Here is a 115,343-nt window from a genome sequence, read left to right on the forward strand (position 1 = left end):
GGCCGCCCACCTTCCCTGGGAAGGTGGGCGGCCGCCGTCGGGCGCTAAGTTCGTTAGGCCTTGTGCGCCGGAGCCGTCATGGTGGTGACGTCCAGTGCTTTGTCGAGATCGGCCTCGGAGACCTTGCCTTCGCCTTCGCCGACGAAGCCGAGCTTCTCGGTGGCCTGGCGGATGGTCAGGCCTTCCTTGACGGCGATCTTGGCGATCTTGGCGGCGTTCTCGTAGCCGATGTACTTGTTCAGCGGCGTAACGATCGAGGGGGAGGCCTCGGCCAGGAAGCGGGCGCGCTCCACGTTGGCGGTGATGCCGTCGATCATCTTGTCCGCCATGACGCGGCTGGTGTTGGCCAGCAGGCGGATGGACTCGAGCAGGTTCGCGGCCATCACCGGGATGCCGACGTTGAGCTCGAAAGCGCCGTTGGTGCCGGACCAGGCAATGGCGGTGTCGTTGCCGATGACCTGGGCGGCCACCATGATGGACGCCTCGCAGATGACCGGGTTGACCTTGCCGGGCATGATGGACGAACCGGGCTGCAGGTCCGGGATGGCGATTTCGCCGAGGCCGGTGTTGGGCCCGGAGCCCATCCAGCGGAGGTCGTTGTTGATCTTCATAAAGGAGATTGCGATGTTGCGCAGCTGGCTGGATGCCTCGATCAGGCCGTCGCGGTTGGCCTGTGCCTCGAAGTGGTCGCGGGCTTCGGTCAGCGGCAGGCCGGTGTCCGTGGCGAGCAGCTCGATGACCCGCTCCGGGAAACCGGCGGGGGTGTTGATGCCGGTGCCCACGGCGGTACCGCCCAGCGGAACCTCAGCGACGCGGGGGAGCGCGGCGTTGATGCGTTCGATGCCGTAGCGGACCTGTGCGGCGTAGCCGCCGAACTCCTGGCCCAGGGTCACCGGGGTGGCATCCATCAGGTGCGTGCGGCCGGACTTGACGACGTCCTTGAACTCAACGGCCTTGCGCTCCAGCGATTCGGCCAGGTAGCCCAGCGCGGGGATCAGGTCGTTGATCAGCGCCGAAGTGGCGGCCACGTGCACGGACGTGGGAAAGACGTCGTTGGAGGACTGTGAAGCGTTGACGTGGTCGTTGGGGTGGACCACCTTGTCACTGCCTGCGGCCTTCAGTGCGCGCGTGGCCAGCTCTGCCAGGACCTCGTTGGTGTTCATGTTCGAGGAAGTGCCGGAACCGGTCTGGAAAACGTCGATGGGGAAGTCGCCGTCGTACTTGCCGGCAGCAACCTCGTCGGCAGCGTCGGCAATCGCCTTGGCCAGCTCGCCGTCGAGCACACCCAGTTCTGCGTTGGCCTGGGCGGCTGCCTTCTTGACCTGTGCCAGCGCCTCGATGTGGGTGCGTTCCAGGGTCTTGCCGGAAATCGGGAAATTCTCTACTGCCCGCTGCGTCTGTGCGCGGTACAGTGCGTTCACGGGGACGCGGACCTCGCCCATCGTGTCATGTTCAATGCGGAACTCTTCAGTGGAAGTCATGGGGCTAGCTTATGGCTCCCCGGCGCCCCAGATAAAACCGTGAAGCGGGCCCCGGGCCGGCCTGCAGGGCCTCCCGGGACCCGCTCCACTGGGTCTGTCGCCGTTTGTTGAAGCCCTGGCTAGAGCTCGCCGATTCCGGAAACAAGGTCGGCGCGGCCTTCGGCCAGCCGATATGAAAGTCCGATGACCGCAGTGCGGCCTTCCTCGATTGCGTCGGAAATCACACGCGAACTGTCCGCCAGGCGCTGGGATGTCTGCTTGACGTGCTCCACCACCATGTCGTTGACCTCAGGCTGGTCGTTGCGCAGCGAGGTCAGGACAGACGGCGTGATGCGCTCCACGAGGTCGCGGATGAAGCCGGACGGCATCTCGCCGGTCTCGACGGCCGACTTGGTGGCCGTGACGGCTCCGCAGCTGTCGTGGCCGAGGATCACGATCAGCGGCACCCCCAGCACGCCGACGCTGTATTCGAGCGAGCCCAGCACGGCGTCGTCAATGACCTGGCCGGCGGTGCGCACTACGAAGACGTCACCCAGGCCGACGTCGAAGATGATCTCCGCGGCGAGCCGGGAGTCCGAGCAGCCGAAGATCACCGCGAACGGATGCTGGGTCTCCACCAGGGACGACCGGTGGTCGGCGTTTTGGTTCGGATGCGAGGACTCGCCGTTGACGAATCGTTCGTTGCCTTCGCGCAGGCGGCGCCAGGCCAGTGCAGGAGTCAGATTAGTAGCCACGCTTACTACATTAAGGTGCGGCGGGCGCCGACGGTGAAACTGTGACGGCCGGGTTGCTGTCCATGGATTTCACGACGGCGGCCGCCAGGGTGCCGAATTCGTCCAGCTGCGCCGCGCCGGAGAGGACCACGGTGGTGCCGCGGTAGTCCAGCACCATTGACTTCTCGCCCTTGCCGGTATCCCGGAGCTCCCATTCCTGGCCGCCTGCGTTGCGGGACCCGGTGACAGGGGCGTTCTTGGTCTGCTGCAGGAGCCAGGTGGGGTTGGCCTTGCTGGTCTGTACCAGGGCGATGAAGGACTCCTTGGGGGTGATGTAGCCAACCTCCCAGGTGGGGACCCCGTTGCCCGTGCCGGCTTCCCATCGTGCGTAGTTGGCGCGGAACGAGTTGCCCGTATCGGGTGCCACGGGTGTGAATCCCGCCACATCCGCAGCCCGCTGGGAGATGCCGGCAACGTCGACGTCCGGCCGGTATCCGTCGCTCTTGGGCAGCGGGTTCATGAGGATGACGGGAAGGAACGCGGCGATGCTCACCACCAGGGCGATGACCATGCCGATCACCGAAGCGTTCGCCCGCTTGGCCGCTGCTGCCGGAATGACAGGCTTTACGGGGGTGCCTGCGTCCCCGGCACCTGCCCCGCTGCTGCCTCCGGTTCCTGCCGGGTCAGGGGTGGGGCTGGTCTTCTCCTGCATCTCATTCACCCCTCCATAGTCGCCCATGCCGGCACGGGACTTCCATTCGGCGGCTCCCGGAAGGCGGCCCCAGCCCCGCAGGCACATTGCGGCAGTGCGTCATCCGCCGTCCGGCACCGCGTCCCGCGACTATGATCGAAAGCAGAGGAATCACCGTCCAGCTGCTCCGGCGGGACGGGTTCAATGATCGCCACTCGAAGAAGAGGTTAACGTGTCACCAGCGTCCATGACCCAGAAGTACTCCACGATCTCACCGTCCCTTGCTGTGGGCAACGATGAGCCGGACCGCAACCTTGCCCTCGAGCTCGTCCGCGTCACCGAGGCAGCAGCCATCGCCGGCGGACACTGGGTGGGCTTCGGCGACAAGAACACCGCCGACGGTGCCGCCGTCGACGCCATGCGCTCCTTCCTGCAGACCGTCCACTTCAACGGCGTAGTGGTCATCGGCGAAGGCGAAAAAGACGAAGCCCCCATGCTGTTCAACGGCGAACGCGTCGGCGACGGTACCGGCCCCGAGTGCGACGTTGCCGTTGATCCGATTGACGGGACCCGGCTGACCGCCCTGGGCATCAACAACGCCCTGGCCGTCCTCGCCGTGGCGGAACGCGGCTCCATGTTCGACCCCTCCGCCGTCTTCTACATGGAAAAGCTCGTCACCGGGCCGGAAGCTGCTGACATGGTGGACCTGCGCCTGCCCGTCAAACAGAACCTGCACCTGATCGCCAAGGCCAAGGGCGTCAAGGTCAACCAGCTCAACGTGATGATCCTGGACCGCGACCGCCACCGCCCGCTGGTCGAGGAGATCCGCGAAGCCGGCGCCCGCACCAAGTTCATCATGGACGGCGACGTCGCCGGCGCCATCGCGGCTGCCCGTTCGGGCACCGGTGTTGACGCCCTGATGGGCATCGGCGGCACCCCTGAAGGCATCGTCGCTGCCTGCGCCATCAAGTCCCTGGGCGGCGTGATCCAGGGCCGCCTGTGGCCCACCAGCGACGAAGAGAAGCAGAAGGCGATCGACGCGGGCCATGACCTTGAGCGCGTCCTTTCCACCAACGACCTCGTCTCCAGCGACAACTGCTACTTCGCTGCCACCGGCATCACCGACGGCGACCTGCTGCGCGGCGTGCGGTACTCCAAGGACAAGGTCCTCACCCAGTCCATCGTGATGCGGTCCAAGTCCGGCACCATCCGCTTCGTGGACGGCGAGCACCAGGCCAGCAAGTGGGAAGGCTACGCCCGCAAGAGCTGACCGCAGTTCCCCGGAGGCCCCGGAGTGCCCAATGGTGCTCCGGGGCTTCGGCGTTAAAGGCTGGTATAGGGTTTAAGCCATGATTCCTGCTGTTGTGCCCTGTACTGACCGCGCCCTCTGGGACGAATCCGTCGACACGTTCAACGGGCATCCGCAGCAGCTGTGGGGCTGGGGAGAGACCAAGGCCATGCATGGCTGGTCGGTGGACCGGGTGCTGCTGAAGGACGGCGAGACCACCGTCGGAGCCGCCCAGCTGCTGGTCCGCCCGCTGCCGCTGCCTTTCCGCGCACTGGTCTACATCCCCAGGGGCCCGATGTGCTCGGTGGAGGACACCCAGGCCGTGCTCAACAGCCTCGCTGACCACGCCGCCATCAGGCACCGCGGTGTTGCCCTGAGCATCGAACCCGACTGGGACAAGGATTCGGCATACGCCGGGGCCGTGGCCGGGGCGGGCTTCCGGGAAACCACCAACACGGTCCTCATTCCGCGGACCCTGATCCTGGACCTCACCCGTACCGATGACGAGCTCACGGCCGAGATGTCGAAGTCGACCCGGGCCAACATCCGCAAAGCGATGCGCAGCGAGGTCGAATTCCGCAAGGTCAAGAACGAGTCCGAACTTGAACAGGTGCTGGCGATCTACCACGAGACGGCCGAGCGTGCCGGGTTTGGCATCCACGAGGACCAGTACTACCGCGACATCTTCCGGAACCTCGGCGACGGCTCGCCCATCATTGGAGCGTTCGACGGCGAGCAGCTGCTGGCGTTCGTGTGGCTGGCCCGCAGCGGCGCCACGGCGTTTGAACTCTACGGCGGTGTGTCCGCCGAAGGGCAGAAGCAGCGCGTGAACTACGGCGTCAAATGGGCCGCACTGCAGGCCATGCGCGAAGACGGGTGCTCCCGGTACGACTTCAATGGCCTGCTCAACGACGGCATCTCGGACTTCAAGAAGCAGTTCGCGAAGCACGAAAACATGCTGCTGGGAACGTGGGAAAAGCCACTCTCACCGTTCTACCCGGCCTATTCGAAAGCGATGCCGCTGGCCCGCCGCGGGCTCCAGACCGCCCGGCGGCTGGCCAAAGCCGCCGCTGGACGGGCCCGAACGCTCCTGCGCCGGGGCTAGAGACCGGTCGTAACAGCGAACGCCAGGGCTGACTCGGTGCTGTCCGAGGCCAGGTGCACATTCACCGGGGCCTCGGCGGCGGCGAGGAAGGCGCTGGAACCGCGGTTCAGGCGCAGGTCCCCCTTCGGCGAGTCCAGGTAGATTCCGCCGGCCACCACGATCACCACTGCTGCGCCCGATTGTGCCAGCGGCACCGGACCGTCGCCGGGTGAGAGTTCAATCCGCTGGAGCTGGAACTCAGCGAAGGGCGGCCGGAAGAGTTCCTGGTCCAGCTCCGACCTTTCGGCGGCCAGCATGGGGACGGTCACCGGGCTGAAGTCGATGGTGCGCAGCAGTTCGGGAACATCAATGTTCTTCGGCGTGAGGCCACCGCGCAGCACGTTGTCCGAGGACGCCATCACCTCCACCCCAAGGCCGTGCAGGTAGGCATGCACGTTGCCCGCGGGGAGGTAGACGGCTTCGCCGGGCTGAAGCGAGAGGCGGTTCAGCAGCAGCGAAATCAGCACCCCGGGGTCGCCCGGGTATTTCTCGTTCAGGCTGATAACGGTGCCAAGTTCCGCGTCATAAGGCCCCACGCTGCCACCGATCAGTGCGGCTACCACCTGGGACGTGGCCGTGGCGACGTCCTCCCCGCCGGTGATGAGCCGCTCAAAGGCCCTACGCAGGCCGGCGCCTTCATCTCCACCGTGGGATCCGCCGTCGAGATCCGAAAGCAGGGCCGCCACCAGGGCAGCGCCCTCGCGCGCGGATTCCCCGGGGCCGTCCGTGTCACGGCCGACGGCGTCCGCAACATACTGCAGGATCCCGCGGGTGGCTGCTACGGACCGGAAGCCGCAGAGGGCCTCGAACGGAGTCAGCGCCAGGATCATTTCCGGCTTGTGGTTGTCGTCCCGGTAGTTCCGGTGCGGTGCATCCGGGGCCACGCCCTCAGCATTTTCACGGGCGAACCCGTCCTGTGCCTGCTGCAGGCTGGGGTGGACCTGAAGGGACAGCGGCTGGGCAGCGGCAAGGATCTTCGCCAGGAACGGCAGGCGGGGCCCGAAACGTGCCACAGACTCCGCGCCCAGGAAGTGCTCCGGGTCCGTGCTGATCAGCGCATCGAGTGGCGTGGTGCTCCGGTCCTCCGGGACATGGGCGGTGGACGGCGAGTCTGGATGGGCGCCGATCCAGAGTTCAGCTTCCGGGGCGCCGGACTCGGGCCGGCCCAGGAGGGCTGCGATGGCTGTGGTGGATCCCCACGCGTAGTCCCGGAGGACGTTGTCAATCTCGTACAAAACCGTTCCGTTTCTTGGTTAGGCCTGTCAGGGCGTTTCCGCCATGCGCGCTAGAGCGGCGCGCACTGGCCGTTCGTTGCCACGAGCTGCCGGATGGCTTCCTCGTTGCCTTCGCTCTTGAGCTGGTTCAGCATCTCCGCAGTGATCGGTTCGCCCTCGGGCGTGGTGGTCACCGGGGTGAAGTCCGACGGCGCCGGGGTGGCCTGCTGCGCCGTGCTTCCGCCGGCCTGCAGCACGCCGGGGGAGCGGCTGCCTGATGCCTGTACGTGCCCGCCGCCCGCGGCCGGTACTGCCATGACGTCGTCGGCCGTTCCTGCCGACTGCGCTCCGGATGCGGAGGCCAGCAACTGGTCCACGCGATCATGGATCTGGTCGAAGTCCGGCACGGTGGAGAACGATGCATCGAAGTCCGGCGGGCCCAGGGTGAGGCGCTTGGCCTCCTTGCCTTTGGCCTTCATGGCGAGGTCCACGAAGCTGCCCAGCTGGGAGGACGAGATGTTGGATTCCACCACCTTGGTGCCGGCCTTGGCAATATCCTCGAATTTTGCGAGGAGGGTGGCCGGATCGAGCTGCTTGAGCATGGCCTGCTGCACGCACTGCTGGCGCTGGATCCGGGCGTAGTCGTCCACGTATTCGCGGGACCGGCCGTACCACAGCGCCTGGTCGCCGTTCAGGGTCTGTTCGCCGGCCGGGATCCAGCCCAGCGGCATGCCGTGCGTCTTGGTGGCTTCGTCGAAGTACCCGCTCATGGGGACCCAGCCGCCGGCCTTGATCCTGATCCCGCCCATGGCGTCAATGAGCGTGGAGAAGCCTTGCATGTCCACCAGCACGTAGGCCTGGATGGGCATCCCCAGTGTGCCGGACACGGCCTCCATGGTGGCCTGGGCGCCGGGGTCGGCCACGCCGGGGTAAAGGTCGGCGTGTTCGTTGGTGACCTCGGTGTTGATGGCGTTGATCAGGCACTCGTCGCCGCAGTTGTACCCGTCCGGGTAGACCGAACGCATGGGCGAACCCTCGCTGAACTGGGCGTTCTGGAAGTTGCGGGGAATGGAGATGATGGCGGTTTGACCGGTCTTGGCATCGACGCTGAGTACCGACAGGCTGTCCGGCCGGCGGCCCGTGCGGTCGTCGCCGGCGTCGCCGCCCATCATGAGGAAGTTGTAGCGCCCGTCCACGGGATCGATGGCCGGGCCGGAGGAGAAGATGCTGCCAATGGCGTTGCGCCCCACATTGAGCAGATAGGCCGCGTAGCCGAGGGATCCGCTGCTGATGACCAGTGCCAGGACAAGGGCGATCCCGACGCCCGGCCGTGCGCCGGGAACCAGCAGCACCGGCCGGATGAGGCGCACAGTATTGATGAACAGGACAGCCCAGCCGACGGCGAGGGCCACCAGGACGAGGATGATCACCAGCGAGGCGAACGGGTTGGTGATGACGTTGATGAGCAGGGGCCGGTTGAACAGCAGCAGCAGGAGCGCAAGGACGATGGCCGCCCAGGCACAGAGCGTCACACGCAGCGCCGTCCGTCCCAGCTTGCGGTCGCCCGCCACCAGCTGTGCGCTGCCCGGAACGAACAGTGTCAGCAGGATCAGGACGAACGCGCGTTTGGTCCGCACCGGCGGCGAAGCGCTCACCGGATACCGGACGGGGTCTGTCAGGGACGTGTCAGACCCGGACTGGGGGACCTTGCTGCTGGACATTCCGGCCGTCCTAACGGTTGCCCCGCAGTGTTCCGCTGCCCTCGGCGAAGACCTCGCTGACCTTCTGCCGGAGGTTGGCACCCTTGCGGGACGCCACGGCGTTGAGGTCCGCGGCGAATTCGAGCAGGTCCGACCGAAGTGACGCGGCCAGTTCGTCAGTGCCCGAAGCCAGCATACGCACGGCCAGCAGCCCTGCGTTGCGGGCTCCGGCGATGGATACGGTAGCCACCGGCACACCCGCGGGCATCTGGACGATGGACAGGAGGGAGTCCATGCCGTCCAGCGTCTTCAGCGGAACAGGCACCCCGATGACCGGGAGGGGAGTGACGCTGGCCAGCATGCCGGGCAGGTGCGCCGCGCCGCCGGCACCGGCGATGACCACGCGAAGCCCGCGCTCGTGGGCGGTCTGGCCGTACCGGATCATTTCCGTGGGCATCCGGTGCGCCGACACCACATCGGCCTCGAACGGGATGCCGAACTCTGCCAGCGCTTCCGCTGCCGCCTCCATGACGGGCCAATCCGAATCGGAGCCCATGACCAGGCCCACCAGGGGGCTTGCCGCGGGTCCGTTGGCTGGGGTGGTGGGGGCGCTCATGCGTTCTCCTCGAAAGTCATGGGCGGCTCTTCTGTAGGTGCCCGCCCGTCACGGATGATGCCGGCCACAATCCCGGCCCGGCGCCGCACTGACTCTACTTCCGCGGTGGAGGCGCCCACCAGATTGACGTGGCCGATCTTGCGGCCTGGCCGAACGGACTTGCCGTAGCAGTGCACCTTGGCAGCCGGTTCGCTGGCCAGGGCCTGCGGGAATGCCGCATACAGATCTTGGTTGTCGCCGCCCAGGAAGTTCTTCATGACTGTTACCGGAGCCAGCGCGTCAGTAGCGCCCAGTGGAAGGTTCAGGACTGCACGCAGGTGCTGCTCAAACTGGCTGGTTACTGCCCCGTCCTGGGTCCAGTGCCCGGTGTTGTGGGGGCGCATCGCCAATTCATTGATCAGGAAGCCCGCCCCGGTCCCGGGTGTCTCAAACAGTTCCACTGCCAGGACGCCGGTAACACCGAGTTCTGCGGCGATCCGCAACGCGGCGTCCTCGGCTGCTGCCGCAACCTCCACCGGGATGTCCTGGGCGGGGGCGATGACTTCGTCGCACACGCCGTCCACCTGGATGGTGTGGACAACAGGCCAGGCGCGGGCCTCACCGTCCGGCGTCCGTGCCACCAGCGCTGAAAGCTCACGGGTAAACTCAACCTTGGCCTCCGCCAGGAGCGGGCTCATGGCAGCGAACCAGTCGGCTGTCTCGGCGGCCTCGTCCGGCGAACCGACGATCCTGACGCCCTTGCCGTCGTAGCCCCCACGCGGAGTCTTCAGGACCACAGGCCAGCCGGTGTCGTCGCCGAAGCGCACCAGCGCATCAACGTCGTCAACGGAGGCCCACGCCGGGTTGGGCAGCTCCAGCCGGTCAATGGCTGCCCGCATCACCAGTTTGTCCTGGGCATGGATGAGGGCGTCGGGGCCAGGCTGGATGTTGACCCCGGCCTCCTGGAGTGCCCGAAGGTGGGCAGCCGGGACGTGCTCGTGGTCAAAAGTCATGACGTCGAGGTCTTTGGCAAAGTCCAGGAGCGTCTGCAGGTCCTTGTAGTCTCCCACCGGGGAAGTGGAGACCGCGGAGACGGCCGACACGTCCTCACCTTCCGCCAGGACTCGGAGTTCGAAGCCGAGGGCAGTCGCGGCTGGGGCCATCATTCGGGCAAGCTGGCCGCCGCCAACAACACCTATTACTGGAAAAGTCACATCTGCCAGCCTACCGAAAACCGCCGGATATCCCGGCTTCCGGCCGTGGCGGAAAACGAGAATCGAGGTAACGCGGCACCTCAAGCGCCGATTATTGGGAGGCTGCTCCAAGGTTCAAGGCGCTAAAATAGATCTCTGGCCAAGAGGCCCACACGTTATAAGGCCTTGGAGGGTCATGATTTCCGCACTTGCAGACCGCATCCGGGGCCTGGCTTCGCTGTTTTGGCGCGAGGTTGCCAAATTTGGGGCGGTGGGCGGTGTAGCCTTCGTCATCGACAACGGCCTGACGTATTACCTCATGCACGGTCCCATGACGGACAGCGAAGCCAAGGCCCGGTTCGTTGGAGCCACGGTGGCCACTATCTTCTCGTGGATCGCCAACCGGTTCTGGACCTTCCGCCACCGCCGCCAGGACAATGTCGTGCGCGAGTTCGTCATGTTCGTCATCATCAACGGCATCGGCATAGGCATCTCAACCGGGTTTACGGCCCTGGCCAAGTACGGTCTCGGCGTCACGGACAAGAACCTGTTGTTCCTGGCCGGTGTGGTCGGCATTCTGGTGGCCACGGTGGTGCGCTTCTTCGCCTACCGATTCCTCGTATTCAATAAGGAACTGGACGAAGAGCCGGCGTTCTCGCATGACCACGAGCTCATCGAAGTGCACCACCACGGTGCGCCGGTGGCCGCAGACAATGAGCGCCAGCCGTCCGCAGACGGTCCCGCCAAGTCATAGGGGCAGGTTTCCGCTCCTGACAGTGGTACCCCCGGCAGGCGACTCCCGGTGCTAGCTGCCGTGGATGCGTTCGGCGGCCAGCAGCTTGTCGGTCAGCTGGACGTCCGGGTGCGTGATCACCACGGATCCGTCCTGCTTCCACGCTCCAAGGGCATTGGAGAGGGCAGCCTCCAGTCCGTCCGCGGCCGGAATGTGCAGGCGGACGCCTTCGTCGTGGCTGGCGGCAAATCCCTCCAGCAGGTCTTGCTGGCGGTGCTCACGGCCATCCGATCCTGAGATGGCCCGCGCCAGGGGATCGGGATCGGCGTGCGCCAGGAAAACATCTCCGTGCAGCCGCACCTCGGCGGCGTAGTCGAGGCAGCCGCCGGTGAGCTCGCCGGGCCACCTCATGGCCAGGGCAGGAAGCGCGACGGCGATAACGGCGTCGTAGGTTTGTCCTGCCGGTTCCTGCCCGGCCGTGTTGCCGTTCAGCCGGTCGGGGTCGGCCGTGACGAGGAAATCGGCACCCGGACCGTCCAGGACGGTTTCGAGGCCCAGCTGCCATGCAGCGAGGGCCCACACCATGGTTTTCCAGTGCGGGGGAAGGGCCAGGCTGATTTTCATGCCGGGCTCGGCGTCGAGCTCGTCCTGCAGCAGGTTGCTGGTCTTCGCCACCCAGTTGTCCAGCACCCTGCCGGAAAGTTCCACGCGCTCGCCCTCCGGCCCGTACCACGTCAGCCGCGGTGCGGTGGAGTTGCCGGTGCGGAGGTTGTTCATCAGCTGGATTGCCGGAGTAGTCATGCGTCCATCCTGCCACTGGCCGCGGTGCCGGTCATCCGGTCCGGACGTCCCGGCATCAGGGGCCGCCATGCCCGCATGAGATTCTTATCACATCCGATAGTAAGCGGGCTTGCTATTTGCGCTGAAGAGCGATATTTTGCCGCGGCTACAGCGATTCCGGCCCGTATTCCACCTTGCAAGCCGGTGAGGGTGGGGGAGGCGGCTCCAGGGGCAAAAATTCCCGGGCGTGGCGTGCGCGTGGTTCGCAGGGTTCACTGATTATTATCCCGGCTGCGGCTTGACTCGCCTTAGTTACACACGTGTAATTAGATATCTAAAGGCAACTGCGTAAATACCGGCACACAACCGAGTGTCCACGTATCCAGGCAGGGGCTGCAACATCAGGAGGGTCGCCGTGGGGCAAGCAGAGCGTATCCAGGAAGATGCCGTCGTGGCCGGACAGGCTACGGCAAGGTACCGTGCCCGGGGGGTGCCCAGCGATTGGTACGTGGATCCCGCCGATCCCGCTGCCGCGGAGCGCTACAACAGCAACACCGGGACAGCCCTCGAGGACCAGGCCACCGCATTCCTGGCCGCCCACGAAGCCCTTCTCGACGGCGGGGCGGAACCGGAAGACGAACTGGACCCGCCCATGGAATTGGCTGCACCGGGAACGGTGCAGCCGGTGTGGATCGGCTTGCCGCTCCAGCAGGACTTCGATGACGAAGGGGAACTGGGCTGGCAGACAGATGCCCTGTGCGCCCAAACTGATCCTGAAGCTTTCTTCCCGGAAAAGGGCGGCTCCACCCGTGATGCCAAGAAGGTCTGCGGTGCGTGCAACGTCCGCTCGCAGTGCCTGGAGTACGCGTTGGCCAATGACGAACGGTTCGGCATCTGGGGAGGCCTTTCCGAGCGTGAGCGCCGACGACTGAGGAAGCGAGCGGTCTAATTCACCAGGATGTCCATGTCACTGCCGTTGTGGTTTCCCACAACGGCAGTGCCTATCTCCCCAGAACGCTTGCAGGATTGGCGGACCAGACCCGGCCGGTCGACTACGCGATAGGCGTCGATACTGGGTCCGGCGACGACTCCCGGTTCCTTCTCGAAAACACTTTGGGCCGAGCCCATGTCGTCTCCCATGATCATGGGAAGGGCGGCATGGGCGCCGCTGTGTCCGCAGCCCTTTTGGAACTGGCGCCGGGCGGGGCAAGCAGGCCCGACGGCAAGCCGGAGTGGATCTGGCTGCTCCACGACGACGCCGCCCCCGCGCCGGAGGCCCTCGCCGAACTGCTCGGTGCCGTTGAACGTGCCCCGTCCGTGACCGTTGCCGGCTGCAAGCAGCTGGACTGGCACGAGGAACGGAAACTTATCGACGTCGGACTGTCCACCAGCAGGTGGGCGGAACGGCTCACGCTCATCGACGCCGACGAGCTCGACCAGGGCCAGTATGACGGCCGTAGCGACACGTTTGCCGTCAACTCGGCGGGAATGCTTGTGCGGCGGGACGTGTGGGACCAGCTGGGCGGATTCGACCCCGGGCTCCCGGGTACTGGAGACGACGTCGATTTTTGCTGGCGCAACCGCCTGGCAGGAAACCGTGTTGTCGTAGTGCCGGCGGCCCGAATGTTCCATGTGGCGCACAGGCCGCACGGCCTGGGTAACCCGGCAGCAGCCAGGAAAGCCCAGGTACACCTACGGCTGAAGCACGCGCCGCTGGCGATGGTGCCGGTGCATGCCGTGGGAGCCCTGCTCGGAAGCCTCTTCAGGCTGGTCCTGAGCATCGTGGTCAAGGACCCGGCCCACGGAATCACCCAACTCGCCGCCACCTTTGCCGCCCTGGCCCGGCCACGGGCCCTTGCCCGTGCAAGGAAGTCGGCGCGGCAGAGCCGGCGCATCCGCCGGTCCGTCATCCGCAAGCTCCAGACGCCGCGGCGGGAAGTCTGGAGCCACCGGCGTTCCCTGATGGAAGCCATTGGAGCGGACGACAACCCCGCCGACGAACTTGAACAGGATCCCCTGGCGCACCAGCCCACCGGTGACTCCGCAGACGATTTCGCCGCGCTGGCAACCCGGAAGCGTGGCTGGGTGGGCAACGGTGCCCTGGCCGCCTTCATCATCGCTTCCCTTGCCTCGCTGCTGGGCCTGGCAGGCCTTCTCCGCGCGGAGGCTGTGGCCGGCGGCGGCCTCATCCCCATCTCCACTGGCCTGGGTGACATATGGCAGAACGCCTCTGGCTGGTGGATCAACCTCGGCGCGGGGCTTCCCGGCCACGGGGACCCCTTCGATTACGTGCTGTGGATCCTGGGGGTGCTGGGCGGCGGCAACGCAAACGCCGCCATGGCGTGGCTCATTATCCTTGGTACGCCACTGTCCGGCCTGACGGCGTGGTTCGCCGCTGGCGGCCTGACCACCCGGCGGCGGCTCCGCCTGGTTGCCGCACTGTTTTGGTCGGCTGCGCCGGCGCTGCAGGTTGCCCTGAACCAGGGGCGGGCCGGAGCCCTTGTGGCGCACTTGATGATTCCACTGGTTGTCCTGGCCCTGCTGCGGGCCACGGGTTCCGCTGTGGGCCACGGCCGCCACGCGGTACCGCAACCGGGGCTCCGTGCGGGCGAGAAACCGGCTGTCCGGCCGGGAATCAACGGAACACCGTCCTGGACTGCCGCGGCCGCGGCAGGGCTTGTCCTCGCTGTCACGGTTGCTTCCGCGCCTTCCCTCCTGGTCCCGGCAGCCCTGATCATCATCATCTGTGGGCTTCGAATGGGCCGACGCGGCCGGACCGTTTGGTGGGCCCTCCTGCCGAGCGCTGCGTTGTTTATTCCGTTCGGCATTTCGGTGCTCGACAGGCCGCGGGCCCTGCTTGCCGACCCCGGCATGCCCCTGCCCTTTGAGGCTGCACCGCTCTGGCAGCAGTTCCTGGCCCAGCCGCTGGCGTTCGACCCCGCCAAGGGGCTGGCAGGGCTGCCGCCCTTCGAAGACGGGGCGCTGCCGTGGGCCCTGGTGCTGGCGGTCCTCCTGGCAGCACCGGTACTGATCCTTGCTGTCTCGGCCCTTTTCGCCCCAGGACGCGGGTCCGAGCTGACACGGGCGCTGTGGGCAGCGGCCACCATAGCGCTGGCCTGCGGATGGCTCGCCACCCAGGTGGCCACCGGCGCCACTTCGGACAGCCTGGTTACCCCGTTCACCGGACCGGCTGTGTCCGCCGCCGCGTTTGCCCTCCTGGGTGCGGGGCTGCTGGGAGCCGAACGGTTCCTGAACGCAGCCGGCCGGGCAGCCGCCAAAGAACCGCGCCGGGCCACGGTGGCCAATGCAGCGGTGGCAGTGGGCATGGCAGTTCTTCTGGTGGGCCCGCTGGCCAGCATGGCTGCTTGGTCTGCCCAAAACCTGCTTCGGACCGGCACAGCGACCGCGGCGCCGGCCGCTGCCGAAGAATCCGGCACACCCGGGCTCGGTACAGCCAGGCTCGTAGAGGCTGCCAGTACCCGAACCCTGCCAGCCACCGCGATCGACCGCGGGACCGGCGCTGAGCAGACACGGACCCTGCTGATCGGCACCCGCGAGGACGGCACCTATGACGCTTCGCTGATGCGTGGGGCGGGGACCACACTGGACAGCCTGTCCTCTATTGCCACTGCCCGGAGCATCACGGGTCCTGCGGGAGCGGAAACGGTGCGCGGCGACGACGACGTCACAGCATCCGTCCGCCGGGTAGTTGCCACACTGGTTGCCGGGCAGGGAGTTGATCCGCGCGAGGACCTTGAGGAGCTCGGCGCCGGATTCGTGGTCCTGCGCTCCGCCGATACCGCGGCTCAACTGACCGCAAGCCGGATGGACGCCGTCCCGGGGCTTGTAGCCGTGGGGCAGACCGACGTCGGCTGGCTCTGGCGCATCACGTCCCGGAACCAGTCCGCCACGCAGGCCGCGGAAGTTGCCCACCGCGTCAGGATTGCGGACAGCAACGGCGCCACGCTGGCCATGCTGCCGTCAGACGTCAACGACGTCGATGCCTCCGTTGCCGCCGGCCCCGAAGGCCGACTGGTGGTACTCGCCGAACGCGCCGATGCCGGCTGGACCGCTTGGCTCGATGGCCGGAAGCTTACATCCACCACGTCCGGATGGGCGCAGGCGTTCACGCTGCCGGCGTCGGGCGGACAGCTGACAGTACGCTACGAAAATCCCTGGTCCTGGTGGGTTGGAGCAGCCCAGGTCACCATCATCGGCCTGACGGTCATGCTGGCCATCCCCATGCCGGTCAACAGGCCCAGGACCGGGCTGTCACGCGACGAAGGCGCCCTGCGTAAGGAAAAGCAGAATGCATGAGCACCCCACCCGTCCCGGCGCAGCCGATGCCGGATCCGGACCGGACCGGACCGGACTGCAGGGCCAGAAGGACTCCGGCGCGGCGGTCGTCCCCGCCGGCGCGAAGCGGCGAAGGGCGGCCCTGGCCGGGGCCGCCACAGCCGTCCTGGTCCTGGCCTGCGCCGGCGGCGTCGTTGCCGCAGGTTCGCTGCTGCCCAGCGCCGGCTCCAGCCGAAGCGTCCAGCCCGCTGCTGCCGCTGTTCCCGCCGGAACCAGCGTGGGCGTGTGCCCGGGCCCGGCCCGCCTCCTGGAAGGCACCGAGGCAGGGACCGACCCACAGTTCAGCCCCGAGTCGGACACCGCCGCCACCAGCGTGACCGGCGCGGTACTCGGGACTGCGGGAGTAGTACCCGGAAGCCGGCTGTCGCGGCTGGACGGGGCCACCGCCGTCGAGATCGCCAAGGCTCCGGGCGCACCGGCGTCAGAAGGTCCGCGCCAGGAACTGCTGGCCGGAACAGTATCCGGCCGTGGCGTGGACGCGGTCTCTGTCCTCAGCGCCGACGCCGTGGCCAACCAGAAGGCGTCCGCAGCGGGGGCCATGATCTTCAGGGCAACGGACGGTGACCTGCAGGGTTCGGCTGCGGCCAACTGCCTGCAGCCCTCCAACGACCAATGGCTTGCCGGGGCGAGTACCACCGTGGGCCGGACATCGGTGTTGGTCCTGAGCAATGCTTCCAGCAGCCCGGCCACCGTCAGCCTTGAGCTGTTCGGCGGCAAGGGGCAGATCCAGGCACCAGGAAGCCGCGGCCTGCTGGTGGCGCCGGAAACCACCCGTTCAGTGGTGCTGGCCGGGCTGGCGCCGGGCGAGGAGCAGCTGAGCGTCCGTGTCCGCAGCACCGGAGGCCCCATTGCGGCGGCTATCCAGCAGAGTGTCCTGCGCGGCCTGACACCCGGGGGAGTGGATTTCATCACGCCAGGCGCCGCACCCGCCGTCCGCCAGGTGATGACCGGCGTTGACATCCAAGACGCTGCCGGCATCGCAGCACTCACCTCGAAGCCAGGGTATGCAGACGCCGCGCCCGCACTGGAAATCACTGTCCCGGGGCCGTCCGACGCCGTGGTCGAGATCAAGCTCTACGGCCGGGACGGCCAGAAAGCACTCCCCTCCGGCGGTGTGATCACGGCCAAAGCCAACTCCATCACCGAAGTATCCCTGGCAGGGGTACCGGCGGGGAACTACACGGTAGCGGCGTCGTCGGACGTCTCCTTCGTGGCGGCCACGCGCATTACCCGCGGCCTGCAGGCGAACCAACCATCGGACATCGCCTGGGCGGCATCCGGAATCCGGCTGGGCAGCCAGCATGTGGTGGCAGTACCCAAGGGCGGCACCCGCCAACTGGTCTTTGGCGCCCTCGACGCCAGGGCCACCATCACCTACGCCGCGATCACCGCCGACGGCAAGGTAAAGGCGCCGGCCACCGCCGATATCGCCGGCGGAACAACAGCATCCATCACCGTCCCCAATGAGACTGACGGGGCCGAGGTTGTGGGCTACGTGGTGTCCGCTTCCGGCGACGCCGCATACGGCGCGGTCCTGCTGGGACAGGAGGGCCGCAGCGACGTTTCATCCCTGCCGTTCCAGGCTGCAGCCGCCGGACAGGAAACGGTCCCTGTAGCCTTGGGCTACTGACCGCCGGGCATTCAGTAACGGCGCCGGTACACCGGGTCCAGGGTTTCGGGCGCCACACCCAGCATCTCGGCGGTGTGCTCCACGACGACGTCGTGAACCATGTCCTGCAATTCCTCCACGCCGGGGCAGGCCTGTTCCACTACGCGCCTGTAGACGGTGATCAGCGGCCCGTCATCCCCGGCCGCCGGCGTGTAGGCGCCCATGGGTGCGGGCGCGCCGGTGGCGGCCAGCAATTCGAGGTCCGGTGGAATTTCGTCAACGCCGAACCTGACGCCGTCCAGGGTCTTGCCCCAGATATCGTGCAGCCGCTGGGCCGAGTCCAGCACCATGTCATCGAAGCGGTCGCCCCGCGTGCGGTAGCCGGGGTGGGTGGGAAGCATGACTTCCCCGCGCAGGCCACGGCCGTGACGGTTCCGCCGGCGCCGCATGAAGCTCCGGCCGGTTGCGGACGCCCCGGTGGTGGACTCGATACCCGGGTCAGCCAACCGGACCGTCAGGCCTGAATTCTGGTTCGATGACTGCATACATTGACTTTAAACCCGGACCGGGGATTCCGCGACAGATTCGCCCCGCAGCGAAGGCGCGTCCGGGCATGGGCTCCAATGCGGCGTTTTGGCCTGGGCGCAGAGTAGTCTGGGATGTCGTGGGAGCTATCCGTCAGTGTTCAAGATCTGCCTGCCGCCAGTCGGCGGTGGCCACCCTGACGTATGTGTACGCGGACTCCACCGCTGTCCTTGGTCCGCTTGCCACATACGCAGAACCGCATTGCTACGACCTCTGTGAGCAACATGCCGACTCGCTGACGGTTCCCCGTGGCTGGGAGGTCCTGCGACTGGCCATGCCCTCGACTCCACAGCAGCCCGGCCCCGACGATCTCCTCGCCCTGGCCAACGCGGTGCGGGACGCGGCAGCGGCGCCCACCCAGGCGCAGCAGCAACCCTCGCAGCGCAGCCAGCATTCCGCCCTGGAGGCGCCTGCCGGGGCCGAGGGAACCCGAAGGGGACACCTGCGCATCCTGCGCGAGCCGTCCTGAGCCCTTTCTGGCGGTACGCTGGAACCTGCACACCATTTCCGCTACCGGCGCGAGCGCGCCCGCCAGGGAGCCTGAACCATATGCCAAAAATCAGTTCCGAACTGTTGTCTGTCCTGCGTTGTCCCGTAACGGGCTCGCCCCTGGTGCAGGAAGGCGAGGAACTGGTGGCCACGGCCGCGGGGGCTGACGGCGTGAAGCCACGCTACGCGATCGAAGACGGTATCCCCCTCCTCCTGCCCCCGGAACTCCTGGCTGCCGCGACGGCCGCCGGGTCCGACCAGCACGACTCCGACCCCGCCGGGGGCGCAGTCCGCTAAGCCGCCCGGCTCCGGTGCATGACCCTCGGAGCCTTGCCCCTTGCGGACCACGAAACAACTGCCTTTTCCAGGCCCTCCGGAAACGCTGATGCGGCCTGTTCATGATTTTCCCGGACACAGCAAAGGACCATCCATGACCTTCGATTACAAAGTTGCCGACATCTCCCTGGCGGAGGCCGGCAGGCACCAGATCCGCCTGGCCGAGCACGAGATGCCCGGCCTGATGTCGCTCCGCGAGGAATTCGGCGCCAGCCAGCCGCTGAAGGGCGCCCGGATCGCCGGCTCCCTGCACATGACGGTACAGACCGCCGTGCTGATCGAAACCCTCACGGCGCTCGGTGCGGACGTCCGGTGGGCGTCCTGCAACATCTTCTCCACCCAGGACGAGGCCGCGGCAGCCGTCGTCGTGGGCAAGGGCACGGTGGAAGATCCCCAGGGTGTCCCCGTTTTCGCCTGGAAGGGAGAGACGCTTGAGGAATACTGGTGGACCGCCGAGCAGATCCTCACCTGGCCGGGTGCCGAGACAAACCCGGAGCTTGGTCCCAACATGATCCTCGACGACGGCGGCGACGCCACCATGCTGGTGCACAAGGGTGCTGAATTCGAAGCCCTCGGCGCCGTGCCGGCCGCAGCGGACGACGAATCCGAAGAGGGGCGGGTCTTCCTTGAGGTGCTGCGCGCCTCGCTGCAGAAGGACCCGCAGAAGTGGACCCGGGTTGGCTCGCGCCTGCTGGGGGTCACCGAGGAGACTACGACCGGCGTGCACCGCCTCTACCAGCTCGCCGAACAGGGCAAGCTGCTGTTCCCGGCGATCAACGTCAACGACTCGGTCACCAAGAGCAAGTTCGACAACAAGTACGGCATCCGCCACTCGCTCCCCGACGGCATCAACCGCGCCACGGATGTACTGATGGGCGGCAAGGTCGCCGTCGTCTGCGGCTACGGCGACGTCGGCAAGGGCGCCGCGGAGGCGTTCCGCGGCCAGGGCTCGCGCGTGATCGTCACCGAAATCGACCCGATCTGCGCGCTGCAGGCGGCGATGGACGGCTACCAGGTGGCCACGCTGGAGAGCGTCCTGGCAGAAGGCCACATCTTCATCACCACCACCGGCAACAAGGACGTCATCATGGCCGAGCACATGGCCGGGATGCGCGACAAGGCGATTGTGGGCAACATCGGTCACTTCGACAACGAGATCGACATGGCCGGCCTGGCACGGATCCCCGGCATCAAGAAGGTCGAGATCAAGCCGCAGGTCCACGAGTGGGTCCTCGACGAGGGAACGGACGCGGAGAAGTCCATCATCGTCCTGTCCGAAGGCCGTCTGCTGAACCTCGGAAACGCCACCGGGCACCCCTCCTTCGTGATGAGCAACTCCTTCGCCAACCAGACCATCGCGCAGATCGAACTGTTCACCAAGGCCGGCCAGCCGGAAGGCGAACGCGAGTACGAAAAGCAGGTCTACGTGCTGCCGAAGATCCTCGACGAGAAAGTGGCGCGGCTGCACCTGGACGCCCTCGGTGCGCAACTGACCGAGCTGACCAAGGAACAGGCTGCCTACCTGGACATCGACGCCGCCGGCCCGTACAAGCCCGAGCACTACCGGTACTAGAAAGCCGCCGCCAACAAGCCGTTACCAAGAAGTAAGGTGCCCGGGCGCCCTCCGCGCCCGGGCCGTTACTTCCAGCGCCTAGGATCTGATCATGGAGCCTGAAGTCCAGCCCCGCCGTCCCCGGTCCCTCAAGAAGATGCTCATCATCGCCGTGGTGTGCATCCTCGCGGCTGCCGGCGGTGTGTTCGCCGCCGTCGCTCCCGGCCTCGCCGGCGGGGACCTGGAATCGGAAGCCGGATCCGCTACCCGGACGTCTCCCGGCATCGCCTCACCGGTGGTTGCTGCGGTGAAGTCCGAGGCTTCTCCTGCCAACGGCGCCAAGCAGGTCAACCCCGCTGCCCCCGTGTCGTTGAAGGTCAGCAACGGCACCATTGAGCGAGTAGCGCTGACCAGCACCGCCGGCGAAAAGGTGGACGGCAGCATCGACCCTGCCGGCACCGGATGGACCGCCACGGCGCCGCTGAAGTTCAACACCGACTACAGCTACACATTCGTGGTGAAGGACGGCGCGGGACGCGAAACGAGCACCACCCAGCAGTTCAGCACCGTCTCCAGCTCGCACGAGGCTGACGCCGCCGTGTACCCGCTGGACGGCATGAAGGTGGGTGTGGGCCAGCCGCTTCAGATCATCTTCAGCGAACCGGTGCTCAACCGCGACGCCGTAGAGAAGGCCATCAAGATCACCAGCAGCGCCGGGCAGGTGGGGGCCTTCCACTGGTACAGCGACAAGATGGTCCGGTACCGGGCGGAAAACTTCTGGGCCGCGAACTCCACCGTCACCATGGACATGCAGATGTTCGGCGTAGACCTGGGCAACGGCCAGATCGCCAACTTCGACAAAAAAGTCAAGGTCAACATTGGGGATAAGAAAGTAGCCGTGGCTGACGCCACCGCCCACACCTTCACCCTCAGCGTCAACGACCAGCCGGTGAAGACCCTGCCCGTCAGCATGGGCGACAAGCGGTTCCCTTCAGCCCGCGGCTACGGCGTCCTTATGGAGAAGAACAGGTTCGACCACTTCCGCGCGTCCAGCATTGGACTGAAACCCGGCGACCCGGCCTACTACGGTGACGTGGATGTGGAGTACACCATCAGGCTGACGCTCAGCGGGGCCTACATCCACCAGGCGCTTGAATCAGCCTTCCCGTACATCGGCAATACCAACGTCTCGCATGGCTGCATCGGGTTCGCCCCCGACGGCGCCGCCTGGGTCTTTGACAACATGGGCACCGGTGACGTGGTCAACATCATCAATACCGAGGGTGACTACGCCGCCCACGATGACGGGTACGGCGACTGGAACATCCCCTGGGCCGAGTACGACAACTGAGGTCACCTGCCGAAGGGCAGCCGCTGCAGCCGCTCGCCAACCTTCGTGGTCCGCTGGCGCTGCCGGGTCAGCTTGGTGAGTTCCCGGTTCCGTCGCTCGGCTACGACGGCGGCAAGGTAGTCGTCGGGGCCGGTGCCCGGCGGCGGGCCGGGTGCCACATGGGCCGCGAGTTCGGTGGCGATTGACGCGGCCATGCCTGCCCGGGACAGCGGCGCCATCCTGGCCGCCTGCCGGATGAACTGGGACGCCCGGCGTGCGGTGGCATCCGGGATGCGGCCGATATCGGCCGTCCTGGCCCAGGCGTGCAGGCCTGGCGGGATGGAGACCGGGACCGGCCGCTCGGCAGCCACCCGGGTACGGACTGCGTAGGTACCCGCCATCAGGTCGCCCAGCCGCCGCGACTTGTCATTGAAGAGTGCCACGGCAAGAGCCAGGCCGCCGAACGTCAGGTAGACCTCGAGGAAGCCGGCCAGTCCGCGGATCAGGGCGTGCCGGAAGCGGATTGCGCCGCCGTCGTCCCGTACCACCCGGAGGCCTGCGGCCAGTTTGCCCAGGGACAGGCCGCGGCTCAGTGTTTCCAGCCCCACCGGGACAATCACCAGGCAGAAGACCACGCTGCACAGGACCAGCGCGCGCATGGCGGACTCATCCAAGCCTTCACCGGCGGTGGCGAGGCCGATCAGGATAACCACCAGCAGGACCAGGTTGAAGAGGACGTCGAGGAACAGTCCCAAGGCGCGGGCCGCGAAGGAGGCAGGGCGCAGCTCCAGGACCACGGCCTCACCGGTGATGATCGAACCCACGTGCGTATCCGTTTCCCTTAGGCCTATGCTGCAGTCGGTCAAAGTCTAGTGCGGTGCCGCTAGGCTGGTGCCGTGGATATGGACGCCTTCTCCGCCGTCAACGCGGACAAGTGGTCGCGGCTGCACGAGCTTGCCCACAAGGGAAAGCTCAGCGGGCCGGAGGCCGATGAGTTGCTTGCCCTTTACCAGGCAACGTCCGCCCACCTGTCCCTTTTACGTTCGGTAGCTCCGGAAAGCGGCCTGTCCGCATCGCTGTCAGCCACACTGGCGCAGGCACGGACACGGTTCACCGGTGCGCGGTCAAACCCGATGGCAGACCTGGAACGGTTCTTCGTCCTCGCGCTGCCGGCAGCGTTCTATCGCCTGGCGTGGCTGACCGTTGCCTGCGGGGCTGCCTTCCTCGTCATTGGCGCCGCCTACGCAATCTGGATCGGAACGTCGCCCGAGGCCCTGCGGGCCGTGGCGTCCGAGGCTGCAGCCAAGCAGTACGTCGAAGAAGACTTCATTGATTACTACTCGGAGAACCCTGCTGCCTCCTTCGCGGGGGCGGTGTGGACCAACAACGCCTGGATCAGCGCCCAGGCTGTTGCACTGGGCATCACCGGCGTGTGGGTGCCCATCATCCTCTTCACCAATGCCCAAGGCGTCGGTGTGACGGCCGGTATCTTTGCCGCTGCGGGCAAATCGGACGTCTTTTTCAGCTACATCCTTCCGCACGGCCTGATGGAACTCACCGCCGTCTTCATTGCCTGTGCCGCGGGCCTGCGGATCTTCTGGGCCATGGTGTCGCCGGGGCCAAGAACCAGGCTGCGGGCCGTGGCGGAGGAAGGCCGGTCCTTGGTCACCGTGGCGCTGGGGCTGGTCCTGGTGCTCTTCGTGTCCGGCCTCGTGGAAGGCTTCGTCACCCCCAGCCCGCTTCCAGTCTGGGCGAAGATTGCCATCGGCGCCGCCGTGCTGGCCTGCTACTGGACGTACACCCTGGTATGGGGCCGCCGTGCCTACCTGGCGGGGGAGCGGGGCGACCTGCGCCGCGAGGATGCAGGCTACACGGAGATCGCTGCCTGAATCGTTGTAATTGCTCCGGGGTGGTTCCTCGCCCGCGTCAAGGAGCGGGCGGTAGGCTCGACACCAGATGAAGCGCGCCGGCCTATCCCAGCGCGGCGCGGACACCCCAACGGAAGTGACGCTGTTGTGAAAGACGAGACACCGGCCCGCGCCAAAAACGCCCAGCCGCAGCCCGAACCTTTCCTGGATACGTCAGGAGACTCGGATGAGCCCGCCTTCTCCTGGATGGCTGCGGACAGCGGAGACACCGACAAGGACAGCACCTCGCGGGAGCGCCCCGTCAATGATGGCACCGGCAAGGAAACCCCGGCATCGGAGCGCACCGCGGTACACACCGGGGACGGGACCGTCACGGAAGGGGCGGCCGCGCCCCTGGACCAGCAGCCGGACAGCAGGTCCGGCCGCCGCGCCGCGGAGGCTGCCGACGAACCAGCCGCCCAAAAAACCGCAACCGATCGGTCTCCTGCCGCCGGGATGTCCGCCGCAGGATCTTCTGCTGCAGCGCATTCCGCCGCAGCACAGCCTGACAACGGCAAGCTTTCCGGGAAGGGCGACGACGGGACGTTCCGCGAACCTCTCCCCACGTCCTCGCTGTCAGTCCGCCCACCCGAAGAGGAAGTGGCGCGGCGCAACGCCGAGCGTGAGAGCGCGGCCAACGCCAAGCCCGTAGCACCGCGGGTCATGCAGGTCCTCCTTGCCGTCTTCTTCCCGGTGGTCCTGCTGGTGCTCGCCGTCCGAGCGGTCACCAGCCCGTTGTTCCTGTGGATCGAATACAACCGCCCCGGGTTTCCCGGCGACGGCTACGGGTTCAGCACGGACGACAGGATGACCTACGGCTCCTACGCCGTGGATTACCTCAGCAACTGGGCCGGTCCGCGCTATCTCGGGGACCTGGTGCACCGCAGCGGCGACAAACTGTTCAAGGACGGCGAAGTCAGCCACATGGCGGATGTCAAGGCCGTGATCCTTTCCACCTTCGGAGCCGGTACCCTGCTGTTGGTCCTGGGCGTCATTGCTGTCCTGTATTTGCGCAAGCGCAGCACCGGGGGAGTCCGGCGGGGCCTCTTTGCGGGCTCCATTGTCACGCTGGTCCTCATCCTGGGACTGGGCACCCTGGCGTTCCTGGGCTGGCAGCAGTTCTTCACCGAGTTCCACCGGATCTTCTTTGCGGATGGATCCTGGACCTTCAGCCTTGATGACACCCTGATCCGGCTGTTCCCCGGCCAGTTCTGGATGGACGCAGGCATCGTGATCGGGGGCCTGGTGCTCCTCGTGTCGCTGGTGACCCTGATCCTCACCTGGCCCACCCGCCGCCGGCGCGGCGTGGCGCAGGCGGCCGAGGAAACCCCGGAGGCCGCTCAGGCGTAAAGCTTGGCCACCTCGGCGTCGAAATCGCTGAGGACGGCGGACCGCTTCAGTTTCAGCGACGGCGTGAGGTGGCCGGATTCCACCGTGAATTCCGTGTCCAGGAGCGTGAACCGGCGGATGGATTCGGCTTTTGAGACCGAAAGGTTGGCTTGGTCCACCGCTTCCTGGACGGCCGCAAGGACCTCGGCATCGGTGATGGCGGCCTGGCGCTCCAGGGGCTGAAGCCCGCGTTCCGACCTCCAGTCGGCCAGCCCGTCAGGGTCCAGTGTGATCAGCGCGGACACGAACTTTTGGCCATCGCCCACCACTACGGCGTGGCCCACCAGCTGGTGTGCCCTGATGGTGTCTTCGAGGGGCCCGGGGGCGACGTTCTTTCCGCCGGCAGTGACCAGGATGTCTTTCTTCCGGCCCGTGACTGTCAGGAAGCCGTCGGGGTCCAGCACGCCGAGGTCGCCGGTGCGGAAGAAACCATCCACGAACGCCTCGGCATTAGCCTGCGGATTGTTGTGGTAGCCCTTGAAGACGCCAATGCCTTTGACCAGGATTTCACCGTCCTGGGCCACCCGGATGGTGGTGCCCGGAATCGGGATGCCGACGGACCCGACGCGCGTCCTGGTGGGGGTGTTCGCTGTGCAGGGCGCGGTGGTTTCGGTCAGGCCGTACCCTTCCAGCACCGGGATCCCGGCGCCGCGGAAGAAATGTGCGTCCTCCAGCGAAAGGTGGCTCGCTCCGGACACGGTGTAACCCACCTGGCCGCCCAACGCCTGCCGCAGCCGGGGATAGAGCAGCCGGTCGAAAAGTCCGTGCCGGACCCGCAGGACGAACCCGGGCCCAGGCCCCTCGCCGCGGCTTTGCCGGTCCTGTTCGGTGGAGTAGGAGATCGCCGCCGCCGCGGCCGCCTGGAAGAGCCGGCTCTTTCCGGCCAGTGCCGCCTTGTGGGCGGCGGTGGCCCTGACCTTTTCGAAGATCCGGGGGACCACCAGCAGGAAGGTAGGCCGGAACGTTCCCAGGTCCTCCAACAGCTGCGCGGCGCCGGGAGTGTGTCCCAGGGTGGCCCCTGCGGCGAGGCAGACCACCTGCACCGCCCGGGCCAGGACGTGGGCCAGCGGCAGGAACATCAGGGTCCGGGATTGGTCCTGGACCAGGAGCTCCGGCAGGAAGGCCACGATGTTCCGGGCCACCAGCGCGAAGTTGCCGTGGGTGATCTCGCAGCCTTTGGGGCTGCCCGTGGTGCCCGAGGTGTAGACCAGGGACGCGACGTCGTCGAGCCCAGCCGTGCTCCGCTGCCGTTCGAGTTCGGCGTCGCTGACGCCCGCGCCCGCAGCCGCAACGCTGGCGAGGTGCGGTGCTTCGCCGTCGTAATCCATGCGTATGACGTGGACCAAACGGTCCCGGAGCGTAGCCGAGCCGGCCACCACGCCGCTGACAAGTTCAGCCGTGGCCTGGTCCTGGACAAAGACGCGGCGCGCTCCGGCATCGCGGAGGATCCAGTCCACCTGGCTGGCTGAAGACGTTTCGTAGATGGGTACGGTCACTCCGCCGGCGAACCAGATGGCGAAATCCACCAGGGTCCACTCGTAGGAGGTGGCCGACATGACGGCGACAGTGTCGCCCGGCTCGAGACCGCCGGCGATCAGCCCCTTGGCCAGGGCGCTGACGTCCTGCAGGAACTTCCCGGCCGGTACATCCACCCACCCGTTGGGCCCTTTGCGCCGGTATAGCGCATGGGCAGGGTTGGCGGCGTGCCGTTCCAGCAAAAGGTCGGTCACGTTGCTGGCGGCGTCCAGCCCGACCAACAGTTCAGTGCTTGCTTCTCTCACAACAGGTCTCCGTTCCGCAGCCAAGCCGCGGCAGCGGCGGTCCATTGGGGTCTGATGCCATCCTGCCCTAGATCCACGACGGCATCCACATGCGGACCTTCCACGCGTCGTAGGGGATGACCTCCGCCGCCCATATGGGGTAGAAGAAGGCCGACAGCATGATGGCTGCCGCCACGAACAGGGCCACGAGGTACAGCCCCGAGCGGCGCCGCCACGGCGGATCGGATGCCCTGCCGAGGACGAGGCCCAGGCAGTAGGCAAGGGCCAGTACCAGGAACGGCTCGAAGGACACAGCGTAGAAATAGAACATGGTCCGGTCCGGGTACATGAACCACGGCAGGTATCCCGCGGCCACGCCGGCCAGTATGGCGCCGGCGCGCCAGTCACGCCTGCCTGCCCACCAGAACAGCAGGATCACCAGGGAGATGGCCGCAGCCCACCAGATCAGTGGGTTGCCCACGGACAGGATGGCCGAGGTGCACTTGTCGACGTCGCAGCCGGGGGTGCCCTGCTGGGGGGATTCATAGAAGAACGACGTCGGCCGGCCCAGTACCAGCCAGCTCCAGGCGCTTGCCTCGTACGGGTGCTCGGAACTCAGGCCCTGATGGAAGGTGTACGCCTCCTGGTGGTAGTGGGCGAGCGACCGCACAGCGTCCGGCAACCAGCCCCACGTTGCGGAGGGGTTGTTTTCTGCCCAGTGGCGGAAGTAGCCATTGTCGGACCGGAACCAGCCAATCCATGTCAGCGAATACACGGCGGCTGCCACAGGGACAGTGCTGACGAAAGCGGGAAGGCCGTCCTTGATGATTCCGCCGCTGACCCAGCCCCGGATGCCCGCCACCCGCCGCGCATTCAGGTCCCAGAAGACGGTGAGCAGGCCGAAACCCGCCAGGAAGAACAGACCGGACCACTTGGTACCGACCGCCAGTCCAAGACACACACCGGCCGTGATCCGCCACCAGCGGACGCCAAGCCACGGGCCGGACAGCAGTTCTGCCATCGGCGGACGCCCGCCATTGCGTGCCGCGGCAGCGGCCAGCCGGGCTGCGAGCCTCCGCCGGCCATCGTCACGGTCCATCAGGAGCGCCCCGAAAGCCGCCAGGACCCAGAACATCAGGAAGATGTCCAGCAATGAGGTGCGGGACATGACCAGGTGATGGCCGTCCACCGCCAGGAGCAAGCCTGCGGCTCCAGCCAGTGGAAGGGACCTGAAGAGCTTGAGCGCGATGAGCGAGACCAGCAGGACCGACAGGGTACCGGTCAGGGCCGCCGCGAAGCGCCAGCCGAAGGGATTGTCCGAGCCGAAAAGCGCCATACCCGCGGCGATCATCCACTTGCCCACCGGCGGATGGACCACGTATTCGGGCGAGTTCAGCAGGACAGCCGGGTTGCCGGCGTTGAAGGAATCGTTCGCCTTGTCCGGCCAGCTGCGCTCATAGCCGCTGATGAGGTAGGAGTAGGCATCCTTGACGTAGTAGGTCTCGTCGAAGACCAGCTTGTGCGGGGCGTCCAGGCGGACGAAGCGGAGGATGCCCGCCACCACCGCCGTGAAGACGGGCACCAGGACGAACCAGATCCGCAGGGAGGGCGGGTACTCCCGCCATGACCGGGCGTTGCCCAGCAGGCGCTCGCGGAGTCCGTCGGGGCTGAAGGCTTCCTCCGGCCGGACCACCCACGGCCTGTACCTGCCGCGCCCCAACCGGCGCGGACCCTGCTCCGCAACCTCGGAATGGATGCCTGCAGACGCCGCGGGAGCGGGTTGTCCGGCTCCGGATTCTCCGGCTCCCGGCCGCCGCGTCGAGGTCTGCGTCACGAGCCCCATGCTACCTTTTGCGGCTGGCAGTCCTTCCCAGCAGTAGGCTGGTGGCGTGGATTCTTCCCCCAACACCTCTCCCGCCGCCAGCCCTGCGACTCCCGGCCGCATTGTCCTTGCCGCCACGCCCATCGGAAATGTCGGCGATGCCTCCGCCCGCCTGGTTGAGCTCCTTGGGACAGCGGACATTGTTGCCGCGGAGGATACCCGTCGCCTGCACCGCCTGGTCCAGAGCCTCGGAGTCACTGTGGCCGGAAGGATCATCAGCTACCACGAACACAACGAAGCGACCCGGACCGCGGAACTCCTCGACCAGGTCAGGACGGGCAGCACCCTGGTGATGGTGACCGACGCGGGGATGCCGTCTGTTTCCGATCCTGGTTTCCGGCTTGTGAAGGGCGCCGTTGCCGCCGGATTGACGGTCACCGCCGTCCCCGGCCCGTCCGCCGTCCTGACTGCCTTGGCGCTGTCCGGCCTGCCGACCGACAGGTTCTGCTTTGAGGGGTTCCTGCCGCGGAAAGCCGGTGAACGCGCCGGCCGGCTGGCAGACCTCGCCGGTGAGCGCCGGACCATGGTGTTTTTCGAGGCGCCGCACCGGCTTGAGGCCATGCTCCGCGCGCTGCGTGAGCGTTTCGGCCCGGACCGGCCCGTCGCCGTTTGCCGTGAGCTGACCAAGACATATGAGGAAGTGATTCGGGGCTCCCTCGACGAGCTCCTGCACTGGGCCGAAAGCAACGAGGTCCGCGGGGAGATTGCCGTAGTCCTCGGTGGCGCGCCGGAGCAGGCCGCCGGTACGCCGGAGGACCACGTGGCGGCGGTGAACGAACTGGTGGCCCAGGGCATCAGGCTCAAGGAAGCCGTGGCCGCGGTTGCGGAGGACGTCAGGGTCAGCAAACGCGAGCTGTATTCGGCCGTCCTTGCCGCCCGCTGAGGGCACCCTTGAACCCGTCCGGACAATGGCTGGAAATTGCTGTGCAGCTGCACAGTAAACCCGTGATTGGGCAGTGCGCCGGAGCGTAGACCCTCCTCCGTGCCCGCAGTAGTGTGACAGTTAATCGGCCTCCGACGCTCCGCCGCTACGGCAGGACACCCACGGCCGCCACAACCCTACTGACGAGGGAGTCATCGTGACTGTTACTGCACAGACTGCTGTTACCGCCGACCGTGAAAGCCGGCTTCTGGCCTCCGTTCCCACCGGTTTGCTGATCAATGGCGAGTGGCGTGACGCCGCTTCCGGCAAGACGTTCGACGTCGAGGACCCAGCCACCGGCAAGGTGCTGCTGAGCATTGCCGACGCCCGCGCCGAGGATGGTGCCGCGGCCCTGGACGCCGCGGTGGCTGCGCAGGAATCCTGGGCAAAGGTTCCGCCGCGGGAGCGTGGGGAGATCCTGCGCCGGGCTTTCGAGCTTGTGACTGAGCGCGCCGAGGACTTCGCGCTGCTGATGACCATGGAGATGGGCAAGCCCTTGGCCGAGGCCCGCGGCGAGGTCACCTACGGTGCAGAGTTCCTGCGCTGGTTCTCCGAGGAAGCTGTCCGCGCGTTCGGCCGCTACTCTGTGGCCCCGGACGGCAAATCTCGGCTGCTGGTAACCAAGAAGCCCGTTGGCCCGTGCCTGCTGATCACGCCCTGGAACTTCCCGCTGGCCATGGCCACCCGCAAGATCGCACCGGCCGTTGCCGCCGGTTGCACCATGGTCCTGAAATCGGCCAACCTGACGCCGCTGACGTCGCAGCTGTTCGCAGCCGTGATGCAGGAAGCCGGGCTGCCCGCCGGTGTCCTGAACGTCATTCCGACCTCCACCGCCGGTGCCACCACCGGTCCGCTGATCAAGGATGCCCGGCTGCGGAAGCTTTCCTTCACCGGGTCCACCGAAGTGGGCCGCCGGCTGCTTTCCGATGCGTCGGAAACCGTGCTGCGGACCTCGATGGAGCTCGGCGGCAATGCCCCGTTCGTCGTCTTCGAGGATGCCGACCTGGACGCGGCCGTCGCCGGTGCAATGCTGGCCAAACTGCGCAACATGGGCGAGGCCTGCACCGCTGCCAACCGGTTCATCGTGCACGAATCCGTTGCCACTGAATTCGCGGAGAAGTTCGCCGCGAAGATGAAGGAGATGACCACGGCCCGGGGCACCGAGCCCGAGTCCAAGGTGGGCCCGCTGATCGATGCCAAGAGCCGGGACAAGGTTCACGAACTGGTTTCCGACGCCGTTGCCTCCGGCGCTAAGGCGGTCCTGGGCGGCGCGCCGGTAGACGGCCCGGGCTACTTCTACCAGCCCACCATCCTCGCCGGCGTCACCGAGGGCACCCGGATCCTGTCGGAAGAGATCTTCGGCCCGGTGGCCCCCATTATCACGTTCTCCAGTGAGGACGACGCTGTGCGCCTGGCCAACAACACCGAATATGGCCTGGTGGCGTACGTCTTCACCAAGGACCTCAACCGGGGCATCCGGATGGGTGAACGCCTCGAAACCGGCATGCTCGGCCTGAACGCCGGCGTGATTTCCAACGCCGCGGCACCGTTTGGGGGCGTCAAGCAGTCCGGGCTGGGCCGCGAAGGCGGGCTCGAAGGCATCGAGGAGTACCTTTACACCCAGTACATCGGAATCGCCGACCCCTACGCTGGCTGATCTCCAACTCCGGCAGGAGGGCCGGCGAACGCGGCGGGATCGCCGCAGTCAGCTGCCTTCCTGCTCATGGAAGCCGCCGTGCGCAGTCCGCCCCGGCCCGGCCGGCCGGGCGCGCACGGCGGCTTCTTTGCTGATCTCCGCGCGTCGTGTCAACGCGCGGCCCGCGAGCCGGACCGGAGCGGCGGCGAGCCTGCCCAGGCGGCCCATGACGGAAGGCGGCAGCCACCGGGCCCGCCACCGCTGCAGCAATGTTGCGTTGGCCCGCAGTGAATCCTCAAGGGGCCCCAACTGTCCGGGCGCTGCGGCGGCACCATGCAAGCCCGCAGCGCGGCCTGGCCCGGGCGAACCGGCGTCGGGTCCCAGGGGATCGTCAGAAGGTTCCGGCGGCCGGCCGTACCTGCGCCGTTCGAAAGCCGCCGTGACGGCGGCAACGGCATGGTGCGCCGCCTCCTCCATGCCGTTTGGCTCGCCCAACAGCGAAGTGCGGAGGCGCGACGCATAGGCGCGCGGTGATTCACTGGTGCCGGCCGGGAGCCCGTAGTCCCGGCCCAGGTCCAGCAGCTCGCTCCATGCCAACGGAACGGCATCGGCGGCGTTCCTCGGCCGGAGGCGCCGCGCACGGATTCCCGTGCGTACCAGCCGCGGCGACGCCGCAAGCAGGAACAAGCCCAGAACGCCACCCGTTCCCAGCAGCCATGGGAGCACCTGCGCGCCGGCGTCAGTGCTTCCGCCGCCCACGCCCGGGGCCGGCACCGGGGTGGCACTGGGAGCCGGTGTCGGAGCCGGGGCGGGATCGGGGACGAGGTCATCATTGTTCTCAACGGAGCCCGGCGCTGGAGGGGACGAGGTTTCGCTGGCATAGCCCGGAACCACGCCACGGGACGGCGTGGGCTCGAACGGCACCCAGCCCAGACCCTGGAAATACAGTTCCGGCCAGGCATGCGCATCCCGCGCGTCCACCTCGTACTCCGAAAGCTCGCCCTGGCCGGCCACGGTTACCGTGGCACCGGTGAGCCTCCCCGGCGCATACCCCACCGCGATCCGGCTGGGGATCCCTTCCAGCCGCGCCATCACCGCCATTGCCGAGGCATAGTGGATGCAGTATCCGCTCTTCTGCTCCAAAAAGTCGGACAGGACTGACAATCCGTTGCCGTCATAGCCGCCCTGCACAGGCGACTGCAGGGAATACGTGAACTCAGACGAGCGCAGGTAGCGCTGGATGGCCATGGCCTTCTCATACGGCGTGGCGCCGGCCCCGGCCACGCGCCCGGCGGTGGTCCGGACGATCTCCGGCACGTTTCCGGGGATCCGCGTGAAGTCGTCCGGAACGTCCCGCGCCGGAGCGGAAGACTGCTCCAGCAACGCAGCCGTCAGATTGGGCACCGACGATGTCACCACGTACTCCTGGCGCCGGGACGCTGTGGCGTCGGAGCCCTTGATGCTCAATGTCGAAGGGTCCCAGGTCCACCGGCCGTTGAGGCCGCGGACGGTTTCCGGGGCATAGGGGGCCGGGAGGTACGGACTGCTGAACGTACCGGTATCAATGGCCGTTACCTGCTGCTGTTCGTCGGCGAGGACCGCATAGCCGGGATCGATCTGTCCGCCCAGCGGGAGCCGTGATGCAGTACGGTCATCCGGTCCCCAGGACTCGCCGTCGAAATGGTCCACCGTGACGGACCTCAGATACAGGGGAGCGGTGGAACTGGTGGCGTAGGTGATCCGGCCGCTGCCATCCGGTGTCCGCAGGCTGTTGCCCAGCGTGATCATGGGATTCAGGCCGGTTCCGGTTCCCCACGGGTTGAGCCGTGAGCCCTGCGGAAAGGTGCCCTGGTCGAAGCCCGGGACAGCCAGCGGGACTACCAGGGTGGCGGTCAGCGCCACGGCGCCGGTGAGGGCTGCCCGGCGAAGCTGCCCCGGGTTCCGTGCAGTCCCGCCCTGGCTGCGGAAGTCGGGGGCAAACCACTGGCTGCAGGCCAGGATCATCAGGTAACCGGCCACCGTTGCATTGAATCCCCAGAAACCGACGCTTTGCGGCTTGATCATTGCCGGTACCACCAGGATTGCCAGCAGCCCCATGCCGGTGGCCGCCGGCATGCCGAGCGGGACGGCCAGGGCATCCACCAGGATCACCGCCAGTCCAAGGACGGCGCAGATCACCATGACGATGCCCACGTTGGGCGCAACGGGGGCCGTCTCCGACAGTACGGTTTCGCTGGCACGGCGGATCAGCTGGTTGACGTCGGAGAACGTCGCGGCGCTGGGAATCACCCCCAGAATGCTTGAACCGCGGAAGAACGTCAGTGTGAGGATCGCCCCGAGCGAGAGGAAACCGCCTGCTGTGACCAGCAGCGGCGCTGCGCGCAGTGCCCGAAGCCCGGCGAGGGTAAAGCTCACGGCGCCAACGGTGGTGGCCACCGGCCAATACCAGGCCCAGCCACGCAGGACCCCGTTCAGGGACAGGGCAGCCCCGCAGACCGCCAGCACGATGGCTGCGGCCATAGCCCAGGGGTAGGCGCCCACGCGGACGGGCCTTGTACCGGCAGCCGGTGTGGACTGGGTACCGGTTCCCGGAGTCCGGGCCGGCGCCATGGTCATCGGATCACCCCCGTGCCGCGGCCGGGGTCGCTGGTCGGCGTGGGCAACGGCACGTCCTGGTCAAACGACCGCCAGGCGGCTGCGGTGCCTGCGGAGGCCGGTACGGCAATGGCGCGCCATCCCCCCTGACGCAGGGTCTCCAGCGCGGGGGAGAAGTCTTCGGGTTTCTCAGCCACGATGATGGCAAAGGCGTTGGTGCCGTAACTGGCTGCGGGGGCCAGGGCAATTGCCTCTTCAGGCGAAATGCGGCCCAGGACCGCAATCAGTGGCCCTCGCATGCGGTGCGCGGACAGCTTGTCCATGAGCGTGTCGTCGAATGCGGCCGGTCCCGCATCCTGGCCATTGCGGCTGCGGGGGCGCAGCAGTGCCGGGGCGGAACCCGGGCCGTCGGGCAGCCGGAGCCTGCTGTTGGACCGGGTATGGTGCGGCCCTGACAGCTGGATGGCGGCGAGGCTCTCTGCGATGGACTGCAGCCCTGACGCACCGCCGTATTCCTCTGACTCAGGTTCCGGCGCCGAGGGCGAGTGCAGGAAGGCGGGCTCGCCGCGGACGTCCAGGAGGCGCAGGCCGTAATTCCGCTCGGCGAGGTGCGCGCTGACGGACATTGCCGCCACCACTGACCATTCGAACGTCCGGCTGGTCAGCATGGAATGCCCGTCCTGGCCGGCTTGGCCGGCCGGGCCGGCCGCTGCGGTGGAACCGCTGGAGAATGCCCCGAACCGGTGGTCCAGGATAATCGTGGCCTCCGGCGTCGTGACGGATTCCTCCTGGCGGACCATCAGCGAGCCGTGCCGGGCGGTGGCTGCCCAGTGGACCCTTCGCATGGGGTCGCCGTGCCGGTATTCGCGCGTCATGACGTCGTCGTCGCTGGGGTTGGCGCGGGTCCTGGTAGCGGTCACTCCGTCGTTCCCGCGGGCGCCGGCCAGGCCGGTAACGGGCAGTACGACGGCGGCCGGCGTCACGGTGAGCATGTCGCCGTCGTCGATGGACTGGCGGTGCAGCGACAGCCCGAACGGGTCCGTAAACTCAGCGGTGACCGGTCCAATGCGGAATTGGCCGCGCTGCTCCGAACGCAGGTGGTATTCATAGCGGCTGGTACCGCCGGAGGCCGTTCGGGAGGGAAACCGGAACGCGGGCGAAGAACCGAACCGCGGCGGCAGGCGTTCTTCCATGCTGGCCCGGCCGGTGCCTGCACCTGTCCGCGCCACGGCAAGGCGCACGGTGGTGGGGGCGGACGTTTCCACCGGCGAAGGATGGAACTCCCGGTACACCCGGAAGCGGGGCTTCACCAGCCGGATACCGGCCAGCGAAACCAAAGGGAGGACCAGCAGCAGGATGCTGAGGGTCAGTAGGTCCCTGCGTCCCATGATCTGGGCGGCGGCGAGGGAGAAGCCTCCGGCGGCAAGCATGCCCCACCCGCGTGCGGTGAAAAGGTGCTGGGGCAGTCTGTCCAGGAGGGCCATGGCGTACCGCTTAGCGGTTCCTGCCGGAACCTGCCACGGACGCGGCGTTTCGGGCGGCCTGGTTCCGTGTTCCGGCGGCAGTGCCCGCAGCCGCTGTGTATCCGGCGCCCGCGGGTGCCTGCGGGACCGGGAGCCGCGACAGGATGCCCTGCAGCACGCTGTGCGCTGTTTCGCCGGCACCGGCAGCTTTGCGGTCCAGGATGATCCGGTGCGCCAGGACAGCCTCGGCCACTTGGACGACGTCATCGGGGAGGACGAAGTCGCGGGCGTCCAGGGCGGCGGTCGCCTTCGCCGCGCGAAGCAACTGCAGCATGGACCGCGGACTGGCTCCCAAGCGCAGCAGCGGGCTTTCCCGGGTAGCCCGTCCAACGGACACGGTGTATTCCTTCACGGCCTGTGAGACGTAGACCTGCTGCACGGTGGTGATCATGGCCGCCACCTCCGCAGCGGTGACCACGGCTGAGACCTTAGCCAGCGGCGACGCCGCCTGGTGGGTTTCAAGCATCTCGATTTCGGCGTCCTTGTCCGGGTAGCCCATGGAGATCCTGGCCATGAACCTGTCGCGCTGGGCCTCGGGCAGCGGGTAGGTGCCTTCCATCTCGATGGGGTTCTGGGTGGCTACCACCATGAAGGGTTCGTCGAGCCGGTAGGAAGTGCCGTCCACGGTCACCTGGTGCTCCTCCATGCACTCGAGGAGGGCGGACTGGGTTTTCGCTGACGCCCGGTTGATCTCGTCGCCGATGACGATGTTGGCAAAAACCGCCCCCGGACGGAACTCGAAGAGCCGGGATGACTGGTTGTAAATGGACACACCGGTCACGTCGGAGGGGAGCAGGTCCGGGGTGAACTGGATGCGGCTGACGGTGCAGTCAATGGTTTTGGCAAGCGTTTTGGCCAACAGGGTCTTGCCGACGCCTGGAACATCTTCCAGCAGCAGGTGGCCTTGGGCGAGCAGGACGGTCAACGCAAGCTCGGCGGCGTCGGACTTCCCGTCGATCACCGTATTAACAACGCTGAGGATCCGCTGGCTGGCGTCGTGGAACGAGTCAGCATCCATGGCGGCGGCACGGTGCCCGTTCAGGTGGCTGACGGGATCGGAAACGCCCGCCAGGTTGCGGTTCGCAGCGCTCACATCGTTGGCAGTGCGTCGGTAAGATTCCATCGGCAACCTTTCAGCCAGGGTTTCACCTGGACGGGACAGCAAGCCTGCCTTCGCCCGTCGGTGGGCGTTCTCATGTGCTCCCACCAGACTACTAACACAACTGCCTGGCCCGGCAGAGAGTTCCGGCAAAATCGTGGTGCGCTCCGCCATTAGGCTGGAGTGATGTGCAGTCCGCAGACCCCCGATGCCTACCGCGAACCCTCAACGGGTGGTTCCCAGGGTGGCGCAGCATCCCCGAAACGCGAATATCCGCCAGCGCCCGAACCGCTGCCGGTACCGGTAATGGATAACCACACGCACCTGGATTTTCCTGACGGGAAAGGGCCGGTGGGGATAGCCGAAGCTCTGGACGCCGCTGCCGCCGTGGGTGTCCAAGGGGCAGTCCAGGTGGGCTGCGATTTGGAATCGTCGCGGTTTACAGTCCAGGCGGTGCAGCAGGATGACCGGTTGCTGGGCGCTGTGGCGTTGCACCCTAATGATGCTCCCGGCTATGCCGCCCGCGGCGAACTCGAAGACGCCCTGGCTGAGATTGAAGAGTTGGCATCCCACCCGCGGATCCGTGCCATCGGCGAGACAGGCCTCGATTTTTTCCGAACGGAAGGCGAGGGACTTGCTCATCAGCGGTACTCCTTCCGGAGGCACATCGACATTGCCAAACGGCTGGACCTGACCCTCCAGATCCACGACCGGGACGCGCACGCCGACGTGGTCCAGGTTCTGGCGGAAGAGGGTGCTCCGGACCGCGTGGTGTTCCATTGCTTCTCCGGCGACGAGGAGCTTGCCGCCGTCTGCAACCGCGAGGGCTGGTACATGTCCTTCGCCGGGACACTGACTTTCCGGAACGCCGCCAACCTGCGGTCCGCGCTCGCGGTCGCAGACCCGGAACTCGTCCTGGTGGAAACAGACGCCCCGTTCCTGACCCCGCATCCCCACCGGGGCCGGCCCAACGCCAGCTATATGGTGCCTTACACCGTCCGCGCCATGGCCGAATTGACAGGCACGGACCTTGCGGAGCTGTGCACCGGCATCAGCTCAAATACGGTGCGGGCTTACGGATCCTGGGGCTGAGGAGTGTCACGTTGAGTGACCTTCAAGGCATACGTGGTATGCAAATTTGTTGGCCCGTTTATAACGCTACGGTTACAGTGGAAAACTATTAGCCGGGGTCGGGGAAGGCCAACGGGTAATTTCGCTTCCTTTTCAGCATCACATGCCGGGACCTTGTCCCGTCCTGGCCGCTGGCGGGAAGCAGGCGGCGCAAAGGTGCCCGGACTGCTGTTCGAAAGCGGTGCCGGGCATTTTACTGCGCAAATCCCCGTGCCCGGATGGACCTAAAGTTACGGGCAATCGTGGTCAAGTTCTTCACATCGGATGGCAAGATCAGCTTTTTCAAGGTTGGTGCCCAGCTGCTGGTGCTTTGCACCCTGGTAGCAGGGCTCGTAGCCTTCGTCGGCAATAACAAAACCATCACGCTCAACGTTGATGGGAAAGTCTCTTCCGTCCAAACCTTTGGCGGCACCGTAGGCCAGGTCGTCAAGAGTGCCAACATCGAACTGAAGCCCGCAGACAGGGTTTCCCCGCCCATCGACGCCTCGGTCCACAACGGGACCGTCATCAACGTCAACCAGGCCAAGGAAGTCAAGGTCAGCCTCGACGGAGCTGAAAAGACGGTCAGTACCACCGCGCAGGACGTCGCGGGCCTGGTCACCGAACTCGGCGTGGCCAGCACGTCATCGCTCTCCGTCCCCAAAGACGCGCAGCTCGCACTCGCCGGCTCCTTCGTGTCCATCTCCACTCCCAAGTCCGTCAGCATCGTCGCCGACGGCAAGGTGAACACCACCACCACCACGGCGGCCACCGTAGGCGACGTGCTCGAAAGTGCCGGGCTGACCATTGGCGCCAACGACCGGACCTCCCAGCCTGCCAACGCGCACGTCGTCAACAACATGGTGATCAAGGTGTCCCGGGTTGATAACGGCCAGACCGCGAAAACCACCGAGGACGTCCCCTTCGAGACGGTGACCACCGAAAACGCCGAGATGCTCAAGGGTGAGAAGGAAGTTACCCAGGCAGGTGCCGCGGGCAAGCTGGAGAAGACCTTCAAGCTGGTCCTCGTGGACGGCCGTGAAGCCTCCCGCACCCTCGTCTCTGAAGCCGTAGCCGTCCAGCCTGTCGCTGAGAAGGTGACGGTCGGAACCAAGGCAAAGCCCGTTGCCCAGGCCGCTGCGGCCCCGGCCGCCGGCAGCAACACCGGCGCTGCTGCGCCGGCCATGATGAACGAGGCCATGTGGGACAAGATCGCCCAGTGCGAGTCCACCGGTAACTGGAGCATCAACAGCGGCAACGGCTACTACGGCGGCCTGCAGTTCGACATCCAGACCTGGATCGGCGCCGGCGGCGGGGCCTATGCCCCCAACGCAAGCCTGGCCACCAAAGCACAGCAGATCGACATCGCCAACCGCGTTTACGCGCAGCGCGGCCTGCAGCCGTGGGGCTGCGGCTGGGCAGCCAGCAGCTAGCTGATCTGCTGCCAGCCTGTACTGGCATGGTTAACGGCTGAAGCCGGGCCCGGTATTTTTCCGGGCCCGGCTTCAGCCGTTAACACGGCCGGCCCGGCGGAAACGGTCCGGCCACGCGGGATAGGATACCTAGGTGACTGAACCCAACCCCGCCGCGCCCGCTCCGCTGTTCGGTGCTTCCGACATTCGCCGGCTGGCAGGGGAGATCGGCGTCAGGCCCACCAAGACCCTGGGCCAGAACTTCGTCATCGACGGCAACACCATCCGCAGGATCGTGGCGGCAGCAGGAATCGGGGCCGAGGAGACGGTCCTGGAGGTCGGCCCAGGCCTCGGCTCACTCACGCTGGGCCTGCTGGACGCCGCCGCGGCCGTTGTGGCTGTGGAGATCGATCCCGTCCTCGCCGCCAAGCTTCCGGCCACTGTGGCTGAATGGCGGCCGGCCGCCGTCGGGAATTTCCACCTCGTCGAGGCTGACGCCATGAAAGTCACGGACCTGCCCGTGGCACCCACGGCGCTGGTGGCCAACCTGCCCTACAACGTTGCGGTGCCCGTGGTCCTGCACCTCCTGGAGCATTTCCCCAGCCTGCAGCACGGCCTGGTCATGGTCCAGGACGAGGTAGCCGACCGGCTGGCCGCCGGCCCGGGCTCGAAGACCTATGGCGTTCCGTCCGTCAAGTCAGCCTGGTACGGCCAGATGCGCAAAGCCGGCGTGATCGGCATGAACGTGTTCTGGCCCGCGCCCAAGATCCACAGCGGACTGGTCGCCTTCACCCGTCGCGAGCCGCCTGCCACCACCGCCACCCGCCAGCAGGTCTTTGCCGTGATCGATGCGGCCTTCGCCCAGCGGCGCAAGACCCTGCGTGCTGCGCTCAGCGGCTGGGCCGGGGGAGGGGCGGAAGCCGAACGCTGCCTGCTGGCGGCCGGCGTCGACCCCACCGCGCGCGGTGAGGTCATCGACATCGCCGCGTTCGCCAGGATCGCCGAAGCCAAGGAAGCGGGCGCGTGAATACGCCCCCCGTCCGGTTCGCAGCGCGGACGGTCCGGGTCAAGGCTCCCGGGAAGATCAACGTCTCGCTGGACGTCGGCCCGCTTCGGCCCGATGGCTACCATTCCGTAGCCAGCGTCTACCTGGCCGTCTCCCTCTATGAGGAAGTCGCCGCCACCAGCACGGAAACACCCGGCATCACGGTGAGCCTGAGCCCGGGCAGCACCCTTGACCTTGACGGTGTCGAGATCCCCCTCGACGCCAGCAACCTGGCCTACCGGGCCGCCGCGATCATGGCTGACGTTTCCGAACACGCCACCGGGGTCCACCTGGAAATCACCAAGAGGGTGCCCGTGGCCGGCGGGATGGGCGGGGGATCGGCGGACGCCGCCGCGACCCTCCTGGCCTGTGACGCCCTGTGGAACAGCGGCCTCTCCCGGGAGGAACTCGCGCACCTTGCTGCCGAACTCGGAGCCGACGTTCCGTTCTCCCTGCTCGGCGGTACGGCGGTAGGGCTCGGGGTTGGGGACCAACTGTCACCGGCACTCGCCAAGGCAAAGACCCACTGGGTCCTGGTTACCGCCGATTTCGGCCTGTCCACCCCGGAAGTCTTCCGGACCCTGGACAGGCTCCGGGAAGCGGAGGGCGTGGACGCGGACGAGCCCACCGGCGTCGATCCGCACATCCTGGCCGCACTCCGCGGTGGCGACGCAGACGCCCTCAGCCGCATCCTGGTCAACGACCTCCAGCGGGCCTCCATTGAACTGGCCCCCTCACTGCGCGATACGCTGGGCATCGGCGAATCGCATGGCGCCATCGCCGGCATCGTGTCCGGCTCCGGGCCCACCGTGGCGCTGCTCGCGGATGACTCCGTGGCAGCGGAAGCACTGGCGGAAGACCTGCAGCACCAAGGCCTTTCCGCACTCGCCGTCCACGGTCCCGTCCCGGGCGCCCGCATCATCTCCGACACCCTTCTCTAGCAGCGCAATGCCCATCCGGGCAGCAGAAAGCAGTTCTTTTTGGCACACCTTCTTGGCGGCGAAAACCTCACGGTCTCCTTCGCCACCCGCACAGTCCTGGACGGCGTCACGCTCGGACTCGAGGAGGGCGACCGCATCGGGATGGTGGGGCGGAACGGCGACGGCAAGTCCACGCTGATGCGCTTGCTTGCCCTGCGCTCCACCCCGGATTCCGGCCGCGTCACCAAGCGCGGCGACGTCAACGTCGGTTACCTGGACCAGAGCGACGTGCTCGACGGCGACCTGACGGTGGGCGTAGCGATCGTCGGTGACCAGGCCGACTTCGAGTGGGCACGGAACCCGCAAATCCGTGAAATCATGGGCGGCCTGGTGTCCGATGTCGACTGGCATGCCAACGTCCATGCGCTGTCCGGCGGGCAGAAGCGCCGCGTGGCCCTGGCGAAGCTGCTGATCGAGGACCACGACGTCATCATGCTCGACGAGCCCACCAACCACCTCGACGTCGAGGGTGTGGCCTGGCTGGCCCGGCACCTGAAGTCGCGCTGGCGCGCCAATCAGGGCGCCTTCCTGGTGGTCACCCACGACCGCTGGTTCCTCGACGAAATCTGCACCAAGACGTGGGAGGTGCACGACGGCATCGTGGACCCCTTCGAGGGCGGCTACGCTGCCTACGTCCTTGCCCGCGCGGAGCGGGACAGGATGGCCTCCGTGGTGGAAAGCAAGCGCCAGCAACTGGTCAAGAAGGAACTCGCCTGGCTGCGCCGTGGAGCCCCTGCCCGCACTGCCAAACCGAAGTTCCGGATCGAGGCGGCCAACGCGCTCATCGCCGACGTTCCCGCTCCGCGTGATTCAATGGCGCTGAGCAAGATGGCCACCGCGCGCCAAGGCAAAGACGTGCTGGACCTGGAAAACGTCTCCCTGAACTTCCAGGGCGACGACGACGGGAAGAAACTCTTCGACAACATCACGCTCCGCCTGGCCCCGGGCGAACGACTGGGCTTGGTGGGCGTCAACGGCGCCGGCAAGACCACGCTCCTGAAGCTCCTGAACGGCGAAATCGCCCCCGACGCCGGGAAGCTGAAGCGCGGCAAGACGGTGGTCACCGCGGTCCTCACCCAGGAAGTCAAGGAGCTCGACGACGTCGCTGACCTGCGCGTGATCGAGGTCATTGAGCGCGAGAAGCGTTCCTTCAACGTGGGCGGCAAGGAATTCACCGCCGGCCAGCTGGTGGAGCAGCTCGGGTTCACCAACCAGAAGCAGTGGACTCCGGTCCGGGACCTCTCCGGCGGTGAGCGGCGCCGCCTGCAGCTTCTGCGGCTGCTGGTGGGCGAACCCAATGTACTGATGCTCGACGAGCCCACTAACGACCTCGACACCGACACCCTCGCCGCCGTCGAAGACGTCCTGGACGGCTGGCCGGGCACGCTGGTGGTGGTCAGCCACGACCGGTACCTGCTGGAACGCGTCACCGACCACCAGATGGCGCTGCTGGGCGACGGTAAGCTCCGCGGCCTGCCCGGCGGCGTGGACCAGTACCTTGAACTCCGCGAGGCAGCCCTGGCCGGGTCCACCGTGACCGGCGGCGGAAACCCCGTTACCAGCGCCGGCGCAGCACCTGCGGGAACTGGGACAGGACCCTCCGAAGCCGAAAAGCGTGAGGCCCGCAAGGCCCTTAACCGGATCGAGCGGCAGATCAAGAAGCTCGACCAGGAGGAAAAGAAGCTTCACGACCTGATGCTGAAAACCACCGAGGCCGGCGACTTCGATAAGCTCGCCACCCAGAACAAACAGCTCAAGGACCTCACCGACGAAAAGGACACCCTGGAAATGGAGTGGCTCGAAGCCTCAGAGCTCCTGGGCGACTAGCTCTCCTTGGGTGCCGGAACCGGCCCTTCGACGTCGCTTAGACACTGCACATAGGGACCGCCTCGGTCGCTGAGCGACCTCAACGCTCCGATGTGCAGCGATGCGCGACTTTCCGAAGGCCCGCCTCCGGCGGTGGCGACGGCGGCACACGGGAGCGGTGCGGCTGTCCGGCAGCGTGCGTCAAAGCGACGAAGGAGCAGCACGCAGAGGACAGGTGCCCCGCTCACGAAGGTGACCACGGCTAGGGTTCGGACTGCAGCTCAGGTTCCTTCTTGAGCCCGGTGAGGCCGTTCCAGGCGAGGTTGACCAGGTGCGCGGCGACCGTGTTCTTGTCCGGCTGGCGGCTGTCCTGCCACCATTGGCCGGTCATGGCCACCATGCCCACCAGCATCTGGGCGTACATGGCGCCGTCCTGGCCGCTGAAGCCGCGCCGGGAGAACTCGTCGGACAGGATGTGCTCCACCCTGGCGGTGACGTGGGACAGGAGGGTGGAAAAAGCGCCTTCGGGCTGGGACGGGGGAGCATCGCGCATGAGGATCCGGAAGCCCTCAGTGCGGTCCTCAATGTACGTGAGCAGGGCGAGGGCGGCGCGTTCAACCAGGACGCGCGGCTTGGCTTCGTCGGCCAGCGCAGTGTTGATGGCGTCCAGGAGGATGTGGAACTCGAAGTCCACCACCTGGGTGTAGAGGCCTTCCTTGGAGCCGAAGTGCTCGTAGATCACTGGTTTCGAGACGCCCGCGCAGGCGGCGATTTCTTCGATGGTGGTGCCGTCCAGTCCGCGGACTGCGAAGAGGCCGCGCCCCACGTCGATCAGCTGGTTCCGCCGCTGAAGGCTGGTCATCCGTGTCCGCGGGGGGTTGTTGCTCACATTTCCATCATGCCCTACCCCGGCAGGCCTGTTTTCCCGCTTCCGGGAGGCGCCCCGCTCGCGGCCGGCCGGGGCTGTGTCGCGCGCTGCCCCGAACCCGTGGCAAAATAGGGACTTGTGCCCGGGCCTTGTGCCGGAGGCATGGTCCGCTCTGGTGTAACGGCAGCACCCCGGCCTTTGGAGCCGTGGAGTATAGGTTCGAATCCTATGGGCGGAACTGCTGTGCGGGGAGTTCAGCAGGTAACTCCCGGTGCCGGGCCGGCGGAGGTTGGCCGGACACCATGAAGCGCCAGCGCAACAAAGCGAGGAGAATCCGTACGTGATCCCTGAAAACACCGGTCCGGCCGCAGTCATCGTATTGGCAGCAGGTGCCGGTACCCGGATGAAGTCACGTACCCCCAAGATCCTCCACGAAATCGGCGGACGCTCCATGGTGGGCCACGCGCTCCTCGCCGCCCGCAGCATTGAACCCCGGCAGCTCGCCATCGTGGTCCGCCACGAACGCGACCTTGTGGCCGGACACGTGGCGGAACTCGACCCGTCCGCGGCCATCGTGGACCAGGACGAGGTGCCCGGCACCGGCCGTGCCGTGGAGGTGGCGCTGCAGGCGCTGAATGCCAAGGAAGAGCTCACCGGCACCGTGGTGGTCACCTACGGGGACGTCCCGCTGCTCACCGGTGAACTGCTGGCCGAACTCGTGGCCACGCACGAACGGGAAGCCAACGCGGTCACCGTGCTCACCGCAGTCCTGGACGACGCCACGGGCTACGGCCGCATCCTCCGCGGAGCGGACGGCACCGTGACCGGCATCCGCGAACACAAGGACTCCACTGACGCCGAGCGCCTGATCCGCGAGGTCAACTCCGGGATCTACGCCTTCGACGCCGCCGTGCTGCGCGAAGCACTCGGCAAGGTCACCACCGACAACGCCCAGGGCGAGAAATACCTCACCGACGTGCTGGGGCTGGCGCGCGAGGCAGGCGGCCGCGTTGCCGCCGTCGTCACCGCTGACCGGTGGCAGGTGGAGGGCGCCAACGACCGCGTCCAGCTCGCCGCCCTGGGCGCTGAACTGAACCGGCGCACCGTGGAAGCCTGGATGCGCGCCGGCGTGACGGTGGTGGACCCGTCCACCACCTGGATCGATTCCTCCGTCACCCTGGACGAGGACGTCCGCCTGCTGCCCAACACGCAACTGCACGGCTCCACCTCGGTGGCCCGGGACGCCGTCGTCGGGCCCGACACCACCCTTACGGACGTCGAGGTGGGTGAGGGTGCAACGGTGGTCCGCACCCATGGCTCCGGCTCCGTGATCGGCCCGCGCGCCGCCGTCGGACCCTTCACGTACCTGCGCCCGGGCACCGTCCTGGGCGAAAAGGGCAAAATTGGCGCCTTCTACGAAACCAAGAACGTCACCATCGGACGCGGCTCCAAGCTGTCCCACCTGGGCTACGCCGGCGACGCTGAAATCGGCGAAGACACCAACATCGGCTGCGGTAACATCACCGCCAATTACGACGGCGAGAAGAAACACCGCACCGTCATTGGCTCAGGCGTCAGGACAGGTTCCAATACGGTCTTCGTTGCACCGGTCACCGTGGGGGACGGCGCCTACAGCGGCGCGGGCGCGGTGATCCGCAAGGACGTCCCGGCAGGTGCGCTCGCACTGAGCATCGCCGCCCAGCGCAACACCGAAGGGTGGGTCCCGGCCAACCGTCCCGGCAGCCGGTCCGCCGAACTGGCCCAGGCGGCCATCAACAACTCCTCAAGTACCCCGGCATCTACAGAAGAGGGCAAGTAACAATGAGCGAAATTACGGCGCACGGCGAGAAGAAGCTGGTGCTCGCCACCGGGCGGGCACATCCGGAGCTGGCCCGGGAAATCGCCAAGGAGCTCGGCACCGACCTCCTCCCGGTGGACGCGTACGACTTCGCCAACGGCGAGATCTACGTCCGCGCCGGTGAAAGCGTCCGCGGCACGGATGCGTTCGTGATCCAGGCCCACCCCGCCCCGCTGAACAACCACCTCATGGAACAGCTGATCATGATCGATTCGCTGAAGCGTGCCTCCGCCAAGCGGATCACCGTGGTGTCGCCGTTCTACCCGTATGCCCGCCAGGACAAGAAGGGCCGCGGCCGCGAACCCATCTCGGCCCGCCTGGTGGCCGATCTTTACAAGACCGCCGGTGCGGACCGCATCATGAGCGTGGACCTTCACACCTCCCAGATCCAGGGTTTCTTTGACGGCCCCGTTGACCACCTGATGGCCATCCCGCTGCTGGCCGATTACATCCGCACCCGCGTTGACGCCGAGAACATCACGGTTGTGTCCCCGGACACCGGCCGGGTCCGTGTCGCGGAGCAGTGGGCCGAACGCCTGGGCGGAGCCCCGCTGGCCTTCGTCCACAAGAGCCGCGACCTGACCGTCCCCAACCAGGCCGTCTCCAAGACCGTGGTGGGCCAGATCGAGGGACGCACCTGCGTCCTGATCGACGACATGATCGATACCGGCGGAACCATCTCCGGCGCTGTCCAGGTGCTGAAGAACGCCGGCGCGAAGGATGTCATCATCGCCGCCACGCACGCCGTCTTCTCCGAGCCTGCTGCACAGCGCCTGTCCGAGTCCGGCGCGCGTGAAGTGGTGGTCACCAACACCCTGCCGCTGAACTCGTCGCAGCGGTTTCCGCAGCTGACGGTGCTGTCCATCGCGCCGCTCATTGCCCGCGCCGTCCGTGAAGTGTTCGACGACGGTTCGGTCACCAGCCTGTTCGACGGCAACGCGTAGCACCCGCTTGTACCTGCCGGTGCCGGTACCGTTTTCAGTAAACGGTGCCGGCACTGGTAGGCTTTACCCCGAAACCTTGGCGAGGGAGAGCGGCCGCTTCGACGGCTTGCAGATCTCCGTGATCGACTGGGTCTGACCTGTCCTTCAGATGAAGAACAGCCTTCTTGGATTGGGCCGCCCCGGCCGCCCGGCGTTGAAGGTCATCCCAGACCTCCGCCCTCGCTGAACACCGTTTAGCCTTCAAGGAGATTCCATGTCTGAGCAGAAGCTCGCAGCAGAACTGCGCACCGAATTCGGCAAGGGCTACGCCCGCCGCGCACGGATGGCCAACCTGATCCCCGCCGTTATCTACGGCCACGGCGCAGAGCCCATCCACATCACCCTCCCGGCCAAGGCCACCACCCTTGCCGTCCGCACCGCCAACGCACTGCTGTCCCTGGACATCAACGGCGAAGGCCACCTGGCCCTGGTCAAGGACATCCAGCGCGACCCGATCAAGCAGATCATCGAGCACATCGACCTCCTGACCGTCCGCAAGGGCGAAAAGGTCACCGTTGACGTTGCCGTTCATGTTGCAGGCGAGTCCGCTCCCGGCACGGTCCACAACCTCGAACTGACCACCGTGTCCCTCGAGGCCGAGGCAACCCACCTGCCCACCGCCGTCGAGGTTTCCATCGAAGGCCGCGCCGCCGGCGAGCACATCCACGCGTCTGACCTCGTGCTGCCCAAGGGCGTTGTCCTGCTGACCGACGCCGAGGCGCTGGTTGTGAACATCTCCGAGGAAGTCGAAATCGCCGAGGAAGAAGGCGAGCAGGCCGAAGCTTCCGCCGAAGAAGCTCCCGCTGCCGAGGAAGCTGCTGCCGAGTAGCCACTCCGCACGCTGTGCCGATGGCCGGATCCCGCACGGGGTCCGGCCATTGCCATGCCTGAGCCCGAGCCGCAAGACCACCCACCTTAGGATTGATCCATGACTGATACCTGGCTGATAGTTGGCCTCGGCAACCCCGGCGCCCAGTACCAAGGGAACAGGCACAACGTGGGCCAGATGGTCCTCGATGAACTGGCGGGCCGGGTAGGCGCGGGGTTCAAGAGCCACAAGGCACGCGCCCAGGTGGTTGAAGGGCGCCTTGGCATCGGAGGCCCCCGCGTGGTGCTGGCCAAGCCCATGACATACATGAACGTCTCCGGCGGACCGGTATCTGCGCTGGCAAATTTCTACGGGATTTCGCCAGACCACGTGGTGGCCGTCCACGATGAAATAGACATCCCCTTTAATACGGTGAAGCTGAAGATCGGGGGCGGCGAAGGCGGCCACAACGGCCTGCGCGACATCTCCAAGGCGCTGGCCACCAAGGATTACCTCCGGGTCAGGGTAGGTGTGGGCCGTCCCCCCGGCCGGATGGACACGGCAGATTACGTGCTGCGCGATTTCGGAACCGCAGAGCTCAAGGAGCTTCCGTTCCTGCTGGACGAGGCGGCTGACGCCGTCGAATTGCTCCTGCAGGAGGGCCTCACCGCGGCCCAGCAGAAGTTCCACCCGGCCAAGACGGCCGGATAACAGGCACCGGCCGGCGCCACAAAAAACTTAAAGTGGCTTTGACCTGTCTCGTTGTCTGCCGGGCAAGGTACTCTTCTTGCTATGCGGGGGAGCAAAGGGGCTACATCCCGCTATAGCTGGATGTAGGGGAACGTTCATGTCAATCGAGCCACTCAGCTGGGGGCGCGGGCCAGCACCCCTGGACGCAGGGTTGCGTACTCCGGCCCAGGGAAGCCCGGGGCCGCAATGGTCCGTGCCCGCCCGCAGCGCCAACCTTGAAACGGTCCGCACTGCACTGACGGCAGACAACTCGCTGGGCGTCGTCATCACTGGCGGCCGGGGCGTCGGAAAATCCTCCCTCGCCCGTGCCGCCGTCACAGACCTTGGTCCGGATGTCTGGTCGCTGCAGCTCCGCAGCGGACCTGCAGGCTCCACCACACCCTACGGTTGCCTCTCCTTCCTGCTGGCCCGCCTCCCGCAGGCCTACATGGGCTCGCCCACGGCCATTCTGCGCGGCATCACGTCCCTGATCCGCAGTGACGCCGCGGGAAGGCCCTGCGTAATCACGCTGGACACCTCCGGCACCATCGACGACCTCAGCGCCGGCGTGCTCCTGAACGTGCTCCTGACCGGGACCGCCAAGATCGTCGCCGTGGCACCCAAGATCAGCGACCTCCCCGCTGACTTCCATTGGCTCCTGACGGACCGGCGGCTCACCGAAGTCCGGCTCAGCAACCTCAATGAGCTCCAGACACGGCAAGTGCTCCTTTCACTGCTGGGCCACCGGGTGTCCGCCTCCCTGGTCACCACCTACCACCAGATGGTGGGAGGCAACCCACTGCTGCTCAAGGCGCTGGTCACCGAGCAGCAACTGTCCGGCAACCTGGTCCTGTCCGACTCCGTCTGGACCCTGCGCGACAAAGTAGTCCTTGACGGCGCCGCCAGCCTAGACGACATTGTCCGCTCCCGCTGGTCGCGGGAAACCCCGGAAACCCGCGAAGTCATAGAAATGCTGTCCTGCGCCCGGAGCGTGGAGCTGTCCCGGCTGACCTCGATCTACGGTGCCGACGTGGTGGCGGACATGGAGGACGGCGGACTCCTCGAAATCGACGACTCCGACCACCGCTGGGTATCACTGCGCGAGAAATACATCGGCGACGTCGTGCGGACCTGGCTGAGCATTGCCCGGCGCCGTGAACTGCGTGCCGTGCTGCTGGGGGGCGTGGAACCGGACCCGGCGGGCATGACCGTCGAAGAGCTGATGGCATTTGCCGCCTGGACCCACGAGTGCGAGGCCGAACTGAGTCCCGCACTGGCGCTTTCGGCAGCCGAGGCCGCGGTCCAGCTCTTCGACCCGCGGTTCGCGCTGACCTACGGCGAACTGCTTCGCCGCGGAGACCGGGAATGGGTTCCTGCCCAGCGGCAGCGCGCGGCCGCCTACCTTCAGCTGGATATGCCGGACCAGGCACTGGCCGCCCTTGAGGACATTTCACAGCCTGAGCTGGACGCCCTCGAGGTCGACGAGTACGCACAGGTGGTCGCCGCCAAAGCCAAGGTGATGATGGGCCTGCCAGAGCACGCGGACAAAGTGCCGTCACTGCTCGGCGAAGCCCGGGAACGCCTGCTGGCCGGCACGGGGGCTGAGCAGCCGTCCTGGCCCGAGCCTGCAGCCGTCGCAGCCAACCGCGTGGCCCTGAGCGCGTTCGAGTACCGGGCCTTTATGGGCGGCTACGCCGAACTCATTCCTGATCTTGAAGCCGCGGCCGATCCCACACTGAACCCGGACACCGGGTACCGCATGCACGCCGCGATCCTGCTGATGACCGCTCTGGTGCTCACCGGCCGCGAGATGGACGCCCTGGGCCTGATGCGCCAGCTCGGCGGCCAGATCAGCGACGCCTCCCACGTGGTGGGGTTGCGGGAGCAGTACACCAAAGAGTCCTACCTGGTGCTGCTGCTGGCGGGCCAGTGGCGTCGGTGCCTGGACTTCCTGGGCCCGCAGAGCACTGACGAACCGTACCGCCTGCCCTACGGGACGGCGTCAAGCGAGCTGGGCGCCGGGATAGCCTACGTCTTCGCAGGCCGTGGCGCCGCGGCCCTGGACCTGCTGATCTCGGCCGGCGCGCAGCTGGAACTCCACCCCGTCCAGACGGCGCTCCGATACACCTATGCCGCTACCGCCCTGGCGTACGCGCAGACAGGAAACGCTCCCCAGGCCCGCAAGTACCTGGGCAAGCTGCAAAGGATCCCTGCAAACGCCGGCTTTGCTGACGAGAGCATCATCAGCTTCTGCGCACTGACGGCCGGCCGCTGGCTGAACGACGCCGACTCCGTGGCCCGGCTCAAAGAATCCGCCCGACGGAACCTCGCTGCGGGCCTTCATACCCTTGCAGGGGTCGAACTACTCGCGGCCACGGTCAACGGCAGTGATGCCGATTTCCGGATACTCGAAGACATTGCCGGTCGCCGCCAGGGTCCGCTGGCCGAGGTCTCCCGTCTCATTGCCCTGGGCAGCCGTACCAAGGATGCCAAGATCCTCCTGGCTGGTGGCGAGCTTGCCGCCACGCTGGAGTTGGATGCCGTCGAGGCGCGGTGCATGGCCCTCGCGGTTGACTTCGCGCGCCAGGACGGCGACTCGATCTCGGCGCGCACGGCCCAGGCCCGCCTGGACATCCTGGCCACCACGGTCGCGAACCTTCCCATTGTGCCCAGCAGCGGCAGCCCTTTGCTGACCAGCCGGGAACGGCAAATAGCGCGGCTTGCGGGACGGGGTGCATCCAACCGCGACATCGCCTTGGAAATGGGCGTGTCAGTCCGGACTGTTGAGGGCCATTTGTACCAGGTCTTCACCAAGCTCGGCGTAACCTCCAGGGGTGATCTGACTGGACTCGTCTAACGGCCACAAAGCAGCAGCAAGCAGGGTCCTCACCGGACGCCGCGAGCCGCTGGACAGGATCTGTAACATCGTCCGGAACCGCACCAGCCAGGCGGTGTTTGTCATGGCCGGCCCCGGGATTGGAAAGTCGTCCCTTGCCGACGCCATTTCGGAACGCCTCGCGGATGAGCTGAACATCCTGCGGATCCATGGCAGCTCCGCCCTTGCGGCGGTTCCGTTCGGTGTCCTGACGCCTTACACCGGCGACCTGACAGCGGAGGAATCCGTCTCCCCGGTGGCGGTGCTCCGGTCCATGTGGAGCTACTTCGAAAAGCTTCGGGCCGGGAACAGTGCGCCAGTGCTCATGGTGCTGGACGACGCCCATTACCTTGATGAGGCGTCCGCCGGAGTGGTCGCAGACCTGATTTCAGCCGGCTGGGCCACCGTGGTGGCGGCGGCACGGCCGCGTCCTGGCTTGCCCCAGCCGCTGGACCAGCTCTGGTACGACGGGCTCGCCGAACGGGTGGACCTGCGCCCGCTGAACAGGGAACAGATCGAAGAAGTCCTGGCCCACCTGCTGGACGGTACTGTTCCCGCCGCCACCATCGAGGCTGTGTGGGCAGCTTCCGGCGGGAACCCCCGCCTCCTCGATGCGCTGCTGCACGATGCCGCCGAAGCGGGAATCCTCTCGAAGCGCAACGGGATCTGGATCCTGCTGGGTGCCCTGCCCGCCGACGGACCGCGGCTCACAGCGGTGGTTGCCAAGGACCATTTGCGGCGCAACCCCGAGGAACAGGAAGCGCTCAAGCTGATCGCACTGGCGGGCCCGGTGGGCCGCAAGGTCATCGAAGAAATCTGCGGGGCGCCGGTGGTCCGCTCCTTGCTGGACCAGCAGGTGGCCGTCGAAACGTCAGGCGTGCCTGCCGAGCTGTCCCTGTGGAACAACCTCTTTTCCGACGCCATCAGGATCACGATCTCGGTCTCCCGCAGCCTCCAGCTGCAGGAGAAAATCCGTGCCCGGCAGAACGGCACGGTCCTTCGCGGTGAGGGGCGGCTGCGGTCCGTGGAATGGGCCATCGAAGTCGGAGTCAAAGTGCCCGAGGAGGAGATGCTGGAGTCCGCCCGCGAAGCACTCCTGCGTTTCCGCAATGACAGCGCCAAATCCATCGCAGCCCGGATCCAGGACCCGGGCGCACTGCCGCTCGCCCAGGCCATCCAGGCCCGGGCGCTCTACAACGAAGGTGCCTACGCTGACGCTGCAGCACTCCTCGACGAGTGCTGGGCATCGCTCGCCGATGATCCCCAGGGGCCTGCCGTCCTCCTGCTGCGGGTATCGGCCCACCAGGCTGCCGGGCAGTCCCTGGCAGCCGTGGCCGAAGACGTTCTCGGCCAGGTTTCCCGGGCCGGCGAGGCGGGCCCGGCCTGGCCGGTACAGCTGTTGCGCCTGCTTCAGTCGGGGGCCGAAGCTGATTGCCAGGCACTGGCGGACGAGGTGGAGGGCATCAGGGTACCTGGCCTCTCCGAGACCAAGGCCGAACCAATGGCCGCGCTGGGGGAAGCGCTGCTGGCACACGCACTCGCGGCGGCGGGCCGCCCCGCAGACGGCCTTGACGCCGCCCTCCGGGCCGCGTCCGAGCTGTCCCCGCTCGAGGACAGCCTGTACTTCTTTCCGGAATTTGTCCTCGGCAGGCTGGTGAGCTGTTACCTGGCCATGGGCGAATGGGAGTCCGCGGAGCGGGAACTCAACAGTTACGCCGCCGCCCATGCTGCAGGAGTGGCCACGTTCAACGGCAGCCTGCAGGTGCTGCGCGGGTACTCGCTGCTTCGCCAGGGCCGGATGGAACGGGCCTACCAGGTGCTGCTCCCGGCCGTTGAGGCATTGCGCCTTAACGACCCCCTGCAGCTGTTCGGCTTCGGGGCCGCACTGGGGTACTACGTTGCTGCCCGCCTGGGGGACGCCGCACAGGCCAAGCGGCTGGAACAGGACTATGCAGACGCCATGGCCGGTGGTCCCGCCGACCTCCTGGCACGGGGCTACGCCATGGCCGCCGGAGAGTACCTTGCCCACGACGGCAAGGGACTGGCGTCGCTGCACACGCTGATGACCACCACCGAAGCCTCCGGCCGGGCCGGGCAGCTGCTTGAACTGCTCGCCGTTTGCTGGGACCTTGGGGACCCTTCCGTCATTCCCATGGTGCAGGAAGCAGCAGGCGGCCTGCAGGGGCGCTGGGCCGAGGCCATGCTGACCCTTGCCACCGGGTGGGAAGCCGCAGATGGGGACGCCCTGATGATGACAGCAGCTTCGCTGGAGGAATCAGGCTTCGTCAACCTTGCCCGCGAGGCCTACGCCCGTGCCAGCGCCGTTCTTGATCAGGTGGGGGAGCGCCGCCGCTCCCGGCAGGCCGTGGCGCAGCGCGAAAAGTGCGACCACGAACTGGGGGAGCGGTTCCGCGAAGGCCGGTTCATCGCGGCGGCACCCACCGTGCACCTCACGCGACGGGAGCAGGACATCGTGGAACTGGCCGTCCAGGGCCTCACGGACCGCGAAATAGCGCAACGCCTCATGGTCTCCGTCCGCACGGTTGAAGGCCATCTTTACCGCACCTACGTCAAGCTGGGCGTCCGGAGCCGCGACGAACTGGAAACCGCCCTTCCCCGGTAGCTGCCGCCGTCGCGCAATCTGTTATTACCGCATTCTCCGCCCGCCTTCCTGCTGACTCCGCGCGCCTTTGAGCTAAATCCGCAACCACCCGGGCCCTGCGTTAACGCCATGCGCCGCAGGGCCCGCAAGCCCGGCGGGTATCGACACTCAGTGTCCCCGTAGTGGCACCCGCCGGAATTCGAGTACACCCTACTCGTGTGCGCGGCGGTCCCGCGGGATTTACTTAAGGAGGCAAAGCACACGGCAGCAAAGAGCCTCACGGGTTTGCCGAAACACATCAAGGCCTCATTGAACTTCCGGCCCACCCGGCCGGACCGAGACGGGGCCGGCGACGTCAGAGTCTTCTGAGACCGAGACTCTCCCCCCAGCCGTCGCCGGCCCTCCGCTCCGCGGGCTGAAGCCCGGAGCGACTGTGGCGGCTGCCCCTCCGGGCGGCCGCCACAGCCGTGCTGTGGGACAATTGAGTGTCAACCGCTGGCATCTCAAGGAGCACGTCTTGGCCGTAGTATCAACGCCCGCCACCCTGGAGCGGTCCGTTCCGGTCATGGATAACGCCGAGGTCCTGCGCATCCGTAACGACTTCCCGGTCCTCAACCAGATGGTCAACGGAAAGCAGCTGGTGTACCTGGATTCCGGGGCGACGTCCCAGAACCCGCTCAGCGTGATCGAGGCCGAGCAGGAGTTCTACGAGCAGCGCAACGCAGCAGTGCACCGGGGCGCCCACCACCTCGCGGTCGAAGCCACCGAAGCCTTCGAAGACGCGCGCCAGACCGTGGCGGACCTCATCGGCGCGGACTATTCCGAAACCGTCTGGACCTCCAACGCCACCGAGGGGCTCAACCTTATTTCCTACGCGCTGTCCAACGCCGCGCTCTGGGCTGCCCAGGGCCGGGGGGACTCGGCGCTGAAGGGCCTTGCCCTGAAACCGGGCGACGAAATAGTGGTCACCGAAATGGAGCACCACGCCAACCTCATCCCGTGGCAGGAACTGGCGTTCCGCACCGGTGCGACGCTCCGCTACCTGCCCATTGACGATGCCGGCCGGCTCAACCTGGAGCAGGCTGCGGGGATCATCGGGAGCCGCACCAGGGTGCTGGCCTTCACGCACGCCTCCAACGTCCTCGGAACCATCAATCCGGTCCGTGAACTGGTGGCCCTGGCCCGCGCTTCCAATGCCCTGGTGGTCCTCGACGCCTGCCAGTCCGCGCCGCACATGCCCCTGGACGTCAAAGAGCTGGACGTGGACTTCGCTGTCTTCTCCGGCCACAAGATGCTGGCGCCCACAGGCATCGGTGTGCTGTACGGCAGGCAGGAACTCCTGGATATCCTTCCACCGTTCCTCACCGGCGGCTCCATGATCACTACGGTCACCATGGAACGGGCCGAATACCTCCCGGCGCCGCAGCGCTTCGAGGCAGGCACGCAGCGCATTTCGCAGGCGGTTGCCCTGGCCGCCGCCGCCAATTACCTCACGGAGACCGGCCTGGACCGGATCCACCGGTGGGAAATGGACCTTGGCCAGCGCATGGTGGCGGGTCTTGAGGCGCTTCCCGGGATCCGGGTGCTGGGGCCGGCAGCCGGTGAGGAACGCATCGGGCTGGCTGCGTTCGACGTCGACGGCGTCCACGCCCACGACGTGGGACAGTTCCTGGACTCGATGGGCATCGCCGTCCGGGTGGGCCACCACTGCGCCCAGCCGCTGCACCGCCGGCTGGGGCTGACCGCCACCACCCGCGCCAGCGCCTACCTGTACAACACCACCGACGACGTAGACCAGTTCCTGGACGCCGTGGCCGGCGTGCGGGCCTACTTCCGCGCTTAGCCGCCAGAACCGAAGGTAAGCAATGAGCCTTGACCAGTTGTACCAGCAAATTATCCTTGACCACTCCAAGGCCCGGCACGGCAGCGGCCTGGCCGAAACCCCCGCACCCCAGGGAGCAGCCACCGGGCAGTCCCACCAGCTGAACCCGGTCTGCGGCGACGAGGTGACCCTGCGGCTGGCCGTGGCCGACGGAAAGGTGACCCAGGTTTCCTGGGACGGCGCCGGCTGCTCCATCTCCATGGCCTCGGCCTCGGTCTTCAGTGACCTCGCCGAAGGCATGACGGTGGCCGAAGTGCACGGCGTGATTGACAGTTTCCGTGAAGTACTCAGGTCGCGGGGCAAGATCCCGGCCGATCCTGAACTGCTGGGGGACGCCGCCGCGTTTGAGGGCGTGGCACGGTACGCGGCCCGCGTGAAGTGCGCCATGATTTCCTGGGTGGCCGCGGAGGATGCCCTCAACCAGGCGTCCTGACCGGGCCGGGCCGAACGCGCCCCGCCTGCCCGCAGACACGCGCTGCCCGCAAACACCCAGTGCCCGCCGACACGCGTTGCCCCGCAAATGCCAAGAGGTCCGCTTCCCGGTGGGAAGTGGACCTCTTGGGTTAAAACAGCAGCGGGGGTATTAACCCAGCAGCCCCAGAACACCGATGACGGCAGTTGCCGCTCCCAGCACCATCGAGATGCTGACCAGCACCACGTGGACCGTCAGGAATTTGGTGGCTTTTCCGGCGGCATCGCGTGCACGGGGGTCCTTCATGACCCGGCGCAGGAACTGCGGCCAGACGGCCAGTGACCAGACACCGGCGATGATCAGGACCAGCGCGGCGAAGACAGGAAGCTGCATGTACTAGTGGCTTTCGAGCCAGGCCTGCGCCTGGGTGGCCTGCAGGTTCAGTGCCTTTGCCACCATGGGCTCGGCGGCGTCGGCGATCTTGCCGCCCAGGAACGGTACCGAGGACTTGACCTCGCCTTCCAGCTCCACCCGCGTTCCGGTGGCTTCGGCCACCAGGCGCTGGACAGCGGTCACGTCAACGGGGGCACCGGCAACCTTGAGGGAGATGTTGCTCTTGCGGGAGCCATCGGCGGCGGGGGCGTCCCAGGTCTCCACCTGGGTCACCTTCAGGTGCTCGCCGACGAACTTCCGGGCGATATCGGGAAGGCGGGTGGTGGGCAGCGTCCGTACCAGCGTGGCGCTGAAGGCGCCGGCAATGTCACCGTCAACGGTGAACGATTCCAGGTTTCCGCCTACCAGCTGGCTGACGTGGCGCTGGAAATCCTCGTTCACCAGGACAGCGGCAACGCTGTCAACGGGGTGCGGAACGGTGGTGGTGGCGCTCAGGGCCATAGGTCCTCCTGGGACGTCGCGATCGGATGAGGCTCCAAACATCCTACGGGGTTGCGGCGGGCCTCTCCGCATTGGCCAGCTCCTGGGCAGCGGCCGTAATGTTCCGTGCCATCGCCGGGAAGATGAAGCTGTGGAAGGGGAGCACGGCCAGCCAGTACAGCCTGCCGCTGAGGCCTTTCGGGAAGAAGATGGCCCGTTGCCGGTATCGGCTTCCGTCACCATCGGGTTCCACTGAGAGCTCCAGCCAGGCCCGTCCCGGCGCCCGCATTTCGGCACGCAGGCGCAGCAGCTTGCCCCTGTCGATGCTTTCCACCCGCCACCAGTCCACTACCTCGCCTGCGTGCAGGCTATGCGGGTGCCTGCGCCCCCGCAGGAGGCCTGCGCCACCGGTCAGTTTGTCCAGCCAGCCCCTGACCTGCCAGGCCAAAGGCAGTGAGTACCAGCCGTTCCGGCCGCCGATTCCTTCGATGACCTTCCATACGTGGGCAGGATCCACATCACCGTGGAAAGTCCGCTCGTCGATGTACACCTTGTGCCCCGCCCATTCCGGGTCGCTGGGCAGGGGATCGGAATCCGCGCCGGCATTCGCCCAGGTGGTCTCCACCTGTCCGTCCCGTTCCTTGCCGAGGGCAAGGGCCACCGCTGTGCGGTAGGGGGTGAGGCCGCCGTCGGGCTGCGGAATGTACCCGTCAACGTCGTGCTCGTTGGACACCGCGTCATGCTGGAGCGACTGCACCAGCGGGACCGCCATGGACCACGGGATGGGCGTGGTCAGCGCCACCCACATGCCTGCCAGCTTGGGCGCGGGAATGGGCAGCGCCAACACCACCCGGTAGGGCAGCCCGGCCTCCGACGAGTATTCCTGCATCATCCTCGCGTAGGTCAGTACCTGGCGGCAGCCGATATCGAACGTCCGGTTGATGGTGCCCTCCAGTGAAGCGGCAGCTACCAGGTAGTACAGGACGTCGCGGACAGCGATCGCCTCGATCCGATTGCGCACCCAGCTGGGTGCCGGCATGAGCGGCAGCGTTTCGGAGAGGTGCCGGATCATTTCGAAGGAGGCAGAACCGGAACCGATCACGACGCCGGCCTGGAACACGATTGCGTCCACCGCGCTGTCCAGGAACACCTTGCCCACGGCCTCGCGCGAACGCATGTGGGTGGAGAGTTCCACCCCCTGCGGGTGCAGGCCGCCCAGGTACACAATCCTGCCTACTCCGGCCGCCATTGCAGCCTCGGCGGCGGTCCTGGCCATGGCCTTTTCCTTGGACTCAAACCCCGCCCCGGCGGCCATCGAATGAACCAGGTAATAGAAGACATCGACGCCGGCCAGCGCCTGGCGCAGTGCGTCGCCGTCGTCCAGGCTGCTTTGGACTACCTCCACCTGGTTCCGCCAGGGCACGCCGGCGATTTTGTCCGGGGAGCGCACCAGCACCTTGACGGTGTGGCCGGCCTCCAGGAGCTTGGGCACCAGGCGGCCCCCGATGTAGCCGGTGGCCCCGGTGACCAGGACCGTTCGGGGCGAGGCTGTGCCTTCGTGCCCCGGTCCGGGCGAATCTGTGGTGCTGTCTCCGGTCATGCTGGCTCCTGTTCGTCCGCAGCGGTGTCCTGCTATAGCCGTTCGGAGCCGCCGCCGTCATGGACGGCCGCTCCCGGAAAAAGGTCCGGCCCTGCCAGCGTAGCCCCGCTGGAGTCCCGGCGCCTGCATGGGAGCGGGCCGGGAAAATCCGCCAAACCTGAATGTCACCGGTGCGCGGTAGGCTGGGGTTACCCGGGATTCGCAGCGAATTTCGGGTTTTCGCGTTGCCTGCGATCTTCCGTGAATACCCCAGGAGCAGCTGTCATGAGCCTTCCCGTTACCGCCACGCACGGCCCCACGCTCGATGGGCTGCGCCGTGCACTGGCCCCGGACCAGTCTTACGCCCGCGTCAGGGCTGAGGCCGGACGCGGGTTCGCCGTCAGGGGACAGGACTACCAAATCAGCGCGCCGGCGGGCTTGCGGCCAGTGCTGCTCGCGGAGATGGCGGATGGCCTCGCGGCCGCCGCGGCAGGGCAGGAAGGTGCGGCCGATCCCGGCGTGGTGCTGGCAGTCACCGCCACCGGCCGTGAAGCAGAGGACCTGGCGGCGGCGTTGCGCGCCTACCTCCCCGCGGATTCGGTGGCCGAGTTCCCCAGCTGGGAGACCCTCCCGCATGAGCGCCTCTCGCCCCGATCGGACACCGTGGGGCGCAGGCTCTCGGTCCTGCGCCGCCTGGCGCATCCGGAAAGTTCGACGGCGGAGCGGCTGCGCGTCGTCGTCGCCCCCGTCCGCGCCGTGGTCCAGCCAGTGGTGGCCGGGTTGGGTGACCTGGCCCCGGTGACTCTGAAGGTGGGCCAGGACGTGCCCTTCACCGACGTGGTGCGGAGCCTTGCCGACGCTGCTTACGCCCGCGTGGACATGGTGACCCACCGCGGTGAATTCGCTGTCCGTGGTGGCATCATCGATGTCTTCCCGCCCACGGAGGACCACCCCATCCGCGTGGAGTTCTTCGGTGACGAGGTGGACCAGATGCGCTGGTTTGCCGTGGCGGACCAGCGCTCGCTGTCAGCCCCCGGTATCCACCACCCCACGGAACTGCATGCCCCGCCCTGCAGGGAAATCCTCATTACCGCGTCCGTGATGTCCCGGGCGGCGAAATTGAAGGCTGAGCTGCCTGCCGCCGCGGACATGCTGGAAAAGATCGCCGGCGGCATCGCGGTCGAAGGCATGGAATCCCTGGCGCCGGTGCTGGTGGACGCCATGGTGCCTTTCGTGGACCAGCTGCCGGCGGAGTCCATCGCCGTCGTCATCGAACCTGAAAAGGTGCGCACCCGGGCCCACGACCTTTCCGCGACCAACGAGGAATTCCTTGAGGCCGCGTGGTCCACTGCGTCCGACGGCGGTGCCGCGCCTTTGGACCTCAGCTCGCAGGCATCGGCCGCGCTGCATTCGGCGAGCTTCCGGTCGCTCGCGGAGACCCGCGGTTCGGCGCTGGGGCACGGCGTTTCCTGGTGGTCCATCACCTCGCTGGCGCAGGACGCGGAGCTCCTTCCCGAGATTGACGTCCTGAATCTTCACGCCCGTGAACCGCGCGGCTATCAGGGTGACGTCGCGGAGATGATGGCGTTCATCGGCTCGCATGTCCGCGACCAGTGGCGGATCGTCGTGGCCACCGAAGGCCCCGGCCCGGCCCAGCGGCTGGCGGAACTCTTCCACGAAAACGACATCCCCTGCGCCCGCGTGGACAGCCTTGACCACGAGCCGCAGGCGGGCATCATCGAGGTGACCACTGCCGCCGTCGGCCGCGGTTTCGTCCTGGACGGGCTGAAACTGGGCCTGCTCACCGAAGCAGACCTGCTGGGCCGCACCTCCGCAGGTTCCACCAAGGACATGCGGCGCATGCCCTCCAAGCGGCGGAACGCCGTAGACCCCCTGCAGCTCGTGGCGGGGGACCATGTGGTCCACGAACAGCACGGCATCGGCCGGTTCGTGGAACTTCTCCAACGCAAGGTGGCCGGCGGCAGCGACGGCGTCCGGGAATACCTGGTGCTCGAGTATGCGCCGTCCAAGCGCGGGGCCCCGGGCGACCGGCTTTTCGTCCCCACGGACCAGCTGGACCAGGTGACCCGCTACGTAGGCGGGGACACTCCTGTCCTGAGCAAGATGGGCGGCGCGGACTGGGCCAGTACCAAGTCCAAGGCACGCAAGGCCGTCAAGGAGATCGCCGGCGAGCTGATCCGGCTGTACTCGGCCCGGATGGCCTCGCGAGGCCACGCCTTCGGGCCCGACACCCCCTGGCAGCGGGAGCTCGAGGAAGCCTTCCCGTACGTGGAGACCCCGGACCAGCTGACCACCATCAACGAGGTCAAGGCGGACATGGAGCGTGAAATCCCCATGGACCGGCTGGTGTCCGGCGACGTCGGCTACGGCAAGACCGAGATCGCCGTCCGTGCTGCGTTCAAGGCGGTGCAGGATGGCAAGCAGGTGGCCGTCCTGGTGCCCACCACGCTGCTGGCCCAGCAGCACTACGAGACGTTCACCGAGCGTTTCTCCGGCTTCCCCCTGCGGGTCAAGCCGCTGTCCCGCTTCCAGTCCGCCAAGGAGTCCAAGGAGACCGCCGAGGGTGTGAAGAGCGGTGCCGTGGATGTGGTGATCGGCACGCACCGGCTGCTGTCCAAGGATTTCGAGTTCAAGGACCTCGGACTGGTGATCGTGGATGAGGAACAGCGGTTCGGCGTGGAGCACAAGGAAGCGCTGAAAAAGATGCGCACCAACGTGGACGTCCTGGCCATGAGCGCAACCCCGATTCCCCGGACCCTCGAGATGTCCCTGACCGGCATCCGGGAGACGTCCACCCTGGCTACGCCGCCCGAAGAGCGGCATCCTGTGCTGACCTACGTCGGCCCGTACACGGACAAGCAGACCTCGGCTGCCATCCGCCGCGAGCTGATGCGCGAAGGCCAGGTGTTCCTGGTCCACAACCGCGTGTCCACCATTGAGCGGACCGCGGCCAAGATCCGTGAGCTGGTGCCTGAGGCCCGGGTGGAGGTGGCGCACGGCAAGATGTCCGAAAGCCGCCTGGAGCAGATCATCGTGGACTTCTGGGAACGGCGGTTCGACGTCCTGGTGTGCACCACCATCATCGAAACGGGCCTGGACATCTCCAACGCCAACACCCTGATCGTGGACGGCGCGGACAAGTACGGGCTGTCCCAGCTGCACCAGCTTCGAGGCCGTGTGGGCCGTGGCCGCGAACGCGCCTATGCGTACTTCCTGTACCCGTCCGAGAAGCCGCTGGGCGAAGTGGCGTTGGAGCGGCTCAAGGCCGTGGCGGCGCACAACGAACTGGGCGCCGGCATGCAGCTGGCCATGAAGGACCTGGAGATCCGTGGCGCCGGAAACCTGCTGGGCGGTGAACAGTCGGGCCACATCCAGGGGGTGGGCTTCGACCTGTACATCCGGCTGGTGGGCGAGGCCGTGGCGGACTTCCGTGGCGAGGCCGAGGAAAAGGCCGCCGAGATGAAGATCGAACTGCCCGTCAACGCGCACCTGCCACACGACTACGTGCCTGGTGAACGGCTCCGGCTGGAGGCGTACCGCAAGCTGGCCGCGGCCCTCACCAACGAGGCCATCGACGAGGTCATGGCCGAGCTGGTGGACCGCTACGGCGAACTGCCGCTGCCCGCCAAGAACCTGGTGGAGGTGGCGCGATTCCGGGTGGGGGCCCGGGAAGCCGGACTGTCCGACGTCGCGCTGCAGGGCAACTTCATCAAGTTCGCGCCGGCCTCGCTTCCCGAGTCCAAGACCATGCGGCTGACCCGGATGTATCCGGGGTCGCAGTCCAAGCCCGCGTTGGACGCGATCCTCATCCCCAAGCCGAAGACGGCCCGGATCGGCGGCAGGGACCTCCAGGACGCCGAAATCCTGGAGTGGGCCAACGGAGTCATCCGCAACATCTTCTCGGACCAGCCGCTTTCTGTCGCCCCTTCAGCGGGCTAGGCATGATGGGAGGTCACCACGCCGCGTCGGGAGCCGCGGCGTGGGTAGCTGTTGCGTCCACCGGCCCATACACGCTGGGCTGGTACCCGCTGGATCCCACGGGGATCCTCATCGGCGGCATGGCCACGGCCGGCACCGCCCTGGTCTGCGACTGGGACCACCGGTCCAGCACTGTTGCCCACTCACTGCCGCCGCTGTCCAATGCCATAGCAAGGGGCATCGAAACCGTCAGCGGCGGCCACCGCCAGGGCACCCACTCGGTCCTGGGCGCCGCCGGGTTCGTGCTCCTCGCAGGCGTGGCCGCGCAGGTGCAGATGGAGACCCCCTGGGGTTTGCTGTCCGTGGGCGCAGGACTGCTGTGCATGTTCCTGATCAACATCGCTGCCAAGGCCCTGAAGCTGTTTCCGAAGAGCGGGTTCATTTCCAACTGGATCTTCGCCCTGGTGATGGCCGGGTTGGTTACGGTGTACGCGCCGCACCAGTGGACCTGGCTGCCGATGTCGATGCTTATCGGCGTGATGGTCCACATCGTGGGAGACCTCATCACCACCGGGGGAGTGCCGCTGCTGTGGCCACTGGTGATCCGCCCGCCGAAACTGCTGCGCAAGGTGCCGCTGCTGCGGAACGTCTGGCGGGCCAACGGGGCGCTGTCACTGCCTCTGCTGGGCCGGGCGGGGTCCAAGCGCGAGTGGCTGGTGCTGATTCCCGTCAGCGCGTACGCCATGGTGGGACTGACGGTGGCGGGCTGGGCCATCGCCCAGAACCAGTGGCCCAGGGTGGTGGCTGCTGCCGCCGCCTGGATCGGCCCCTGGTTTGCCTGAGGGCGTTCCCACAGGCCTCGAACAGCGAAAGACCCCCTGGACAGCGTCCAGGGGGTCTTTCGCTGCGTCAACAGGTTTAGTGTTCGCCGGCCGAGTCCGAGCGGCCGAGGATGGTCTGCGGAATCCAGAAGGCCAGGGCGAACAGGCCCAGGCAGACGGCCATCGGCCACGGGTTACCAAGCGTCAGGAAGGACAGCGAGTAGACGGCGCCGAGGAACAGGGCCATCATGATCACGAACACCACGATGGTGCCGCCCAGCTTGTTCTCGTTCTGCGGGGTGCGGACATAGCCCTGCTTCGCTGAGCCCTCGTTGGACGCGTTGATCTTGCTGGACATTCGTTCCTCCTCGGCCCCGCGGGGCTTGATTGTGGCGTGTCCGGAGGCCGTCAGTAGGCGGACGAACCCTGTTCACCCTTGACGATGGCAATTCCGGAGCTGGCGCCGATACGTGTTGCACCTGCTGCAATCATAGCCTGAGCGTCTGCCAGCGACCGCACGCCGCCCGAGGCCTTGACGCCAAGTGCAGGGCCCACGGCCCTGCGCATAAGTGCCACGTCCTCCGCGGTGGCGCCCCCTCCGTTGAAGCCGGTGGAGGTCTTGACGAAATCGGCTCCGGCCGCCACGGCGGCTTCGCAGGCGAGGACCTTCTGGTCGTCTGACAGCAGGGCGGTCTCGATGATCACCTTCAGGATGGCGCCGCTGGCGTGCACGGCCTCGGCCACGGAGGCGATGTCTTCGGTCAGGGCACCCTTGTCGTCCGCGCGGGCAGCCGCAATATTGATCACCATGTCCACTTCGTCGGCGCCGTCCAGCACCGCGCCGCGGGCTTCGAAGGTCTTCACATCGGTGGGTGTGGCCCCCAGCGGGAAGCCCACCACGGAGCAGGTCAGGACGCCTGAACCCTTCAGTGCCTTCTTGACTGTCTTGACCCAGACCGGGTTGACGCAGACGGACTTGAAACCGTATTCGGCGGCTTCGGCGCAGACCTTGAGGACGTCAGCCTCGGAGGCTTCGGGCTTCAGCAGGGTGTGGTCGATGTAGGAAGCAATGTTCCCGGCCGCAGCGGCAGCGGGTTGCACGGAAGGGGTGGCTTCGTTGCTCATGATGGTCCTCTCGGGGCCTCGCCCGGGCGTCGTGGGCCCGGCGCGTCCTTGACTCGCGTTTCGGGAACCATCTTGTCACAGGTGCACACGGTGCAACCCGCACTGCCCCAGGCGTCAGGCGGCTGCCTGGAGGGACCGTGCGAGGGACGGCGCCGCAGCTGCTGCTTCCGGTGATGCCGCAGGCGACTGCGCGGCTGCCGAGGCCGCCGTAAGCAGCTGCGTGGCGCAGGCCCCTGCAGCGGAAGCCGCCGCCACCAGCAAACCCAGCCGGACGCCGTCGAACGCTGCCGCGTCCCCGATGGCCCAGATGCCGGGCACCGAGGTCCGGAAGTCCTGGCTGATGACGATTCCTCCGGTGGTGGCCGTCCGCAGGCCCGCGCTGGCGGCGAGGCCGTCGCAGGACACACGGTCCTCGGCCAGGACCACCAGGTCGCCGGACATGCTGCTGCCGTCCTCGAAGACCACGGCGGAGGCGGCCAGGCCAAAGGCCGAGGTCCCGGGCACGACGGCGGCCGGCCGGGCGGTGGTGCGCACCGGGCGGACGCCCTTGGCGCGCAGCACAGCCTCAGCCTGGCCTGCGGCCGCCCCGGTGCCCACCAGGATCCCGAGCGGACGGCGTCCCAGTTCCCGGGTGACTTCCTGCACCCGGTCCGCAATGCGCGTGGCGTCGTCGATGGTGGAATAGCTCAGGCACTCGGCGGCGCCTTCGACAGGTGCGGCAACGGGGGCCGAACCGGTGGCGATGACCAGCTGGTCGTAGGCGAACTCCATGCCGTCAGCCGTGGCCACGGTGCGGTTATCGGCGTCAATGTGGCTGGCAGGCTGTCCGAAGCGGACGGACACCTGCGGAAGCAGGGCAAGTTCCAGCAGGTCCTCGGGGGCGTCGTCGCGGTTGCTCAGGACGGTCATGCTGCCAGTGAACCGGCCCTGGTCCAGCTGCCGGACCAGGGCGCGGGCAGCCGGACCGGCTCCGGCGATGACGATGCGGGTGGCGGCGGAGGTGGACGTGGTGGGTGCCGGAGCGGACATGTGCTGGCCCTTTCGCTGGCGGCCGGAAAACGGCCGGAAGTTCATGATGGAACCCAGCGTAGGCCTGCGCCTTTTCCGGCGTGTTTCCCGCCAGTTGCCGTTCAGCACCCCGGTGTTCGCCAGTATTTACCGGCCGGTAACAGAACCGGTGACCTGCATCTCTTTCGGCCGGCGCCGGACACATTCGGGCCGTCCGCGGCAGGGCCCGCCCAGGCCAACCACGCAGGATTTTTTGGGCAGATACCACGATTTGGAGGCGCTCGAAGTCCCGTTATCTGCCCAAAAAACTCCAGGGGGTTAGACCCGGATCCGGTAGCCCCGCTTGACCACGGTTTCAATGAGCTTGCCGTCGGGCAGCGAGGACCGGAGCCGGCTGACGGTCATGTCCAGTGCGTGCACAGAACCGCGCAGTTCCAGCAGGTCGGACAACGCCTCGCGGGAGAGGACCGCCCCGCCGGCGCCGAGCAGGGCGCGGAGCAGCAGCAAGGGAGCGGGCGCCAGTTCCACGGCCTGGCCGTCGATGCGCAGGCTGCGTCCGCGGAGCTCAATATTCCCGGACCGGGTGTCCAGCCGGCGTACGTGGTTCAGCGCCAGGTGCTCGCAGACCAGCCGGATCAGCGCGCCCATCCTGAAACGCTCCGGGATCAGCGGCTTCACGCCGGCGTCCAGCAGCGGCTGGGCGGTAACAGGGCCCACGACGGCGGTGGTCACGTTGGTTTTCAGGCTCTCGATCAGTTGCTTGTAGACGCCCATTTCGTGGGCTGTGCTCCACATGGCGTCGACGGCGGGTGCGCTGGTGAAAGTGAGCACGTCAAGGTTTCCGCTGCAGGCGGCCTCGATGAGGCGGGGGAGCCGGTCGGCGCCGTCCGGCTTGACCCAGCGGTACGGCGTGACGGTCAGGACGGTGGCGCCGGACATGCGCAGCCGTTCCAGCTGGCGGACGTCCGTGTAGCCGTGCAGCTGGACCGCGACGGTCTTGCCGCGCACCCCCTCAGCCAGGAGCATGTCCACCAGCGTTGCAGTGGTTTCATCGCTGCTGATTCCGACGTCGGCAAGGCCGGCCGCGCGGACCGCGCCGCGGGCCTTGGGGCCGCGGACGAACATCCGGCAGGCCCCCAGGGTTTCGAGCAGCTGGTCGCCGATGCCGAACGTGTCAGCTGCTTCGCACCAGCGGCGCATGCCGTAGGCGGTGGTGGCAATGCACAGGTCCGGTTTGGCCGCGATGATGGTGCGGGTGTCCTCGATGAGCCGGAGATCCTCCTGGACCGGGGCGATCTTGAGGGCCGGGGCATGGATCACCTCGGCGCCACGGCGTTCAAGGGCGTCGATCAGGTCCTGTGAGCGCCGGTGCGAGGTCACGCCGATGCGGAAGCCTTCCAGCGGTGATTCTGCCGCCTGGGCTTCCGCGGCGTCCGCCGCCCCGGTGGCGGCTGCCGTTTCGGCCGGTGCAAGTGCGTTCATGGGGGTCAATCCTTTCACGAACCGAGCAGCGAGGCCGCCAGCCGGTCCAGGTCGGCTGCGGCCTCAGCGTGCCCGCGGTTGGCTTCCGCCACCCGCACCACCTCACCGATCACCAGGACTGCCGGGTTGCTGCAGCCGGCAGCGGCGGAGGCGATGGTGCCGAGGTCGGCAATGGTGGTGCGCTGGCCGGGGCGGTAACCCCGTTCCACTACTGCCATGGGCATATCGGCGCGCATGCCTGCCCGGCGGAGGCCTGCAGCCAGGTGGTGCAGCGTTCCGATGCCCATCAGTACCACGATGGTGCCGCCCAGGCCGGCAAGGTGATGGTGCTCCTTTTCGGTGAGCGGGGCGTGCCCGGACACCACGGTGAACATGTGGCTCACGTTGCGGTGCGTGACGGGGATGCCCGCCGCAGCGGGCACGGAGATGGCGCTGGTGACGCCGGACACCACCTGGACCTTCAGCCCGGCAGCCACGCAGGCGGCGACTTCTTCGCCGCCGCGGCCGAAGACGTACGGGTCTCCGCCTTTGAGGCGGACCACGTTGTTGCCGGCCAGGGCGCTGTCCACCATGAGCTTTTCGATATCGGCCTGGCCTACCTTGTGGTGCCCGGGCTTCTTTCCCACGTCCACCAGCTCGGCGCTGGTCAGGGCGGGCAGGTCCTGGCAGGGCGCCAGCCGGTCGTAGAACACCACGTCCGCGTCGCGCAGCGCCTTGACGGCGGCAACTGTCAGGAGCTCAGTGGTGCCGGGCCCGCCGCCCACCAGGGTGACGTGACCGGCGGCGCCTGCGGGCGGCTCCGCGGCGACAGGGACGCCGGCAGCCCGGTACTGCTGGAGCAGCGGCTCCCAGCCCGGCTGCCCGTCGTCGACCGCGGCCACCAGGAACGGCTTTTCCGGAAGCGGGGCGGTGCCGTGCGGGCCGGCGAGGCGGCGGACGACGGCGCCCGCGGCTTCGTAGCGCCGGACGGCCTGCCGCGCGGCGGCTTCAGTTCCGGTCACCAGGACCTCGCGGCCCGTGAGGTCGATGCTGAGCTGCATGGTCATGCCTCGTTTCCAACGGGTGCGGGCGTGCCGGGACGGACGGCGATTGAGGCTCCGAGGAGGACGGGCTGCTGGGCAGCCGCCGCCTTCTCCTCGGCGGTGGCGGGGCGCATCTGGCCACGCTCATCGGGGACGAAGGTGATCGAATCGTCCTTCTGGTCCGGCGCGTTGACGAACGAGCGGAACCGGCGCAGGCGCTCCGGGTCCTTCAGGGTGTCGGCCCACTCGTCGATGTAGGTGTCAACGTGCTTGGCCATGGCTGCCTCAAGGTCCTCGGCGATGCCCAGGGTGTCCTTAACCACTACGTCCTCGACGTGCTTGATGCCGCCGTCGAGCTCCTCCTGCCAGCGTGCGGTACGCTGCAGCCGGTCCGCCGTCCGGATGTAGTACATGAAGTACCTGTCGATGTACTTGATCAGGGTTTCGTCGTCCAGGTCCTTGGCCAGCAGCTGGGCGTGCGCCGGGGTGGCACCTCCGTTGCCGCCGACGTAGAGGTTCCAGCCGTCCGCCGTCGCGATAACGCCCACGTCCTTGCCTCGGGCCTCGGCGCATTCGCGGGCGCAGCCGGAGACGCCCATCTTGAGCTTGTGCGGGCTGCGAAGGCCGCGGTAGCGCAGTTCCAGCTGGATGGCCATGGCCACCGAATCCTGGACGCCGAAGCGGCACCAGGTGGAACCGACGCAGGACTTCACCGTCCGCAGGCTCTTGCCGTAGGCCTGCCCGGACTCGAACCCGGCGTCCACGAGTTCCTTCCAGATCTCCGGGAGCTCCTCCAGCCGGGCGCCGAACATGTCGATCCGCTGGCCGCCGGTGATCTTGGTGTACAGGTTGTACTTCTCCGCCACAGCGGCGATCACGCCCAGCTTCTTGGGGGTAATTTCACCGCCGGCGATGCGTGGCACCACCGAGTAGGTGCCGTCCTTCTGCATGTTGGCCAGGGCGCGGTCGTTGGTGTCCTGCAGGGTCCCGCGGCCGGCGTCGAGGACGTAGGCGCTGTTCTGGCTGGCGAGGATGTTGGCGATAGTGGGCTTGCAGATGTCGCAGCCCTCGCCGGTGCCGTACTTGGCCATGATCTCTTCAAAGGAGGTCAGTTCCAGGACACGGATGGCATCGAAGAGTTCCTGGCGGGACAGTTCAATGTGCTCGCAGAGGGCCTTGGAGACCTCGACGCCGGACTTGGTCAGCTCAGTTTCCAGCAGCTTCTTCAGCATCGGAACGCAGGAACCGCACTGGGTGCCGGCACGGGTGCAGCCCTTGAGCTCGCCCAGTTCCTGGACAGGGGCGTTGCCCTCGCAGGCGCCGCAGCCGTTGATGGTGTCCCGGATGGTTCCGGCAGTGACGTTGTTGCAGGAGCACAGGGTGGCGTCGTCCGGAAGTTCGGTTTCCGGGGCGCCGCCGCCGCCGGCTGCGCTAAGGAACGCGCCCGGCTCGGCGGGAAGTTCGCGGCCCAGGAGGGGCCGCAGGCTCATGTACGGCGAGGCATCGCCCACGAAGATGCCGCCCAGGAGGGTCTTGGCATCATCGGTGGTGACGATCTTCTGGTAGACGCCGCGGGCGGGGTCTGCGTAGACGATTTCCAGCGCGTGCTCGGTCTTCGCGAAGGCATCGCCGAAGCTGGCCACATCCACCCCGGAGAGCTTGAGCTTGGTGGCGGTGTCGAATCCGGGGAACGTTGCGTCGCCGCCGTGCAGCCGGTCCGCCACGATCTCGGCCATGGTGTTGGCCGGGGCCACCAGGCCCAGGCACATGCCGCCGTAGTTGGCTACTTCGCCGATGGCCCAGATGCCCGGGATCTCGGTGGCGCAGTAGTCGTTGATGACCACGCCGCCGCGGGGGCCCAGGCTGAAGACCTGCTCTTCTCCCTCGGCGGCGCGGAAGAGTTCGTCACGGGGACGGACGCCGATGGCGACGATGACGATGTCGGCGTCGACGATGCGGCCATCGGCCATGAGCACGCCGGTGACCTGGCCGTCGTCGTCGGACAGGACTTCTGAGGGGAAGACGCCGCCGTGGACTTCAAAGCCCTTGGCCTTGATGAGCCGGCCCATGGCCTGGCCCGCGCCTTCGTCGAGCTGGGTGGCCATCAGCCACTGCGACCCGTCGATGACGATGGGGGTTGCACCCAGCTGCTCGGTCCCGGCGGCGGATTCCAGGCCCAGGAGGCCGCCGCCGATGGTAACGGCGTTTACCTTGCGGCCCAGCTTCACGGTGAGTTCGGCGATGGTTTTGTTGATGGCCCAGACATCTTCAAGCGTCCGGTAAACGTGGGTGAGCTCGTTGCCCGGAATGGGAAGCCGTGCGGCGTTCGAGCCGGTAGCCACCACCAGTTCGTCGTACTCGAAGACGCTGCCGGCAGCGGTTTCCACCGACTTGGCTTCTGCATTGATCCGGACGACGCGCTCGCCGGTGCGCAGGTCGAGGGAGCCGTGGTCCCACATCGACGCGGTGCCCAGTGTCAGGTCCACCCCGCCGTCGGTGAGGGCCTTGGACAGGGCCACCCGGTCGTAGGGGAGGTGGGCCTCCTCGGTGAGGACAGTGACATGCCAGCCATCGAGGCCGCGGGCATGCATGGCGTCCGCAAAACGGTGGGCCGCGGGGCCGCCGCCGGCGACGACGATGCGGCGCGGAGTCTCGGTGCTTGAAGTCTGTTCGGTCACTGTGGGCCTTTCGCATGGGCCGCAGACGGTGCTCCGCGGCTTTCTCTGTCGAGCAGTCCAACCAGACTAGGGAGGGGCAGTTTCGCTTCAGTTTCCCAATTGTTTCGTCAACTTAACTTCTGCATCACGAACGCATTTCCGCCCGGGTTAGGTCTCTTTTACGCCCCGGACACATTTGTCGCATGCCGCGGAAACACCCTGCGCCTAGCGTGGAACACGGCTGCTCAGGCTGCCACCAAGCGACATCAGGACAAGCAGCGCAGGGAGAGGAGCCGGACATGACGGCAACACTGGAACTCGGGACACTCGACGCCGAAACAGCGGACACCGCGGCAGGCTGGCACCGTGTCTGCCGCCTTGAGGACCTCGAACCCGCATGGGGGGAAGCCGCCCTGGTGGACGGCCGGCAGGTGGCGCTTTTCCGCACCCTGGCGGGCGGGGTTTTCGCAGTGTCCCAGCAGGACCCGGCCACCGGTTCGTACGTGATGGCCCGCGGCATCCTGGGCTCGAAAGGCACCCGCCCCACCATCGCGTCCCCGCTGCACAAGGAGGTCTACGACCTTGAAACGGGCGAGTGCTTCAGCACACCGGGTCTCCGGATCGACGCCTTCGGCACCCGCGTCATCGACGGCTTCGTCGAAGTGCGGCTGTAATCCGGCCCGACATCTAACAACCACAAGGGGCGCCCCCGGGGCGCCCCTTCAGTGCGTTAAAGCCCCAGTGCCTCGCTGACATCGCCGAGGACCTCGTCCAGCGCTGCCCGGGCTGCCTGCCGGGCTTCGGGCAGTTCCGCGGCGGATCCCACCTGGTGGATCACTTCCAGGTAGCACTTGAGCTTGGGCTCCGTGCCGCTGGGCCGGATGATGACACGGGTGAGGTCGCGCGTCACGTACAGCAGGCCGTCGGTGGGCGGCAGTTGGTCGGAGCCGACGGAGAGGTCGGTGGAGACCTCAACTGCCGATGAGCCAAAGGACTCCGGCGGGGACACCCGGAGGCGGTTCATCATGGCATCCAGCAGGCCAAGGTCCGCCACCCTGATGCTCAGCTGGTCGCTGGCGTGCAGGCCGTGCTGCAGGTAGAGCTCATCGAGGGTGTCAAAGATGGTCTTGCCGTCGGCCTTGGCGGTGGCGGCCAGTTCGGCAATGAGGACGGCAGCGGAAATTCCGTCTTTGTCTTTGACCAGGTCCGGCGCCACGCAATAGCCCAGCGCCTCTTCGTACCCGTAGACCAGGCGGGGTACGCGGGAAATCCACTTGAAGCCCGTCAGGGTTTCCTCGTGGTCGAATCCTGCTGCCGCGGCGATGCGGGAGAGCAGACGAGAGGACACGATCGAATTGGCGAACACCCCCGGGCTTTGCCCCTCAGGGGTTTCCGCTCCCGCGGCAGCATGCCGGGCGGCGACATGCGCACCCAGGAGGGCGCCCACCTCATCGCCGCGGAGCATCCGCCAGGTGCCCGTGTCCGGGTCCTTGGCGGCAACTGCCGCGCGGTCGGCATCGGGGTCGTTGGCCAGGACGATGTCCGCGTCGAGGCGGTCGGCCGTTTCCAAGGCCAGGTCCAGGGCGCCGGGCTCTTCCGGGTTGGGGAAACTCACGGTGGGGAAGTCCGGGTCCGGTTCGGCCTGCTCCTTGACCAGGGTGACATCCCCGAAACCTGCGGCGTTCAGCACCGCGAGTGCCGTCTCCCCGCCAACACCGTGCATGGGCGTCAGCACGATCCGCAGGTCCCGCGCCGGGAAGTGGTCAGGAAGGGCGAGTCCCGCCGTCGCCGACTGGTAACCGGCCGCCAGCGATCCGTCCAGCACCGTCCAGCCGTCCGTTGCCAGGGCAATGGTGTCCAGGGCGCCAACCGCGCTGATCCGGGCCGCGATTTCGGCGTCGTATGGCGCCACGATCTGGGCACCGTTGCCGTTCTCCGCGACGGCGTGGCGTCCCAGGTACACCTTGTAGCCGTTGTCCTGGGGCGGGTTGTGGCTTGCCGTGACCATGACCCCGCCATCGCATTCCAGGGCGCGGACTGCATAGGCGAGCAGGGGAGTGGGCAGCGCCGCCGGCATCAGGAAGGTTTCGATCCCCGCCGCGGTGAAGATGGCCGCAGTTTCAGCGGCGAACACATCCGAGTTATGGCGGGCGTCGTAGCCCACGACGGCGCGTGGCCGCGTGCCGGGGGATGCCTTGCCCACGGCGTCAACCAGGAAGTCCGCCAGGCCGGCGGCAGCGCGGCGCACCACCACGCGGTTCATCCGGTTGGGCCCGGGGCCGAGGGCGGCGCGGAGCCCGGCGGTGCCGAACTGCAGGGTGCCGCGGAAGCTGTCCTGAAGCTCCTGGCGGGCCGCGGCGCCGCCGTCTTCGGATGCCCGCACCAGTTCAAGAAGCGCGGCCGACGTTGCCGGATCCGGGTCTTGGGCCGCCCAATCGCGGGCATCGTTGTGGAGGCGAAGATCGGCATCGGAAGACGTCATGGGCATAACGCTATCGTCATTGGCCCTGCCGGTGGCGCAACGCAGCCCCCGGCAGGGCCCAAAACCGGCTTAGAGTTTCGCGATGATTCCGGCGAGCAGGGCCGAAATTCGCGGCCCCGCGGCCTGGCCGGATTCCAGCACCTCCTGGTGGCTGAGCGGTTCCGCGCTGATCCCGGCGGCCAGGTTGGTCACGAGGGAGATTCCGAACACCTCCATTCCGGCGTGGCGTCCGGCGATGGCCTCCAGAGCGGTGGACATGCCGATCAGGTCGGCGCCGATCCGCTTGGCGTACTGGACCTCGGCGGGCGTCTCGTAGTGCGGGCCGGGGAACTGCGCGTAGACGCCTTCATCGAGGGTGGAATCCACTTCGCGGGCAAGCCCGCGGATCCGTGCGGAGTAAAGATCTGTCAGGTCCACGAACGTGGCGCCTTCCAGCGGTGAAGCGGCGGTGAGGTTGATGTGATCCTTGATGAGTACGGGGGTGCCCGGCGCCCAGTCCTCGTTGAGGCCGCCGCAGCCGTTGGTGAGGACCAGGGTGCTGCAGCCTGCGGCGGCCGCGGTGCGGATCCCGTGGACCACGGCGCGTACGCCCTTGCCTTCGTAATAGTGGGTCCGGGCACCGAGGACCAGTGCGCGCTTGCCTTCGGTGGTCAGGATCGACCGGATGGTCCCCACATGCCCTTCGACGGCGGGTGCATGGAAACCGGGCACCTCTTCGGCTGACAGGGTGGCTGTGGTTTCGCCGATCAGGTCAGCTGCTCCGCCCCAGCCGGAGCCAAGCACCAGGGCGACGTCGTGGCTGTCCACCCCGGTTTCCTCGGCAATGTAGTCGGCAGCAGCGCGGGCGGCGGCGAAGGGGTCCGTGTTCAGGAAGTCAGTTGTACTCACTGGTACAAGGTATCCTGCCGGTTCCGCTCCGCCCACCCCCTGGCGCGCACGCTCGAGAGAGCGGTTTCTTTGGTGGTCAGGCGTGGATGCGGGAGAATAATCGTTTGTGACTACGCACCCAGATTTCAGTTCACCCCGGATCGCGATCCTGGGAGGTGGTCCAGGCGGATACGAAGCCGCGATGGTGGCCGCCTCGCTGGGGGCGCAGGTCACCATCATCGAACGCGCTGGCCTGGGCGGTTCAGCAGTCCTGACGGATGTGGTCCCCTCCAAGACCCTCATCGCCACGGCTGACCTGATGACCCGCGTTGCCGAAGCCGGCGAGCTGGGGGTGAAGTTCGACGTCGACGGCGGAGACTTCGTCCCCGTGATGCGGGCCGACCTCAAGCACATCAATGACCGCCTGCTCAACCTGGCCCGCAGCCAGTCCAAGGACATCCACGACGCCCTGGCGAGCCAGAACGTCCGGATCCTCGCCGGCTCCGGCCGGCTCCTGGACAACCACACCATCGAGGTCCTGACCGCGGAGGGCACCGAAACCATCGAGGCGGACACCATCCTGCTGGCCGTCGGCGCCCATCCGCGCGAGCTGGCCACCGCCCGTCCCGACGGCGAACGCATCCTCAACTGGACCCAGCTGTACAACCTCGATGAACTTCCCGAGGAACTCATTGTGGTGGGCTCCGGCGTTACCGGTGCAGAATTCGCCTCCGCCTATAACGGACTGGGCTCCAAGGTGACGCTGGTATCCAGCCGCGACAGGGTGCTTCCGGGATCGGATGTTGACGCCGCCGTGGTCCTGGAGGAAGTCTTCGAACGCCGCGGTGTACGCGTGCTGTCCCGCTCACGCGCCGAATCGGTGGAGCGGACGGACGACGGCGTGGTGGTCACCCTCAGCGACGGCACCAAGGTCACCGGCAGCCACTGCCTCCTGTGCCTGGGGTCCATCCCCAACACCGCCGGAATCGGACTCGAGGAGGCCGGCGTCGCCGTCAGCGAAAGCGGCCACATCAAGGTGGACGGCGTTTCCCGCACCAGTGCCCCGAACGTCTACGCCGCCGGTGACTGCACCGGCGTCCTGCCGCTGGCCTCCGTGGCCGCCATGCAGGGCCGGATTGCCGTGGCCCACTTCATGGGCGACGGCGTGACCCCACTGAAGCTCCACCAAGTGGCCTCCAATATCTTCACCTCGCCGGAAATCGCCAACGTGGGTGTCTCGGAAGCGGAGATCGATTCCGGAAAGTACCAGGGCGACGTCGTGAAGCTCTCAATGCGCAGCAACGCCCGCGCCAAGATGCGCAGCGCCCGTGACGGCTTCGTGAAGATCTTCGCCCGCAAGGGATCCGGCACCGTGATCGGCGGCGTGGTGGTTGGCCCCAACGCATCCGAACTGATCTTCCCCATCGCCATCGCCGTGAAGCAGAAGCTCCACGTCGATGACGTTGCCAGCACCTTCACCGTGTACCCGTCGCTGACCGGCTCCATTTCCGAAGCCGCCCGGCGCCTGCACGTCCACATGTAGCGGACGCAGGCAGGGACACCGGAACTCTGGACCCTGCCGCCAACACCTGCATAGACTCCTTCAAGGACCGGCCGGGAATTCCATCAACGAATTCCCGGCCGTCCCTGCATCAGCCCGCCACTGTCCGGCGACAACGCGAGGAGAACCCATGGAACTGCAGGACGTCACATGGAATGAGCAGGCACGGGAAGCCGGAGACTTCTCCGCGGACGGCCAACCACAGGCAGAAGGGTAGGCGCGGCCATGTCCACAGCCCTGGTCCGGCCCCGCCGCGGCAAAGTGCTCGGCGGGGTCTGCGCCGCCCTCGCCGCCCGCTTCGGACTCCCCACGTTCCTGGTACGCCTCGGCTTCGTGATCTTCGGCCTGGTGGGCGTTGGGGAGCTTGTCTACATCGCCCTGTGGATCATCATCCCCAAGGCGCCGGCGTAGGTTTCGACAGGCTCAACCACCGGCCTCAACGACGGCGCGTTCAGGCGGCGGCTATTGCCTGGAGCCACGGCCGCGGGGTTCCCTGACCGAGCTTGCGAGGTTAGGGAACGGCTGGGGAGAAGTGTTTTTCGATGATCCCCTTGATGTCCTCGTGGCAGCCGCCGCAGCCTGTCCCGGCGCGGGTTGCCCCGGACACCTCGGCCACCGTGGCGCAGCCTTCCTCCACGGCGCCCTGGATAACCGCCCCGCTGACCCCGGCGCAGCGGCACACGGTTCCGGCAGGATCCGCGGAGCCGCTGCCCGGCAGCTGGTCCGGTCCGTCCAGCCGGAGCAGCAGTGACCGGTCCGCCGGCAGTTCGGCGTTCCGTTCGAAGAGCCCTACCAGTTCGGCCGCCGTGCGGGGCATGCCCACGGCCACGAGTCCCTCCAGCACGCCGCCGCGGGTGGTCATCTTGACGTAGCGGCCGTGCTCAGGGTCCGCCCACTGGGCGATCTGCAGGCGCGGCCGGCCGTTGACCGCACCGGCGGTGAGCGCTTCCTCGTCCCAGGGGTCGGCGCCGTTGTCCCCGGCAACGGCCATGTTCAGGCCGCGCGCCTTGAGGACGATGATGCCGGGCTGCTCGGCCGGCAGCTCCGGCAGGAGATCGGCATCCTCGAACAGGCCCGCTGCCAGCAGCGTCAGGTATTCGGCCAGCCACTCGGCCTGGCGCCAGCCAGGGCCCACCAAACCTGACGGGCCCGGGGCGGTGCGGCATGCGGCGCAGCCGGGGTCCGGGCACCGCACCTCGGCGCAGTCGCCGATCGCGAAGATGTGCGGTTCGTGGTGGGCCCGCAGCCGGTGGTCCACCAGGATGCCCGCGGCCGTGGAGAGGCCGCACCCCTCTGCCAGCTCGGTGCGGGGACGCACGCCGCACGAGATGACCAGGAGGTCGCCGTCGATGGCGGAACCGTCATCGAGCAGCAACGCCGAGAAACCGCCGTCGGGCGCGTTGTGTTCCACTCCGGTGGAACGCGCGTTGCCGGCCATCCGCACGCCGCAGCGCCGCAGGCCTGCCGCCAGGACCGCGCCGCCGCCCTGGTCGATGGTGCGGCCCAGCGGGTGCGGTCCGTTGTGCACCACGGTGACGGTGGCGCCTTCCTCGGCTGCCGCAAGCGCCGTTTCCAGGCCCAGGACGCCGCCGCCGAGGACCACCACACGCTTTCCGCCGTCCACAGCCTGCCGCAGGACGCCGGCGTCGCGGAGGTCCCGGAGCGCGGTGACGCCGGCGGGCAGGACCGGTGAGGCGGGGTCCGGGTTGATGCCGGTGAGGTTGGGGATGACGGGCCGGGAACCGGTGGCGAACACCAGCCGGTCGTAGTGGACGGGGGTGCCGTCCGAGAGCAGGACCTGTTGGCGGGCGCGGTCCACGCGCCGGACGCGGGTGCCCAGCCGGACGTCCACACCGTCTGCGGCGAGGGCGCCGGCGTCCGAGAGGGCCAGGGCATCGGCGGTGGTGCGGCCAACCCCGAGGTCGGCCACGAGGACGCGGTTGTAGGCAGCTTCGGTCTCTTCACCCACCACGGTCAGTGCTACCTGGCCTGCGCGTACGGCGGGCAGCAGCTCGTCAACCAGCCGGGCCGCCACGGGCCCGAATCCCACAATGACAATCTGCTCGCTCATGAGGCCTCCATCGTCTGAAGCACTTTGCTGGATACGGGCGCGGCAACCGGCCGGACCCACACGTTGTTGAATTTGAACTCGGGCATTCCGGAGATGGGGTCGGTGACCGCCTCCGTGAGGCGGTTGGCGCTTTCCAGTTCGGGGAAGTGGAACGGCAGGAAGACCGTTTCGCTGCGGATGGCGGTGCTGAGTTCTGCCCGGCACACCACCTCGCCGCGTTCATTGGCCACCGACACGAAGGATCCATCGGTGACGCCCATCGCTGCTGCCGCGGCGGGGTGGATCTGCATCCTGGCTTCTGGCTGCGCAGCCAGGAGCGCAGCGACCCGCCGCGTCTGGGCGCCGGACTGGTAGTGCTCCAGGAGGCGGCCGGTGATGAGGGTGAAGGGCTTGGCTCCAGCCGCATTCCCACTTTCCGCCAGGGGGTTTCCAGCAGGCGTACGACGGCGGCGCGGCAGCACCGGGGTCATCACGGCTTTGCCGTCGGCGTGGGCGAAGCGCTCCTGGAAGAGCCTGGGGGTTCCGGTGCTGCCGGCGGGGTAGGGCCAGTAGGCGGCTTCCCCGCGGTCCAGCATGGCGTAGTCGATGCCGGAGTAGTCGGCCAGGCCGCCGGCAGATGCCAGCCGCAGTTCCTCGAAGACTGTTTCGGGGTCCTCGCTGTAGGTGGACGGTGCTTCGAGCCGTTCGGCAAGCCGGGCCATGATCCACAGCTCGCTGCGGGCTCCTGCAGGCGGTGCGAGGGCCCGGCGGCGGCGGAGGACCCGGCCTTCGAGGTTGGTCAGGGTGCCTTCCTCCTCCGCCCACTGGAGCACGGGGAGGACCAGGTCTGCCATGGCTGCCGTCTCGGACATGAAGAAGTCGCAGACCATGAGGAAGTCCAGGCGGCGGATGCCCTCGATCACGGCGTTGGCGTCCGGCGAGGCGACTGCAATGTTGGAGGCGTGGACGAAAAGGCAACGGACGCCGTCGTCCTTCCCCAACGACTTCAGCAGCTGGACTGCCGGAAGGCCCGGGCCGGGGATGAGTTCCTCGGGAACGCCCCAGACGCCGGCCACGTGGGCGCGGGCGGCGGGGTCGGTGATCTTGCGGTAGCCGGGGAGCTGGTCGGCCTTCTGGCCGTGTTCGCGGCCGCCCTGGCCGTTGCCCTGCCCGGTGAGGGTGCCGTAGCCGCTGCGGGCCGAACCGGGGAGGCCGAGCAGGAGGCTGAGGTTGATGGCCGCTGTGGCGGTGTCGGTGCCGTCCACATGCTGCTCCACGCCGCGGCCGGTGAGGATGTAGCTGCCGCCCTTGCCGGCCCCGGCGGCAAGCCTGCGGGCCGTTTCCCGGATGAGGTCGGCCGGTACGCCGGTGAGGGACTGGACCCGTTCGGGCCAGAAGGAGGCGACGCTGCGGGCTACGGCGCTGTAGCCCGAGGTGCGCTCGCGGACGTAGGCGGTATCCAGCAGGTTTTCGTGGATGACCACGTGGGAGAGGCCCAGCAGCAGGGTGAGGTCCGTGCCCGGAAGGGGCTGGAGGTGGAGGCCCCCGCCGTCGGCCGTGAAATCTGCCGTGGCGGAACGGCGCGGATCCACCACTACCAGGCCGCCGGCGTCGCGGGCGCCTTTGAGGTGCTGGACGAAGGGTGGCATGGTTTCGGCCACGTTGGAGCCCAGCATGAGGATGGTGCTGGCGTTGTCCAGCGCTTCGAGCGGGAAGGGCAGGCCCCGGTCCACTCCGAAGGCGCGCATACCGGCGGCCGCCGCGGAGGACATGCAGAAGCGGCCGTTGTAGTCGATCCGCGAGGTGCCCAGGGCCAGCCTGGCGAACTTGCCAAGCTGGTACGCCTTTTCGTTGGTGAGGCCGCCGCCGCCAAAGACGCCAACGGCGTCTTTACCGAAGCGGGCGCGGGCGTCCTTCACCGCTGCAGCTGCGAGGTCCAGGGCCCGGTCCCAGGAGATGGGCCGGTGTACACCATCCGGGCCCTTGAGCAGGGGCTCGGTGATGCGTCCGGGGTGGTTGAGGAGGTTCGCGGAGGTCCAGCCCTTGCGGCACAGGCCGCCACGGTTGGTGGGGAAGTCGCGCCCCTGGACCTCCAGTGGTGCAGCGGGTGCCGTGGTGAGGTCCACGGGGACCGGCCCCGGCTGTGCAGCCGGGGCCGGTCCTGTGGGGGACGTGAGCGTCATGGCGCACTGCAGGGCGCAGTAAGGGCAGTGCGTGTCGGCGCTTGTGGTCATGGTTAGACGTGTCCCATCGCGTTTCGGTTGGCGTTGCGGATGTAGCAGGCCCAGCAGACCACCAGCATCAGGGCGTACGCCCCGACGAAGCCGTAGAAGGCCGGGGTGTAGGAGCCGCTGGCGGTGTTGGACGCGTTCAGCACCTGAGGGATGAGGAACCCGCCGTAGGCGCCGATCGCGGAGATCAGGCCGAGGGCGGAGGAAGCCAGCCGCTGGGTAGCCACGGAGCTGGCTCCGCTGCGCGCTGCCCGGCTGTTGGTGGCGAAGATGACCGGGATCATCCGGTAGGTTGCGCCGTTGCCGAAGCCGCTGGCGGTGAAGAGCATCAGGAACAGGACCAGGAAGAGCCAGAAGTTCTTCAGCGGCAGCGTCCAGATCATGGTCAGGGTGATCACAGCCATGGAAGCGAACGCGGACACAGTCATCCGGGCGCCACCCATGCGGTCAGCCATGCGTCCGCCGTAGGGCCGGGCGAGCGAGCCCACCAGGGGGCCCAGGAAGGCGAGGGAGAGCGCTACGGTTCCCACCCCGATGGTGGAAAACTCGGGGAAGTAGTCCTTGATCAGCTTGGGGAATACGCCGGCGAAGCCGATGAATGAGCCAAAGGTGCCGATGTACAGGAACGCCATGATCCACAGGTGCGGTTCCTTCAGTGCTGCAACGGATCCGGCGACGTCGCCCTTGGCGCTGGTGAGGTTGTTCATGTACTTGTACGCGCCGAAGGCGGCCAGCAGGATGAACGGGACCCACATCAGGCCGGCCATGGGCAGGTTGACAGTACCGGCGGCCAGGAGGGTGATGACAATCGGAACGGCGAGCTGCGCGACGGCGGCACCGAGGTTTCCGCCGGCGGCGTTCAGGCCCAGGGCCCAGCCCTTTTCGCGTGCCGGGTAGAAGAAGGTGATGTTGGCCATGGAACTGGCGAAGTTGCCGCCGCCGAAACCGGCCAGCGCGGCCACCAAGAGCATCACGCCGAACGGTGTCTCCGGGTTGGAGACGCACAGGGCGAGGCCGATCGAGGGGATCAGGAGCAGCAGCGCGGAGACGATGGTCCAGTTCCGGCCGCCGAAGCGGGGAACCATGAAGGTGTACGGAATGCGCAGGGTGGCGCCCACCAGGCTGGGCATCGAGATCAGCCAGAAGATCTCTGACGTGGTGAAGGTGAAGCCTGCTGCGGGGAGCTGGACCACCACGATGGACCACAGCTGCCAGACGACGAAGCCGAGGAACTCGGCGAAGATGGACCAGTTCAGGTTGCGGCGGGCGATGGAGCGGCCGGCGGTATCCCACTGTTCCTTGTTCTCGGCGTCCCAGTTGGCGATCCAGCGGCCGGGGCGGAATTCAAGGGCTGGGGCGGTTGCGGTGCGGGTAGTGCCGGGCTGTGCGCTGGCGGATGCTGCGGCTGATTCCGGGGACGAGGCGTCGTCAAGATCAACGGAATTGCCGGTGCCGGCATCTGCGGTGCGGTCAACAGTCACGGGTTACCTCCTTTGGGGGATGTTGTTCCTCAAAGGTAGGGACGGCGCGTTTCGCGGACCGACGCCGGATGTTAACGGGCTGTGACATTTGCCTATCTGTGCCAGCCGGACGCCGTTAGGATGCGAAGGTGCCCAAAAAGTGAGACGCACAGCACAGGTCCAAATAGTGGACCTTTCGTCCATTGACTGGACCAGCGGAACTAATATTGAACTCTAACTATTTCGCGCCGGGGCAGCCCGCTGTATCCGGCCGGTTTCTCACGAAAGCGTTTACACATGTCTTCCACCGACACCTCCACGGTGCCCGGTTCACCCCAGCCGGTGAACTCCCGCGGCCGTGTGATCGTCGCCAGCCTCATCGGCACCACGGTCGAGTTCTACGACTTCTATGTCTACGCAACTGCGGCGGTGCTCGTCTTCCCGCAGCTGTTCTTCCCCAACGCCAACGAAACCACCCAGCTCCTGAGCTCCTTCGCGGTCTTTGGCGTGGCCTTCATCGCCCGCCCGCTGGGGTCCATCGTCTTCGGGCACTTCGGTGACAAGTTCGGCCGCAAGGGCACCCTGGTGGCCTCGCTGCTGACCATGGGCATCGCAACCTTCCTCATCGGCTGCCTGCCCACTGCGCTGGTACCGGGCTGGGAGTTCTGGGCACCGGCCCTGCTGGTAGTCATGCGTTTCGCCCAGGGCCTGGCCCTGGGTGGCGAATGGAGTGGGGCGGCCCTGCTGGCCACCGAGAACGCACCGGCCAACAAGCGCGCCATCTACGGCACGTTCCCGCAGCTCGGCGCTCCCATCGGCTTCATCATCGCCAATGTCATCTTCCTGGTGGCCAGCTACACGCTGTCACCCGCTGCCTTCCAGGCCTGGGGCTGGCGTGTTCCGTTCCTGCTCAGCGCCGTCATGGTGATCATCGGCCTCTACGTGCGGCTGAAGCTCATCGAAACCCCGGCGTTCACCAAGGTGATCGAGTCCAACGAGGTCGCCAAGCTGCCCCTGGGCCGTGTCTTCAAGACCAGCTGGCGCCAGCTGATCCTGGGCACCTTCATCATGCTCGCCACCTACGTGCTCTTCTACCTGATGACCACGTTCACCCTGACCTACGGCACCCGGGCATCGAGCCTCGACGCCGCCAAGGCGGCCGCTGAAAAGGCCGGCAAGCCGATGACCGAAGCCGCAGCCGCAGCGTTTGTTCCGGGCCTGGGCTACACCCGCAACGACTTCCTCTGGATGCTGATCGCCGGCGTCGTGTTCTTCGGCATCTTCACCCTGGTTTCGGGTCCGCTCGCAGAGAAGTACGGCCGCCGGAAGATGCTGATCGGCGTCACCGCCGGGATCTTCGCCTTCGGCCTGCTCTTCGTTCCGCTGTTCAGTGGCGGCTTCGTGGGCACCATGGCCCTGCTGATCCTGGGCTTCTCGCTCATGGGCCTGACCTTCGGACCGATGGGCGCGCTCCTGCCGGAGCTGTTCCCCACGAACGTCCGCTACACGGGATCGGCCATCAGCTACAACTTCTCCAGCATCCTGGGTGCCGCCGTTGCGCCGTTCATCGCCGTGGCGCTGTGGGAGCTGGCCGACGGCAGCCCGGTACTGGTGGGGGTCTACCTGACGTCCATGGCCGTGCTGACCCTCATCGCGCTCTTCGTCAGCAAGGAAACCCGCGACCTCGACTACGAGAACAACGTAGCCTGACCCGCCAGCCTGTGCGCTCCAGCCCGGTTGGTGGCTGGACGGCCCGGCGTACGCCCTGCAGTACAGGGGGCGGGCGCCGGGCCGTCGTCGTTCCGGGCACAGGTAACCGGGCAGGAACGCACGACGGCGGATGGCCGGTTCGGGCGGGATGGTTCAGGCGCACTGGCCAGGCGCGTGGGTTCAGGCGGCGTAACGCGCCACGAAGTTCCGCAGGATCTTCATCGGCTCGGTCACGGTGAACTTCCGGGCGTCGGCCATCAGGTCCTCGGCGGACTCCGGGGGGAAGTAGCCGGCGTTGCGGTAAATGTCGATGCGCGTCACCAGGCCTTCCGCATCGAGTTCGGGGTGGAACTGGGTGGCGTAGAGGTTTGACCGGACCCGGAACATCTGCACGGGGCAGGCTGCGGATCCCGCCAGGCGTTCCGCATGGGCGGGCAGCGAACTGCAGGCTTCCTTGTGGCCCGCAAAAGCGGTGAAGGACTGTGGCATTCCCTCAAGCAGCGGGTCCTGCAGGCCGTCCTCGGTGAGGCCGATTTCCACGGCGGCGAGGGGCTCGCCGTAGGTCCGGTCGATCACTGCACCTTGGTGCCTGCCCAGCGTCCCCACGCCGTAACAGGCCCCCAGGAACGGGAAATCGCGGGCCACCAGCTGGTCCAGCAGGCCTGACAGTTCCTGTTCCACCCTGTGCTGGACCTGGCTCTTGTCCTGTGGCGGGTCGCTGGAGGTGAACGGACTGCCACCCACAATCACGCCAGAGTACCCGGAGAGGTCCAGATCCGGCAGGGGAGCCGCTTCAAGCCGGATCCGCCGCAGCTCCCGCTCCTCCAGGCCGCCGTACCTCAGGTACGCAGCGTACTCGTCATCGGCGGCGGCGTCCTCGGCCCGGGAGGCCAGGAGCAGGAAAGGCAACACCTGCTAAGTGTGCCTGCAATTGCCCGAAATACGCCAGCAGCCCGGAGCGGAGGGCTCCGGGCTGCCGGGGATTGTGAAACTGCCGGACCCATAGCCTGCCCGGTCTGGTAGGGCTATAAGGCTTCCGGGCTCCCGCCACAGGCTGGTCAGCCGGCAGCGGCCTGGGCCAGCGACCGGCGGGACTGGGGCCGCGCAGCCGGATCGGCATGCCGGTGCACCAGCTTCCAGTAGCCTTCCTCGCGCCGGAAGATGCTGGTCACCCGAAGGGCAAACTCCTCGGTGGCCGCAGCACCGTCCAGCCGGGCACGGAAGTGCTCGGTTTCCACCAGGTAGGCGGTGTCGCGCGCCGTGTAGGACGTGATGGTGTCAAAGCCGAGCATCTCGCCGTCCTGGAACTGCCGGGCGGCCTGGTCGAGCCGGGCTTCAACCTGTGCCCAGCCTTTGGCGATGCCGCCGAAGGGGTTGGCCAGCGTCACGTCCTCGAGCCGGGAGTAGAGGTCCTTGATGGGACCGGTGTTGCCCCGGGTGATCTCCGGAACCGCCTCGTGGTAGCGCGCCACTTCTTCCTGGAAACTGGGTGCCAGCATGGGTGCCTCCGGCCTGTCAGTCTTCGATCGTGGCGATCACGGCGCCGGCGGACACTGTCTCGCCCGCAACGGCTTTCAGGCCGGTGATGGTTCCGGCACGGTGCGCCGTAAGGGGCTGTTCCATCTTCATGGCCTCCAGGACCACTACCAGGTCGCCCTCGGCTACAACGTCGCCCTCAGCCACGGCCACCTTCACGATGGTGCCCTGCATGGGGGAGGCCAGCGCGTTGCCGGTTGCGGCAGCCGGGCCGCCGGACCGCGCGCGCTTCTTGGACTTTCCGGACTTCGCCGCAGGAGCGGAACCGGCGCCCAGCGAACCCAGGGAGGCCGGGAGCACCACTTCGAGGCGCTTGCCGCCTACCTCGACCACCACGCGCTGGCGTTCTTCGGCGTCCTCGGTTTCGGCAGCGCCGTGCGGGTTCCAGGCCGGCAGGTCGTTGGTGAACTCTGTTTCGATCCAGCGCGTGTGGACCTTGAAGGGCCCCTCCGCCGGCGCGAAATCGGGGTTGCTGACCACAGCGAGGTCAAACGGGATGACGGTGGGAATGCCTTCCACCACCATCTCCTCCAGGGCGCGGCGTGAGCGCTGCAGGGCCTGGGCGCGGGTAGCTCCGGTGACCACCAGCTTGGACAGCATGGAGTCGAAGTTGCCGCTGATGACATCGCCCTGCTCCACGCCGGAATCAATCCGGATGCCGGGGCCGGTCGGGTTCTTCAGCGTGGCAATGGTGCCCGGGGCGGGCATGAAGTTCCGGCCCGGATCTTCACCGGTAATGCGGAACTCGATGGAGTGGCCACGGACCTCGGGGTCCCCGTAGCCCAGCTCCTCGCCGCGGGCCAGGCGGAACTGTTCGCGGACCAGGTCGATGCCGGTGACTTCCTCGGAGACGCAGTGCTCCACCTGCAGGCGGGTGTTGACCTCCAGGAAGGAAATGGTGCCGTCCTGGCCCACCAGGAATTCACAGGTACCGGCACCGAGGTAGCCGGCTTCCTTCAGGATGGCCTTGGAGGATTCGTACAGGCGCTGGTTCTGCTCGGGGGTGAGGAACGGCGCCGGTGCTTCTTCGACGAGCTTCTGGTTGCGGCGCTGCAGCGAGCAGTCGCGGGTGGAGACCACCACGACGTTGCCGTGGGCGTCGGCGAGGCACTGTGTTTCAACGTGCCGCGGTGCGTCCAGGAAGCGCTCGATGAAGCATTCGCCGCGGCCGAAGGCTGCGGTGGCTTCACGGACGGCGGACTCGAACAGTTCCGGGATTTCTTCGCGGGTGCGGGCCACCTTGATGCCGCGCCCACCGCCGCCGAAGGCAGCCTTGATGGCCACGGGCAGGCCAAACTTGTCAACGAACTCGAGGATCTCCTCGGCGGACTGCACGGGGTCGGCGGTGCCGGGGACCTGGGGTGCACCCACCTTTTCGGCGATGTGGCGGGCCTGGACCTTGTCGCCCAGGGCGGAAATCGCTTCGGGGGACGGGCCGATCCAGGTGATGCCGGCTTCGATCACGCGGGCCGCGAACTCGGCATTTTCGGCCAAGAAGCCGTAGCCGGGGTGGATGGCATCCGCACCGGACTGCCGCGCGGCATCGAGGATCTTGTCCATCACCAGGTACGACTCGGCGGCGGTGTTGCCGCCCAAAGCATAGGCTTCGTCAGCAAGGCGGACGTGCAGGGCGTCGCGGTCAGGGTCGGCGTAGATCGCCACAGAGGCGATGCCCTCATCGCGGGCGGCGCGGATGATGCGCACCGCGATTTCACCGCGGTTGGCGATCAGCACCTTGGTGAGGCTCTGCTGCGTGGTACCGGCGGACTGCTCCATATTTGCTGACAAGGCGTCTCCTTCTTTCCTTCAGGGAGCCTAGCGCGGTTTTGGAGGTTCCGCCGATATTACTTGCGGAATCCGCGTGTAAACCGGCAATGCTTTGTAGGGAAGCTACAAGTCCGGCGTAATTGGCCGTCTTTCAACGCGGCGGCCAGAGATCGGTGATGCGCACGTTTGCGGCGGCCAGCAGCCCCCGGAGGGTGGACACGGACAGGCCGACGACGGCGTGCGGGTCGCCGTCGACCTTCCGGATGAAGGCCCCGCCCAGGCCGTCAATAGTGAAAGACCCGGCGCAGTGCAACGGTTCGCCGGTGGCGATGTACGCGTCGATTTCCTCCGCGTCCATCTCCAGGAAGGCGACCTCCGCTGAGGCAACCGCGCCGAGGGTGGCGCCGGATCCGGCACCGTCACCGCCGTCGTCGTCCGTGTCCGTATCCCGGCAATCCACCAGCCAGTGCCCCGTGTGCAGTACCCCGGAACTGCCGCTCATCCTGAGCATCCGCTCCCGCGCGACGTCGGCCGTGTAGGGCTTGCCATGCGCCTCGCCGTCGAACTCGAACACCGAATCGCAGCCCAGCACCAGTGCGCCCTCGGAGTCCGGCAGTGCCGCCACGGCCTCGGCCTTGGCCCGGGCCAGCAGGAGCGCGGTGTCGTGCGGGTCGGTCACGCCGTAGCGCGCCTGCACGGCGTGCTCGTCCACGTCGGAGACCAGGACGGTGTGCCGGATACCGGCTTCGGCCAGGAGTTTGGTGCGGGCGGGGGACTGGGAGGCAAGTATCAGGCGGACCACGGAAACAGCCTAGTGGACCAGCTCTGCGGACGCCTTGGTGTTCTCCGGCCGGCTGAGTTTGGCACCTTCCACGTCCACGTCCGGCAGGATGCGGTCCAGCCAGCGCGGCAGCCACCACGACTTCTCGCCCAGCAGGTACATCACGGCGGGAACAATGGTCATCCGGACCACGAACGCATCCAGCAGCACGCCGAAGGCCATCGCGAAGCCCAATGGCCGGACCATGGTGAGGTGGCTGAAGATGAAGCCGGCGAACACGCTGACCATGATGATGGCGGCGGCGGTCACTACGGCGGCGGCGTGCCGGAAACCCACCCGCACGGCTTCCTTTGCGGTGGATCCGTGCATGTACGCCTCGCGCATGCCGGACGCGATAAACACCTGGTAGTCCATGGCCAGGCCGAACAGCACGCCGATCAGGATGATGGGCAGGAAGCTCAGGACCGCGCCGGGGTTGGCGACGTCGAACACGGTGCCCAGCCAGCCCCACTGGTAGACCGCAACCACGGCGCCGAACGCGGCAGCGAGCGAGAGCAGGAAGCCGCCGGTGGCCAGGAGCGGCACCACGATGGAGCGGAACACCAGTAGCAGCAGGATCAGGGACAGCCCGACGACGATGGCCAGGTAGGGCGGCAGCGCGTCACCGAGTTTGGTGGAGACGTCGATATTGCCGGCGGTCTGGCCGGTCAGGCCCATGGCTACGTCGTAGTCGGCCTTGATTTCGCCGTTTAGGCCGCGGAGTTCCGAGACGACCTTGACCGTGCTGGCGCTGGCCGGTCCTTCCTCGGGGATGACCTGGAAGACGGCGGTGCGGCGGTCTTCGCTGATGGCCACCGGAACGGCTGCCACAACGTTGTCCACTGCCCGGAGCTTGTCCGCGATGTCGTACTGCAGGGTGGTGGACGCGGCCTCGTCCAGGCCGGCGGGGAACTCGCCCACGGCAACGATGGGGCCGGTGACGCCTTCGCCGAAGCTGCGGGCGGTGACGTCGTAAGCCTGGTAGGCCTCGGAGTCCACCGGTTCGGAGCCGCCGTCGGGAAGGGCGAGCTGCAGCTGCGTGGCCGGGAGGGCCAGCGTGCCGAGCAGGATGACGCCGGCCACCATGGCGAGCACGGGGTGCCGGGTGACCAGTCCGCCCCAGCCGTGGGTGCTGCGTTCGCGGTCCTTGGCGTCGTCCGCCGCTTCGTGGCCGGGCTCGGCATTGTGGGCGTTGGCCTTGGCCCAGGCCCGCTTGGAGATGATGCGGCGGCCGATGAGGGACAGCATGGCCGGGGTGAGGGTGATGGCGACGAGGACCGCTACGGCCACAGTGCCGGCGGCTGCCAGGCCCATCACGGCCAGGAACGGCAGGCCGGGGACCACCAGGGCGGCGAGGGCGATAATGACGGTCAGGCCGGCGAACACCACGGCGTTGCCGGACGTTCCCGTGGCGCGGGCCACGGATTCTTCAGGATCCATGCCGGCCAGGAGCTGGGTGCGGTGCCGGTTGACGATGAACAGCGAGTAGTCGATGCCGACGGCGAGGCCCAGCATGAGCGCCAGCATGGGGGAGATGGAGCTCATGTCGAAGAGGCCGGACAACGCGAAGGTGATGCCGACGCCCACGCCGACGCCCATGACAGCCATCAGGAGCGGGAGGCCGGCCGCCACCAGGGTGCCTAGCATGATGATCAGCACCAGGGCCGCGACGGCGATGCCGATGATTTCCGCGATGCCGAACAGCTCGGAGATGTCCTCGGTGATTTCCTTGCTGGCCAGGGCTGTGATGCCGGCGGCCGAGGTTTCGTGGGCGATGTCCTGGACCTGCTGCCGCACCTCGGGGCTCAGGCCGTTGATGGAGCCATTGAACTGCACCTGGGCTACCGCAGCCTTGCCGTCTTCCGAGACGAAGCGGATGGCAGAGGATGCCTCAGCCTGCCGTTTGCCCAGTTCCAGCTTGGCCTTGCTGGCCTCAAGTTCCTTCGCTCCGGCGTCGTATTTTGCCTGGCCTTCGGCTGCTGCGGCCTTCTGCTGGCCCAGTTGAGCCTCGATGGCCGCTGCCGGTGCACCGGCAGCCACCATCTGCTGCTCTGCTGCCTCCAGCTGTGCCTTGCCGGCTTCCAGCTGTGCCTTGGAGGCGTCCAGCTGGGCCTGCCCGGCGGCCAGCTGCCGCTCGCCGTCGGTGATGGCCTGCCCGGCCTGGTCCACCTGGGCCTGCGTGGCGAACGGGTCCACGGTGCCGCGGACGTCCGGCAGCGTTTCGAGCTTCTTCAGGGCGTCAGTGACCGCCGCCCGTCCGGAGTCGGTGAAGCCGCCGTCGGGTGCTTCGAAAACGATCGTTGCGGTTCCGCCGGACGCTGACGGAAGGTCTTCCTTCAGCTTGTCTGCGATCCGCTGCGTTTCCGTTCCGGGGATCTGGAAATTGTTGGACAGGGTGCCGTGGAATGCCGCGGCGGAGCCGCCGACGGCAACCAGCGCCACGAGCCATAACGAAACGACCAGCCAGCGCCGGCGGTAGGAGAACTTGCCAAGGCGGTAGAGCAGCAGTGCCATGTGGGAAACCGATCTGGTCAGGAGGAGTGGGCGGCTGAAGGGGCTGACGAGCGTGCCGGAGGCACCGGCGCGGTGGACGTGCCGGCGCCTGCCGGCGGGGTGAAGCCGGAGCCCAGGAGGGCCATGGCGTTGATAAGGAGTTGCCGGAGTTCGGCGAGGGAGGCGGGCGACAGGTCGGGCCCACGGCGGCTGAACCAGACCTCCATGGCGGCCTTGCCGCACGAGATGACGGAGCCGGCCAGGGCGTGGACATACAGATCGTCCGAACCGTCCGGCGTGGCCGCCACCCGGTCCCTTGCCACGGTGAAGACCTGGGCGCGGCAGTGGTCCCAGGCCTCGAGTTCGGTGTGGGCCATCAGCTGGCTGTGCTGCGTCAGGGCGAACAGCTCGGCCAGCGGCTCCACCGTCATGGGGTCCGCCAGGGCCATAAGGGCAGCCTGTGCCGCCTCCAGCAGCGGTTCCTCAGCGGGCCGCAGCTGCAGCTGCCGGATGACGATATCCAGGAAGCCGTGGGTGACCGAGGCAAGCGCCGCGTCGGTGCTGTTGAAGTAGTTGAAGAAGGTTCGCCGGGAGATGCCGGCAGCCTCGGCGATGTCTTCGGCCGTGAAACCGCCTGGCCCCTTGGACCGCAGCAGTGCCAGCGCAGCGTCCGTGATGGCCTGCCGGGTTGCGGCCTTGTTCAGTTCGCGGCGTGAGGGAACCGCGGGCGCGCCAGGCGGGGACGAGGGAGAATTCACGCTCTTACACTACGTGCAAGTTTGCACAGTGGGCAAGTTAAATTCATAGGAGAATGAAAGGCTCCCAACAGCCTCTACCGAACCTGCGCAGGGAAGCTTTGGTAAGACCCGGAAAGGGTCCAGCCACAGCAGCCGTCTGGCGACGGCGGAGCAGGAGAAGAGAATGTCACGCAGGAAGAAGATGGCGCTCGGCCTGTCGGCAGCGGCGCTTGCCGTGGGTGCCGGCATAGGAGTGGCGGGAGTTGCCTCTGCCACGACGACGCCAACCCCCTCACCGAGCGCCAGTGCCTCTGCCGATGCCGGCACGGGCTCCGGCACGGGCCATGACGGCATGGGCCGCCACGGCGGACGCGGAGGTGAACGCGGCGGCGTGCAGGCATCAGCGCTGGCGCAGAAGCTGGGTGTGGACGAGGCAAAGGTCACTGACGCGCTGAAGGCTTTCCGGGAGGCCAACAAGCCCAGCGGACCGCCGGCAGAAGGCGAGAAGCCTGACATGGCCGCCCGCGAAGCTGCACTTGCCAAGTCCCTGGCAGCATCACTCGGCATTGACGAGGCCAAGGTAACGGCGGCGCTCGACGAGCTCCGTACCGCGGCACAGGCAGATCGGGCGGCAGCGCTCAAGACCCGTCTCGACCAGGCGGTTACCGACGGAAAGCTGACCCAGGCCGAAGCGGACGCCGTCACCAAGGCGGTCCAGAACGGGGTGATCGGCGGCGGCGGACACTGACCCCGCCACTGCCGCCCAGCTGCCCCGGCAGGTCGGGGTTGCGTCCCGGGATGACAGCCCGGGACAACAGGAAGTCCCCGGGAGAATTCCCGGGGACTTCCTGTGATTGCACGTACGAGGCGCCTTGCGGCACCGGTGTTGGTTATGCCTTGGCGTCCTGCAGCTCGCGGGGCGCGGTGTCTGCGGCAGTACCGTCCGTAGCGGCACCGTCGCCGGCGGTGTCGTCGTCAACGAAGGGGGTGCCGTTACGAGGCGCGTTGTACAGCGCTTCGTCCAGGATGCCCTGGCGCTTGGCCACGATGGTGGGGACCAGGGCCTGGCCTGCCACGTTGACGGCGGTACGGCCCATGTCCAGGATCGGGTCGATGGCGAGAAGGAGGCCGACGCCGGCCAGCGGCAGTCCCAGCGTGGAGAGCGTCAGCGTCAGCATCACCACGGCGCCGGTGGTGCCGGCCGTCGCGGCGGATCCCAGGACGGAGACCAGGGCGATCAGCAGGTACTGGCTGAAGTCGAGCTGGATGCCGAAGAACTGGGCCACGAAGATGGCGGAGATGGCCGGGTAGATGGCGGCGCAGCCGTCCATCTTGGTGGTGGCGCCCAGCGGGACGGCGAAGGAGGCGTAGCCGCGGGGGACGCCCAGGCTGCGCTCGGTGACGCGCTGGGTGAGCGGCAGGGTTCCCACGGAGGAGCGGGAAACAAAGGCCAGCTGGACGGCCGGCCAGACGCCGGAGAAGTACTGCTTGACGGACAGGCCGTGGGTGCGGACCAGGATGGGGTACACAACGAACAGCACCAGGGCCAGGCCCGCGTAGATGGCAACAGTGAACTTGCCCAGGGAACCGATGGTGTCCCAGCCGTAGACGGCGACCGCGTTGCCGATCAGGCCGATGGTACCCAGCGGCGCGATGCGGATGATCCACCAGAGGACCTTCTGGATCACGGCGAGGGCAGAAGCGTTGAGGTTCAGGAAGGGCTCGGCAGCCTTGCCCACCTTGAGGGCGGCGACGCCGACGGCGATGGCGATGACCAGGATCTGCAGCACGTTGAAGCTGACGGAGGTGGTGACGGCGCCGGATTCGGCGACGGTGGAGCTGGCACCGAGGCCGAGGAAGTTCTTGGGGAAGAGTCCGATCAGGAAGGCCCACCAGTCGCCGACCTTGCTGGGGGCCTCCCCCTTGCCGGTGATGCCGGTGTTGGCGCCGGGCTGCAGGAGCACGCCCAGGCCGATGCCGATCAGCACGGCAATCAGGGACGTGATGGCGAACCACAGCAGGGTGTTCCAGGCCAGCCGGGCGGCGTTGGACACCTGGCGAAGGTTGGAGATGGAGCTCACCACGGCCGTGAAGATGAGGGGCACGACGGCGGTCTGCAGCAGCGACACGTAGCTCGAGCCGATGGTCTGCAGTGTTGCGCCAAGGCCGTTGGGGTTGGTCTTGGTGCTGCCGGTGTACTTGGCCAGCAGGCCGAGTCCAAGGCCCACGATGAGGGCGGCGATGATTTGGAAGCCGAACGATCCAGCCCACTTGGGAAGCTGGAGGCCCGTCTTCCCTGCGGGGGAAGGGGTGCTTGTCTGAGTGCTCACCCGAATACGCTAGGACCGAAGCCCTTATCACGTCGAAACAACATTGAGAAATATTACGCAACCCCAGTCGCCGGAAGAAATAGAAACCCGCGGAAAACCAAGGCGGACAGCGGGTTTTATTACTTATTCCCACCGGCGGTGTGCTTAACATCTCGCGAAAGTGGCCTGCGCACGCCCCGACGTGGCTGGCTTCCGGCAGCGCGCGTCAGAGCGACGAAGGAGCAGCGCGCCGAGGAAGGCGGCCATGCCGGGGCACCCCGGCCACGCATGGGGCTATGAAAGCAACGCGCGGCGCAGCGTATCGAGTCCAACAGAGCCGATGTTCAGGGCCTTGGTGTGGAACTCCTTGAGGTCGAATCCTGGCCGTGATTCAAGCTCTGCGCGGATCTGTTCCCAGAGGCGCTGCCCCACTTTGTAGGAGGGGGCCTGGCCGGGCCAGCCCAGGTAGCGGGTGAACTCAAAGTTGAGCTGTCCCTCGCTGATGGGCAGGTTGGCCTTGAGGAAGTGGTATCCCTTGTCCGGGGTCCAGGTGCCGGTGCCCCAGCGTGCGGGCACCTCCAGTTCCAGGTGGACGCCGATGTCGAAGACCACGCGGGCGGCGCGCATCCGTTGCATGTCCAGCATGCCCATGTGGTCTCCGGCGTCGTCGAGGTAGCCCAGTTCCTGCATGAGTTTCTCGGCGTAGAGGGCCCAGCCTTCGCCGTGGCCGGAGGTCCAGCAGATGTTGCGCCGCCATTTGTTGAGCAGTTCGCGCCGGTAGGTTGCGGTGGCCACCTGGAGGTGGTGGCCCGGGACACCTTCGTGGTAGACGGTGGTGGTCTCGGCCCAGGTGGTGAAGGTGTCTTCGCCGGCAGGGACGGACCACCACATGCGTCCGGGGCGGGTGAAGTCGTCCGAGGGGCCGGTGTAGTAGATGCCGCCTTCGTCGGTGGGGGCGATGAGGCATTCCAGTTTCTTCATGACGTCGGGGATGTCGAAGTGGACGCCGGCCAGTTCCGCGACGGCTTTGTCGGAGAGTTCCTGCATCCAGGCCTTGAGGGCGTCGGTGCCCTTGATCTGCCGGGCGGGATCATTGTTCAGGATCTCTTTGGCCTCTGCGATGGAGGCGCCGGCCTTGATGGTGCCGGCCACCACCTCCTGTTCGGCGATCAGGCGGTCGAGTTCCTGCACGCCCCAGGCGTAGGTTTCCTCCAGGTCCACGGTGGCGCCGAGGAAGGACCGTGATGCGAGCGCATAGCGGGCTTTACCCACTGCATCCTTCTCCGGGGCGGCGGGGAGCAGGTCGGTGCGGAGGAAATCGGCAAGCCCGGTGTAGGCGCGGCGGGCGGCGGCAGCACCGGCGTCGAGCTTCTCCTGCAGGGCGGTGCCCAGCGGGCCGGATTCCGTGGCGGCGCCGGCTGCGAGCTTGGCGAAGAATCCGTCCGGGGCGGCGTACTTCGTGGCCTGTTCGATCACGATGTTTACCTGGCGGGCCGCGGCCACCCGGCCTGCGTCGCGCGCCAGGCGCAGGGACTCGATGTAGCCTTCGACGGCGGCGGGTACGTTCTGCGCCCGCCCGGCGATGTGCTCCCAGTCCTGTTCCGTAGCGGTGGGCATGAGGTCGAAGATCGCGCGGATGTCCTGCGCGGGCGAGGCAATGTTGTTCAGGTCCGCATACTCCCACCCGGAGGCGTGGATCAGCAGCTGCAGGCCCAACCGCTCGCGCATGGCGTCCAGGGTGACGGCGTCCACGTCGTCTTCAGGCTCCAGGCCCTCAAGGTCGGCCAGGGCTTTGCGGGCGACCTCTGCGAATTCGGCGATGCCTGCGGGCGAGAAATCCTGGTACTCGGTTTCGCGGCCGGGCAGTCCCAGGGTGGTTGCCAGCGACGGATTCAGGCGGACGAGGGTATCGGTATAGGCGTCCGCGACGGCGTCGATGCGGGTATGCGGTCGTGCGGAGGGCGAGGTGTCGGTAGTCACCTTCCGAGACTAGCCCGGCCGCGCGCACCGGGCGAGGAACGCGCCGGTGCGCGCCCCCGCCGTCGGACCGTCAGCCTTTGCTGCGCTTCCAGGCGCCCGGACCGGGCGTTGGTGCAAGGCCCAGCCGTTGCCGGCGCGCCCAGTGCCGTGCGGTTGGCGCAGCGGGTTTGGCCGCTTCGGGGCCGCCGAGGGAAAGTACGACGGCGGTGAGCGCAGCGAGTTCCTCGGCGTTCGGCTGCCCCTTGACAACCGAGAGCAGGGGAGCCGCGGGGGCTTCGGCCGGGTCCGGCGTTCCGGTGGCGCTCACAGCGGGATGTTTCCGTGCTTCTTGGCCGGGAGGCTGGCTCGCTTGTCGCGGAGTGCGCGCAGGCCCCGGACAATTTGCAGCCGGGTGTCGGACGGCGCGATGACGGCGTCAACGTAGCCGAGTTCGGCTGCCTGGTAGGGGTTCAGGAGTTCTTCCTCGTACTGCCGGATGACCTCGGCGCGGCGGGCTTCGACGTCGCCGCCGTCCTCGGCCACGGCCGCGAGGTCCCGGCGGTAAAGGATGTTCACGGCGCCCTGGGCCCCCATCACGCCGATCTGCGCGGTGGGCCATGCCAGGTTGAGGTCCGCCCCGAGCTTCTTGGAGCCCATGACGATGTAAGCGCCGCCGTAGGCTTTGCGGGTGATGACGGTCAGCTTGGGTACCGTGGCTTCGGCGTACGCGTACAGCAGCTTGGCGCCGCGGCGGATGATGCCCTGGAACTCCTGGTCCTTGCCCGGGAGGAAGCCCGGCACGTCCACCAGGGTGATGATGGGGATGTTGAAGGCGTCGCAGTTCCGGACGAAGCGGGCGGCTTTCTCGGAGGCGGCAATGTCCAGGGTTCCCGCGAACTGCAGCGGCTGGTTCGCCACGATTCCTACGGTGTGGCCTTCCACCCGGCCGTAGCCGATCATCACGTTCGGGGCGTAGAGGGCCTGCATCTCCAGGAAGTGGCCGTCGTCGACGATCTGCTCAACGACGGCGCGCATGTCGTAGGGCTGGTTCGCAGAGTCGGGGATCAGCGTGTCGAGTGCGGCGTCGTCGTCGTTGACCGCGTTTTCCTGGGCGTGCTCCAGCACCGGGGCTTCGGACAAGTTGTTGGAGGGCAGGAAATCGAGGAGTTCGCGGACGAACTCGATCGCGTCCCCTTCATCCGAGGCGAGGTAAGTGGACGTGCCGGTGGTGGCGTTGTGCTGGCGTGCTCCACCGAGCGTTTCCATGTCCACATCCTCTCCCGTGACGGTCTTGATGACGTCGGGGCCCGTGATGAACATGTGGGACGTCTTGTCCACCATCACCACGTAGTCGGTGAGGGCGGGGGAGTAGGCGGCGCCGCCGGCGGAGGGGCCCATGATGAGGGAGATCTGGGGCACGACGCCGGAAGCGTGAACGTTGTTGCGGAAGATATCCGCGAACATGGCCAGCGAGGCGACGCCTTCCTGGATGCGGGCGCCGCCGCCGTCAAGGATGCCGACCACCGGGCAGCCGTTGCGCAGGGCGAATTCCTGCACCTTGACGATTTTCTCGCCGTTGACCTGGCTCAGCGACCCGCCGTACACGCTGAAGTCCTGGCTGTAGACCGCAACCGGACGGCCGTCCACGGTGCCGTAGCCGGAGACCAGGCCATCGCCGAGGGGCTTCTTCTTTTCCATGCCGAAAGCTGTGGAACGGTGCACGGCAAGGGCGTCGAACTCGACGAAGGAGTCCTCATCCAGCAGCAGGGCAATGCGCTCGCGTGCGGTGTTCTTGCCGCGCGCATGCTGCTTTTCGACGGCCTCGGGGCCGGAGGGCTGTTCGGCACGTGCCTGGCGGTCGCGGAAATCGGCAATCTTTCCCGCTGTCGTTGTCAGATCGTGGCTCATCAAGTATCTCCGGCTCTGTTGCAGATTGGTTCGGTGTCGCTGAGTCTTTGACGGGCCGTGCTCTGGAGGCGCTTAAGTAGCTTCCACACAAAGAACGAACCCTGCTGGCAAGTCTAATGACGGTTTGAGTGCCCGCGACTGTAGGGAACCTACAATTTTCTGCCGTGCCCTCACCCGGACCACTATGTTACTCGCCGGTAACTTATCTGGGTTACAGTGTTTCCATGACTTCGAGCAACGACGCTTTGACCGCGGCCGCCAGCCCCTACCGGGCGTCCGGTTCGCTTCGTGGGAGGACCATCCTGATGTCCGGGGGCAGCCGCGGCATCGGCCTTGCCATCGCACAACGGGCGGCGGCGGACGGCGCCAACATCGTCCTGATGGCCAAAACCGGCGAACCCCACCCCAAACTCGCCGGCACGGTGTTCACTGCCGCGCAGGAGCTGATCGAGGCCGGCGGCGGTGCGCTGCCGCTGGTGGGGGACGTCCGCAACGACCAGGACGTGGCCCGTGCCGTGGCCGAGGCCGTGGACCGGTTCGGCGGCATCGACGTCGTGGTCAACAATGCCTCCGCCATTGACCTGTCCACCACCGATGCCGTGGACATGAAAAAGTACGACCTCATGCAGGACATCAACGTCCGCGGGACCTTCCTGCTCTCCAAGCTCGCGCTGCCGGCGCTGCGTGCGTCCGGCAATGCGCATATCCTCACGCTGTCGCCGCCCCTGAACCTTGATCCGCGCTGGGCCGGCCGGCACCTGGCCTACACCATGGCCAAGTACGGGATGAGCCTGACCACGCTGGGCCTGGCCGAGGAGTTGAAGGATGACAGAATCAGTGTCAACTCGCTGTGGCCCTGCACGCTGATCGACACCGCGGCGATCCGGAACATGCCGCAGGGCGAGGCAATCGTCCAGGCAGCGCGCGGACCACAGATCATGGCCGACGCTGCCCATGCCATCCTGACCGGCAGCAACCTTCCCCCGGGCGGGCAGGCCACCGGCAATTTCTACACGGACGAACAGGTGTTGGCGGCAGCAGGGGTTTCCGATTTCCGCCCCTACAGCCTTGGGGCCCCGGAGGACCGGCTGGCTCCCGACATCTTCCTGTAGCCGCAAGGGCAGGAGGCCGGTGCGGCGGCATTCCCCGGCTCGGTAGGATTTAGCTATGGCTGAAGCGCATATCCCCGGTATCCCGTTGGACAGGTCGGAGCTTGGCGATCAGCGCTTCCTGTCCGCCGCCGGCATCTCCCGGCTGGACGTTGTGGACTCCACCGGCTCCACCAACGCAGACCTTCTCCGCGCGGTCACCGTGGAACCCGCGTCCTGGCCGGACCTTTCCGTGCTGACGGCCGAGTACCAGACCGCCGCCCGGGGGCGCCTGGAACGGCACTGGGAAGCGCCGCCGCTGAGCTCGGTCTCAGTCTCCGTTGTGCTGCGGCCCGTGAACGCCGAGGGCCGTCCCCTTCCCACGCAAAGTTATTCATGGCTCTCGCTGATCGCGGCCCTTGCGCTCCGCGAAACCCTGCTTGAAACGGCGGGCATACCGGCCGAGCTCAAATGGCCCAACGACGTCCTGGTCCGCGGCCGGAAGATTGCCGGTATCCTGGCCCAGATGGGCCCCATGGCGGACGGCTCCGTCCCGCCGGTGGTGCTGGGCACCGGCCTGAACGTCACCCTCCACGAGGACGAACTGCCGGTCCCCACCGCCACCTCGGTGTTCCTCGAGGGAGCGCGGACCACGGACCGGACCCAGCTGCTGAAGAGCTACCTGTCCCACTTTGCCGTGCTCTACCGGAGTTTCTGCAACGCCGACGGCGACCCCACGGCAGGCATGGCAGGCGGCCCGTCCCTGCATAAGCGCGTCGAAGCCGTCATGGTCACGTTGGGGCGGCAGGTACGGGCCCAGCTGCCGGGCGACCACGAGATCATTGGCCACGCGTCCCGCCTGGACGAATACGGCTCGCTGCTGGTGGTGGACAAGGATTCCCGCGAACATGTGGTGACCGCAGGGGACGTGGTGCACCTGCGGCCCTGGAGCGCACCGGAAGACGCCGGCGAAGGCGGTTATGCGTAAGGACCTTGTTCCCGGCGAACAGGTCATCGTCACCACCCGGCCGCAACCCAGGAAGCTGGCCGGGCCAGCCGCCGCTTTCATCTTGGCCCCCGCGGTGGCGGCGTTCGCGTCCGCCTGGATCGTGCGGGGGGAGGCACGGCGCCTGGTTCCGGCACTGGACGCCCGCTGGACCCCCTGGCTGGTGGCGGCCTGCGCCCTGGCTGCTGCGTGGGTGTGGCTGGGCTACTGCCTGCCGCGGCTGATGCGCTGGCACGCCACACGCTATACCCTGACCAGCCGGCGGATGGTGGCCAGGTCCGGCACCTTCAGGAGGCGCGAACAGCAGGTCAACCTCCTCTCAGTCCGCAACCTCACAGTCCATGTGGGCGTGCTTCAACGCCTCCTGCGGTCCGGGAATATATCCTTGGAAACCGGGCATGAGGGCGTAACGACCTTTCGGGACGTGCCGGAGGCCGCCAAATTCCGGGATTTCATCCTCGACGCCATCGGGGAACTGCCCGATGAGCGCCTCCCGCCCGGAGAAGCAGGGGATTACCTTGCCGGAGCAGTGCCGATGGAAATGAGAGAAGGTGGATGGAATGAACGATGAGGCCCAGCAGGAGCTCGTGGATCCCGTCGCGCCGTCCCCCGCCACTGACCCGCACCCTCCTACCGGAGCGATGTCCGCAGAGCGCCTGGCCATGAAAGCCCTCGAGACGCGGCTGCTCGGTGGCGAACGCAAGCTCCGCCGTCGTGAGGTGGCCGCAGGCGCAGGCCTGTCCCTGCTGTCCGCGCGCAAACTCTGGCGCGCCCTCGGGTTCCCGAACTTCGGCGACGAGGACGTTGCCTTCACCGAACGCGACCAGGCGGCACTGTCAACCGTGGTTGACCTGGTCCGCGGCGGAAAGCTGACCGAGGAAGCTGCCATTTCCGTCACCCGCGCCATCGGCCAGATGACGGACCGCATGGTGGTGTGGCAGATCGAAGCCCTGGTGGAGGACCTCGTCCACGAGCAGGGTGTCACCGATGCGGTCGCCCGCAAGCGGCTGGTCAACGAGCTCCCGGCCCTGGTTGATGCCCTCGAGGAAGTGCTGGTCTATTCGTGGCGGCGCCAGCTCAATGCCGGCATCCAGCGGCTGGCCGTCCGGGCCGAAGCCGGACTGCAGGCCAGCGAAGAAGGCCGCGAAGGCGACGAGGACGATGCGCCGTTGCCGCTGGCGCGGGCCGTGGGCTTCGCCGACCTGGTGTCCTACACCAGCCTCTCGCGCCGGATGAACGAGAAGACCCTGGCCCGCCTGGTGCAGCGGTTCGAGAATAAATGCGCCGAGATAATTTCCGTTGGCGGTGGCCGCCTGGTCAAGACCGTGGGCGATGAAGTCCTCTACATCGCCGAGACCCCGGCGGCCGGCGCCGAGATCTCCCTCGCCTTGGCCCAGGCCTTCACGGAGGACGAGATCCTGCCCGAAGCCCGGGTAGCCATGGTGTGGGGCAGGATCCTGTCCCGGCTGGGCGACATCTACGGCCCCACCGTCAACCTCGCAGCGCGGCTCACCACCCTCGCCGATCCCGGTACTGTGCTGGTGGACTCCATGACCGCATCTGCCCTCGAACATGACGAACGGTTCGTCATGGTTCCCCAGCCGCCGGAAAACGTCCGCGGATTCGGCGAAATCAAGCCTGTCCGCCTGACGCGCGGTTTGGGCAAGGGCCTGATCGTCGACTGACCTCTTCCGCACCTGGCCTCATCGGCGGGAGAGTTTGTCCATTTGATAGCTAGACAGGCTATATTTGTTCTGCCCGGCTGCCGCATGCCGGTCGTCGGCCGTCGCCGGATTCAACGGGGGGAACCGTTTCATGAAACTTCGCGGACGAGCGCGGGCAAAAGCCGCTGCTGCACCCCGGCGCCGGCCCATTCTCCAGTCCCGCCTTTTCAGCACCTCCGCCATGGGGCTCGCCCTCGCCGCCCTCGTTGTTGGCGCAGTCGTTTATCCGGGGTTTAAGACCACTGAGGTGGAGTTGAATGACGGTGGTGTGTGGGTGGTGTCGAAGTCTAAGAATGCGGTGGGGCGGTTGAATTATCCGTCGCGTGTGTTGGATGGTGCGGTGACTCCGGCGTCGTCGACGTTTGATATTTTGCAGGATGCCGGTGAGGTGTTTGTTGATGATGAGTCTGGTTCGACGTTGAATCAGGTGTCGCCGGCGAATATGCGTTTGGGTGGGGATAAGCAGTTGCCGGGGGCTGCGGATGTGAGTTTTGGGTCGTCGGTGTTGTCGGTGACGGATGCGGCGTCGGGCAAGGTGTGGGCGGTGTCGCCGTCGACGGTGAATGGTTTTGATGAGGAAGCGTCGGAGCCGGTGTTGGTGGGTTCTGAGGGTACGGTGTCGGCGGTGGGGGCTGATGATCGTATTTATTCGGCGGATCCGAAGGCCGGGACGGTGACGGTGACCGGTGTTGATGCCAATGGTGTGGTGGTGTCCTCGGATGCTGAGTCGTGGTCTGAGTTGAAGGGTGCGGGGGACCTGCAGATTTCGGTGGTGGGGGACCGGCCGGTGGTGTTGGATGCTGCGGCGGGGAATTTGTTTTTGCCTGGTGGTAAGCGGTTGCAGTTGGCTGATGCGCGGGATGCGAAGTTGCAGCAGGGTGGTCCGGGCAGTGATTTTGTGGCGATTGCGACGCAGAAGGCGTTGTTGAAGCAGCCGTTGGATGGTGGGACGGCGAAGACGGTGTCGTTTGGTGGTGAGGGTGTTCCTGCGGCTCCGGTGCAGTTGGCCGGGTGTGTGCATGCGGCGTGGTCGGGGGCGAATAAGTATGTCCGTGATTGTGTCAATGATGCTGATGATAAGAACGTGGATGTGCCGAAGGCGAGTGCGTCGCCGTCGTATGTGTTTCGGGTGAACCGGGACCTGGTGGTCCTGAATGATGTGAATTCCGGGAATGTGTGGCTGGTGAACCAGAACATGCAGCTGGTCAACAACTGGGACGACGTTGTTCCCCCCAAGGAAACCTCGGACGACGCCGACAAGGACTCCGCCGACGAAGTCCAGCAGACAGTCCTCCCGGACCGCACCAAACCCAACAGCCCGCCCGTCGCCCAGCCGGACAGCTACGGCGTCCGCGCCGGAAAGACCACCATCCTCCCGGTCCTGGATAACGACACGGACCCCGACGGTGACATCCTGACGGTGCGCCAGCCCGACGGGATCCGCCTCGGCGCAGTGTCCACTATTTACGGCAGCACGGGCTTCCAGGTCGCGGTTCCCGCCGACAAGACCGGCAGCGAATCGTTCAAATACACGGTGGACGACGGCCGCGGGCTCTCCGCCACAGCCGAAGTTTCGCTGCGCGTGGTTCCGCTGACGGAAAACAAGGCGCCGGCGCAGAAGCCGAACCGCGACACCACCATGGTGGTCCAGCAGGGCAAATCGGTCACCCGGAACATCCTTACGGACTGGATCGACCCCGACGGCGACGACCTCTACGCCACGTCGGTCTCCAGCCCCGACCCCCTTGACCAGGTCCGCATCCGTCCCGACGGGCAGCTCTCCTTCCAGGACAGCGGCACCTCACCGGGCCGCAAGGTCCTCACCGTGGGCATTTCCGACGGCCAGGCCACCACTGAAGGCCGGATCACGGTCGACGTCCGCCCCGCCGGGGCCCTCCCGCCCATCGCCAACGCAGACCATGTGGTGGCAGTCGCCGGGGCTCCGACCGTCATCGCACCACTCAAGAACGACATCGACCCCCAAGGCGGCGCGCTCCGCCTCGCCCAGGTGACCGCTGACGAGCAGTCCAGGGCAGTCATCGGCGCCGACCAGCAGACGTTCAGCTTCACCTCCGACGTGCCGGGACCGCACTACGTTGAGTACCTGGTAACTAACGGGCCCGCCAGTGCAGTGCAGCTGGTCCGGGTCGACGTCGTTGCCGGCAACGACGCCGGAGCCCCCGTCGCGGTCCGCGACATTGCCCTGCTGCCTACCGGCGGCAGCGTCCTCGTCGATGTGCTCGGCAACGACTCCGATCCCTCCGGCGGTGTCCTGGTGGTCCAGTCGGTGACCGCCGATTCCTCGCTGCCGGTCAGCGTGTCCGTCCTGGACCACTCGGTGGTCCGGATCACGGACCTTCGCGCCGAAGGCCAGCTGACGCTGAAGTACACCATCTCCAACGGCCGGTCTTCAGCGACCGGTGAGATCGCCGTCGTGGTGGTCCCGGCACCGACAAAGCTCCAGGCACCCCAGGCCAAGCCCGACGAAGCAACCGTCCGTGCCGGTGACGTGGTCTCCATCCCGGTGCTCGATAACGACACCGATCCCAACGGCGGCAAGCTGACCCTGGTGCCCGAGCTGGCCCAGGTCCCGGACGAAACCGACGGACGGACCTTCGTGGCCGGAGACCAGCTTCGCTTCATCGCCGGCTCCGAGGCCAAAACCGTCTACGCCATCTACAAAGTCCGCAACGAGTCCGGCCAGGTGGACTCCCAGCAGGTGACCATCCGTATCCTGGCGCGCGACGACGAACGCAACAGCCGCCCCGAACCGCGCAACCTCACCGGCCGCGTGGTGGCGGGCATGACCGTCAAGATCCCCGTGCCCCTGGACGGCATCGACGCCGACGGCGACTCGGTGCAGCTGATGGGAATCGACAAGGCAGCGGGCATGGGCACGGCGACCGTCCGCGACGGCTACCTCGAATACACCGCCGCGGGCGACGCCGCCGGGACGGACACCTTCACCTACCGCGTTCGCGACCGGATTGGCGCAGAGAACACCGGCACCGTCATTGTGGGCGTTGCACCGCCGGAAGCCATCAACCAGAACCCGATTGCCGTGGACGACGCCGTGGATGTCCGGCCGGGCAGGAACGTGGCCGTTGACGCGCTGGCCAATGATTCGGACCCCGACGGCGATCCCATCTCCCTGCTGACCGACGGTTTCGAAGCGCGGCCGGAGCTGAACGTGGAAGTTGCTGACGGCGCCAAGGTGCTCTTCACCGCACCGGCAGTGGAAGGCAACGAGAGCATCCGGTACCGCATCCAGGACGACAAGAAAGCCCAGGCCAGCGCCGTGATCCGGGTCCGGGTCAGCGCGGACGCGGAGCTGAAGCGTCCCATTGCCAAGGACGACAGGGTCACGCTTGCCGAAACCCTGGGTAAGACGGCCATCGACGTACCCGTCCTGAAGAACGACTCCGACCCCGACGGCGTGGCCTCCGAGCTGCAGATCAGCCTTCCGGATGGCAACCCCAACGCCCGCGTGGGCGGCTCAGGGAACGTGGTGGTCAACCTCACGCCCGAAGACCAGCTGATTCCCTACACGGTGACCGATACCGACGGCCTCACCGCAACGGCTGTGATCTGGGTCCCGGGCCAGGGAGCCCAGTACCCCACGCTGTCCAACACCGAAACGGTGGAGGTCATGGCCGGGAAGGAAGTCACCCTGGACCTGGACGACTACGTCAGGGTGCGGGACGGCCGCCGGCCCAGGATCAGCGTTGCCGACTCCGTCAAGGTGCTGGGCGCCGCGCCGGACAACGTGATTGTTGGCGAAGGTGAAGGCCTCCGCTATGCGGCGCGGCCCGGTTACGCGGGGCCGGGCTCCATCACCTTCGAAGTCACCGACGGCTCCGGGCCCGACGATCCCGACGGACTGAAATCGACCCTGGTCATCATGACCAACGTGATCCCGGACCCGGACGAGGCCAACACCCCGCCCACGTTCCGCGGGGCATCCCTGGACATTCCAAAGACGGAAACCGCCACACTGGACCTTGGCCCCCTCGCGGCCGACGTGGACGAGCGGGACCAGGGCAACCTCAAGTTCGCCCTCCAGGGCTCGCCGCCCCCGGGCTTCAGCGCAAGGCTCGACGGCACGGTCCTTAGCGTCAGCGCGGAAAACTCCGTAGGAGTCGGCGTGACGGGCAATATCCAGGCCACCGTGACCGACGGACGCTCACCCGCGGTGACGGCCACCATCCAGGTGCGGCATGTGGCCTCCAACCGCCCCATGCCCGTAGCCAACGACGACGTGGTGGAGAAAGCCAACGCTGGCCGTGCCGAGACGGTCAACGTCCTGGCCAACGACGTCAACCCCTTCAGCGATACGCCGCTGAAGATCGTGGGCACCAGCGTCGAAACCGGTTCGGCCCAGGGCCAGCCCACCATCAACGGGGACTCCATCACCATCACCCCGGCAGACGGGTTCAAGGGCGTCATGGTGGTCCGCTACACGATTGCCGACAAGACCGGTGACCTTTCCCGCCAGGTGGACGGCCGGGTCCGCCTCACTGTGCGCAGTGAACCCGACGCGCCGTCCGCCCCCTCGGCGACCGACGTCCGCAGCCGCACCGCGGTGCTCAAGTGGGCGCCGCCGTCGGACAATGGAGCGCCCATCACCGAGTACACGGTGGTATCCAACAACGGATTCCAGCAGAAGTGCCCCACCACCACGTGCACCCTCTCCGGCCTGACGAACAACGTGAAGTACGTCTTCACCGTCAAGGCAACCAACGAGGTGGGGGAGTCGCAGCCGTCACCGCAGTCGAACGAGATCCGGCCTGACGAGAAGCCCTCCCCGCCTGAAGCACCCAGCGTCAAAGCCGGCGACAAGAACATGGTCATCAACTGGCCCGCTGCCCGGACGGAAGGCTCCCCGGTCAAGCACTACAACCTGGAGATCTCGCCTCCGCCCGCCAACGGCGTCGCCGTCAAGAACGAGGTCGCAGGCCTTAATTACACGTGGACCGGGCTGACCAATGGCGTGAAGTACAAGGTGCGCGCCCAGGCCGTCAACGAGCTGGGCCCCTCCGATTGGGGTACCTATTCAGCCGAAGACAATCCGGCCGGCGTTCCGGCGGCCCCCGCCGCACCCACCTCCTCTGTGGCGTCGTCAGTGGGAACCCAGAACCAGCTGCGGGTGAACTGGGCTGAACCCAACACCAACGGTGACGCCATCAGCGCCTACCACGTCACGATGTCAGGCGGCGGCCGGCCCGCCCAGACGCAGACGATTCCAGGCACGGTCCGCAGCGCCAACTTCACGGCGGACAACTCCGAAGCCGCGTACACCTTCACCGTGCAGGCCGAGAACAAAGCAGGCAAGGGTGCAGTCAGCCCGCCCTCGGCTCCCCGCCGTGCCACAGGAAAGCTTGGGCAGGTTTCCGGCGTCAGCGCCACGCCGGCCAACACCGGCGGTGCCGGCCGGTCGGTCACGGTCGACTTCCGGCGCCTGACGGCAGCCGAACGCAACGGCTCTGCCGAGAACGAGGTCAGTTACAGCTACAACGCCAGCAATGGTGCCAGCGGCCCCATCAGCCCCGGCCAGACCATCGGCGGTTTCGCCAACGGCGCCCAGGTGAGCATCACTGTCATTGCCAATTCCTCCGTGGCCCCGAGCTCCAACGCCAGTGCCCCGGCGTCGGCAACGCCGTACGGATCCCCGGGCACGCCGTCTGCATCAGGACAGGACGGCGGCATCAACGACCAGTCCGTCACCCTGCGCTGGTCCTCGCCGTCCACGACTACGAATGACGTCGCGAGCACCAGGATCAGGATCAACGGCGGCGGCTGGGAGAACGTGGCAGCTTCGGGCAGCCGGACCATCAATACCGGTGGCTGGCAGCAGAGCCGCACCATCGAGGTCCAGACCCTGAATTCCGTGGGGACCGGAAGCGGTATTGCCACTGCCAGGGCGACGTCCGGCAAGCAGGGACTGTGGGAAACCCGGATCAAGACCTCGGATCCCAAGTTCGAGCGCAGCTGCACCTTCACCCGGGGCGGCTCGAACTACCGGCCCACGCCCTACTTCACCTGCGATGGCGTCAGCGGCAACAACCCGCCCTGGTTCTACAAGTCCAGCCAGGACCGCATCATGGTGGCCTGCTACATCGACCAGGACGACAACTGGTCCGGCAACGGCATCATCCGCTGGTGGCGGGTGGAGTCCGGCTCGGCACGCAACGTGGGCCGCTATGTGATCGCCGGGCACACCACGCTTCCGGACCCCGCAGGGCTTGGAGCACCCCCATGCTGACGCGCCAAAATCATGAAGGCGCAGGTCAGCGCCGGGGGCACCGCTACCCATCGCGGACCCTTGCACCGTTGGGTAGGCTTGCGCGGGGAACAGAGAGCCCGGTACCGGGTTTTTGGGGATTTCGGCCGGGGGGCCGCCGCACTACTGAGGGAAGCAAATCGCTGTGACAAGTCTGCTGGGGAAACTTGGGCTCAAACGGCGCCACAAGAAGATCGTCACCGGCACAGCCTTCGCCGCTGCCGTGGCCGTCGTGGCGACCGGTGCCGTGCTCTATCCGGGGTTTAAGACCACTGAGGTGGAGTTGAATGACGGTGGTGTGTGGGTGGTGTCGAAGTCTAAGAATGCGGTGGGGCGGTTGAATTATCCGTCGCGTGTGTTGGATGGTGCGGTGACTCCGGCGTCGTCGACGTTTGATATTTTGCAGGATGCCGGTGAGGTGTTTGTTGATGATGAGTCTGGTTCGACGTTGAATCAGGTGTCGCCGGCGAATATGCGTTTGGGTGGGGATAAGCAGTTGCCGGGGGCTGCGGATGTGAGTTTTGGGTCGTCGGTGTTGTCGGTGACGGATGCGGCGTCGGGCAAGGTGTGGGCGGTGTCGCCGTCGACGGTGAATGGTTTTGATGAGGAAGCGTCGGAGCCGGTGTTGGTGGGTTCTGAGGGTACGGTGTCGGCGGTGGGGGCTGATGATCGTATTTATTCGGCGGATCCGAAGGCCGGGACGGTGACGGTGACCGGTGTTGATGCCAATGGTGTGGTGGTGTCCTCGGATGCTGAGTCGTGGTCTGAGTTGAAGGGTGCGGGGGACCTGCAGATTTCGGTGGTGGGGGACCGGCCGGTGGTGTTGGATGCTGCGGCGGGGAATTTGTTTTTGCCTGGTGGTAAGCGGTTGCAGTTGGCTGATGCGCGGGATGCGAAGTTGCAGCAGGGTGGTCCGGGCAGTGATTTTGTGGCGATTGCGACGCAGAAGGCGTTGTTGAAGCAGCCGTTGGATGGTGGGACGGCGAAGACGGTGTCGTTTGGTGGTGAGGGTGTTCCTGCGGCTCCGGTGCAGTTGGCCGGGTGTGTGCATGCGGCGTGGTCGGGGGCGAATAAGTATGTCCGTGATTGTGTCAATGATGCTGATGATAAGAACGTGGATGTGCCGAAGGCGAGTGCGTCGCCGTCGTATGTGTTTCGGGTGAACCGGGACCTGGTGGTCCTGAATGATGTGAATTCCGGGAATGTGTGGCTGGTGAACCAGAACATGCAGCTGGTCAACAACTGGGACGACGTTGTTCCCCCCAAAAACGAATCCGACGAGCAGGACCAGGAATCCGCGGATATCAACACCATCAACGTGTTGCCGGACCGCACCAAACCGAACCGTCCGCCGGAAACCAAGCCCGACGTCGTCGGCGTCCGTCCGGGCCGCACCACCATCCTGAGCGTCCTGGACAATGATTCCGATCCCGACGGCGACGTCCTCACCGCCGGGCTCCAGGGCAACCCGCCGAAGGCAGGGACGCTGGAGAACATCTACGGCGGCACCGCCTTCCAGATCTCCGTGCCGGCCGACGCCAGGCCAGGCACGGAAACGTTCAGCTACTCGGCGTCCGACGGCCGTGGCCTCTCCGCCACGGGACAGGTCACCCTCAACGTGGTGGGCCCGGACCAGAACAAGCCACCGCAGTTCAAACGCGGCGAGAACACCACCATGCTGGTGGAACAGGGCAAGACCGTGAGCCAGAACATCCTGACGGACTGGGTGGACCCCGACGGCGATGACCTGGTGCTCCTTGACGCCAAGGCCGACAACGAGCAGGACCAGGTGAAGGTCCGCCGCGACGGCCTGCTCACTTTCCAGGACTCCGGCGCCACCTCCGGCAAGAAGAACGTTGAGGTGACCATCTGGGACGGCCGCGACACCGTTACCGGCAAGGTGGTCATCAACGTCCAGCCGCCCGGTGCCCTCGCACCGGTAGTCAACGCTGACCATGTCACAGCCGTAGTGGGCCAGGACCTGGTGATCTCGCCGCTGAAGAATGACGTGGACCCCAACGGCGGCGCGCTCCGCCTCGCCCAGGTGGAAGCGAACGGCCCCGCCGATCTCGGCCCCGTGACAGACGGCGGAACCTTCACTTTCCGCAGCACCACGCCAGGTCCCGTCTACCTCACGTACATCGCCAGCAACGGCCCGCAGAGCAGCCAGGGCCTGATCCGCGTGGATGTGGAGTCCGGTGACGATCCCGGCGACCCCGTTGCCGTACACGACGTCGCCCTCATGCCCACCGGCGGAAGCGTCCTGCTGGACCCGCTGGCCAATGACTCCGACCCCTCCGGCGGGGTCCTGGTGCTGCAATCCGTGAAACTTCCGGAGAACGCCACCGTCTCAGTCAGCGTGATCAACCACAGCGTCCTGCGCATCACGGACATCCTCGGTACCAAGGACCCGATCCTCTTCGAATACACCATGTCCAACGGCAAGAAGTCGGCCACCGGTTCGGTCTCCGTGGTACCCGTCCCGGCACCGGCCGTGGTGGAAGCACCCCAGCCCAAGCCGGACGAGGTCAACGTCCGCGTCAACGACGTCGTTACCATCCCCGTGCTGGACAACGACACGCACCCGCAGGGCCAGGAACTGACCGTCGACCCGGTCCTGCCGCAGGGCGTGGACCCGGTTGACGGCAAGAGTTTCGTCTCGGAGAACACCGTCCGGTTCATCGCCGGCAGCCAGCCAAAGACGGTCCGCGCCATCTACAACGCGGTGGACCCGCAGGGCCAAAAGAGTGCCGCCGCCGTCACCATCCACATCCTCCCGCTGGAAGGCGCGGAGAATTCCCGCCCGCAGCCGCGCAACCTGACGGCCCGCGTGGTGGCAGCCGCGACCGTCCGCATTCCGGTGCCGCTGGACGGCATCGATCCTGACGGCGACTCGGTCCAGCTCACCGGCATCGACAGCACTCCCGCCATGGGTACGGCGACGGTGGGCAGCAACTTCATCGACTTCACGGCTGCAGGTGACGGCGCCGGGACCGATACCTTCCGCTACAAGGTGGTGGACCGGCAGGGTGCCGTCAATACGGGCACCGTAACTGTCGGCATCGCGCCGCGCGGTGAAATCAACCAGAATCCCACTCCCGTGGACGACGAGGTGCGGGTCCGCCCCGGCCGCCAGATCGCCGTCGACGCCACCGGCAACGACACCGATCCCGACGGCGACCAGATCCGCATCCTCACCGACGGCATCGAGGCTGATCCTGCCCTCCAGGCCACCGTCAGCAAGACCAGCGGACGGGTCATCCTGACCGCCCCCAACGAGGCCGGGACGGTCAATGTCCGGTATACCGTGGCCGATGACCGGGACGCCCGGGCGCAGGCCACCATACGCGTGGTGGTGGACCCGGAGGTCCCGCTCAAGGCACCTATCGCCCGCGACGACCGGGTCACGTCCGCCCAGACCATGGGCAAGACCGCCGTGGACGTTCCTGTCCTGAAAAACGACGAAGACCCCGACGGCGTGGGCGAAAACCTGAAGATCAGCACCGAGGCAACCACGGCCCGGCCTGGCGCCGAAGGCAACATGATCGTTGACCTCACCGAGCAGCCGCAGCTCATCCCGTACACCGTGGAGGACGTTGACGGCCAGAAGTCCACCGCCATCATCTGGGTTCCCGGCCTCGGCCAGCAGGTTCCCACTTTGGCAAAGGACGAGGTCCTGGAAGTGGTGGCGGGACAGACCGTCAATGTTGACCTGGACGAATGGGTCAAGGTCCGGGAAGGCCGCTCACCGCGCCTGACGCAGGCGGACCGGATCAAGCTCATCGGAGCCGACGGCAGCGACCCCGTCACCGGTGACGGCACGGGACTGAAGTACACCGCAGGCACTGACTACGTGGGTCCGGGTTCACTGACCTTCGAAGTCACCGACGGCACCGGACCGGACGATCCCGCCGGCCTGAAGTCGACGCTCAGCATCCGCACCAAGGTCCTTCCGGACCCCAACAAGAACAACCCGCCTGAACTCCTGGGCGCGAAGGTCGAGGTGCCCATGGGCGACTCGGCAAGCATCGACCTGGGAAGGCTGACCTCGGACCCCGACGGGGACGACGTGGACAACATGAAGTACGAGCTGGTGGGCGGCGGTGCCGCCGGTTTCAACGCGAGCGTGGACGGCAAGAACCTCAAAGTCTCCGCGGCGGACTCCAGCCGGGCCGGCACCGCCGGTGCCGTTCAGGTCAAGGCCAGGGACCCGCGCGGCCTGGAAGCCACGGCCACGTTCCAGCTGTCCGTGACGGCATCCAACCGGCCCAAACCGGTAGCCAACGACGACGTTGAACCCAACGCCGCCGCCGGCAAGCCCGTCACCATCAACGTTCTGGCCAACGACGCCAACCCGTTCCCCGAGACGGCGCTGAAGATCATTGCCGCGGCTACCGAGACCGGCAGCGGCAACGTTGAAGTGAACGGCGATTCGGTGACGGTCACACCCGCTCCCGGTTTCACCGGGACCATGGTGGTCACCTACACGGTGGAAGACAAGACCCAGGACGCATCGCGGCACGCCACGGCACGCGTCCGGCTGACCGTTAAGGACGCGCCGGCGGCCCCCACCACGCCGCAGGCGCAGAGCGTGGGGGACCGGACGGCACTGCTGACCTGGGCCGCTCCCGCGGACCGCGGTTCACCCATCACCAGTTACACCGTGTACGGCGAGGGCGGGTTCAAGCAGGACTGCCCGGCCAACACCTGCACGCTGAACGGGCTGGTCAACAACACGAAGTACCACTTCCAGGTCACCGCCACCAACGAGTTCGGCGATTCGGACCGTTCGCCGGCTTCGGCCGAGGTACGGCCGGACGTCAAGCCGGACACCCCGCTGGCGCCGTCGCTGAAGTTCGGCGACAAGGAACTGTCCATCAACTGGACTGCTCCTGCCAGCAAGGGCTCGCCGGTGAAGTCCTACGACTTGGAAATCTCGCCGCCGCCCGCGGGGCAGAACGCCCAGATCCAGAACCTGACCGCTGTCAGCTATGTCTGGAAGGGCCTGCAGAACGGCGTGTCCTACAAGGTGCGGGTCCTGGCCCGGAACGACGCCAAGGAACCGTCCGAGTGGAGCCCGTACTCTGCGGCTGAAGTACCTGCCGGCGTGCCGGCGACGCCGGCCGCACCGTCAGCAGTGCAGGCGCAGCCTCTCGGCAGCGAAAGCCAGATGAAAGTTTCTTGGACAGCTCCGAATAACAACGGGGACGCCATTTCCGCTTACACCCTGACCACCCTGCGGGGCGGTGCGGTGGTTGCCACCCAGCCGGTGGCCGGTACCTCGCAAAACGTGACAGTGGATAACTCCGAGGCCAATTACACCTTCACGGTTTCTGCAACCAACAAGGCAGGTACCAGCGCAACCGGGGCTGAGTCGGCGCCGGTGCGGGCTGCCGGGAAGCCCGGGCAGGTCAACAGCGGATCTGTGAAGGCGACCGGAACCAGCGGCCAGCTGGAGGTCACCTTCACTCCGCTGAGTGATGCCCAACGCAACGGATCGACCGCATCCGAGATCACCTACTCGTACAACGCCGATGGCAGGAGCGGGGCGATCAATGCAGGGGGTGGAACTATCGGCGGCATGACCAACGGCAGGGACATCACTGTCACGATCATTGCCCGGTCAACCAAGAACAACATGGCCGGCGACGCTAAAGCCATCGGCAGCGGTAACCCTTACGGACCTCCCAACGCACCGAATGTGGACGGCAGGACATCTGCAAAGGGCGATGGAGATGTCCACTGGACGTGGAATGATCCCGCCACGAACGGACGGGCGCTCAGCCACTACGAGGTCAGTTATGAGGGCGGAGGCTGGATCAACGTAGGCAAGGCCAACCGCTATGACCGAGCCGCCGGAGGCTGGAATCAGTCCCGACAGCTAAAGGTCCGCGCGGTAACTGTGGTGCCAGGTCCGGCCGGCTCCGCAACGTCGAAGTCCGGTGACAACCCGACCCCGCCGCCGCCAACCTCGTGGAGCATCACGGCCACCCCGACCCGCAGCTGCACGGAGCCCCGCAAGGGTACGGACAGCTTTGTGGCCGGCAACCCGTCGCAGTGCAACGGGGCAGGCAAATGGCTGGACGCCGGCGCTCCGGCGGACACGGACAGGTACCAGGTTTGGTACAAGACGTCGAACAACCCGAGCGGCATCTGGTATCACCTCACCAGCGGCATGGCCGCCGGGAACTGGATCCGCTGCGATACGTCCAGCCGCGGCTGCAACCCGCCCGCCGGGATGCCCAACGGCTAGCGCATTACCTCAACGCATAAGGCGGGACCCGGAACATCCGGGTCCCGCCACAGACTGAAACCCACCCTTGGAACTGAGAAGAAGGAAGAACCACCCCATGACGATGACCAGCGAGCAGGCCGCGTGGTTTGCCGATACGTTCGAAAAGCTCGTTGCCAACGTGGGGCAGGCGGTGCTGGGTAAGGAACACGTCATCCGGCTGACCTTCACCGCGATGCTGGCCGAGGGCCACGTCCTGTTCGAGGACGCCCCCGGAACGGGTAAGACCTCCCTGGCACGTGCGCTGGCCGCCACGGTCCAGGGCTCAAACAACCGCATCCAGTTCACCCCTGACCTCCTGCCCTCGGACGTCACCGGCGTGACCATCTACGACCAGAAGACGCAGAAGTTCGAGTTCCACAAGGGCCCGATCTTCAACAACATTGTCCTCGCCGACGAAATCAACCGTGCGTCGCCGAAGACCCAGTCCGCGCTTCTCGAGGTCATGGAAGAATCCCGGGTCACCGTGGACGGCGTCACCTACTCCGCCGGCCGCCCGTTCATGGTGATGGCCACCCAGAACCCGATCGAACAGGCCGGCACCTACCGCCTGCCGGAAGCACAGCTGGACCGCTTCCTGATCAAGACGTCCATCGGGTACCCGGACCACGCGTCCACTGTCCGGCTGCTGGGCGGCTCCAACCTCAAGGACCGTTCCAAGGAACTGTCCGCCGTCATCACCACGCAGGCTGTGGCCGACATGGCCGACCATGCCGCCACCGGACACGTGGACACCGCAGTCCTCGAGTACATCTCCCGGCTGTGCGAGGAAACCCGCAACGCCCCGGAAACCCGGCTGGGCGTCTCGGTCCGCGGCGCCCTCGCCATGGTCCGCGCCGCGAAGGTCTGGGCAGCCTCGCAGGGCCGCAACTTCGTCCTGCCGGACGACATCAAGGAACTCGCCCCGGTGGTGTGGACCCACCGCTTCGTGATGGACCCCGAAGCCGAGTTCTCCGGAGCGACGCCCGAGGCCGTGCTTGCGCGGATCCTCGCAGACGTGGCAGCCCCGCAGCAGCGCACCAACGCCTGATTAGCAGGCCCGGCACGTCCTCCACTTCCAGCAACAACGAAGGCACACATATGTCCACCGGCACCCCGCTGACCCGGCTCACGGAGCGTCTCAAGCAACCCTTCCACCGGGACGGCAGGCCCACCCGCCTGCACCCGTCGGCGGTCTGGGCCGAGGCAAGCTCCACCGCGGGCCTTGCCCTGGCACCGGCCTGGCGCACCGTCCGGAAGACGTGGCTGACCTACGTGTGGCCGGTGCTTTCCGTGGTCAGCGTGCTGGGATGGTCCGTCCTTGCAGCCACCATCCTGCTCTGGTGGGCAGGATCGGCCTACGGCTGGCAGGAAGCGAAGGCCGCCGCCGTGGCGGCCTTCGTCATGTTCCTCATCGCCGTGTGCTTCATCCTGGGCCGTTCCACCTACGGGGTGGTCCTGGACCTGGCACGGACCCGCGTGGCGGTGGGGGACAGCGCCGTGGGAAGCATCGCCGTCACCAACACGTCCAGCCGGCCGCTGCTGCCGGCATCGGTCGAACTGCCCGTGGGCGGCGTCACCGCCGTCTTCCACCTGCCCCGCATGAAGCCCCAGCAGGTCCACGAAGACCTCTTCACCATTCCGACGGCCCGCCGCGCCGTGATCGTGGTGGGTCCGGTCCGTTCCGTCCGTGCCGACCCGCTGCACCTGCTGCGCCGGCAGGTCCTGTGGACCGAGCCAGAGGACCTCTTCGTCCACCCGCGCACGGTGGCGCTGGCGGGCTCAGCCGCCGGGTTCATCCGCGACCTTGAAGGCATGCCCACCACGGAACTGTCCAGCGCCGATGTGTCCTTCCACGCCCTCCGCGATTACGTCCCGGGCGATGACCGGCGGCACATCCACTGGAAGACCACCGCACGGACCAACAAACTGATGGTCCGCCAGTTCGAGGAAACCCGCCGGGCCCACCTCGCCATCGCCCTGTCCATCAACACCGATGAATACGCTTCGGAGGACGAGTTCGAGATGGCCATCTCGGCGGCCGCCTCGATCGGCCGCCAGGCCATCCGCGAGCAGCGCGAGCTGGACGTCCTGACGCAAAAGGGGCCGCTGCGCTGCGAAACCGGCCGCAACATGCTCGATGACATGACCCGGATTGTCGGCACCCCGATGCGCCGCACCGCCGTCGACCTCGCCCGTACTTTGGCAGACACCGTCCCCAACGCCTCCGTGGTGTTCTTCGTGGTGGGCAGCAACGTGACAGCCACCCAGCTTCGTTCCGCCGCAGCGTCCGTTCCGCCGGGCGTCCGCAGCCTCGCCGTCAGGGTCGAGGCAGGGGCCGCGTCCAGCAGGGCCAACATCGCAGATCTCACCGTGCTGACCGTCGGCGACCTCGCCGATCTCGGCATCGTCCTCCGAAAGGCGGCAGCATGACCTCCGCACCTGGCCTCCGCCCCAGAAGCGGATCCGCCCGTAAACCGTTCAGCAGCCAGGGCGGCCCGTTCAGCAACGGGCAGCCGGCCTGGCATTTCGCCCTCGACGCCGGTGCCCTCACCGTCCTCCTGGGGCTGGGACTGCTCGGTTTCGGGCTGAGCTTCGGCGGCGACCCCTACTACCTGCTGTCCGGCTTCGGCGGCATCATCCTGGGCCTGGGCATCGGTGTGCTCAACGCGCACCCGCGCCTCGGACTGCTGGTCACCACGGCGA

83 protein-coding genes and 1 tRNA gene (1 of these 84 running past the window's edge) are annotated in these 115,343 nt (G+C 67.0%); 44 read left to right on the forward strand and 40 right to left on the reverse strand.

What is annotated here, in order from left to right:
* Positions 1-53: 53 nt before the first annotated feature.
* From UC32_RS08790 to UC32_RS08800, 3 genes are all read right to left on the reverse strand, one after another.
* A complete protein-coding gene (locus UC32_RS08790; RefSeq protein WP_015936466.1) occupies positions 54-1,481 on the reverse strand; it encodes a class II fumarate hydratase in 1,428 nt (475 codons plus the stop codon).
* 119 nt (positions 1,482-1,600) lie between these two features.
* Positions 1,601-2,215: a carbonic anhydrase gene (locus tag UC32_RS08795; RefSeq protein WP_045730861.1), complete on the reverse strand. Its 615-nt coding sequence runs from the start codon at positions 2,213-2,215 to the stop codon at positions 1,601-1,603.
* A gap of 10 nt (positions 2,216-2,225) precedes the next feature.
* Complete coding sequence (locus tag UC32_RS08800) at positions 2,226-2,906, reverse strand: DUF4245 domain-containing protein (protein ID WP_235423629.1); 681 nt, start codon at positions 2,904-2,906, stop codon at positions 2,226-2,228.
* A gap of 226 nt (positions 2,907-3,132) precedes the next feature.
* Between UC32_RS08800 and glpX the strand changes: the two genes are divergently transcribed.
* Positions 3,133-4,155, forward strand: coding sequence for a class II fructose-bisphosphatase (gene glpX, locus UC32_RS08805; protein WP_171908945.1), 1,023 nt, complete (start codon positions 3,133-3,135; stop codon positions 4,153-4,155).
* A 79-nt stretch (positions 4,156-4,234) separates the two neighbouring features.
* On the forward strand, positions 4,235-5,278 hold the full coding sequence (locus UC32_RS08810; RefSeq protein ID WP_045730862.1) for a lipid II:glycine glycyltransferase FemX: 1,044 nt from the start codon (positions 4,235-4,237) through the stop codon (positions 5,276-5,278).
* Here UC32_RS08810 and manA read toward each other — a convergent pair.
* Genes manA through UC32_RS08830 form a run of 4 tightly spaced genes read right to left on the reverse strand, consistent with a single transcriptional unit; the run spans position 5,275 to position 10,040 of the window.
* Positions 5,275-6,552: a mannose-6-phosphate isomerase, class I gene (gene manA / locus UC32_RS08815; RefSeq protein WP_045730863.1), complete on the reverse strand. Its 1,278-nt coding sequence runs from the start codon at positions 6,550-6,552 to the stop codon at positions 5,275-5,277. The two genes, UC32_RS08810 and manA, sit on opposite strands and share 4 nt — an antisense overlap.
* Positions 6,553-6,602: 50 nt before the next feature.
* On the reverse strand, positions 6,603-8,252 hold the full coding sequence (locus UC32_RS08820; RefSeq protein ID WP_045730864.1) for an LCP family protein: 1,650 nt from the start codon (positions 8,250-8,252) through the stop codon (positions 6,603-6,605).
* 10 nt (positions 8,253-8,262) lie between these two features.
* Complete coding sequence (gene purE / locus UC32_RS08825) at positions 8,263-8,847, reverse strand: 5-(carboxyamino)imidazole ribonucleotide mutase (protein WP_045730865.1); 585 nt, start codon at positions 8,845-8,847, stop codon at positions 8,263-8,265.
* Positions 8,844-10,040, reverse strand: coding sequence for a 5-(carboxyamino)imidazole ribonucleotide synthase (locus tag UC32_RS08830; protein WP_082072017.1), 1,197 nt, complete (start codon positions 10,038-10,040; stop codon positions 8,844-8,846). The genes purE and UC32_RS08830 overlap by 4 nt, the downstream gene beginning before the upstream one ends.
* 175 nt (positions 10,041-10,215) lie before the next feature.
* On the opposite strand from UC32_RS08830, the gene UC32_RS08835 reads away from it, so the two are divergent.
* Positions 10,216-10,773: a GtrA family protein gene (locus UC32_RS08835; RefSeq protein WP_045730867.1), complete on the forward strand. Its 558-nt coding sequence runs from the start codon at positions 10,216-10,218 to the stop codon at positions 10,771-10,773.
* A 51-nt stretch (positions 10,774-10,824) separates the two neighbouring features.
* Here UC32_RS08835 and UC32_RS08840 read toward each other — a convergent pair whose 3' ends face one another.
* On the reverse strand, positions 10,825-11,553 hold the full coding sequence (locus UC32_RS08840) for a TIGR03089 family protein (RefSeq protein ID WP_045731011.1): 729 nt from the start codon (positions 11,551-11,553) through the stop codon (positions 10,825-10,827).
* 394 nt (positions 11,554-11,947) lie between these two features.
* Between UC32_RS08840 and UC32_RS20300 the strand changes: the two genes are divergently transcribed.
* From UC32_RS20300 to UC32_RS08855, 3 genes are read left to right on the forward strand one after another with little or no spacing between them, the layout of a single operon-like run.
* Positions 11,948-12,481, forward strand: coding sequence for a WhiB family transcriptional regulator (locus UC32_RS20300; RefSeq protein ID WP_082072018.1), 534 nt, complete (start codon positions 11,948-11,950; stop codon positions 12,479-12,481).
* 29 nt (positions 12,482-12,510) lie between these two features.
* Positions 12,511-15,849, forward strand: coding sequence for a glycosyltransferase (locus tag UC32_RS08850; protein ID WP_045730868.1), 3,339 nt, complete (start codon positions 12,511-12,513; stop codon positions 15,847-15,849).
* A complete protein-coding gene (locus tag UC32_RS08855; RefSeq protein WP_045730869.1) occupies positions 15,842-17,518 on the forward strand; it encodes a DUF5719 family protein in 1,677 nt (558 codons plus the stop codon). Before UC32_RS08850 ends, UC32_RS08855 begins: the two co-directional genes overlap by 8 nt.
* 11 nt (positions 17,519-17,529) lie before the next feature.
* Here UC32_RS08855 and UC32_RS08860 read toward each other — a convergent pair whose 3' ends face one another.
* Complete coding sequence (locus tag UC32_RS08860; protein ID WP_045730870.1) at positions 17,530-18,042, reverse strand: metallopeptidase family protein; 513 nt, start codon at positions 18,040-18,042, stop codon at positions 17,530-17,532.
* A 119-nt stretch (positions 18,043-18,161) separates the two neighbouring features.
* On the opposite strand from UC32_RS08860, the gene UC32_RS08865 reads away from it, so the two are divergent.
* The 4 genes from UC32_RS08865 to UC32_RS08880 all read left to right on the forward strand — a co-directional run bounded on the left by UC32_RS08865 (position 18,162) and on the right by UC32_RS08880 (position 21,810).
* Positions 18,162-18,551, forward strand: coding sequence for a DUF3499 domain-containing protein (locus tag UC32_RS08865; RefSeq protein WP_268747945.1), 390 nt, complete (start codon positions 18,162-18,164; stop codon positions 18,549-18,551).
* An 80-nt stretch (positions 18,552-18,631) separates the two neighbouring features.
* Complete coding sequence (locus UC32_RS08870; protein ID WP_045730872.1) at positions 18,632-18,868, forward strand: Trm112 family protein; 237 nt, start codon at positions 18,632-18,634, stop codon at positions 18,866-18,868.
* 133 nt (positions 18,869-19,001) lie between these two features.
* Positions 19,002-20,480 (forward strand): adenosylhomocysteinase, encoded by a 1,479-nt coding sequence (gene ahcY / locus UC32_RS08875; protein ID WP_015936483.1) that lies wholly within the window; start codon positions 19,002-19,004, stop codon positions 20,478-20,480.
* 91 nt (positions 20,481-20,571) lie between these two features.
* Complete coding sequence (locus UC32_RS08880) at positions 20,572-21,810, forward strand: L,D-transpeptidase (protein WP_045730873.1); 1,239 nt, start codon at positions 20,572-20,574, stop codon at positions 21,808-21,810.
* Between the two features lie 2 nt (positions 21,811-21,812).
* On the opposite strand, the gene UC32_RS08885 is transcribed toward UC32_RS08880, so the two are convergent.
* On the reverse strand, positions 21,813-22,613 hold the full coding sequence (locus tag UC32_RS08885) for an RDD family protein (RefSeq protein ID WP_045730874.1): 801 nt from the start codon (positions 22,611-22,613) through the stop codon (positions 21,813-21,815).
* 72 nt (positions 22,614-22,685) lie between these two features.
* Between UC32_RS08885 and UC32_RS08890 the strand changes: the two genes are divergently transcribed.
* Together UC32_RS08890 and UC32_RS08895 are read left to right on the forward strand one after the other, a co-directional pair.
* Entirely contained in the window at positions 22,686-23,678 is a 993-nt protein-coding gene (locus UC32_RS08890; RefSeq protein WP_200896356.1) for a stage II sporulation protein M, read from the forward strand.
* Between the two features lie 126 nt (positions 23,679-23,804).
* On the forward strand, positions 23,805-25,046 hold the full coding sequence (locus UC32_RS08895) for a TIGR01906 family membrane protein (RefSeq protein ID WP_045730876.1): 1,242 nt from the start codon (positions 23,805-23,807) through the stop codon (positions 25,044-25,046).
* Here UC32_RS08895 and UC32_RS08900 read toward each other — a convergent pair.
* Positions 25,037-26,866, reverse strand: a complete 1,830-nt coding sequence (locus tag UC32_RS08900) for an AMP-dependent synthetase/ligase (RefSeq protein WP_045730877.1) — start codon at positions 26,864-26,866, stop codon at positions 25,037-25,039. The two genes, UC32_RS08895 and UC32_RS08900, sit on opposite strands and share 10 nt — an antisense overlap.
* A gap of 67 nt (positions 26,867-26,933) precedes the next feature.
* Positions 26,934-28,688 carry a dolichyl-phosphate-mannose--protein mannosyltransferase gene (locus UC32_RS08905; protein WP_045730878.1) on the reverse strand — a complete coding sequence of 585 codons (1,755 nt, stop codon included), beginning with the start codon at positions 28,686-28,688 and terminating at the stop codon, positions 26,934-26,936.
* 46 nt (positions 28,689-28,734) lie between these two features.
* Here UC32_RS08905 and rsmI point away from each other — a divergent pair, with 46 nt between their 5' ends.
* Both rsmI and UC32_RS08915 read left to right on the forward strand, forming a co-directional pair.
* Positions 28,735-29,610, forward strand: a complete 876-nt coding sequence (rsmI, locus tag UC32_RS08910; RefSeq protein ID WP_045730879.1) for a 16S rRNA (cytidine(1402)-2'-O)-methyltransferase — start codon at positions 28,735-28,737, stop codon at positions 29,608-29,610.
* Positions 29,611-29,806: 196 nt separating this feature from the next.
* Positions 29,807-31,306, forward strand: a complete 1,500-nt coding sequence (locus UC32_RS08915) for an NAD-dependent succinate-semialdehyde dehydrogenase (RefSeq protein ID WP_045730880.1) — start codon at positions 29,807-29,809, stop codon at positions 31,304-31,306.
* A gap of 48 nt (positions 31,307-31,354) precedes the next feature.
* Here the strand turns inward: UC32_RS08915 and UC32_RS08920 are convergent, their stop codons facing one another.
* The 3 genes from UC32_RS08920 to UC32_RS08930 are packed head-to-tail and all read right to left on the reverse strand — an operon-like array spanning position 31,355 to position 36,526.
* On the reverse strand, positions 31,355-33,901 hold the full coding sequence (locus UC32_RS08920; RefSeq protein WP_045730881.1) for a DUF3488 and transglutaminase-like domain-containing protein: 2,547 nt from the start codon (positions 33,899-33,901) through the stop codon (positions 31,355-31,357).
* Positions 33,898-35,364, reverse strand: coding sequence for a DUF58 domain-containing protein (locus tag UC32_RS08925; protein WP_045730882.1), 1,467 nt, complete (start codon positions 35,362-35,364; stop codon positions 33,898-33,900). The genes UC32_RS08920 and UC32_RS08925 overlap by 4 nt, the downstream gene beginning before the upstream one ends.
* A 10-nt stretch (positions 35,365-35,374) precedes the next feature.
* Entirely contained in the window at positions 35,375-36,526 is a 1,152-nt protein-coding gene (locus tag UC32_RS08930; protein ID WP_052690551.1) for an AAA family ATPase, read from the reverse strand.
* A 162-nt stretch (positions 36,527-36,688) separates the two neighbouring features.
* On the opposite strand from UC32_RS08930, the gene UC32_RS08935 reads away from it, so the two are divergent.
* The 5 genes from UC32_RS08935 to UC32_RS08955 all read left to right on the forward strand — a co-directional run bounded on the left by UC32_RS08935 (position 36,689) and on the right by UC32_RS08955 (position 42,876).
* Positions 36,689-37,594: a TatD family hydrolase gene (locus UC32_RS08935; protein WP_045730883.1), complete on the forward strand. Its 906-nt coding sequence runs from the start codon at positions 36,689-36,691 to the stop codon at positions 37,592-37,594.
* A 281-nt stretch (positions 37,595-37,875) separates the two neighbouring features.
* Positions 37,876-39,045 (forward strand): resuscitation-promoting factor, encoded by a 1,170-nt coding sequence (locus tag UC32_RS08940; RefSeq protein ID WP_045730884.1) that lies wholly within the window; start codon positions 37,876-37,878, stop codon positions 39,043-39,045.
* A gap of 133 nt (positions 39,046-39,178) precedes the next feature.
* Entirely contained in the window at positions 39,179-40,051 is an 873-nt protein-coding gene (gene rsmA / locus UC32_RS08945; RefSeq protein ID WP_045730885.1) for a 16S rRNA (adenine(1518)-N(6)/adenine(1519)-N(6))-dimethyltransferase RsmA, read from the forward strand.
* Positions 40,048-41,010 carry a 4-(cytidine 5'-diphospho)-2-C-methyl-D-erythritol kinase gene (locus UC32_RS08950; RefSeq protein ID WP_045730886.1) on the forward strand — a complete coding sequence of 321 codons (963 nt, stop codon included), beginning with the start codon at positions 40,048-40,050 and terminating at the stop codon, positions 41,008-41,010. Before rsmA ends, UC32_RS08950 begins: the two co-directional genes overlap by 4 nt.
* A gap of 39 nt (positions 41,011-41,049) precedes the next feature.
* Positions 41,050-42,876, forward strand: coding sequence for an ATP-binding cassette domain-containing protein (locus UC32_RS08955; protein ID WP_045730887.1), 1,827 nt, complete (start codon positions 41,050-41,052; stop codon positions 42,874-42,876).
* A gap of 241 nt (positions 42,877-43,117) precedes the next feature.
* Here UC32_RS08955 and UC32_RS08960 read toward each other — a convergent pair whose 3' ends face one another.
* Entirely contained in the window at positions 43,118-43,744 is a 627-nt protein-coding gene (locus UC32_RS08960; RefSeq protein ID WP_045730888.1) for a TetR/AcrR family transcriptional regulator, read from the reverse strand.
* 145 nt (positions 43,745-43,889) lie between these two features.
* Here UC32_RS08960 and UC32_RS08965 point away from each other — a divergent pair.
* The 9 genes from UC32_RS08965 (at position 43,890) to sufU (ending at position 55,893) form a co-directional block, all read left to right on the forward strand.
* Positions 43,890-43,961 (forward strand) — tRNA-Gln (locus UC32_RS08965).
* A gap of 102 nt (positions 43,962-44,063) precedes the next feature.
* Positions 44,064-45,542: a bifunctional UDP-N-acetylglucosamine diphosphorylase/glucosamine-1-phosphate N-acetyltransferase GlmU gene (glmU, locus tag UC32_RS08970; protein ID WP_045730889.1), complete on the forward strand. Its 1,479-nt coding sequence runs from the start codon at positions 44,064-44,066 to the stop codon at positions 45,540-45,542.
* A gap of 2 nt (positions 45,543-45,544) precedes the next feature.
* Complete coding sequence (locus UC32_RS08975; protein ID WP_045730890.1) at positions 45,545-46,525, forward strand: ribose-phosphate diphosphokinase; 981 nt, start codon at positions 45,545-45,547, stop codon at positions 46,523-46,525.
* 253 nt (positions 46,526-46,778) lie between these two features.
* Positions 46,779-47,393 (forward strand): 50S ribosomal protein L25/general stress protein Ctc, encoded by a 615-nt coding sequence (locus UC32_RS08980; RefSeq protein WP_015936503.1) that lies wholly within the window; start codon positions 46,779-46,781, stop codon positions 47,391-47,393.
* 99 nt (positions 47,394-47,492) lie between these two features.
* Positions 47,493-48,083, forward strand: coding sequence for an aminoacyl-tRNA hydrolase (pth, locus tag UC32_RS08985; protein ID WP_015936504.1), 591 nt, complete (start codon positions 47,493-47,495; stop codon positions 48,081-48,083).
* Positions 48,084-48,219: 136 nt separating this feature from the next.
* The gene (locus tag UC32_RS08990) at positions 48,220-50,958 is read left to right on the forward strand and encodes a LuxR family transcriptional regulator (RefSeq protein WP_045730891.1); all 2,739 of its coding nucleotides are present in this window, start codon (positions 48,220-48,222) and stop codon (positions 50,956-50,958) included.
* Positions 50,945-53,599, forward strand: a complete 2,655-nt coding sequence (locus UC32_RS08995; protein WP_327077618.1) for a LuxR C-terminal-related transcriptional regulator — start codon at positions 50,945-50,947, stop codon at positions 53,597-53,599. The genes UC32_RS08990 and UC32_RS08995 overlap by 14 nt, the downstream gene beginning before the upstream one ends.
* 496 nt (positions 53,600-54,095) lie before the next feature.
* Positions 54,096-55,421, forward strand: a complete 1,326-nt coding sequence (locus UC32_RS09000) for an aminotransferase class V-fold PLP-dependent enzyme (RefSeq protein WP_045730892.1) — start codon at positions 54,096-54,098, stop codon at positions 55,419-55,421.
* Positions 55,422-55,443: 22 nt separating this feature from the next.
* Positions 55,444-55,893, forward strand: a complete 450-nt coding sequence (gene sufU, locus UC32_RS09005; RefSeq protein ID WP_045730893.1) for a Fe-S cluster assembly sulfur transfer protein SufU — start codon at positions 55,444-55,446, stop codon at positions 55,891-55,893.
* A gap of 150 nt (positions 55,894-56,043) precedes the next feature.
* Here sufU and UC32_RS09010 read toward each other — a convergent pair whose 3' ends face one another.
* From UC32_RS09010 to UC32_RS09020, 3 genes are read right to left on the reverse strand one after another with little or no spacing between them, the layout of a single operon-like run.
* The gene (locus UC32_RS09010) at positions 56,044-56,265 is read right to left on the reverse strand and encodes an SCO4848 family membrane protein (RefSeq protein WP_045730894.1); all 222 of its coding nucleotides are present in this window, start codon (positions 56,263-56,265) and stop codon (positions 56,044-56,046) included.
* A gap of 3 nt (positions 56,266-56,268) precedes the next feature.
* Positions 56,269-56,766, reverse strand: a complete 498-nt coding sequence (locus UC32_RS09015) for a DUF2505 domain-containing protein (RefSeq protein WP_045730895.1) — start codon at positions 56,764-56,766, stop codon at positions 56,269-56,271.
* A gap of 43 nt (positions 56,767-56,809) precedes the next feature.
* Positions 56,810-58,345, reverse strand: a complete 1,536-nt coding sequence (locus UC32_RS09020; RefSeq protein WP_045730896.1) for an SDR family oxidoreductase — start codon at positions 58,343-58,345, stop codon at positions 56,810-56,812.
* Between the two features lie 264 nt (positions 58,346-58,609).
* Here UC32_RS09020 and mfd point away from each other — a divergent pair, with 264 nt between their 5' ends.
* Positions 58,610-62,284, forward strand: a complete 3,675-nt coding sequence (mfd, locus tag UC32_RS09025) for a transcription-repair coupling factor (protein ID WP_045730897.1) — start codon at positions 58,610-58,612, stop codon at positions 62,282-62,284.
* A gap of 2 nt (positions 62,285-62,286) precedes the next feature.
* A complete protein-coding gene (locus UC32_RS09030; RefSeq protein WP_200896358.1) occupies positions 62,287-63,105 on the forward strand; it encodes a metal-dependent hydrolase in 819 nt (272 codons plus the stop codon).
* Positions 63,106-63,181: 76 nt separating this feature from the next.
* On the opposite strand, the gene UC32_RS09035 is transcribed toward UC32_RS09030, so the two are convergent.
* The 6 genes from UC32_RS09035 to nirB form a co-directional block, all read right to left on the reverse strand.
* Positions 63,182-63,442 carry a hypothetical protein gene (locus tag UC32_RS09035; RefSeq protein WP_015936514.1) on the reverse strand — a complete coding sequence of 87 codons (261 nt, stop codon included), beginning with the start codon at positions 63,440-63,442 and terminating at the stop codon, positions 63,182-63,184.
* A 50-nt stretch (positions 63,443-63,492) separates the two neighbouring features.
* Complete coding sequence (deoC, locus tag UC32_RS09040) at positions 63,493-64,209, reverse strand: deoxyribose-phosphate aldolase (protein ID WP_045730898.1); 717 nt, start codon at positions 64,207-64,209, stop codon at positions 63,493-63,495.
* A 114-nt stretch (positions 64,210-64,323) separates the two neighbouring features.
* A complete protein-coding gene (locus tag UC32_RS09045) occupies positions 64,324-65,238 on the reverse strand; it encodes an FAD-dependent oxidoreductase (protein WP_045731015.1) in 915 nt (304 codons plus the stop codon).
* 297 nt (positions 65,239-65,535) lie between these two features.
* On the reverse strand, positions 65,536-66,699 hold the full coding sequence (locus UC32_RS09050) for a uroporphyrinogen-III synthase (protein ID WP_045730899.1): 1,164 nt from the start codon (positions 66,697-66,699) through the stop codon (positions 65,536-65,538).
* 14 nt (positions 66,700-66,713) lie between these two features.
* Positions 66,714-67,739, reverse strand: coding sequence for a uroporphyrinogen-III C-methyltransferase (gene cobA, locus UC32_RS09055; protein WP_045731016.1), 1,026 nt, complete (start codon positions 67,737-67,739; stop codon positions 66,714-66,716).
* A gap of 2 nt (positions 67,740-67,741) precedes the next feature.
* Complete coding sequence (gene nirB / locus UC32_RS09060) at positions 67,742-70,399, reverse strand: nitrite reductase large subunit NirB (protein ID WP_045730900.1); 2,658 nt, start codon at positions 70,397-70,399, stop codon at positions 67,742-67,744.
* 278 nt (positions 70,400-70,677) lie between these two features.
* Here nirB and nirD point away from each other — a divergent pair, with 278 nt between their 5' ends.
* Positions 70,678-71,052 carry a nitrite reductase small subunit NirD gene (gene nirD / locus UC32_RS09065; RefSeq protein ID WP_045730901.1) on the forward strand — a complete coding sequence of 125 codons (375 nt, stop codon included), beginning with the start codon at positions 70,678-70,680 and terminating at the stop codon, positions 71,050-71,052.
* A 56-nt stretch (positions 71,053-71,108) separates the two neighbouring features.
* Here nirD and UC32_RS09070 read toward each other — a convergent pair whose 3' ends face one another.
* Together UC32_RS09070 and UC32_RS09075 are read right to left on the reverse strand one after the other, a co-directional pair.
* Positions 71,109-72,860 carry a phospho-sugar mutase gene (locus UC32_RS09070; protein WP_200896359.1) on the reverse strand — a complete coding sequence of 584 codons (1,752 nt, stop codon included), beginning with the start codon at positions 72,858-72,860 and terminating at the stop codon, positions 71,109-71,111.
* A gap of 69 nt (positions 72,861-72,929) precedes the next feature.
* Positions 72,930-73,748 (reverse strand): purine-nucleoside phosphorylase, encoded by an 819-nt coding sequence (locus tag UC32_RS09075; RefSeq protein WP_045730903.1) that lies wholly within the window; start codon positions 73,746-73,748, stop codon positions 72,930-72,932.
* Positions 73,749-73,854: 106 nt separating this feature from the next.
* Here UC32_RS09075 and UC32_RS09080 point away from each other — a divergent pair, with 106 nt between their 5' ends.
* Positions 73,855-75,270, forward strand: a complete 1,416-nt coding sequence (locus UC32_RS09080) for an NAD(P)H-quinone dehydrogenase (RefSeq protein ID WP_045730904.1) — start codon at positions 73,855-73,857, stop codon at positions 75,268-75,270.
* Between the two features lie 243 nt (positions 75,271-75,513).
* Entirely contained in the window at positions 75,514-75,699 is a 186-nt protein-coding gene (locus UC32_RS09085) for a PspC domain-containing protein (RefSeq protein WP_045730905.1), read from the forward strand.
* Positions 75,700-75,799: 100 nt separating this feature from the next.
* Here UC32_RS09085 and UC32_RS09090 read toward each other — a convergent pair whose 3' ends face one another.
* From UC32_RS09090 to UC32_RS09100, 3 genes are read right to left on the reverse strand one after another with little or no spacing between them, the layout of a single operon-like run.
* Positions 75,800-77,359 (reverse strand): FAD-dependent oxidoreductase, encoded by a 1,560-nt coding sequence (locus UC32_RS09090; protein WP_045730906.1) that lies wholly within the window; start codon positions 77,357-77,359, stop codon positions 75,800-75,802.
* On the reverse strand, positions 77,356-79,572 hold the full coding sequence (locus UC32_RS09095; protein ID WP_045730907.1) for a molybdopterin oxidoreductase family protein: 2,217 nt from the start codon (positions 79,570-79,572) through the stop codon (positions 77,356-77,358). The genes UC32_RS09090 and UC32_RS09095 overlap by 4 nt, the downstream gene beginning before the upstream one ends.
* Positions 79,573-79,574: 2 nt before the next feature.
* Positions 79,575-81,050 (reverse strand): MFS transporter, encoded by a 1,476-nt coding sequence (locus UC32_RS09100; RefSeq protein ID WP_045730908.1) that lies wholly within the window; start codon positions 81,048-81,050, stop codon positions 79,575-79,577.
* A 276-nt stretch (positions 81,051-81,326) separates the two neighbouring features.
* Between UC32_RS09100 and UC32_RS09105 the strand changes: the two genes are divergently transcribed.
* Positions 81,327-82,739 (forward strand): MFS transporter, encoded by a 1,413-nt coding sequence (locus UC32_RS09105; protein ID WP_045730909.1) that lies wholly within the window; start codon positions 81,327-81,329, stop codon positions 82,737-82,739.
* A gap of 180 nt (positions 82,740-82,919) precedes the next feature.
* On the opposite strand, the gene UC32_RS09110 is transcribed toward UC32_RS09105, so the two are convergent.
* From UC32_RS09110 to UC32_RS09135, 6 genes are all read right to left on the reverse strand, one after another.
* Positions 82,920-83,651 (reverse strand): glutamine amidotransferase, encoded by a 732-nt coding sequence (locus tag UC32_RS09110; protein ID WP_045730910.1) that lies wholly within the window; start codon positions 83,649-83,651, stop codon positions 82,920-82,922.
* 146 nt (positions 83,652-83,797) lie between these two features.
* The gene (locus UC32_RS09115) at positions 83,798-84,238 is read right to left on the reverse strand and encodes a YybH family protein (RefSeq protein ID WP_045730911.1); all 441 of its coding nucleotides are present in this window, start codon (positions 84,236-84,238) and stop codon (positions 83,798-83,800) included.
* 16 nt (positions 84,239-84,254) lie between these two features.
* A complete protein-coding gene (locus tag UC32_RS09120; protein WP_152642592.1) occupies positions 84,255-86,051 on the reverse strand; it encodes an acetyl/propionyl/methylcrotonyl-CoA carboxylase subunit alpha in 1,797 nt (598 codons plus the stop codon).
* A gap of 142 nt (positions 86,052-86,193) precedes the next feature.
* Positions 86,194-86,844, reverse strand: a complete 651-nt coding sequence (locus UC32_RS09125; protein WP_045730913.1) for a Maf family protein — start codon at positions 86,842-86,844, stop codon at positions 86,194-86,196.
* Between the two features lie 9 nt (positions 86,845-86,853).
* Entirely contained in the window at positions 86,854-89,376 is a 2,523-nt protein-coding gene (locus UC32_RS09130; RefSeq protein WP_045730914.1) for an MMPL family transporter, read from the reverse strand.
* Positions 89,377-89,393: 17 nt separating this feature from the next.
* Positions 89,394-90,113, reverse strand: coding sequence for a TetR/AcrR family transcriptional regulator (locus tag UC32_RS09135; RefSeq protein ID WP_045730915.1), 720 nt, complete (start codon positions 90,111-90,113; stop codon positions 89,394-89,396).
* Positions 90,114-90,276: 163 nt separating this feature from the next.
* Here UC32_RS09135 and UC32_RS09140 point away from each other — a divergent pair, with 163 nt between their 5' ends.
* Positions 90,277-90,840 carry a hypothetical protein gene (locus UC32_RS09140; RefSeq protein ID WP_045730916.1) on the forward strand — a complete coding sequence of 188 codons (564 nt, stop codon included), beginning with the start codon at positions 90,277-90,279 and terminating at the stop codon, positions 90,838-90,840.
* Positions 90,841-90,982: 142 nt separating this feature from the next.
* On the opposite strand, the gene UC32_RS09145 is transcribed toward UC32_RS09140, so the two are convergent.
* The 4 genes from UC32_RS09145 to UC32_RS09160 all read right to left on the reverse strand — a co-directional run bounded on the left by UC32_RS09145 (position 90,983) and on the right by UC32_RS09160 (position 96,268).
* Positions 90,983-92,422 (reverse strand): dicarboxylate/amino acid:cation symporter, encoded by a 1,440-nt coding sequence (locus UC32_RS09145; protein WP_045730917.1) that lies wholly within the window; start codon positions 92,420-92,422, stop codon positions 90,983-90,985.
* A 273-nt stretch (positions 92,423-92,695) separates the two neighbouring features.
* A complete protein-coding gene (locus tag UC32_RS09150; protein WP_045730918.1) occupies positions 92,696-94,381 on the reverse strand; it encodes a DUF885 domain-containing protein in 1,686 nt (561 codons plus the stop codon).
* 70 nt (positions 94,382-94,451) lie between these two features.
* Complete coding sequence (locus UC32_RS09155; RefSeq protein WP_045730919.1) at positions 94,452-94,688, reverse strand: acyl-CoA carboxylase subunit epsilon; 237 nt, start codon at positions 94,686-94,688, stop codon at positions 94,452-94,454.
* The gene (locus UC32_RS09160) at positions 94,685-96,268 is read right to left on the reverse strand and encodes an acyl-CoA carboxylase subunit beta (RefSeq protein ID WP_045730920.1); all 1,584 of its coding nucleotides are present in this window, start codon (positions 96,266-96,268) and stop codon (positions 94,685-94,687) included. Before UC32_RS09160 ends, UC32_RS09155 begins: the two co-directional genes overlap by 4 nt.
* A 224-nt stretch (positions 96,269-96,492) precedes the next feature.
* Here UC32_RS09160 and UC32_RS09165 point away from each other — a divergent pair, with 224 nt between their 5' ends.
* The 9 genes from UC32_RS09165 to UC32_RS09205 form a co-directional block, all read left to right on the forward strand.
* Positions 96,493-97,380, forward strand: a complete 888-nt coding sequence (locus UC32_RS09165; protein WP_045730921.1) for an SDR family oxidoreductase — start codon at positions 96,493-96,495, stop codon at positions 97,378-97,380.
* A 55-nt stretch (positions 97,381-97,435) separates the two neighbouring features.
* Entirely contained in the window at positions 97,436-98,344 is a 909-nt protein-coding gene (locus UC32_RS09170) for a biotin--[acetyl-CoA-carboxylase] ligase (protein ID WP_045730922.1), read from the forward strand.
* The gene (locus tag UC32_RS09175; protein ID WP_045730923.1) at positions 98,337-98,933 is read left to right on the forward strand and encodes a PH domain-containing protein; all 597 of its coding nucleotides are present in this window, start codon (positions 98,337-98,339) and stop codon (positions 98,931-98,933) included. Before UC32_RS09170 ends, UC32_RS09175 begins: the two co-directional genes overlap by 8 nt.
* Positions 98,923-100,047 (forward strand): adenylate/guanylate cyclase domain-containing protein, encoded by a 1,125-nt coding sequence (locus UC32_RS09180; protein ID WP_045730924.1) that lies wholly within the window; start codon positions 98,923-98,925, stop codon positions 100,045-100,047. Before UC32_RS09175 ends, UC32_RS09180 begins: the two co-directional genes overlap by 11 nt.
* Before the next feature lie 130 nt (positions 100,048-100,177).
* Positions 100,178-106,348, forward strand: a complete 6,171-nt coding sequence (locus UC32_RS09185) for an Ig-like domain-containing protein (RefSeq protein ID WP_045731017.1) — start codon at positions 100,178-100,180, stop codon at positions 106,346-106,348.
* Positions 106,349-106,511: 163 nt separating this feature from the next.
* Positions 106,512-112,619 (forward strand): Ig-like domain-containing protein, encoded by a 6,108-nt coding sequence (locus tag UC32_RS09190; protein ID WP_045730925.1) that lies wholly within the window; start codon positions 106,512-106,514, stop codon positions 112,617-112,619.
* A gap of 97 nt (positions 112,620-112,716) precedes the next feature.
* Positions 112,717-113,688 carry an AAA family ATPase gene (locus tag UC32_RS09195; protein ID WP_045730926.1) on the forward strand — a complete coding sequence of 324 codons (972 nt, stop codon included), beginning with the start codon at positions 112,717-112,719 and terminating at the stop codon, positions 113,686-113,688.
* Positions 113,689-113,738: 50 nt separating this feature from the next.
* On the forward strand, positions 113,739-115,070 hold the full coding sequence (locus UC32_RS09200; protein WP_045730927.1) for a DUF58 domain-containing protein: 1,332 nt from the start codon (positions 113,739-113,741) through the stop codon (positions 115,068-115,070).
* Positions 115,067-115,343 carry the 5' portion of a transglutaminase-like domain-containing protein gene (locus UC32_RS09205; protein ID WP_045730928.1) on the forward strand. 2,303 nt of this gene lie beyond the right edge of the window, so only the first 277 of its 2,580 coding nucleotides appear in the window; the start codon lies at positions 115,067-115,069; its stop codon lies beyond the right edge, outside the window. Before UC32_RS09200 ends, UC32_RS09205 begins: the two co-directional genes overlap by 4 nt.

It is taken from the genome of Pseudarthrobacter chlorophenolicus (assembly GCF_000962805.1).
In the GTDB taxonomy this organism is placed as follows: Bacteria; Actinomycetota; Actinomycetes; order Actinomycetales; family Micrococcaceae; genus Arthrobacter; species Arthrobacter chlorophenolicus_A.

Coding starts and splice junctions, on each gene's coding strand:
- UC32_RS08790 (WP_015936466.1), bottom strand. CDS start 1,481: ATGACTTCCACTGAAGAGTTCCGCATTGAACATGACACGATGGGCGAG.
- UC32_RS08800 (WP_235423629.1), bottom strand. CDS start 2,906: ATGCAGGAGAAGACCAGCCCCACCCCTGACCCGGCAGGAACCGGAGGC.
- glpX (WP_171908945.1), top strand. CDS start 3,133: ATGACCCAGAAGTACTCCACGATCTCACCGTCCCTTGCTGTGGGCAAC.
- UC32_RS08810 (WP_045730862.1), top strand. CDS start 4,235: ATGATTCCTGCTGTTGTGCCCTGTACTGACCGCGCCCTCTGGGACGAA.
- UC32_RS08820 (WP_045730864.1), bottom strand. CDS start 8,252: ATGTCCAGCAGCAAGGTCCCCCAGTCCGGGTCTGACACGTCCCTGACA.
- purE (WP_045730865.1), bottom strand. CDS start 8,847: ATGAGCGCCCCCACCACCCCAGCCAACGGACCCGCGGCAAGCCCCCTG.
- UC32_RS08835 (WP_045730867.1), top strand. CDS start 10,216: ATGATTTCCGCACTTGCAGACCGCATCCGGGGCCTGGCTTCGCTGTTT.
- UC32_RS08840 (WP_045731011.1), bottom strand. CDS start 11,553: ATGACTACTCCGGCAATCCAGCTGATGAACAACCTCCGCACCGGCAAC.
- UC32_RS08855 (WP_045730869.1), top strand. CDS start 15,842: ATGCATGAGCACCCCACCCGTCCCGGCGCAGCCGATGCCGGATCCGGA.
- UC32_RS08860 (WP_045730870.1), bottom strand. CDS start 18,042: ATGCAGTCATCGAACCAGAATTCAGGCCTGACGGTCCGGTTGGCTGAC.
- UC32_RS08870 (WP_045730872.1), top strand. CDS start 18,632: ATGCCAAAAATCAGTTCCGAACTGTTGTCTGTCCTGCGTTGTCCCGTA.
- ahcY (WP_015936483.1), top strand. CDS start 19,002: ATGACCTTCGATTACAAAGTTGCCGACATCTCCCTGGCGGAGGCCGGC.
- UC32_RS08880 (WP_045730873.1), top strand. CDS start 20,572: ATGGAGCCTGAAGTCCAGCCCCGCCGTCCCCGGTCCCTCAAGAAGATG.
- UC32_RS08905 (WP_045730878.1), bottom strand. CDS start 28,688: ATGGGGCTCGTGACGCAGACCTCGACGCGGCGGCCGGGAGCCGGAGAA.
- UC32_RS08920 (WP_045730881.1), bottom strand. CDS start 33,901: ATGACCATGGCGCCGGCCCGGACTCCGGGAACCGGTACCCAGTCCACA.
- UC32_RS08925 (WP_045730882.1), bottom strand. CDS start 35,364: ATGGCCCTCCTGGACAGACTGCCCCAGCACCTTTTCACCGCACGCGGG.
- UC32_RS08930 (WP_052690551.1), bottom strand. CDS start 36,526: ATGGAATCTTACCGACGCACTGCCAACGATGTGAGCGCTGCGAACCGC.
- UC32_RS08935 (WP_045730883.1), top strand. CDS start 36,689: ATGTGCAGTCCGCAGACCCCCGATGCCTACCGCGAACCCTCAACGGGT.
- UC32_RS08975 (WP_045730890.1), top strand. CDS start 45,545: ATGAGCGAAATTACGGCGCACGGCGAGAAGAAGCTGGTGCTCGCCACC.
- UC32_RS08980 (WP_015936503.1), top strand. CDS start 46,779: ATGTCTGAGCAGAAGCTCGCAGCAGAACTGCGCACCGAATTCGGCAAG.
- pth (WP_015936504.1), top strand. CDS start 47,493: ATGACTGATACCTGGCTGATAGTTGGCCTCGGCAACCCCGGCGCCCAG.
- UC32_RS08990 (WP_045730891.1), top strand. CDS start 48,220: ATGTCAATCGAGCCACTCAGCTGGGGGCGCGGGCCAGCACCCCTGGAC.
- sufU (WP_045730893.1), top strand. CDS start 55,444: ATGAGCCTTGACCAGTTGTACCAGCAAATTATCCTTGACCACTCCAAG.
- UC32_RS09010 (WP_045730894.1), bottom strand. CDS start 56,265: ATGCAGCTTCCTGTCTTCGCCGCGCTGGTCCTGATCATCGCCGGTGTC.
- UC32_RS09015 (WP_045730895.1), bottom strand. CDS start 56,766: ATGGCCCTGAGCGCCACCACCACCGTTCCGCACCCCGTTGACAGCGTT.
- UC32_RS09020 (WP_045730896.1), bottom strand. CDS start 58,345: ATGACCGGAGACAGCACCACAGATTCGCCCGGACCGGGGCACGAAGGC.
- mfd (WP_045730897.1), top strand. CDS start 58,610: ATGAGCCTTCCCGTTACCGCCACGCACGGCCCCACGCTCGATGGGCTG.
- UC32_RS09030 (WP_200896358.1), top strand. CDS start 62,287: ATGATGGGAGGTCACCACGCCGCGTCGGGAGCCGCGGCGTGGGTAGCT.
- UC32_RS09035 (WP_015936514.1), bottom strand. CDS start 63,442: ATGTCCAGCAAGATCAACGCGTCCAACGAGGGCTCAGCGAAGCAGGGC.
- deoC (WP_045730898.1), bottom strand. CDS start 64,209: ATGAGCAACGAAGCCACCCCTTCCGTGCAACCCGCTGCCGCTGCGGCC.
- UC32_RS09045 (WP_045731015.1), bottom strand. CDS start 65,238: ATGTCCGCTCCGGCACCCACCACGTCCACCTCCGCCGCCACCCGCATC.
- UC32_RS09050 (WP_045730899.1), bottom strand. CDS start 66,699: ATGAACGCACTTGCACCGGCCGAAACGGCAGCCGCCACCGGGGCGGCG.
- cobA (WP_045731016.1), bottom strand. CDS start 67,739: ATGCAGCTCAGCATCGACCTCACGGGCCGCGAGGTCCTGGTGACCGGA.
- nirD (WP_045730901.1), top strand. CDS start 70,678: ATGACGGCAACACTGGAACTCGGGACACTCGACGCCGAAACAGCGGAC.
- UC32_RS09070 (WP_200896359.1), bottom strand. CDS start 72,860: ATGACGTCTTCCGATGCCGATCTTCGCCTCCACAACGATGCCCGCGAT.
- UC32_RS09085 (WP_045730905.1), top strand. CDS start 75,514: ATGTCCACAGCCCTGGTCCGGCCCCGCCGCGGCAAAGTGCTCGGCGGG.
- UC32_RS09090 (WP_045730906.1), bottom strand. CDS start 77,359: ATGAGCGAGCAGATTGTCATTGTGGGATTCGGGCCCGTGGCGGCCCGG.
- UC32_RS09095 (WP_045730907.1), bottom strand. CDS start 79,572: ATGACCACAAGCGCCGACACGCACTGCCCTTACTGCGCCCTGCAGTGC.
- UC32_RS09105 (WP_045730909.1), top strand. CDS start 81,327: ATGTCTTCCACCGACACCTCCACGGTGCCCGGTTCACCCCAGCCGGTG.
- UC32_RS09115 (WP_045730911.1), bottom strand. CDS start 84,238: ATGCTGGCACCCAGTTTCCAGGAAGAAGTGGCGCGCTACCACGAGGCG.
- UC32_RS09120 (WP_152642592.1), bottom strand. CDS start 86,051: ATGGAGCAGTCCGCCGGTACCACGCAGCAGAGCCTCACCAAGGTGCTG.
- UC32_RS09130 (WP_045730914.1), bottom strand. CDS start 89,376: ATGGCACTGCTGCTCTACCGCCTTGGCAAGTTCTCCTACCGCCGGCGC.
- UC32_RS09140 (WP_045730916.1), top strand. CDS start 90,277: ATGTCACGCAGGAAGAAGATGGCGCTCGGCCTGTCGGCAGCGGCGCTT.
- UC32_RS09160 (WP_045730920.1), bottom strand. CDS start 96,268: ATGAGCCACGATCTGACAACGACAGCGGGAAAGATTGCCGATTTCCGC.
- UC32_RS09165 (WP_045730921.1), top strand. CDS start 96,493: ATGACTTCGAGCAACGACGCTTTGACCGCGGCCGCCAGCCCCTACCGG.
- UC32_RS09170 (WP_045730922.1), top strand. CDS start 97,436: ATGGCTGAAGCGCATATCCCCGGTATCCCGTTGGACAGGTCGGAGCTT.
- UC32_RS09175 (WP_045730923.1), top strand. CDS start 98,337: ATGCGTAAGGACCTTGTTCCCGGCGAACAGGTCATCGTCACCACCCGG.
- UC32_RS09180 (WP_045730924.1), top strand. CDS start 98,923: ATGAACGATGAGGCCCAGCAGGAGCTCGTGGATCCCGTCGCGCCGTCC.
- UC32_RS09185 (WP_045731017.1), top strand. CDS start 100,178: ATGAAACTTCGCGGACGAGCGCGGGCAAAAGCCGCTGCTGCACCCCGG.
- UC32_RS09195 (WP_045730926.1), top strand. CDS start 112,717: ATGACGATGACCAGCGAGCAGGCCGCGTGGTTTGCCGATACGTTCGAA.
- UC32_RS09200 (WP_045730927.1), top strand. CDS start 113,739: ATGTCCACCGGCACCCCGCTGACCCGGCTCACGGAGCGTCTCAAGCAA.